We start from the raw sequence: 112,706 nt of genomic DNA on the forward strand, positions 1-112,706 counted from the left end.
GCGCCCCCACAACATCGTCAACTCCCTCTACCTGCAGGCCGACGAGCTGGAGCAGCTGGTGGTCGACCGGTTTGCCCGCTACGAGCAGGTCAAGCAAAACGAGGTGCTGGTGGAGTGTGAGAACACCGAGGATGCCGACTACATCGTGGTCGCCTACGGCGCCACCGCCCGCATTGCCAAGGCCGCCGTCAAGGCCGCCCGCGAGAAGGGGCTGAAGATCGGCTGCATCCGCCCCATCACCGTCTGGCCCTTCCCCACCGAGGAGATCGCCGCCGCAGCCGAGGGCTGCAAGGGCTTCCTCTGCGTGGAGATGAGCATGGGGCAGATGGTCGACGACGTCCGCCTGGCCGTCAACGGGAAGGTGCCGGTCTCCTTCTTCGGGCGCACCGGCGGCGTCATCCCCACCCCGGCAGAGGTGCTGGGCGAAATTGAAAAAATGGCAGGAGGTGACCGGTAATGGCAATCGTCTTTGAAAAACCCAAGGCCCTGACCGACGCAGTGCTCCACTACTGCCCCGGCTGCACCCACGGCATCATCCACCGGCTGGTGGCGGAGGCCATCGACGAGCTGGGCATCGAGGGCAGGACCATCGGCGTCGCGCCGGTGGGCTGCGCGGTCATGGCGTACAACTACTTTGCCTGCGACATGGTCGAGGCCGCCCACGGCCGCGCCCCCGCAGTGGCCACCGGGCTGCGCCGGGCCCTCCCCGACAGCGTGGTCTTCACCTACCAGGGCGACGGCGACCTGGCCGCCATCGGCACCGCCGAGACGGTGCACGCCGCCACCCGGGGCGAGAACATCACCGTCATCTTTGTCAACAACTGTATCTACGGCATGACCGGCGGGCAGATGGCCCCCACCACCCTGCCGGGGCAGATCACCCAGACCACCCCCTACGGGCGGGACACCGCCACCGCCGGTTTCCCCATCCGCATGTGCGAGATGCTCTCCACCCTCGACGGGGTCGCCCTGGCCCAGCGGGTCACGGTGGACAGCGTCCCCCACGTGAAAGAGGCCAAAAAGGCCATTCAGAAGGCCTTCCAAAACCAGCTGGACCACAAGGGCTTCTCGATCGTCGAAGTCCTCTCCACCTGCCCCACCAACTGGGGCCTCACCCCGATCGAGGCCATGCAGTGGCTGCGGGACAACATGATCCCCTACTACCCGCTGGGGGTCTACAAGGACAAAGACGCGCAGAAGGAGGAGAAGTAGTATGACCCAAAACATCCTGCTGGCCGGCTTCGGCGGCCAGGGCATCCTCTTTGCGGGCAAGGTGGCGGCCTACTCCGGCCTGATGGACGGCAAGGAGGTCTCTTGGCTGCCCTCCTACGGCCCCGAGATGCGGGGCGGCACCGCCAACTGCTCGGTCTGCATCAGCGACGACCCCATCTGCTCCCCCCTGATCCTCAACCCCGACGCCCTGCTGGTGATGAACAAGCCCTCCTACGACAAGTTCATCCACAAGGTCCAGCCCGGCGGGGTGGCGGTCGTCGACGCCACCCTCATCGGCGACCGGGAGGAGATCGAAGGGGTCAAGACCTGCTATGTCGAGGCCACCCGCCTGGCCGAGGAGAACGACCTGCAGGGGCTGGCCAACATCATCCTCCTGGGCAAGGTGCTCAAAGAGTGCGGCTTTGCCTCCCTCGAGGCGGTGAAGAAGGGGATCGAGAAGAGCGTCCCCGCCCGCAAGCAGCACCTGGTCGAACCCAACTTCCGCGCCATTGAGTTGGGGATGAGCCTGTAAAACATCCTGACTGTCTCCTGCCCTTGGCAGGAGCTGTCCGCTCCCAAGTCGCCTCTGTTGGCCGCGCCGGTCACGGTCAGAGGGGCGGCTTTTTTGTGCCTGTCCCCCTCCTGTAAGGGGGCAGTTTTTTCTGTTTTGCAGAGGATTTTTTTACCCAGGACGGCGGCGTTTTGGTATAATGAGGATAGAGGCCGGCTGTCCGGCCCGAAAGGAGCGTGGCAACATGCGCAGACAGATCATCACCATCAGCAGAGAGTTCGGCAGCGGCGGCAGGACCATCGGCAAAGAGGTGGCCCAGCGCCTGGGTGTTCCCTGTTACGACAAGGAGCTGGTCAAACAGGTGGCGACCGAGACCGGCCTGGACGAGGGGTATGTGGAGCAGAAGGGGGAGGACGCCCCCGGCTCCAGTTGGCTGGCCTGTGCCTTCTCGGCCCGGGGCGGCCAGGTAGGGTTAAACGGCCTGTCGGTGGACGACTTTCTCTGGGCGGTGCAGCACCGGGTGATCCGGGAGCTGGCCGAGAAGGGGCCCTGTGTCTTTGTGGGCCGCTGCGCCGACTACATCTTGCGGGAGCGGCAGGACTGCCTGCACGTCTTTGTCCACGCCGCCCCGGAGGTGCGGGCGGACCGGATCGTCCGCCTCTATGGCGAGAGTGAGAAGAAGCCCGCCAAGCGCTTGGAGGAAAAGGACAAGAAGCGCCGCACCTACTACAAGTATTACACCGGCCAGGAGTGGGGGATGTCGCAGAACTACCACCTCTGCCTGGACAGCGGCGCCCTGGGCCTGGACACCTGTGTGGACCTGATTGTCGGCTTGGCGGAAAAAGAGTGAGAAAAGGCCCCCGGACCCCCTCGGGTCCGAGGGCCTTTTGCTGTGCGAATAGGAAAGTTGACTTGACAGTTGTGGACCGGACTGGTACTGTAAAGGAAAGTCGACTTGACAGAGGAGGGAGCGCGTTGAAGAATCGCATCCGCCTGCTGCGGCGGGAGAAGGGCCTTTCCCAGCAGGCGCTGGGAGAGCGGGTGGGGGTTTCCCGCCAGACCATCAGCGCCCTGGAGGCGGGGCGGTACGAGCCCTCCATCTGGTTGGCGCACGACATTGCGCGGGTGTTTGGCCTGCCCATCGAAGAGGTCTTTTTGTTTGCAGAGAGCCCCCGCAAGAGCCGTGCCGAGAGCAGCCGCACGGGGGCGAAGAGACAGCAGAGGAAGAGAGAAGTGCTGCTGTAAAGGAGAGAGGGAGGCGCCAACATAGCTTTGCGTGAAATCAGGAAGAAGGGGGACCCACTGCTCAAAAAGCCCTGCCGGGAGGTAGGGGAGATCGACGGGCGGGTTCGGCAACTGCTGGAGGACATGGAGGAGACGCTGCGGCAGGTGGGCGGCGCAGGGATAGCCGCCCCTCAGGTGGGGGTGTTGCGGCGGCTGGTGGTGATCCTCCCCTGGGAGGAGTCGGGCCTTGAACAGCCGCTATTTTTGGTGAACCCCCGCCTAGTTGCGGCGGAGGGGGCGCAGGAGTGCGTGGAGGGCTGCCTGAGTAACCCCGGCTGGTGGGGAAAGACCATTCGCCCCCAGCGGGTGCGAGTAGAGGCGCTCGACCGGGAGGGAACCCCCATCTCCATCGAAGGGGAGGGGGCGCTGGCCAAGTGTCTCTGCCATGAGCTGGACCACCTGGACGGGGTGGTCTTTTGGGAAAAGGCCATCTGTCAGGTCTTTCCCCAGGAGCAAAGCCAATAGGACGGTTTGTGGCTGGGATGGAGGACAGCTGCAAAGGGAGGAGAGTGGACGGGGAACCCTCTTCTCTGACTTTTGGAGTGGATGCACAGGGCGCTTGCAGGAGGGAAGCTCTTTCGCGCCAGTCTCCCTCTTTCTAGTTGACATACCCAATTTTGATTGGCTTTTTTTGCGAAAAAGCTTGTCGGGAAAGGGGCATTAGTGACAGGAGAAGGGGGAAGCGTTCTTTTTTGCGGCTCTTAAAATAGTGCAGTTCTACCCTCATTTTAGGGCGGTGCGAAGTCCAAGCGGACAGAAATTCCCCGGTGGGTTCGCACCGAAAAATTGTAAGATGGACAGGCAGAGTGAAAAAGAAGAGAAGATAGACGCCAAAAAATTGACAAGTGTTTGTGGAGAAGGTATATTGAAAGCACAAACAACAGTGTGCTTTTGTGTATGTTTGCTGTCGCACCCCACGCGGGTGCGTGGATTGAAATCCCATGTACGACTGGAATACAGAAGATGACTGGGTCGCACCCCACGCGGGTGCGTGGATTGAAATAATGAGGCGGGGCAGCCGGAGGTGACTGACGACCGTCGCACCCCACGCGGGTGCGTGGATTGAAATTGTAAATGACAGGATTAGACATATTTTTCCTCCGTCGCACCCCACGCGGGTGCGTGGATTGAAATCCACACGCCATCGACACACACACTGCCATAGCCGGGTCGCACCCCACGCGGGTGCGTGGATTGAAATGTAATGAAGGCCCGGTATAAGCTGGGGCCCTGGGTCGCACCCCACGCGGGTGCGTGGATTGAAATTGAATCCGGTCGGAAGTCCTGCGGCAGTGTTTCTGTCGCACCCCACGCGGGTGCGTGGATTGAAATGCCATAAGCAACCACCATGTACTTCCGCTCCATGTCGCACCCCACGCGGGTGCGTGGATTGAAATCGCCGATGGCTCCATTTAAGATTCCGATTATTCCGTCGCACCCCACGCGGGTGCGTGGATTGAAATCAGCAACTTGAAGCCATCCTTCCAGAGTACCGAGGTCGCACCCCACGCGGGTGCGTGGATTGAAATGACTGGCCCGGGATGGTGCAGTGGTATTGCGACGTCGCACCCCACGCGGGTGCGTGGATTGAAATCTCATTGACCGGCCGCCAGCCGATCAAGCAGCCCGGTCGCACCCCACGCGGGTGCGTGGATTGAAATTCACGCAGACCGGGGAGCGGTGGCCGACCCGTCGGTCGCACCCCACGCGGGTGCGTGGATTGAAATCTCGTGAGGACGGGGTTTTAATTCGCTCGGCTGTGGTCGCACCCCACGCGGGTGCGTGGATTGAAATCCGCTATCGAAAACTGGAGAAGCGGGTAGACCAGAGTCGCACCCCACGCGGGTGCGTGGATTGAAATCGCTATAAGAAGAAGTATGGTCGGGCCTATGACGTCGCACCCCACGCGGGTGCGTGGATTGAAATCCGGAGATGATGGCGTCCTCGGTCACGTCGAGGGCGTCGCGCCCCGCGCAGGTGTGTGAACTTGAAATTTTATCAGTGCTCAAACCCAAAATGACCTCACTGGTCACATCCCGTGCAGATGTACATATTGCTACTTCTCTGGTTTTTCCCACGGAGTTAGAAGTTGTGCTTACATGGTAGCTGTATGCCGTGCGGGGAGAAACGGCGCGGCAGATGTAAATCGCGTATTTATAAAAGATTTTCCCTTACAGGTGTGCCGGTGGCCTATAGTCACCATCAGAGAAATCCATTGGCAGGCAAATGAGCCGATGAGAAAAAGGAGGCAGAGGTGTGAAGAATAGAGGCTTCTTGCTGGTGAGGGCCATCCCTATTTCATTTATCGTTCTGTTTTTGGCGAGGACAATGCTCAAAGCACAGAATTTTTCGAGCAGGATTGCGATCCTCCCCTTTTTGATCTGCGGCCTCACAGAGCTTTTGCGAACGATATTTTTGGCAGTGGGCTGGGAGAAGGCGGCAAAGCTGCTCTACAAGGTGTACGCCGCCAGCTTTTTGCTCTACGTGTTTGGTTTCTTGGGCGTTTGGTGCTATGTGAACTTCACCAATCAAGCGTATCTGTCGCTGCTGTTCTCACTGCCGTTTTGGCTCGTTGGCGGCTATCTGGTATACAGGGTGTTTTTCAGAAAAAAGGATCAACCGGTCAAGGCCGACCCCAAGAAGCGGTCTTTCCATCTGAATGTCAATTTCAAGGTGGTCGTGACCTGCTTTTTGGTGGGGGCGTGCCTGCTGTCCGGCATTTTTATCCTGTTTCTGGGGGTGAAGGACACCATCCAATTAAGCCAGAGAGCAGGGGGTTACACCGCCACCGAGGGGCATTTTGTCGACTATGAGGTCTACCGGAGCGACAGGGAGGGCACGACCTACCGCCTGATTTATGAGTACGAGGTAAACGGCGCCCCGTACCGCGTCTCCACAGACTACGGGACCAACGCGATCCCCGCGCGAAATAGCACCAGAACGGTGAAATATGACCCTGCCAACCCCCAAAAATCGGTTCTGGCGGGGAGCAACAGTGCAAATTGGATGATTTTTATGGGCCTTTTCTTTGTTCTCGGTTCCACTGTGTTCATCCTGGCTTGGTTCACCGTGAAGGGGTGTTTCGACAGGTTCAAAGTCAGTGTATGGGGGGTTTATATTGGGGTCGTGTTCACCTTTGTAGGGGTCGGTCCCATCCTCTTGCGAAGGGGGGAGACCGGCTCGTGGCCTGCCTGCTTCAAGTCGTTCGGCCTCTGGATCTTGATTCCGCTGATGATGATAGCAGTGGGTCTCTTTCAGACCGTCAAGTGCCTGCTCCCCAGCCGCAGCAAAAAAGGGGAGAGGGGGCAGTAGAGGACTCGGTGTGGTCCGCTGTACCGGTTTCGCCGACAAAATAAAAGAAAACCAGAAAGGGAAAGAGGGCTCTTGTGTATCCCTCTTCCACCTGTTATGCAGCGAATTGGCTGAAATGGTTTTCTTCCCTTTCCCCTCCCTTTTCCGCTTTTTAGCCGCCTCAAAAGGCGGCTTTTTTTGTTTCCCTATCTGGAATGCCAAAAGAGCCCTTTTTTCTTTGGCTGAAATGTCACTGGTTCCCCTTTGCAGATATTGGTATAATTTTCCTAACAGTTTCGACAAATTTATTGTTTTTTCGACAAATTGCAAATGGGAAAGGGGACACAAAAAGATGCGTATCTGCGGGAAAAGAGGGGTGGCGGCCCTGCTTGCCGCCCTGCTGGTGGGCGGGGTCTTTCTGCCCACAGCCACAGCGCTGGCCGGGCCCGCGCCCTCTCTGTTGGCCACGGCCGACAAAAGCGAGGTCTCCCCGGGGGAGGGCGTTTCCGTCCAACTCTCCCTCTCGACCGAGGGGAGTCAGGTGGCGATCGTCCAACTGGTGTTAAACACCCCTCAGACGGGTTGGTCCTGGGCGGCCGACGGGTCGGACAGGTGGATTTCCCCCTCCCCCAACGCCACCGTTGACGAGCAGTCAAATGTCGGAAGCCATGAGTGTTTTATCACCCCGGCGGACGGGTCGGCCTATTTTGGGCAGACAGTCGAGCTGGGCGCCTTAGAGGCGTTGGCGGGGGAGAGTGCGCCGGCGGGCGCTCCCCTTGCAGCCGACCTGCGCTATACCCTTTTGGATGAAAACTTTGCCCCCTTGGGGGAGGAGGAACGCTCCCTCGTCCTGCCCGATGTCTCCGTTTTCGCCCCTGCGCCCCCAGCAGTCACCGGCCTTGCGGTGGAAAAACTGCCCGACAAAACCCTTTATCTGCCGGGGGAAGAACCGGACCTGACAGGCGGCCTTCTGCGGGTGGACTACGGGGACGGCACCAGCGCCCAGTTGCCGATGGCCGAGGCTGACTGCGACATCGGCGCGGTGGGGGAGGGTCCGCAGCAGCAGATCGCCCTCACCTACCAGGGGCAGTCGGTTTCCCTCTCCGTCGGGGTGCGCCAACCCCAGGGCCTGACGGTGCAGATGCTGCCCGACAAGACCCGCTATGCGGTAGGGGAGGGGGTGGACCTCACCGGCGGCCTGCTTTCAGCCGACTACGGCGACGGGCTGTCCCTCCCGGTTCAGATGGCGGAGGCCACCTCCAGCGGCTATGACAGCACCCGGGTGGGGGAGCAGCTGGTGACCCTTCGGTGGAAGGGGTTTGCTGTCTCCTTTTCTGTAACGGTGGACGGGGGCGACCTTCAGTCCATCGCCCTTGCTACCCTGCCCGACAAAACAGTCTACCAGGTAGGAGAGACATTCGACCCTGCCGGCGGCGTCTTGCGGCTGGAGTATGCCGGCGGCGGTTGGGCGGAGCGGCCTTTGTCGGTGGAGCTCTGCCAGGCAGCCGCCTTCGACAGCCCCGGAGAAAAAAGTGTTCTGGTCACCCTCGAGGGAAAGACCACCTCCTTTGCAGTGGCGGTGGCGGACAACCCGGTCACCGGACTGGTCCTCCTCTCGCTGCCGCAGCGCCTTACATACCAGCTTGGAGAGGAGCTGGTGGTGGCAGGCGGGCGGTTACAGGTCTGCTACCAAAACGGTGACAGCAGTGAGCTGGAACTGACTCTCGCCCTCTGCAGCCCCACCCGCTTTACTCAGCCGGGCAGTCAGACGGTCACCGTTACCTACCTGGGGCAGAGCGCTGTCTTCACCGTCCAGGTAGAGCCACGGCAGTTGACGGGCATCGCCCTTGCCGCCCTGCCGGCCAAGACCATCTACCGGGTGGGGGAGCCCTTTGATCCCACCGGGGGCAGCGTCGCCCTCACCTATAGTGACGGCGGCAAAGAGGTGCGCCCCCTCACTGCCGAAATGGTCAGCGGCTTTGACAGCACTGCCCCGGGGGAACCGGTGCTGACGGTATCTGTCGAGGGGCAGACAACCACCTTTTCGGTGCAGGTTCTCCCCGAAGAGCAGCCGTGGAGCCTTTCCTTTGCCGTTCTCCCCGCCAAGTCCAGCTACCTGCAGGGCCAGCCCTTGGACCCCTCTGGGGGCGTTCTCCTCCTTTCGCGTGGGGAGGAACAGCGCCGTGTCCCCCTCTCGGCCGAGATGTGTTCCCGCTACCGGCCCCAGTTGTTAGGGGTGCAGATGGTGAGCATCGCCTGTGAGGACGGGCGGCTCGATTGGCCGGTCACCGTTCTCTCCCGGGCGCGGGTGGACGCCCTCAACGCCCAGCTGGAGGGGATCTCGTTGGAAGATGTTCTGCCTGAGGAGGAAGGGGTGCTGCAGGCGCTCTTGGACCAGGTGGAGGCACTGCCCCCGCTGGAAAGAGAGGGGCTCTCCGATTCAGGGCTGACCCGGCTCAAGCAGGCCATCGACCGGGCCGCCGCCCTTGCTTCCCCCGAGCGGGTGGAGCACTTTGACCAAAACCGCCTCACCGTCCGCGCCCCGCAGGGGGCCCTCTCCTGGCTGTGTGACCTGTCGGTGCGGGAAAAGGTGATTTCCGAGGCCCTCACCCAGGCGGTACAGCGCCTGCGGGGAGAAAGGGCCAAGGTCTGGCGCTACTACCAGTTGGAGGTGGAGAGCGCCGCCCGCTCTTCCGGCGGTTTTGACGCCCCGCTGGAGGTGCGCATCAGCCTGGACGACCTGGCAGACCCCACCACCGCCGCGGTCTTTTTGGTGGCGGAAGATGGCTCCCTTTCCCAGTGTCCGCTGCAAATGGAGGGGGAGTGGGGCACCTTTGTCGCCCCCGTCCCCGGCAGTTACGCCCTGGTGGGCGAGCGGGGGAAAGAGGAGGAGCCTGAGATAGGGGCAGGAGAGCCATCGGCCCCCTCCACCCCTGAAGGAGGGGGGACGCCCTCCTCCGGCGGTTCTTCGGGCGACAGCGCCCACACGGGAGAGGAGGGGAGTCCCGCTCTGCCCCTGGTCCTCCTTCTAGCGGCAGCTCTTGTTTTGCCTTTGACAAGGCGCAGCAGGCAGAGGCGTTGACTCTTTTCCTTGACGGTAAAAAAGGACCTTCCCTTCGGCAGAGAAGCCGAGGGGGAGGTCCTTTTTGGGAGGGGGGTGAAGGGGTTTCAGCGCATTTTGCAGTTTGGGGCGAAGGGAAAAGGTGGGAGACGGGAGTGGAGAGGAAAACCACTTGCCGCCCTTGGATGGAGCGCGATTTCTCTCGCAAGCCTTCATTTTGAGTGCAGAGGGCGGTGGGGGAACGTTTTCCAAACAGAGAGTGTATTTTCTGATGTGCTTTCCAGGAGAGGAGGGCGGAAGGAGTGGAGAAAAGCTCTTTTGCCATTCCTAGCTGGATGCTGTTATCCCCGCAGGATTACATTTTAGGCGCGGTAGTGCAGTAAGAAAATGCCACCTAATAGGAAGTGTATTTTCAGGTGTGCTTTGTCGAAGAGGAGGGCGACGGGAGCGACGAGCGTTCTCTGCTGTTCTTAGTTGAAACGGATGTGCTGTTCCCTTCGCAATTGCGTTTTGGGCGCAAAAGAACAGCGGTGGAGAAAAAAGGGAGATGTTTTTCAGGCGTGCTTTCCCGACAAAGAGAGCGGTAGAAGCAGAGAGGCCTCCTCGCTAACTCGACTGGATGTTGCCGCTCCTGTGAGAGGACATTTTGGGTGCGGATGGGCAATGACGAGGGGACACTCCCTGAACGGAGTTGCCTTTGCAGACGCACTTTTTCGACAAAGAAGGTGGTGAGGATAAAGAGGGAGGGCTTGGTCGTCCCGGCTGGGCGATGTTGTTCCTGTAAAGTTGTGTGTTAGGTGCAGAGAAGCGCCGAGGGGATGGCGTCAGACGTCCTCGCAATGGGTAGAGACAGCTGCCGGAGATAGGCTCCTTTCAGACCTAGGGAAAGGGGAGCGGCGCGGCCTTCCCAGAGGCCCTGCATATCAAATATCTGTGGTCGCCTTTGCCTGGTGGCCCCCTTTTGGTGGAGCAAGCGTACAGTTTATACGGCTTTGCCCTTTTGAGCCCCTGCGGATTTTGGCCGGGTGGGAGAAAAGCGGAGAAAATACAGATTTTGTTTGGGAACAATTGACTTTGACCTGGACGCCCTATACAATATTTTATGGAAAGCAATTTTGAGAATATACAAATTGCCCAAAAAACATGTCCTATTTTTGTCGGGAGGTAAAACCATGAAAAAACTGGACTGCAACAACGCCCTGCGAATGGAGACCTTTGACCTGCCGGTCATGGCCCGCCCCTTCGCCGAGGCAAACGACAAGCCCTTGCGAATGGCCCTCACCACCCCCCAGCTCTTCTCGCCCCGCAGCTGCCTGCTGGTGGGCTGTGGAGACTCCTACTGCGCCGGGGTGGCGGCCAAACCGCTGTTCGAGCAGCTAGGCGGCATCCGCACCGAGGCCCTTTCGGCCATGGAGGCGTCCCGTCACTGGCCGAAGGAGAGGATCGGGAACGAGCCCTGCAACCCCCTGCTCTATGTCATCTCCGCCTCGGGCAATGTCTCCCGCAATATCGAGGTCTGCCAGCGGGCGGCCGCCTGTGGGGTGGGGGCCCTGACGGTGGCGGTCACCGCCCACCCGGACTCCCCCATGGCCAAGGCCAGCCAGGCGGTGCTCCCCATCTCCCCCACCCCCTTTGACAGCGGCTTTGACGAGCACTCCCCCGGGCTGCGCAGCTACTATGCCTCCCTCTACGCCCTCTGCTCCTCGGCCATCCGTATGGGCGAGGTGAAGATGCGCTATCCCATGAGCCAGGCCGACGACTACCGACGCGCCATGGTGGAGTACGCCGAGTCCTTCGGCGGCGAGGTGATGGAGCAAATCGACGACGCCATGTTTGCGCTGGCCCAGCAGTGGCAGGAGTTTGACAGCTTTGAATTTTTGGGCAGTGGCGCCCAGATGGCGACCGCCTGGTTTGACGCGGCCAAGATCTACGAGGCGACCGGAGATGTGGCCACCTACGAGGACATGGAGAACTGGTGCCATGTCAACTACTTTGCCCGCGATCACCGCCGGGTGGGGACGGTGCTGAGCATCTCCAAGGACTCCCCAGCCATGGTCCGCGCCCTGGAGGTGGCGGAGGTGCTGGCCCGGCTGCGGCCCACCCTCATCGTCACCGATGCCGACGCCGCCCTCTTCCCCGAAGAGGCGACGGTCTGCCAGCTGCCCAGCCCCCGCTACGGCTTCCTGGCCCCGCTGATGGACTACGTGCCGGTGGCCCTTCTCTCGGGGTACCTGGCCCGGCTGAAGGGGGTCTCCCTCTTCCGAGGCGGAGAGCCGGCCTTCCAGAGCCAGCCCACACACTTTTTGAAAACCAGCCAAATCGAGATTGTATAGGAGAGGGGAGGAACCACCGTGCATTTTTACGAGACCAAGATCGAGTGCCCCAAGGACGGGGTGGTGCAGCTGACCGAGTGGCTGCGCCGGTGCGTGCGGGAGAGCGGGGTGCAGTCGGGCATCGCCGTCCTCTCGGCCCCCCACACCACCTCGGGCATCTCCTTTAACCCCTACATGTTGAAGCCCGAGGACCACCAGGACATTCAGCAGGCCCTGGACAGGCTCATCCCCATGCGCATCGACTACGCCCACCAGTTCGACAACCCGGCCGACGCGGCGGGGCACAACAAGTCCGCCCTCATGGGCACCAACACCACCTTCATCGTCGAGGGGGGCGAACTGGTGCTGGGCAGCTCCCAGGGTGTGTTTTTCTTCGAGTTCGACGGCCCCCGCACCCAGCGGTGCCAGCTGGCCGTGTACAGCGACTCGTCTTTTTGCAAGGAGGAATGATTGGATGAACAGCGCAATGGAAAATCCGGCCGTCCGGCAATCGCTGGGACTGGTCGACTGCACAAAGCCCCTCTGCGACGACCTGCAAAAAAAGATCGAGACCCTCTACACCGACGAGGAGATCCGCAACTTCTGCGAGGTGCTCCTCACCGGCTGCGGCGACTCCTATGTGGCCGGGCTGGCGGTACAGCCGGCCTTTGAGGCCTTGAGCGGGATGCGGGTCAAGGCCCTCTCCACCACCGAGCTCTGCTTTCACTATCCGCTGCCCAGCGGCGACTACGGCCCCGCCCTGGCGGTGGGGGTGAGCATCTCCGGCAAGGCCGCCGACACCGCCGCCGCCATGCAGGCGGTGAAAAATGCCGGCGGCTGGACCCTGGGGGTCACCGAGAGCCGCACCACCGCCCTGGCCCAGACAGCCGACCGCATCTTGAAACACGACTCGATGGAGGCGGAGCTGGCCCCCGGCACCAAGACCTATTTCACCAGCCTCCTCTCCCTGCTCCTGCTGGCCGTCCACTTCGGAGTGGCCAGGGGGCACATCACCGCCGACGAGGCGGCCGCCGTGCGCGCCGACATCGAGGGGTACACCGAGGCGTTTCGCCCGGTCATCCCCACCCTGACCGAGCAGTGCATGGCCCTGGCGGAGATGCTCAAGGACTGCCGCCACTTTGAGACGGTGGGTTCGGGGACGGACTACGCCACCGCCGCCTTTGTGCGGGAGAAGATCTACGAGGCGGTGGGCAAGGTCACCGCGGTGGAGAATACCGAGGACTGGCTCCACGTCAACTACTACGCCAGAAAGCCCGAGGAGATCGGCACCCTCCTCTTCGCCGCCGGCGACAGCCCGGCCAAGAGCCGCTACCTGGAGGCCGCCTGGGCGATGGACTTCATCGGCCGGCCCTACGTGGTGGTCACCGACCTGGATGCGGGGGAGTTCCCCCCCTCGGCTAAGGTCATCACCCTCCCCAAGGCGCCCCGCCTCTGGCTGACGCCGCTGATGCAGTTCATGCCCATGACCATGCTCTTTGGCTTCATGCAGGAACTGCTGGGCGAAAAGCCCCTGCGGGGACTCGAGGGCGTGTGGGGTGGCAAGAACGCCATCTACGCCGACCAGAGCGGGATCCTCGACTACTTTAAAGAGAAGGGGGATGAACGCCGTGGTTGAGACCATCGAGCTGCAGACCCAGCACCATAAGGCCTATGACATCACCGCGCAGGTGAAGGGGATCGTCGAGAGAAGCGGGGTCAAAGACGGCATCTGCACTATCTTCTGCCCCGAGACCACGGCGGGCATCTGCATCCACTCCTTCTGGGACCCCCTGGGGTGGGACGACATGATGGACGACATCCAGCGGGCCTTCCCCGCCACGGTGGACTACCGGCAGCGCACCCCCTCCGCCTACACTGCCGCCGCTTCCACCAAGGCCAGCTTGATGGGCGGGGTGCAGAGCCTGATCGTCCGGGACGGGGCGCTGGCCTTTGGCTCCTCCCAGGGCATTTTGCTGGCCGAATTCGACGGGCCCAGCCGCTGTCGGCGGGTCTGCGTCAACGTGATGGAATAGGGAGGACAGAGCCATGTACCAGACCATACAACTGACCACCGGCCCCATGCAGGCGCTGGACATCACCGAAAAGGTGCGCGCCTGCGTGCGGGAGAGCGGGGTGCAAAACGGCATCTGCGTCCTCTTTGTCCCCCACACCACCGCCGCCATCTCCCTTGGCAAAAAGGACGCCGAGGGCAAGGTGGGGGAGGACTTTCAGGGGGAACTGGACCGGGTGATCCCCCTGCGGGCCAACACCATCCACGTGGAGACCCCCTTTGACGCGGCGGGACACATCAAGTCCAGCATCGTCGGGGTGGACATCACCCCGCCCATCTGTGACGGGAAACTGGTCCTGGGCGACGACCAGGCCGTCTATTTCTACGAGTTTGACGGCCCTCGGCCCCGCAAGGTGCTGGTGAAGTGCTACGGCAAATAGGTACATTTGTCCGCCGGTGAAAACCGGTGGGAGAGCGGCCCGCCCTATTTGGGGCGGGCCGCTCTGCGTCTGTGCCTCCGGGGGAGGGGCGGTCGCCGAAGGATGCCTCTTTTGGGTTGGGGCGGGAGGGCGGACTTCCCAACTTGCAGGGGGACCCCGCTTGGTGTATAATAGATAAGCAATCGACAAGGTTGTCAAAACCGGAACGCGGCTGCACGATCTCCCCAAAAGAGGGGCGGTGATGCGGCTTCTCAATTGGGCGGGCGAAGGCCCCTGGCGGCCTCTCCTCGCCCATTCGCCTGTTGGGGCCCGGTTGTGATCCGCTGCAAAAAAGGATGGATTCGCTATGAACAGTCTATACAACGCCCTGCTCAAGGCCAAGCGGTATGTGCTCCTCCCCTTTGACCTGGTTCTCTGGGGGTCGGCCTACTACTTTGCCTACGCCATTCTCCACAGCTCCTTCTCCCTCAAAGGCTATGAAGAGGAGTTTTTGGCCACCTTCTTTCTCTACCTCATCTGCGGCACTGCGGTGTTTTTGCTCTTTCGCATCTACAACAAGATGTGGCAGTACGCCGACATTGTCGAGTATCTCTACATCGGCACGGCCTGCGTGGTGGGGAACGCCGCCTTTGTCATCTCCTCCCTTCTCTTGGACCTGCCGGTGGGGATCCGGGCCTGTGTGCTGGCCACCATCCTCAGCACCTTTTTCATCTTCCTCTTCCGCTTTGTCTACAAGATGAACAAGGTCATTGACGCCAAGTACAATTTCCCCACCTCCCGCAAGAAGAAGCGGCTGCTCATTGTCGGCGGCGGCGAGGCCTGCGCCATGATCCTCAGCGAGCTCAAGCGCAACCCCCAAAACAGCTTTGAACCGGTCTGCATCGTAGACGACGACACCACCAAGTTCAAGCGCACCATCCAGGGCGTCCCCATCATGGGCACCACCGACGACGTGGTACGGCTGTGCGACCAGTACAGTGTGGACGCCATCCTCTTTGCCATCGCCAACATCTCGCTGAAGGAGAAAAACCGCATCATCAACCTCTGCGCCGCCACCAAGAAGGAGGTCAACATCATCCCCGACCTCTACAAGGTGATGACCGGACAGGAGGTGCCGGTGGGCACCATCCGCCAGGTGGAGGTAGAGGACCTGCTGGGCCGCGAGCCCATCGTGCTGGATATGAAGCCGGTGGCCAAGTATGTCGCTGGACGCCGGGTGATGGTGACTGGGGGCGGGGGGACCATCGGCTCCGAACTCTGTCGCCAGGTGGCCAAATTTGCCCCCCAGCAGCTGGTGATCGTGGACATCTACGAAAACAACGCCTACGAGATCCAGCAGGAGCTGCTGCGCAGCTACGGCAAGGCCCTCAACCTCTCGGTGGAGATCGCCTCCATCCGCGACCGGGACAAGATGGACGTCCTCTTCTCCCGCTACCGGCCGGAAATCATCTTCCACGCGGCGGCACACAAGCACGTGCCGCTGATGGAGCCGGTGCCCGAAGAGGCGGTGAAGAACAACGTCTTTGGCACCCTGAACCTGGCCCAGTTGGCGGACAAGTACGGCGTCAAGCGGTTTGTGCAGATTTCCACCGACAAGGCGGTGAACCCCACCAGCGTGATGGGCACTACCAAGCGCATCTGCGAGATGATCATGCAGTCGATGGATCAAATCAGCGAGACCGAGTTTGTGGCGGTGCGTTTCGGCAATGTGCTGGGCTCCAACGGTTCGGTCATCCCCCTCTTTAAAGAGCAGATCCGCAAGGGCGGGCCGGTGACGGTGACCCACCCCGATATCATCCGCTACTTCATGACCATCCCCGAGGCGGTGAGCCTGGTGCTGACGGCCGGTTCGCTGGCCAAGGGCGGCGAGATCTTTGTTCTCGATATGGGCCAGCCGGTGCACATCCGCGACCTGGCGGAGAACCTCATCCGCCTCTCCGGCTTCCGCCCGAATGAGGACATCAAAATCGAGTATACCGGCTTGCGGCCGGGCGAGAAGCTCTATGAGGAACTGCTGATGGATGAGGAAGGGATGAAAGAGACCCCCTACGAAAAAATCTTCATCGGCCGGCCGATTGATATCTGTCCCGACGATCTCTGGCGCTCCCTCGACGAGATGCGCCCCCTGGCGTACAGCAACCAGCCGGACAAGGTGATTGCCGAGCTGCAAAAAATCGTGCCCACTTTTACCCCCACCCCCAATAAGCACAGTTGAGAGAAGAGCGGCTTGCCGAAGAGATGTCGGCAGGGCCGCTCTTTTGCGTCTGGGTGATGAGCCGGGAGGAATAGAGACTTTGGTGCGAACCCCAAGCGCACAGGGATTTGCCGGGAGGTTCGCACCAAAAAATGTCCGCGTATTGCCGGGGAAAAGGGAAAGGCGGCGGATAGAGGAGATTGATTTGACAGGGTTTTGTGAAAAGGGGTATAGTAGAAGTGTAAATTGGCGTTGATTTTTGTGCCAATTTGCTGTCGCACCCCACGCGGGTGCGTGGATTGAAATCACTCTGTACCATGGGCCAGAATACCTTGGAGCGCGTCGCACCCCACGCGGGTGCGTGGATTGAAATCGCAGATGATCCAGCACAAGACCGTGGCTGCCCAGGGTCGCACCCCACGCGGGTGCGTGGATTGAAATCATAAGCGCCGCAAGTTCGGGACGGCCTTGCAAGGCGTCGCACCCCACGCGGGTGCGTGGATTGAAATTGAAATCATGAAGAGGTCCGGGTCCCGTTCTGATGTCGCACCCCACGCGGGTGCGTGGATTGAAATCTGCAGGGAAGGCGGCGCTGATCGGGAGCGTGTGGTCGCACCCCACGCGGGTGCGTGGATTGAAATTGAAGAGCGGAAAATCGTCCAAATCATGGGCATTCGTCGCACCCCACGCGGGTGCGTGGATTGAAATCGTACCGGCCCCCTCCTGCAGCACCAGGTACTTTTTGTCGCACCCCACGCGGGTGCGTGGATTGAAATAAGAAATAAAACAGAGCTATGATTATGTTATCATATCGCACCCCACGCGGGTGCAGTGTGCGACCATAGCAAACCGCCCCTATGCAACTGCCCTTCCCTTTTGTCCCCCAACAAAGAGAGCCCCCGGGTATTCCCGGAGGCTCTCTTTTTACGCTATGGCATCAAAAGGTGATTATCCCTCGCCGCCGTTCTGGTTTCGGGTGCGGTGGATGAGATAGACAGCGGACAGCAGCAGGCTAACCCCCAGAAGGAGGAGCGCCGCCAAATCCCAGGAACAGGCGGCGTGGACGGCGCAGAAAATGGCCGCAGCCGCCAGGGCGGTGAGGACGACAAAATCACAGGTTTTCACGGGCTTTTTCCTCCTCTCTGTCCAGTTGGCGCTTGCGCGCCAGGAGATAGGCCAGGGCGATTGCCGTCAGCACCAGCGCAAGCCAGTGCACCCAACAATCCGCCGGCTGCCGGTGAGCGTGACCGCTCAGTTCGCCGGTATAGGGCCCGCTGCCGGCAGAGTTCTGCCCGCTGTCAGTGCCGTCGGAGACGATGTCGCCTCCCTCCACCTGCCGCTCGGTGAGGGCGTAGGTAAAGGCAAGAGAGGCGGAATTGCCGTACTCGTCGACGACCCGGTAGAGGATGAGGCAGGAGCCGGGCCGGTCGGTGGCAAAGCCCTGGTCGGTGATGTCCCGCCCGCTTTGGTAGAGGGCGACACTCTCCTTCAGGTGTGCTCCGGTGCCCGGGGCGATCTGGTACTGCCCCTGCATCCAGTCCAGCGCCTCCTGGGCGGAGAGGGTCCCGCCAAAGGCGGGGGGATAGGTCACTAGTTCGGTGATGCCGTCCCGATAGCTGCGGTGGACGGTGGCGTCGGGGTCCACCGTCTCCTCCGGCTCGGGCAGGGGGCGCTCCGGGTCGGCCGGCTCGATGACCGGCGGGTCGTACCGCTCCACATACTCGTAGGTCAGCTCCAAGGTAGTGGAGTTCCCCTGGCCGTCTGTCACGGTGTAGACCCCCAGGCAGGAGCCGGGGGCGGTGGAGGGCAGGCCGGCAGCCGAGATGTCCGCCCCGTTTTGCCTCATGGCAAAGGTGACGCTGCCCGCGCCGAAGTGGTATCGGCCCTCGATGGTTTCCCGCAGTTCATCGGCGGTGAGAAGGCCGCCGAACTGGGGCGGGTCGGTGATGGAGACGACGATCTTGTCCCGATAGATGTGGTGGATGAGGCCGTCCCTGTCCACCTCTTCCTCCGGGCCCTGGGGCGGCTGCTCCGGGCCCTGGGGTGGCCGCTCCGGGTCGATGGGGAGGACGGCGGGGGGCTCCACCCGCTCTTTGAAGGTGTAGGTCAGTTCCAGGGTGGTGGAGTTGCCGTCCCGGTCGGTGACCGTGTAGGTGATGAGGCAGGAGCCCGGCGCGGCGGAGGAGATCTCCACCAGCGGGCGGCCGCCCTGTTCCATTGTCAGGGAGTGTCCCACCAGGCTGGCGCTGCCGGCGGCAAAGTCGTAGTGGTCGCGGATGTAGCCCAGGGCGTCGCCGAGGGTGAAGGAGCCGCCATAGGCGGGCGGGTCGGAGATGAGCTCGACGACCGCGTCGGTGTAGCGTCGGTGGACGGTGTTGTCGGGGTCGATGGTCTCCTCCGGCCCCTGGGGCGGGTGTTCGGGGTCATCGGGGAGGATGGCCGGGGGCACCGGCTTCTCGATAAAGGTGTAGGTCAGCTCCAGGGTGGTGGAATTGCCGTCCCCATCGGTGACGGTGTAGCGCCCCAGGCAGGAGCCGGGGACGGTACTGGGCAGCCCGGCGGCGGAGATGTCGGCCCCGTTTTGGGTCATGGCGTAGGTGACTGTGCCCGCGCCGAAGGAGTAGCGCCCCTCGATGACGGCCTTCAGGTCGTCCGCCGTGAGGGTGCCGCCGAAGGCGGGCGGGTCGGTGATGATCTGGACGATCTGGTCCCGGTAGGTCTGGTGGACCAGGCCGCTCTTGTCCACCTCTTCCTCGGGCTCCGGCATAGGGGTGTCCGGATCCGCCGGGTCGATGGCGGGGGGCTCCACCCGCTCCTTAAAGGTGTAGGTCAGCTCCAGGGTGGCGGTGTTGCCGTCCCCATCTGCCACTGTGTAGGTGATGAGACAGGAGCCGGGGGTGGAAGAGTCAAGGCCGGTGGCGGAGATGTCCACCCCGTTTTGGGTCATGGTGGAGGACGCACTCAGGGTGCTGCCCGTCTGGGCGGCGAAGGCGTAGTGGCCCTTGATGTAGGCCAGGGCGTCTGCCTGGGAAAAGGAGCCGCCGTAGGCCGGCGGGTCGGAGATGAGCTCCACCACCTGGGCGGTGTAGCGGTGGTGCACCGTGTTCTCCTGGGGACCGACGGCCTCCTCCGGCCCCGTGAGGGGGTCGTCGGGCGCGGCGGGCTCGACGGCGGGGGGGAGGGGCTTGTCGATGAAGGAGTAGGTGAGGTTGAGGGTGGCGGTGTTGCCGTCCTGGTCGGTGATGCGGTAGACAGCCTGGCAGGAGCCGGGGACGGAGGAGTCGAGGCCGGTGGCCGAGATGTCCGCCCCATTTTGGGTCATGGACACCAACTGCCCGGAGAGGGTCCCCGAGTGGGAGGTGAACTGGTAGCGGCCCTCGATGATGGATTTCAGGTCGCTGCCGGTGAGGGCGCCGCCGTAGGCGGGGGGATCGGTGATGATCTCCTCGATGGAGTCGGTGTAGACGGCGTGGGTGAGGCCCGCTTCGTCGGTGGAAACGGTGGGGGCCTGGGGGCTGTGGTGGTTCGGCTCGTCTTTGACCGCGATTTCAGGCGGGTCGTTGACGGTGACGGGGAGGGTGGCGGCGGAGGGGTTGCCCGCCGCGTCCACCGCCCGGTAGATCCCGTTTTGGGTGGGGGTAAAGGTCTGGGAGGCAGAGCCGTTGCCGGAGGAGCTGAGGGAAAAGGTCTTGGCCGCCGACCAGGTCCCTGTGACCGGGTTCTGCCGCTCCAACTTCCAGACGCCCGAGAGGCTGTCTGCCGCGGTGAGGGCGGTGCCGGAGGCCGTCAGGGTGGGCGGGGTACCATCGATTTTCACCGTGTCGCTGACGGTGGAGGAGAGCTTGCCGTTTGCGGTGTTGACGGCCTGGTAGGAAAGAGGAATGCCCCCGGTCTCGCCGTCATAGTGCTGCTGGGGGTTGCCGGAGTGGAGGCCGACAACCAAGTTCCCGACCCCATCGCGGATGTTGAATTGGTTGAAGGTGCCGGGGCTGAAGGCAATTTCGACTGCGCCGGTATTCCAGCCGTTTTGGTTGGCCGGGGTGCGGGTGTAGTGGTAGTCGGTGCCGGGGACGGGCTGTGGTTGGTCGGGGTCAGGTTCGGGGTCCGGGTCGCCGGCCACCAGGGGGATGGCGGGAATCAGCTCGGCTTTGGAGTAGCGGTGAGATTGGAAGAAGTCGTCGGCAATGGTCTGGCCCACGGTGACTGCCGCCCCGGAGGGATTGGCGATCCTGGCCAGATAGGTAATGGTGTTGTCTCCCGCGCCGGTCATCTTGAAGGGGATACCGCTGTTTATAATGTCGGTATTTGCGGGGACGGCTGCTCCGTTGGCGACGATCTGCTGCCCCTCGGCGGCGGTGAGGGGGACGATCCCGGCAGTGGGGTAGGTGGAATCGCCCTGCAGCAGCTTGAGGGTGCAGGGGACGGCTTGCCCACCAGCACCGGCGTTGGCATTTTTGACTGTGGATTTGACCATGACGATTTGGCTGTTGACCGGCGGGCTGTTTGTCGGGAAGGGGGTGCCATTGGTTTGCAGTACCTCGGTCTTGACAAATTGGGGGTAGTACTTGGTGTAGGCGGCTGTGCTGAAGGTGCCTTGGACGTCGGAAGCGGGGGCGGTTTTTCCGTCCTGCCAGCAGATGGTGCCGGCGAGGGTCACAGTGACTTCTTTGGCAGAGCCAAAGAAGTCGGACATTTTATATGTAAGGGTATAGTCCCCATAGGTGCAGGAGAGGATGTCGGTGGCGGCTGTATAAGTGATGCGAAAATTCTTGGAACCTTTAAAGTAGGAGAGATCCAGTTTTTTCTCTGCGACAGTTACAGTGTTGGGCGCAGCTGCGGTGCCGGTCATAAGTTGCAGACCAATCCTAGTGTCCAACTTGCCGGCAGAAAAGAGGATCTGCTTGGTGTCACGGGCCTTTATTACGACAAAGCCCCGAGTATAGACGTGGGGGGTATTCGTATCAATGGTGACGTCAAAGGTCCCTCCGACTTCCCAGTCGGCCTCCAGGGACACCCAGCGCTTGCTGCGCGCGCCGGCAGAACCGGTGCGATACCCATCTTTCAAAACGGAGGCGGAGGTGTTGCAGAAGTGGATGCTGTTGCCGCTGATGCCTATGCCTGCGCCAAATCCACTGGGGTCGTTCCACTCGAAGATGTCGTTGAGGTTGTTGGAGGAGACAAAGCTGTCGTCCCCGGCGGCGCTTGTGGGCAGCGGGACGAGCCCGAGGGTCAGCACCCCTGCCAGCAGGAGAGCGGTGAGTCGCTTTGGCCCCTTTTTTTGATAACGCATGACCATTCACTCCTATTGTTTATAATGAAAACTGATTTGACGCCAGATGTGGTTATTGAAAAGGGAGGGTGGAGGTGTTCCTCTGGCAAAATTGCGCCCGATACAGAGGGGCAGAGTTGTCCTATCTTTTATATGAGTACGGCAAGGTCGAAAACAGAACAGCGAATTGACATTTTTCGCACATTTTCCCAAGTGAGGCTTCGCGTGCTTTTTTCCCTTGCAGAAGGTGCGCTTTTTATAGTAAACTACCCTTTAAAGAGCTGCAAGGGAAGAGGGGTGGAAAAGGTTGGAAGAAAAGCGGATGGGACACCGGCAGTTGGAACAGCTTCTCTTGCGGGCGAGGGAGGGGGACGAACAGGCCTTTGCCCAGCTCTACCGCGCCACCTGCCGGGCGCAGTGGGTGCAGGCCAGGGCCCTGTTGGGGAGCGACGCCCTGGCGGAGGAGGCGGTGCAGGAGAGCTATCTCTCCCTCTTTCGCCACATGGGGGAGCTGGGCAACCCCCGGGCGCTGGTGGCCTACCTCAACCGCAGCACCTATTTTGCCAGTCAAAACCTGCGCCGGGTGGAGGCGTGGCGGGCCGCCTCGGGGGAGGAGCTGTTGGATTCCCTTCCCGACCGGGACCCCCACACCTTGCCCGAGGCGGCGGCCGACCGAAGGGGGCGGACGGCTGCCCTTTTGTCGGCGCTGGACAAGCTGCCCCAGCGGCAGCGCCAAGCGGTGGTGCTGCGCTACTTTCAGCGCCAAACCCTGCCCCAGATCGCCGCCGTCCTGGACTGTTCGGAGATGACGGTGAAGCGGGAGTTGGACCGCGCCCAGAAGGCCCTGCGGGGAAGTCTGTCCGGCTGGCTGCCCGCCGCTTTGCCCCTGGGCATTGCCCTGCGGCGGGCCGGGGAGCAGCCCTCTCTCTGGCAGTTGGGAGAGATCCCCCTCCCTGCGGCGGGTGGGGCGGCCGGCCTTGTCCTCGCGGTGACGGCGGGGTTGACCCTGCTGCCGGCCCCCAAAATTTTGGAGGCAGCCGTCTGGCAAGCAGAGGGCCGGGCCGGTCTCACCGCCCGGGTGGCGGGGGCGGAAACGGTCTGGCTGGAGGACAGCGACGGCAACTGCTACGCTCTGGAGCGAGGGGAGGACGGTTTTTCCCTGCTGCCGGTGAAAAACGGCAGCTACACCCTGCAGGCCGAGGGGGGCAACGGAAGGCGCGTCCAAACGGCCGTGTCGGTGGCCGGGGCCGATGAAGAGCCCCCCGCCTTGGCAGAGGCGTACAGCCAGGCGGGGCTGGTGACGGTACGGCTGACAGACCCCGCCGGGGTGGACTGGGCGCGCAGCTTCCTGCTGGGGGCGGACGGCGCCCTCTATCGCCCTCTGGAGGCCGAGGGGGAGCGCGCCCGATTCGATCTGCCCAGCGGCCACTACACCCTGGTTGCCCAGGACCTGTTGGGAAACCGGGGAGAGGGCGAGTTGACCGTCTCACAGTGATGGACAAACAGAGGGGGAGGGGAAGCCAGATGGCTTCCCCTCCCCCTCTGTTTAAAGGCTTTTATTTGAGAAAGGTCTTGTAGTCCTCGTAGTTTTGGCGCAGCAGTTTGGGGGTGTCCAGCCCGTAGGGGCAGTGGTTGACGCAGTGATTGCAGTGGATGCAGTCGTCGATTTTGGCCATCTTCGCCTGCCATTCCTCGCCCAGCCAGGGGGCCGGGGGAGAGCGGCGGAGCATCAGAGACATCCGGGCGGCGTTGGGGATCTCGATCCCCGCCGGGCAGGGCAGGCAGTAGCCGCAGCCGCGGCAGAAATCCCCTGCCAGTTGCAGCTTGTCCCGCTCGATGAGGGCCTGCAACTCCTCGGTGAGGGCGGGCGGGTTTTCGCCGTAGGCGAGGAACTCTTCCAGTTCGGCCATCCGCTGCACCCCCCAGATGGGGAGGACCCCTTCAAATTGGGCCAAAAAGGCGTAGGCGGCGGCGCTGTTTTGGATGAGTCCGCCCGAGAGGGCCTTCATGGCGATAAAGCCCACGCCGTGTTGGCGGCAGCTCTCCACCAGGGCCAGGTCGTCGGGGGAGGCCAGGTAGCAGAAGGGGAACTGCAGGGTGTCGTAGAGGCCGGATTCCACCGCCTCTCGGGCCACGTGAAGCCGGTGGTTGGTCAGGCCGATGAAGCGGATCTTGCCCTGTTCGCGGGCCTCCAGCATGGCCTCGTAAAGGCCGCTGCCGTCCCCCGGCTTGGGACAGAAGGCGGGGTTGTGAAACTGAAAGAGGTCGATGTAGTCGGTCTGCAGGGCGGCCAGCGAGGCATCCAAGTCCCGCCAGAAGCCGGCGGCGTCGGTGGCGGGGGTCTTGGTGGCGAGGACGACCTCCCCCCGCCGGCCGGCGAGGGCGGCCCCCAGCTTTTCCTCGCTGTCACTGTAGAGGCGGGCGGTGTCGAAGAAGGTGATGCCCCCGTCCAGGGCGCGGCGGACGATGGCCACCGCCTCCTCCTTGGGGATGCGCTGGATGGGCAGGGCGCCAAAGCCGTTTTTGTTGACGGTGAGGCCGGTGCGGCCCAGGGTCACGGTGTTCACAGTCTCTCTCCTCCCTTGTCGGTTGGCGGCAGGTGCCCCTCTAAAAAGGCCAGCAGGTCCTCGTAGACCTCCTGCCGGTTTGTCTCGTTGAACATCTCATGGCGGCCGCCGGGGTAGAGCTTGCAGGTCACCTTTTTCACGCCGGCGTCCTTGAGCCGTTGGGCCACGGCCTTCGGGCCCTCGCCGTAGTCGCCCACCGGGTCCTCCTCCCCCGAGAGGAGAAGGATGGGCAGGTCTTTGGGAACCGACTCGGCCCACTCGGGCACCGAGACCCGGGAGAGGATCTTGAAGAGGTCCAGAAAGGCGCTGGAGGTGAAGAGAAAGGTGCAGTAGGGGTCGGCGGCATAGGCGTCCACCACCGCCTCGTCCCGGGAGAGCCAGTCGTAGGGGGTGCGCCCGGCAAAGCGCTTGTTGTAGCCGGCAAAGGCCAGCTTGTTGAGCAGCCGCCCGGGCTTCTGCCCCTGGCCCAGGGCGATCTGCAGCTTGGCCAGCCGCATCCCCCACCTGGCCGCAGGGTTGCCGCCGCTGGTGCCGCTGATGACGGCGGCGGTGAGTTTGGCGCCGTATTTGGCCAAAAAGTCCCGGGCGATGAAGGAGCCCATGCTGTGGCCCACCAGAAAGTAGGGCAGACTGGGGAAGCGGGCCCGCAGCTGTTCGCAGACCACGTTCAAATTTTCCGTCAGGTAGAGGTGGCCGTTTTTCTCGGCAAAGTAGCCCAGCGCCTCCTCCCCGCCGGCGGTCTTGCCGTGGCCCAGGTGGTCGGCCCCGCCGACGGCGTAGCCCCGGTCGGTGAGAAAGCGACAGAGGGGCTCGTAGCGCTCGATGTACTCGCACATGCCGTGGGAGAGCTGCACCACCGCCTTGGGCGCCCCCTCGTCGGGCAGGTAGAGGTAGCAGGCCAGCTGGGTGGGCAGGCCGTAAGACTCCAGGGAAAAGGTCTCTTTTTTCACAGCGATTTCTCCTCCGATCTGTCGATGTGTTCAGATACCCATATCATAGCAATTTTATCGAAAAACTGCAAACAAATTGCCAAAAAGAGGGCGCAATCGGGAGAAAATTGAAGAAAATAGAGGAGGACATGCTTGAAAGCGGCCTCCCTTCTCAAAATAGCGGGTCTGTGCTGCGGGGAAGGGCGCTGCCCTCCCCACAAAAAAGCGGTGTGCACTGGGGCGGGGAAGGGAGATCCCCCATTTGCGCAGAGCCCTTTGGGGCGTTTGAAACAGCCGATTGGTCGCCGTCTTGAAAGGACCCCTTTGCGGGCCACTGGGAAAAGAGCTGTGTGAGAATCGGCATGATTTGGCGGGGAGACCGACGGGAAGGGGTTGGGGTGGATTTCAACGGCCTTAGGGGAGCAGAGGGGAAAGGCGTTTTTTTCCGGCGGAAGGTTGCCACAGTGCAGCCGAAGGGGGGAGATTGGACCGGCGCGTCGCCACAGCGCCGACCATTCCGCAAAATCGACGGGATGCGGCGATCTTCCCTGTCCGTCGCTCTCTTTGAGAGAGGGGGGAAAACGGAGGACCGTACAGGTGTAGAGCATGGCAGACCGCTTTTTCTGCGTGAGAGGGCCCTGCCCGATGTCTGCGAATGCCGCTTTTTTATCACTTCCATCTGTTTTTCTGTGCGCGGGCGGAGAGGAGAGTCTACCGCAGAGGATGGCCGCTGGAAAGGGACGAAGTCAGCTGTTCTCCCCATACAGAGGGCCCTTCCGGAAAGCTGCGGCCAGGGAGGGGCGTCGTCGGGAAGGGAGGGGACGAAAGGGAGCTATCCGCCGCAGGCCACAGGGGTGACGGGTTGGTGTTTCCGGTGCCGCTTGGCCGATACGGTTCCCTGCTGTCAAAGGGAAGGGCAGCGACACGGTCAAAGGAGAGGGGGGCCATTGCCCCGCTCCCCTGCCGCTGCGCCGGGGTTTTACAACGCGGCGGCGGATCTTGTTCTGTCCTTGCCGCACTCTTGGGGAAAGGGGCGCTTCCAATCAAAGAAACGGCGTTTGCCGCGCGGGGATGGCACGCGGGCAGACGCCGTTTGTGGTGGGTGACGGGCAGGGGAGAAATCAGCGGATGGAGGGCAGTTCGTCCTCCTCCTGTAAAGCGGGGGCGTCCGGTTCGGGGCGGCGCACCTCTCCCCGCTGGTGCAGGGCGATGAGGGCGACGGAACAGAGGATGAGGGCGCAGCCGCCCAGCTTGAGGGGGGAGATGCCTTCCCCCAGGAAGAACAGCCCCATCAGCACGCTGGTAATGGGCTCGAACATGCTGAGGATGGAGGCCAGGGAGGGGCCGGCATGGCGCAGCCCCAATTGAAAGAGGGTCATGGCCCCCACGGCCGCCAAGAGGGAGGAGGCCGCCGTCAGCGCCCAGCCGGTGGCGGTGAGGGAGAGGGTGAACTGCCCGGTGAGGGCGCCGTAGAGGGCAGAGGCCGGGCTGATGACCAGGGAGAGGTAGAAGGTCAGGAGGAAGGAGTTTAGGTTTTTGAGGCCGCTCTTGTCCATCCAGATGATGTAGAAGGTGTAGAAGGCCCCGGAGGAGAGGGCCAGCAGAATGCCGATGAGGCTGCCGCCCGGCTCCATAAAGGTGGCGATGCCGGCGGTGGCCAGCACCAGGGCCACCACCTTGTAGCGGTAGAGTTTTTCCTTTAAAAAGACGACCGAGGCGGCGGTGGTGAGCACCGGATAGATGAAGTGGAGGGTGGTGGCCATCCCCACGGGGATGTAGTTGTAGGAGATGCCGAGGGTGATGGCGGTGGCGGTGGAGCCCACCAGCCCACAGACGATCACCGAGACCAACTGGTGGCGGGTGATCTTGAGGGGGATGCGCAGGGCCAGCAGGATGCACAGCAGCACCGGCAGGGAGAGCAGCCCGCGAAAGCAGGCCGCCATCGAGGCGTTGCTGCCCATGGAGTAGGTGAGTTTGCTGAGAACGGGGGTGATGCCGAAGATGACGGCCGAGGCGATGGTGTAGACAATTCCTTTCAAGGTGTTTGGCAAAGGGGACTCCTCCTCACATGCAGATCGCCGCCCGCCCGGCCGCCGGGGAAGAGGGGCGAAACCCCTCTGCCGCACCCCCGCAACGCCGGTCGAAAATGGGCGGAACACTGCTATTTTACATGGAAAAACCCGCCAGTGCAATCGACTGCAGGGGGGAAAAGAGAAAATTTTTGCGGGGGAACAGCCTACCCTTTTGGCGCATAGACTGGCCCATGCCGCCGTCTCGGCGGGGAGAAGGGGGAATGGGGTTTGGCGACTGTGAGTCTTTGCATGATTGTTCGGGATGAAGAGGACGTTCTGGGCCGCTGCCTGGACAGTGTGGCCGGGGTGGCCGACGAGGTGGTCGTGGTGGACACCGGATCGAAGGACCGCACCCGGCAGATCGCCCTGGAAAAGGGGGCGCGGGTGTATGACTTTCCCTGGTGCGACGACTTTGCCGCCGCCCGCAACTTCGCCCTGGAGAAGGGGCGGATGGAGTATCTCTTTTGGCTGGACGCCGACGATGTGCTGCTGCCCGCAGACAGGGAGGCGCTGATTGCCCTCAAAGGGGAGCTGGACCGATCGGTGGACATGGTGATGCTGCGCTACAACACCGCCTTTGACCAGGCGGGACGGCCCACCTTCTCCTTTTACCGGGAGCGGCTCTGGCGGCGGGACCGGGGGTTCCGCTTTGAGGGGGCGGTGCACGAGGCAGTGACTCCTCGGGGCCGGGTCATCCGCCGGGAAATCGCCGTCACCCACCAAAAGCTCCACCGCCGAGACCCGGAGCGAAATCTGCGCATCTTTGAAAAGGAGGCGGCCAAGGGCCCCCTTTCCCCCCGACAGCAGTTCTACTTTGCGCGGGAACTCTGCTATGCCGGCCGGCTGGAGGAGGGGGAGCGGGTGCTGACGGCCTTTTTGGAAAGCGGCCAGGGCTGGGTGGAAAACCAGGTGAGCGCCTGCCGGGAGCTGGCTCGCTGCCTGGAGCGCCAGGGGCAGCCGGAACGGGCGCTGCGGGCCCTGTTCTGGAGCTTTGCCTTTGACCGGCCGCGGGCGGAGATCTGCTGCGACATTGCCGGCCGCTTTTTCGATAGGGGGCTCTGGCAGCGGGCGATGTACTGGTACCGCCAGGCGCTGGAAATCCCCTTTGACCCCGCATCGGGCGGCTTTACAGAGCCCGACTGCTACGACTTCCTGCCCCACATTCAGCTGTGTGTCTGCTATGACCACCTGGGGGACTGGCGCCGGGCCGAAGAGGAGAACGAACTGGCCGCCCTCAGTAAGCCGGATCACCCCTCGGTGCGGCAAAACCGGGCCTATTTTCGGGCGCGGCGGCAGCGGGAGACGGGTGCCGGAAAGGAGGCATGATCCCCCATGGAGGGAGAGGGAAAAGGGCTTGCATTTTGCAGGGGGAACGTATATAATAACAGGGTACTAAAAATGCCGGTGTGATGGAATTGGCAGACGTAGTGGACTCAAAATCCACCGCTGGTGACAGCGTGCCGGTTCGAGTCCGGCCACCGGCACCAAAAGAACCGCTCAACAATGCGATTTGTTGAGCGGTTCTTGCTTCCAGTAACCCACTTTTGAACCCATTTTTGTTTTTACTCTAGAATGCGATCGAAGGCCTTGTCCAGAAGTTTGGCCGCCCTTTCCAGCTCCCCGTCCACCTCGTGGCCGTAGACGCCAAACGTGTCCATGTTGGCACTGTGGCCAACAATCATTTTGAGAAGTTCTTCTGGTACGTCTGCTTTTGCAACTGAGATCAGGGTGTGGCGTAGCTCATGCAAGCTACATGAAATTCCATGCTGCTTTCGGTATGTTTCCCATTTTTTTGATAGATGCTTGGGGTCTAACCGATCTCCGTTTTCGTCGGGGAATAGCCATCGGCTTTTTATGCCCAGACGCTTTAGCATCTCTTTTTGCGCCTCGACTTCTTCCATTGCTCGGGAAGAGAGGACGAATCCTCGCTGGGCGTTGTCTGTCTTCCCGCCGGTCACCTCATTGTAGTGGTTGATGGAGCGGCGAATAAAGAGTGTGTTTCCCTTTAGGTCTTGCCTTTGGTCAATCCCGCAGAGTTCTCCTCGGCGCGGCCCTGCAAGCACCATAAACCGCCACGCATGGATGAAAAAGGCCGGTTCTTCCTTCCCGTATCGGACAATGGTGTCCTCCGAAAAAAGCGTTTTCATATTGTCTGGCTGGAGGATTTTTTTCTCTCCGACGGGCGCGTCTCTAGGTATTTCCAAAAACTCTGGCCGAACCATTGGAATGCCGCGCTTGAAAGAATATTTATAAAAGGCGGTCACTGATCCGCGTATATTCTTGATGCTTTTCTTTGAAAGCCCGGATCGATAGGCGTCGTTCAAGCAGTCCTGCCAGTTTTGGATGGTGATGTCGCGGGCATATTTGTGCTCCAGACGAGGGAGAAACCATCGTCTCCCGTGCAGTTCATGGTTTCGGTAATTAGATGTGCTGGTGGTTAGATGCACTTCTGCGAGAAAATCAGCCCAAAGCGGGGCGAAGCGAATGTTTTCGTTTTTGGTATTGGAGGCCAGCCAGTTATCTGCTTTCCTTTCCGCCTCAATTTTCCCCCTTTTGGAAGGGGTGGAGCTGTAAAAAGCCCTGCGTACTCCATCCTTCTGAACTTTGATTTGCCAGCGTTGGCTTTTTTCAATCCAGATGGCTTCATTTTTTCTCATGGTTGCACCCTCCCGCCAAAATATGCTATACTGACAGGGCAGATGGCTCCCAAACTATCTGCTCTATCCGTTACCCGTCCAGCGCCTTACCGCTGGGCGGGTCTTTTTTCTTCCAAGTCTAACATATAGTAGTATTCTACGGCCTTTTCTACAAACCGCTGTGGGACGTTGAAGAGTTCTGCCAGTTCCCATGGTTCCGTTACTCCGGAATTTATTGCATCGTTGAAGTATTGTCGAGGTATGATTTCTTCGATTGCCCACCGATCGGCCCGAACCTCATGCCGTTCCCGCAAATCAAAAGGGCTATATTGGTTGTAAAAGCTTCCCGTTTTACAGTGCCCCAGTTCATGGGCAAGAGCTGCTTTTTTCTCCGCCGATGTCTCAAATTGAGTTTCATCAATCCCTATGTAGCAAGTGCTATTTTCAAGTAGCGAGAGTGCTTTTGTGAGCGGCAAATTGAGACGCAGAACAGAAATGCCGTCCTTTTCGGCAAGTCTATACAGCTTATTTAATATGTCCATTCCGTCTTTGTTCCTCTACGTATTTTGCGAACCGCTTGACCTCATCCATGATGTCATCGGTTATTTCTTCCGGCGCGTCAAACAGCGCAAATTTTAGTTCTTCATCTGTAATGCCTCCGCCTTCTTCGGCGGGGGCTTTTTCTTTTTTGTCTGTGTTCCCGAGGAGGTAGTCAACGGAAACTCCGAAGTAGTTTGCCAATTTGGAGGCGGTTTCCGCCTTTACTGTGTGTCTCCTCCCCATTTTTAAGTCGGTCATAACACTTGGCTGAATTCCGGTATCTTTACACATTCTGTATGGGCTTATACCCCTCTCATCACATAGCCCCGCAAGAATACTGTACAGCTTTGACATAATACACGCACCTCAATTGTGCACTTCGTAAAATATACGAGCGCGTAATAATTCCCTGTTGACTATTACTCGTGCGTGTAGTAGTATTTAGACACAGAGACGCGAACGAGTAGTAGAAAAGGTGTTGACAACTCATAATATATTATACGTTCGTGTAAAAGTCAATAGGAAGGGAGGTGATGTCTTTGGCAAAGAAGCAACTTTGTCAACTTGGCAAGGAAATCAATCACGCACTTGTGGATATTAACCAACCAAAAGAATGGCTGATTGAGCAAGTGCGGCAGGACACGGGGAAATATTTTGACCGCTCCTATCTTCACAAGATTGAGACAGGAGAACTCTCCACCCCAGGAATTGTGTCCAGCATTAGAAAAATCCTTTGTATAGAGGATAACACAAAGAATGTCCAATAAAACGGACAGTAAAAATCCCCGCCGAAGCGGGGGAGGAGGTGAAGAGCTTGGCGAAGTCGGCAGAGATTCGTGGAGACGGGTGTGCGACACGCATTTTTATTGATGGACAAGAAATCGACGACGTTTTGTCCTACAGGGTAAGCCAGGATGCCGGAGAATCAGCAGTATTTGAAATTACTTTCCAGGTCAATGGGGCAGTAGTGCAGACGAAATAGCAGCAGCAACCGCTTGCGCAATCTGCATTAGGGATTTAAGTGAGGAAACCACCGCAAAAAGGAGGAAAGAAAGGAGGTGAACACCATGGGAAAATCGCCAGATACATATCGCTACCTTCGACAGAGACTCCGAGAGTTGGGAGTGGATGTTTCGTATCTGTCGCAACTTCTCGGCTTTTCGTCTCCAACATCTGCGAGCGATCGCCTATCAGGCAGAGCCAATTGGAGGCAGTCGGAGATGTACCGAGTGTTAGAGATCATCAGAGAGCCCCCGGAGCGGCTACACATTGTTTTTCCGCCCGACGGAGTAGAATTTCGCCGCCGAGGGCGTCCGCAGAAAGAGCGGCAAAAAAGCCCCAAGGAACTGCTTATTGAGGCACTTGGCCTCATGGAAGCGGAAGAAAGGAAGGAAACAGCATGAGCCCCACAAAACTAACCGCCATCGGCTCGGCGCTCCTGCTGCTGTCTGGTGGCATGAGCGACGCAGGAACCAGTCTAACCCACGTAATTGGGTTTGCTGCTTGTGGCCTTGGCTGCATTGTGGCGGCGCTGCTGGTATGGAGAGGAGAGGCGAAAAGATGATCTACCCGTGTATGGATTGCCCCAAGCACAATGAGTGCTTTGACCACGATAAATGCATCCATTACCGCAAAGCCAAGCAGGCAGCAGAGGAGCTCAAGCGCAAGGAGCGGGAGTGGAGGGGCGACTACAACGCCAAAACCGTCATCGAGATCGAGAGGACGAAAAGAATTAGGAAGAGGAAGGGGAAATGAAAATGCAAGGCAAATTGTTTCGTCCCGTGAAGTACAGGTATCTTCGTTTTCTGGCCAGTCAGAAAGGCTATAAAACGTCAGCCGAATTGGCAGAGGCCATCGGGATATCGACTGAAACCCTGCGGACCAGACTGAACGATGGGACAGCAAAGGGCGCAAGCAGGTGGCGGCTGGATGAGGTCTATCGGGTGATGGACATTCTCCATGAACCTCTCGAAAATATTCAACTGGTTTTCCCGCGAGACGGTCGAGACGGCCCTGAGATGGCCTTGAAAATAGAGAAAGCCGCCCACGATGGTGCAAACATCGCGGACGGCAGTGCAAAGAAAATCTACACCCACAGTATAGGCCGAGAAGGGGAGAATGTCAATGTGTGAGATTTGTAGGCAGGTTCATTGTCCCCCCGGCTGTCCCAACGCTCCTTTGGATGACCGGCCCCGCTGCGAGTGCTGTGGTCAAGATGCAGTTGGTGTCTTTTGCGGCGAAGCCCTTTGCAGCCGGCACCTAAATAGAGCGGCGTTTCGCGCAGCTGAAACAGAAGACCGAAATGAGTTTGTACAAGATCACTGGCAGCAGTTCTGTGGCTATCTGCGGATCATGGGAGGAACCGAGTTTCTCTCCTCGCAAGAATACGATGTTGCCGGTCTGATCACGGATTTTTGTGAAAACTTTCTGACAGAGACCTATTTTCACTGGTTGTGCAACCACGGCCAGTTCGAGTATGAGACCATTTAAGGAGAGATAGAGATGGCAATTTTGCAGCCGGCTGAAATGGATTTCAGCAATCAAAAATTTTCCATGATTATCAGCGGGAGCCCGGGGATCGGGAAGACCACCCTGGCCCTCTCGGCGCCGGACCCGGTGCTCATCGACTTCGACAAGGGGGTTGCCCGGGTCAGGGCAGCCCACCGCAAAACCACCATTGAGGCAGATACATACGAAGAGGTGCTCAAAGACCTGGAAAGCCCGCAGGTAAAGGCCTGCCAGACCATCGTTATTGACACCGGCGGCAGCTTTGTAACCTACCTGCAGGACTGGGCCATGCGGGACAACCCCTCCCTGAACCGGCAGAAGAACGGGGCCATCTCCCTGAAAGGGTTTGGCGCGGTAAAGGCAGAGTTCGTCCGCTTCACCAACTGGCTAAAATACACCCTGAACAAAAACATCATCTATGTCTTCCACACGGTGGAGCAGAGGGACGGAGACGTGACCCGGCAGAGGCTCCTTTGCGAAGGAGCGGCCCGGGACATCGTCTGGCAGCCCTGTGATTTGGGTTGCTTCATGCAGATGGTGGGGGAAGACCGGCTGGTGGGATTCACCCCCACCGAGCAGTACTTTGCCAAGGGCTGCTATGGGGTGCAGGGTCTGCTCAAACTGCCCCGGCTGGATGACGGCGTCCCCAACGATTTTTTGAACCGGCTCTTTGAACGAGCCCGGGAGAATATCCGCCAGGAGGCGGAGGCCCATCGGGGAGAGCAAGAAGCCTATGAAGCGGCTATGGAACAGGCGCGGGAGTTGATTGAAGGAATTCACGACCCTGCCACTGCCCTGGAAACAGCCCATCAGCTGAAGAAGCTCTCCCACTACCTCACCAGCGAACGAGAGGCAAAAGCCCTACTGGCGGCCAAAATCAAGGCGCTGGGGATGCACTGGGACAGAGAGGCGGGGGCCTATGTCAAGGAATAGGTTGCTGCTGACCCAGTCACTCCTTTCGGCCTGGCTGTGGATGTACAAGGCCAGCGATCCGCAGCGGGCACAGGAGGACTTCTTGAAGACCCTGCACCGGCAGCCTACGCCCCGGACAAAGCCCATCCAGGACGGCATTCAGTTTGAGAATCTGGTTACCGCTTGGTGTGAGGGCGAGGAGCCGGAAAGGGGGCACAAATGGGCAGAGGGAATCCGGCAGGTAGGAGAGATTGTCCGTGGAGGAACCTTTCAGGTGGCCGCCTATCGAGACATGGTCATTGACGGGATTCCATTCCTCCTCTACGGCCGTCTGGACGTCCTCAAGGCCGGGGAGATTTACGACATCAAATTCTCCCACAGCTACCGTCCGGGAAAATACCTAGACAGCCCTCAGCACCCCATGTATTTTGCCTGCTGCCCGGAGGTGGAGAGGTTCACCTATTTGGTGAGCAACGGGAGAGACCTGTATCGGGAGATCTACACCCGAAACGAGACCCCGGAAATTGAAACGATTGTAAAACCATTTGTTCAGTATTTGGAGTTTTCCGAGCTGGATGAACTGTACGCAGAAAAATGGAGGGCAAGAGACTGATGCCGAATATGGACTTTATGAACGCATATCAGAAGATCACCCGGCCGGGGGCCGACCGGCTGTTGGCTTGGCTGGAGACCACCGACTTCTTTACTGCCCCGGCATCCACCCGATTCCACGGCGCTTATCCTGGCGGGCTGTGCGAGCACAGCGTGAACGTTTACAAGCGACTTTGCGCCCTGGCGCCGGAAGAGACACCCGAAACCCTGGCCGTCTGCGGCCTACTCCACGACCTCTGTAAAGCCAATTTCTACAAGGTCAGCAGCCGCAACGTGAAGGATGAACAGACCGGCCGGTGGGAGAAGGTGCCCTTCTACCAGGTAGAGGATCAGTTCCCCTACGGCCACGGTGAGAAGTCGGTCTTTCTCATTGAGCGGTTCATGCGCCTTAAGACCAGCGAAGCTCTGGCCATCCGATGGCACATGGGTGGCTTTGACGATGCGACTAAGGGTGGCAGTTACGCGGTTTCTACAGCCTTTGATCATTGCCCACTGGCAGTGAAGCTGCATCTGGCAGATATGGAAGCCACCTATCTAGACGAAAAGAGAGGAGAATAAAAATGAGTATTTTTGACGGATACCGCAGAGAAGAGAGCGCCCGGCTGGAGCCCGGAGATTACCGGGTGGCCATCACCGAGGTGGAGGAGACGGTGAGCAAAAGTGGTAACCCTATGCTGGTGGTGGCGGTACGGCCCAGCGGGTCGAACATCCGCATCAAACACTATATCGTAAAAAACGACTACTTCAACCGCAACCTGACCTCCCTCAAAGACAGCTTTGGCATTGCCGACGAGGACAACGAGATTTTGGGTTGGATAGGTGCAGCCGGTGCCGCCAGGTTGGCAGAAGACGATCGAGGGTACCTGAAGGTGCGGTGGTTTATCCACCGGGACAAACAAGGTACCCTCCCTCCTTGGGAAGGAGAGCAGCCCAGCCGCCAGCAGGTGCAGGACTTTGAGGAACTGGCGGACGATGATGACCTGCCCTTCTAATCATGCGTAGGAGGTATAGCGAAACCCAGGTAAAAGGGCGGCTGCAAGAGATGGGCGTCCTGGTGGACACCCGGGAGCAGGTGTGGAACCACATCGAAGACACCCTGGGGAAAAAGAAAATTCCTGTGCAGCGAGGGAAGCTTCCCTGCGGGGACTACACCGCTTTACTCCCCGACGAGCAGGGAGGGTTCTTGAGCCTGGAGGACGAGGTGGTCATCGAGCGCAAGGCCAACCTGGACGAGATCGCCGGAAACTTTACAGTAGACCGGCGGCGTTTTGAGGCGGAGTTCCTACGGGCTAAAGCGGCGGGGGTGAAGGTGTTTCTGCTGGTGGAGAACGCTAGCTGGAGGAAGATATACTCCCATGATTACCGCAGCAAGATGGCCCCCAAGGCCCTGGCCGCCAGCCTGTTAGCATGGCAGGTGCGCTACGGTATCACCTTGCTTTTCTGCCAGCCGGAGGACAGCGGTCGAATCATCTACAGCACCCTTTACTATTGGGCCAAAGAACGATTGGAAGGCGGTGCAGCATGAGCGCGGTGGAGGAGGTCAAGGCGCGGATCACGGTGCCCGAAGTGTTGCTCCGATACGGTCTCCCCACCTCCTCCAGGGGGCGGATACCTTGCCCCATCCACCAGGGGGAAGACCCCAACTTTGCCTACACAGACGAGCGGTTCCACTGCTTTGTCTGCGGGGCGGGGGGCTCGGTGATCGACCTGGTGATGGGCCTTTTTGGCCTTACATATCCGCAGGCACTGGTCCGGTTAGATGAGGACTTCGGCCTGGGCCTTATGCGCGGGCAGAGGGACGAACGGGCCAGAAGAAAGGCGGCAGAAGTCGCCCAAAAACGAGCCCAGGAGCGCCGCAGGAGAGAAGATGGGAAGAAGGCTTACCAGTCGCTGACAGCGGCCTTCTGCGCCGAAATTCGGGGCTTGAGGTTAGGAGAAGAACGCCCTTCTCGATGGAATGGGGAGGGAGAACCGCCGGCCTTGCCGGCAAGCTGGGTAGAGGCCGCCCATCGGCTCCCATACCTGGAGTACTGGCTGGAAGAGAACAGCAATTTTGAAAGATGGGAGGCGAACAGCCATCGAAGCCATTCAAATTCCCAATTACACTCGGGAGGACTACCTGGAGGGGACGGACCCCTATGAGTTCCTCTACCAATTTTATGACGACAAATTTGTGCTTGACAGGCTGCTCCAGCGGATGAGCGAACAGGCCCGGAAGGTGCGGGTCACCGGCTTTAAGAAAGCCTTTTCGGAGTACGTGAAAAAGCAGATGGCCCTTGCTCGGCCGGTGGGGATGGCTGTCACCCAGTTCGAGGGGCAGGAGATGGAGCTGGACACCGGCCCTTGGCAGGCAGACGAGTACGGTGTGACCATCAGTGAGGATTACCGGGAGGTAGTAGCCTGCAACCACCCCATCCTGCCGGTGATGCGGCTGGTGAACATCGACACGGGGGTGGAGAAGCTGGTGCTTGCCTTTCGCAAGGGAAAGCAGTGGCGCCACACCACGGCGGACAAGCGCACCCTGGCCAGCCGGCAGAGTATCCTTGAGCTGGCCAATGTGGGGGTAGCGGTGACTTCAGAATCAGCCGCCTATCTGGTGCGCTATCTCCACGACATCGAGGGGCTCAACTACGATCAGATCCCAGAAAAACAGAGCGTGGGAAGACTGGGGTGGATCGGCGAAGAGGGTTTCTCGCCCTATGTGTCCGAACTGGTCTTTGACGGAGATGCCAACTTCCGCAGCTTTTTTGAGAGCGTCAAGGCCAGAGGATCACTGGAAGAGTGGCTCGACTTGGCACGACAGGTGCGGGCAGCGGAGGGGATCACTGCGCGAATCGTGCTGGCGGCGTCTTTCGCCAGTGTGCTGGTGGGTCCGCTGGGGTGCCTGCCTTTCTTTGTCCACCTCTGGGGCGGAACCGAGGCGGGCAAGACCGTAGGGCTGATGCTGGCCGCCTCGGTATGGGCCAATCCGGAGATGGGGAAGTACATCCACACCTTCAACTCTACCGCCGTAGGGCGGGAGCGGTCAGCAGCATTCTGCAACTCTCTGCCCCTGATTCTCGATGAGCTCCAGATCGCCAAGGACAAGAAGGAGTTCGACAAGGACATCTATATGCTTTCCGAGGGGGTGGGGCGAACCAGAGGCAACCGCTCCGGCGGCACTGATCAGACCCCTACCTGGCAAAACTGTATCCTCACGTCGGGAGAAATGCCCATTACCGGCGCATCTTCTGGCGGAGGAGCGGTCAACCGAATCGTAGAGGTGGAGTGCCGGGAACGGCTGTTTTCCGACCCGCGCGGAGTGGCCAACACCGCCAAGCGCCACTATGGCCATGCCGGCCGGCTGTTTGTACAGCGGCTGACAGAGGGTGGGTTTGAGGAGGCGGAGGGCCTTTTCAACCGGTTCTCGTCAGCCCTGCGGGAGAACGACACAACCGAGAAACAGGCCATGGCTGCCGCTCTCATCCTGACGGCCGACCAACTGGCCACCCACTGGCTTTTCGAGGATGGGCGAGCTCTCTCTTTAGAGGACATCTCCGAGTTCCTCCGCACCCGGGCCAGTGTAGACCAGAACGGCCGCTGCTACGACTTTCTCTGCGAGTACGTGGTGCAAAATCGCCACCGCTTCTGCGGGGAGAGTGAGCAGAATGAGGTTTGGGGCGCAGTCGACCGCGGGAGGGCATACATCGTCCGCAGCGTCTTCAACCGCATCTGTCAGGACGAGGGATATAGCCCTCGTGCATTCCTCAGTTGGGCGAAGTCAGCAGGAAAAATTGAAGTCGGGAGCAAGGGATTTGACATGACCAAGCGAATCAACAGGGCTCCATGCCACTGTGTGGTGTTGGTTTTGCCGGAGGAAGAGGAGGTCGGAAACGGCCTTTTGTCGGAAGAATAAGGAGTTGTGCGACTTATGTGCGACTTTGGATATTAGAACAAATCGCATGGTTATGCGGTTGTGCGAAATGTGCGACTTGTGCGACGTTTTAGACATACCCCCTTATAGAAAAGAATTTTTGTACATTTTAGTTATTTACTACTTTAGCACAATAAAAAACATAAAATCCCTATATAGCAAAATCTCCGGAAAAAGTCGCACAGTCGCACAACGCTTTAAAAATCGCATAGGTAAGCCAAAAAATCCGTGCGACCACAAGTCGCACACAGTCGCACAGGTCGCACAAAGGAGGCACAGATGAAGTTTCGAGAAATTGAACACGATGCGTCCGTCGGCGGAGAGTTCCCCCATCGCGGAAGCCTGTCGCAACAGGCCTGCTTTCTGGCCCTGCGATGCCTCTATGGCGATTGGCGGGCCGGGCGAATCACAAAAGAACAGGCCCAACAGGAGAGAAGAACACTAGAAAGTACATATCTGCGAGCTGTAGAAGACGAGAAGCGGCAGGCGGCCTGTTTGGCGCAATACCAGGAGAATCTGCGAAAGGTAGGGGAGGGGTTGAGCCAACTGGTCAGGAGTGCCCAGGAAGGGGAAAGTACAGAAAGCTTGCTAGAACTGTCATTGGATTGCCTCTCACGGATGACGGGGGAACGAGTCACCAAAGAAGCAGTGTTGAAAGGGGTGAGAATGGGGTGCGTGAGTTTGCCCAATATCTGATCATGTTGCTTGCCCTGCTTACCATCCAGCGGCCAGCGACTGCCGCCGAACCCAGATTGCCGGAGCCGGTGATGGCTCACGTAGAATCTCAACAGCGAATTTTCGCCGGTGAGTTTGCGGTATACGCCTACTGCGCGGAGCAATACCCCCACATCTGCGGGGGCAACCCCACCACCGCCAGCGGGGAGCCGGTGACGCCGGGGGTGACCATAGCCGCCGACCCAGACGTCCTGCCGCTGGGGACGCGGGTCTACATAGACGGCATAGGGGAGCGGGTGGTACAGGACACCGGCGGGGCCATCAAGGGGCGCAAGATTGACCTTGCAGTGGAGAGCCACCAGGAGGCAGTGGCTTGGGGAGTACAACACAAGGGAGTGTGGAAAATTGAACAGAGCACTATTGTCAAGTAAAACCGTGGAGTGGGAGACCCCACAAGATTTTTTCGATCAGTTGGACGCGAAATTTCATTTTTCGATCGATGTAGCTGCAAACGAAAATAACCGCAAATGCCCTCGTTATTACACCAAGGAGCAGGACGGGCTGGCCCAGAGTTGGGCAGGGGAAACTGTCTGGTGCAATCCTCCATACGGGCGAGAGATCGGAAAATGGGTGGAAAAGGCATACATAGAGAGCCAGGACGGAGGGGCGACGGTGGTCATGCTTATCCCGTCGCGGACAGACACTAAGTGGTTCCACACCTGGATATATAACCGGGCGGAGGTGCGATTTCTGTGTGGACGCCTTAAATTTGGTGGTGCCAAAAACGGCGCCCCGTTTCCCAGCATGGTGGTGGTATTTCGGGCGGCGATCGAGAGAGGAAGAAGAAAATGAGCGACCTAATCAGACGCGCCTTGCTGGGCGACCGCGAGTCACAGGAGGAGTGCACCAGACAGGGGATTGTGCTGTCGTGCCCGTTTTGCGGAGGTACTCCGATCTTTGAAGTGGTGTCAAGATATTGTACTTCGGTTACATTTGAGGCAATATATGAAGCGAAATGCAGAAAATGCGGAATGGCTGGGATTCGGTCAACCTCTGAAATAGCGCTGAAAAACGGAAAACCTGTTGTGTACAGAGATGGTTACATGGAGTGCCTCACCGCATGGAACATGCGCACTGTCATGCCGATTGGAAGGTGCGGGTCCTGCGCATGGCGCGGGACCATGGGCTGTGTGTGGGAGATGGTAGACGACGTGGAGGCACCTGGGCCGGATGGATATTGCAGTGCCTGGGCGCCGAGAGAGGAGGAAGAAAATGGCTGAGTATATCAAGAGAGAAGATGCGTTATCTCGTTTCACCTATGAGGGAGGAGACCGCATTTCGGAGGTAGATGTAGACAATTTCCCGGCCACTGTAACAATCAAAGACGTAAAACGTGTATTGCGCGAAATTCCCGCTGCCGATGTTATCCCGGTGGCGCACGGACACTGGATTGAGCACCCCACTGGCGGGCTGGTATGCTCTCACTGTGACAGGTACAAGCCAGACGAGTGGCGGAGCATGTGCTGCCCCAACTGTGGGGCGAGGATGGATGAGGTGGGAAAAATAATGTGGATTAAGTGTGAAGACATGATGCCGGAGCAGATGACCGAAAACCAAGGCCGCAAAAAGGTCAAGGTACTGGTGGCTATCAAACAAAAAAACGGGGTAACCCTCCGAACGCAGGAGCGGTGGATAAGTTCGTGCGGAAATTGGATGTGGAGATGCTCTCCCGGGGAGGTCACCCACTGGATGCCGTTGCCAGACCCTCCAGAAGATGAGGCGGAGGACTATGGGTGCACCCTATAACCTCTACATGGCGACCACGGCGGACGAGCTGGAGCTGCCCCTTTGCGTGGGTAAGGCAGAGGAAGTAGCGCGGTATCTTGGAGTGCCGTTGAGCTACATATACCAAGCGGTGTGCCGTCAGAAATCGGGGACAATCAGGGGGTACAGAGTATTTCGGATTAAGGAGGACGGGGAGTGACCAAGAGGGAATTGTCACAGCTGTATTATCTCAACCGCGAAATCGGGCAAGAGAAGCGACGCCTCGGAGAACTGGAGGCTGCTGCGCAGAATATCTCCCCAAAAATTACTGGGCTCCCGCATGTGGGGGGAATATCTGACAAGACCGCCATAGCCGCCGAAATAGCCGACTGCAAGGCAATCATCGAGGGAAAGATCAAGGCCTCAATCGCCGAATATAATCGGCTGAATCGGTATATAGCAGGGGTGGATGATTGCCTGATACGGCAAATCCTTAGCTTGCGGTACATTAACGGGTTTTCGTGGGCGGCTGTGGCCCTTCATATTGGAGGGGGGAATACAGCGGACGGGGTGAGAAAGGCTCACGACAGATGGCTTTTAAGATCGTCCGTTTTGTCCGCCTCGAAATGGTAAAATGGTTATAGTGATCTAGGTGAGGAGAGATGCGCGCCTTGCTTGGACACAATGGCCGGAGCGCACCGGCCCCAGTTAATCAGCCCGCCGCAGTAACCTCCCCAATATCCGGGGACAGGAGAGACGGCGGGTTTTATGGGCGGGCCGTCTGCATGAGGACGGTTTGCCCACCAATTGCCAAAGCTGGCAGAGCGCAGGGTCATAGACCCGCCAGCAGGCCCCTATTCCATGGGAACTGGAAGGGTGAGCACTGTCCAGAGCATGTGCGCCGCGTGTCAGCAGCGGGATATAAGTGTCTGACGTGATTGAGATTGTCTCCCCACCGGCGGAGACTAAAAAATAGCCAGGAGATTATGCCTGCCCAGTCGAAGCCTTACGTTCAGCGCGTGGGATACTCAGTAGGCTGGGTGGGCCGACAATTCAAGCCTGCACCTGACGGTGTGGGCTTTTTCGTGCCCATTTTTGGGCAGACAGGGGGCACTGAATGTACGTCTACGCCATAACAGCCAGAATCGGCTTCTCCTCGCCGCTTACCGCCGAGGAGGAGATGGCGCTACTAGATGCCCTTGCGGATGCTGCCGAAAAGATACCCAAGGGGTACGACGGAACGGCGGCCTCTGTATCGGAGCGGGAGGAGTAAAAACGGGTGTGCCAGCGCAAGCGATTCGCATAGACGCTGGAGGGATGGGATTGGGGAAAAAGAAAAAGACGCCGACTATTTGGCGTCTTTTTTGGAAAGGCGAAGTGAGCATCCAAGCGCATCTGCCAGAATATCAACGGTTTGGATTGTTGGGGAAATCCGCTTGCTTTCGATTCGAGATATGGCGGTCTGATTTATCCCGGTGAGCGCAGAAAGTTGTTGCTGGGTGACACCTTGGCGTTTTCGCTCCTCGACCAATTGGTCAATAACCAAAAAAGCATCGTCAGGCACTTACTGCACCTCCCAACGGGTCGGAAATTGCAGGCTGCTCATATAGGGTGACCGGGTCAATGTCGATGCAGTCGGCGGGATCGCGATCCCCGGAGATGTCCCAGGCAACAGTTCCGTTGAGGACAGTCAGGGCGTCGGAAAATAGAGCCAAATCTGAGAGAGGGGCAAAGGCCCCGTTCCCGACGTATGGGGTCATGTCCATTCTGGTGACCCGTCCATCGTCAAAATAGCAATAAACAATGTATTCATCGGCTGCCACCGCTTGGACGACGCGAGGGATATACATATCGTTCATGGAGATCCTCCTTTCAAATAGCACAGGTAGGGCGGCCGGTTGGTCGCCCTGTGTGCTGCTTAAATAAGCGGATTGATTGGGTTTACGGGATTCCCACTTTTGGCCAACTCCCAGTTTTTTAGGAGCTCTTCGCGGTGGATTTCGCACCAGGCCAGTACCAGCTTTAGTTGTTTCCCCGGGAGGTGTCCACGTATGACTGCTCCGTCTTGGATGTCAACCAACGCCTTGAAGGTGCCGTACTCAGCGTGGAAATGGGGTGGGTTGTGGTCGAGAAAATAAAAGCAAATCCGAATCCCGTAGAAGTTAGAAACTTCTGGCATTTGCTCTCCTCCTTTCGCTATATATAATATAGCATATATGTCATATAAAGTCAAGCAAAATCATGAGGGAATCAGACATATGGAAAAGAAATTCGCAGAGAGATTTTACAGGTCAAAAATATGGCAGATGACCCGTTCGGCCTATGCGGCAGGAAGGACGGAATCATGGACGAAAAATTGAGAATGGTCAAACTGAACGAATGCGAGGGATGCCCGTATATGGAGCTAGATGCGGGTCAAGTCAATTGGTACGCCGACGGAGTCGCCTATGAGATTGAAGTAGAAGTGCGATGCAAGTTTTATTTTATATGCCAAAGAATTGCAGATAGGAAGAAAAATGGAGAATGAAGTCACGCTGCTGACCGGTGCAGAGCTGGAGCGCGTCAAGAGCTACATAGCCGAGGGCCGGGTCATTGATTTCTACAAGTGGGCCAGGTGGCTGCACCTCCGGGATGAGGTGCTGGCCGAGCTGCACGGCGAGTGCCAGGGGTGCCGGGCCCGCGGGCTGTACCGTCCGGCCTGGGCCGTCCACCATGTCCTGCATCTGCGGGACCACCCAGAGCTGTCGCTCTCCAAGTACTACCGGGACCCCTACACGGGGGAGCTTCGGCGGCAGCTTGTGCCACTGTGCAAGGAGTGCCACTGGGAGGCACACCCGGAGGAGTACCGACCGCGGGCGAGAGAGTATAAGCCGCCGCTAACTTCGGAGCAATGGTGACACCCCCGGGTCAAAAAAATGGCGTTTTAATGCGGGTTCCCGTAATCGTGTGGGTGCTCGACAAAAGATATTTGCTCGTGCGCGAAAGGAGGTGAAGCCCATGCCGGGGCTGACAAGAATCCAAAAATTGAGAAAAACCATCCGTGATGACCTGCTCGCCCAGCTCTCCATGAACGGCACAGAAGGTGGATATTACACTGATTTAGTGGACGATTACATGGGGATGTGGGACGCGAAACAGGGCCTATTGCAGGACATCCGAGAGCGCGGGGTGGCCGTCGAGGTCACCACCAACGCGGGGGTGACCAATGTCCGCAAAAACGATTCGGTGGGAGAGCTGGTGAAGGTCAACGCCCAGATGCTCAAACTGCTGGACGCGCTGAACATCAAGCCGGGGCAGTCGGCAGGGGAGGATATTGTCCTGTAAAATCAATCCTCACATCCTCCGCTACATCGAGATGGTGGAGAGCGGGGAGCTGGTTGCCTGTGAAGACCAAAAGTTGCTCGTCGCTCACGTGCGCCGCTGTTTTGAGACCGAACCCCTTCGTGTGGACGACGAGCAGCTTGAGCACTACCTGGGGATGGCAAAGTATTTCCCCTTTGACCAACTTTTCTCATGGCAGGAATTTGTAATTGCCCTCCACGACTGCGTGTACCGACCCGATGGCCTGCCGCGGTGGCCCGACCTATTCTGCATGATCGGACGGGGGGCGGGGAAGGACGGGACCATCGCCCTTGAATCTGCCTGTCTCATGGGCCCATACAACAACATCCCTGGGTATGACGTGGACATCTGCGCCAACAACGAGGACCAGGCCATGCGACCGGTGCGGGATTTTATCGAGGCGCTGGAGACGCCGGAGTATACCCCGCTACTGAAGCGGTTTTTCCGATGGACAAAAGAGCAGGTGGTCTCCCTGAAAACCAACTCGGTGATGAAGGGCCGCACCAATAGCCCGAAGGGGAAAGACGGCCTGCGGTCGGGAATCGTGATTTTCAATGAGATCCACCAGTATGAAAACTACGCCAATATCAATGTTTTTACTACCGGCCTGGGGAAGAAAAAGCATCCCCGGCGGTCCTACTACACCACCAACGGCGACGTGCGGGACGGCCCGCTGGATGACCTGCTGGAAACCTCCGACAGGATTTTGAGACAGGAGGAACCGGACAATGGCCTCCTGCCTTTCATCTGCCGGTTGGACAGCAAGGAGGAGGTGCACGACCCGGCCAACTGGCCCAAGGCCAACCCTTCCCTTCCATATCTCCCCAACCTGTTGGAGGAGATCAAGAAGGAGTACGCTGAGTGGGTGCGGAACCCTGGGCAACTCCCGGCCTTCATGACCAAGAGGATGAACCTCCCGGAAAGCAATCGGGAGGTGCAGGTGACGGCCTGGGAGAACGTTAAGGCCACCAACCACCCGCTGCCTGACCTGACCGGGCGCACCTGTTCGGTGGGGATCGACTTTGCCAAGACATCCGACTGGGCGGCGGTCAACCTCCACTTTTTCGATGGCGAGACCCGGAACGACATCAACCACGCCTGGCTCTGCCTCCAGTCTCCCGACCTGCCCCGCATTCGCGCCCCCTGGAAGGATTGGGCGAGAGAGGGGCACTTGACGCCGGTGGACAATGTGGAGATACCCCCGCAGCTCCTGGTGGAGTACATTGCCCGGGCGGCCTTGACCTATCATATCCCGGTCATTGCCCTGGACAACTACCGCTACGCGCTGCTGGCCCGCGCCCTGCGAGAGATCGGCTTTGACGCGAAGGACTACAAAAACGTCCGGCTGGTCCGTCCTTCCGACATTGCCCGGGTGGTGCCGGTCATCGACAGCGCCTTTCTCAACCAGACATTCGTATGGGGGGATAATCCGGTGTTGCGCTGGGCCACCAACAACACCAAGCTGGTGCGCAATGGGCGGGGCACCGGGGAGGATTTCGGAAATTACCGCTACGCCAAAATCGAGGCGCGCAGCCGGAAGACCGACCCGTTCATGGCCTTGGTTGCCTCGATGACCGTCGAGGACGAGATCGCAGAAACAAAATTTCAGGGGGTCCCGGACTTCGGGACCTTCGTCTATTGAGAGGGGGTGATACATTGGGTTTTGCAGCGCCACTCAAACGAATACTCGAAAAGATGACCGGAGAGACCCAGCAGGTCGGTGTCAAGGAGATCACCGCGGAGGAGGCGGGGTCTTCCGGTGGGGAGGTGTACGTCCGGGAGTTGGCTTTCTGGGCCTGCGTCAACCTCATCGCAAACGCGGTGAGCAAGTGCGAGTTTAAGACTTTTGAGCGAGGACAGGAGGTCAAGAAAAAGAACTATTACCGCTGGAACATCTCCCCTAATCTCAACCAGTCGGGCAGCGTGTTCCTCCACAAACTGATCGCCCAGCTCTACCGTCACAACGAGGCCCTGGTTATTGATTCCGGGGGCCAGATGTTGGTGGCGGATTCTTTTTGTCGGAAACCCTACGCCCTGCTAGATGATGTGTTCAGCCAGGTGCAGGTCGGGGACTTTTCATTTTCCCGCTCCTTCCTCCAGTCGGAGGTCTTGTATTTCCGGCTGGGCGAGAAGGACATGCGGCAGGTGACCGCGGGGATCTACGATGCCTACTCCCGGCTCATCACCTATACCATGGAATCCTACCAGAAATCGCGGGGGACAAAGGGGCTCCTTAAGGTCAATTCCTCCCGGCTGAACAAAGAGGAGGAACGGGCGAAGTTTGAGAACCTTTTGAAAAATGATTTCCGTGCGCTGTTCTCGGCAGACAACGCCGTCCTCCCTCTGTTCGACGGATACGATTTTGAGCCTATCGCGTCCAAGACCTATTCCAACGAGGGCACCCGGGACATCCGGGCCATGGTTGACGACGTGCTGGATTTTACCGCTCGCGGCTTTGGGTTGCCTCCGGCTCTGCTCAATGGGTCGGTGCAGGACACCGACAAGGCCATTGACCAAGCCCTGACTTTTTGCCTCGATCCTCTCTGTACTATGTTGGCGGAGGAGATCAACCGCAAGACCTACGGGGAGGAGGGCTTTCTGGTCGGGGACTATCTGCAGATTGACACCAAGGCAGTGAAGCACGTTGACCTATTGAGCGTGTCCGCCTCGGTCGATAAGCTCATCTCCTCTGGAGCCTTCACAATCAATGACATCCGCGACCTGGTGGGGGAGCCTAAAATCCCCGAGCCATGGGCCAACGAACACTATATGACAAAAAACTACGCCACCATCGCGGAAGCACTTGCACAGCAGGGAGGAGGTGAAACAGGATGAGAAAATATTACAATCTCCACACCAGCGGCCGGGTGGCCGACATCCAGGTGTATGGGGACATCACCAGCAGCAAATGGGCAGACAGCGACGTCACCTCCTATGACCTGGTGAACGAGTTGGCGGGTCTGGACGTGGACGAAGTGAACGCCTACATCAACTCCTACGGCGGCGAGGTGGCAGAGGGCCTGGCGATCTACCACGCCTTGAAGCGCCACCCCGCCCGAGTGAACACCTACTGCGACGGCTTCGCTTGCTCCATCGCCAGCGTCATCTTCATGGCGGGCGATGCCAGAGTGATGGGGGACGCCTCTCTGCTGATGATCCACAATGCCTCGACGGTCGCCGCCGGGACATCTGCCGAGCTGTCGAAAGCCGCAGAAGACTTGGAGACCATCTCTAACCAGGTGCGGCAGGCATATCTCAACGCCGGGGTGGCCTTGTCGGAGGACGAGTTGCAAGCCATGCTCGACGCCGAGACCTGGCTCACTCCCGTGCAGGCTCTCGAACTTGGGTTTGCGACGGCCATTGCCAAAGAGCCCCAGAGCCAGCGGCCTACCCAGAGCGCCCGCCGGTCGATCTTCGACCGGATAACCGCCGACCCAGAAAGGGCAGAGGAACCCAAAACCGAAGACACACACACAGAGGAGCCGAAGGAAAACCGGCTCCTGAATTTTTTGGCTGGGGCCATGAAGGCCCAGTAAAGGAGGCAATCAATTGACTAATTTTGATAGGATCGACAACGCCCGCAGCGAGTTCGCGACCCGTATGCTGGCGGCTGCCAAAGAGGACAACAACGAGGCGTTTGTCGCTGCACTCTGCGATTTCGGCAAGAGCGTAGAGGACCGCCTGCTGGCGGAGGCCCGCGAGATGCGCGACCAGAACGACGCGGCCATTTTGCAGGCTCGGGGTGTGCGCCAGCTCACCAGCGAGGAGAGCACCTACTACAACAAGATGATCGAGGCCATGCGCTCCTCCAACCCCAAGGCCGCCCTCTCGGAGCTCGACGTGGTGATGCCCAAAACCACCATCGACGCGATTTTTGATGACCTGACCCAACAGCACCCCTTGCTGGAGGCCATTGACTTCCAGAACACCGAAAGCCTCATTGAGATTTTGGTGAACACCAACAGCACCGAGCTGGCTACCTGGTCTCCGCTGACCGCCGAGATCACCAAAGAGCTAACCAGCGGTTTTAAGAAAATCACCCTCGGGATGCACAAGCTGTCGGCCTTCATTCCGGTCGCCAAGGCCATGCTCGACCTGGGCCCTGCCTGGCTCGACCGCTACGTCCGCGCCATCCTGACTGAGGCCCTGTATAACGGTCTCGAGGCGGGGATCATCTCCGGTGACGGCAAGGACGCTCCCATCGGCATGACCCGCCAGGTGGGGGAGGGGGTCACCGTGACCGGCGGGAAATACCCCGAGAAGACCGCCGTTGAGCTCACCGCCCTCGACCCGGTGGCCTACGGCAAACTGCTGGCTACCCTGACCCAGGCCCCCAACGGCAAGCGCCGGGCGGTCGCTTCGGTCATCATGGTGGTCAACCCGGTGGACTACCTGACCAAGGTCATGCCCGCCACCACCATCCGCGCCGCCGACGGCACCTACGTGAGCAACGTCCTGCCCTTCCCCACCACCATCATCCAGTCGGTGCACATCACCGAAGGGAAAGCCATTGTCGGGCTGCCGAAGCGGTATTTCGCTGGCCTGGGCACCGCCAAGAGTGGGAAGCTGGAGTACAGCGACGAGTACCATTTCCTGGAGGACGAGCGCGTCTACGCGACCAAGCTCTACGGCCACGGGGAACCCCTTGACAACAACGCCTTCGTCCTCTGTGACATCTCCAAGTTGGAGCCTGCCATCCAGGAGGTCAATGTGAAGCAGGTCAAGGGCACTGTGACCACCAAGGCCGAGGCCACCCCGGCGTCTAAATAATGAGCCCGGTCGAAGAACTGCTGCCGGGGGTCAAGAACAACCAGGACATCACCTGGGATGACCCTGCGGGGGACGAGAAACTCGCCGGGATCATCTCCCGGGGGATGGCTTACTTGGACGACATCACGGCGACGAGCCTCGACTATATGGCCGAGGACAAGCCGCGGGAACTGCTGATGGAGTATGTTCGGTACGCCCGGTCAAACGCCCTGGACGAGTTCTGGGGCAATTACCAGCTAGAGCTTTTGCGACTACAAATCAGAGAGGAGTTAAAACAGGTTGATCAAGAGCAAGGCCCCGTCGTATAGAGACGGGTTTGTGCAGATTTTCGACCTCCGCACCACCTCGCCCCCCGGCGAGGTGCCGGTGGAGGAACTGGCCGTCACCCCGGCGGCCGTGCTGCGGTACAAGGAGCGGATGGTCGGGTTGACCCGGCAGGAGCTGGCGATGCAGGAGAACATCAATATCTCCCACGTCCTGCGCTGCCCCCTCTGCGCCGGGGTGACCACCGCCCAGATCGCCGTCCTGATGGACGACAGCCAGCACAACATCCGCAAGGTCCAGACCGTGGACGGCACCGGCCCTCACGAGATGGACCTGACCCTGGAAAGGGTGGCGAGACCCTATGAACTACGCTGACGCGATCAAGGCGGCCCTGCTGTCCGTGCTGCCGGAGGTGTACCACGACTGGCCGGCCAACTCGCCCGCCCGGTATGCCGTGTGGCAGGAAGACGGAACCATCGGCGTGAAGGCCGATAATTTGACTGCTGACAGCGGTATGGCGGGTGCGGTGCATCTTTTCACCGTCGATGCTTATGACCCCGCTGTGGCGCAAATACCGGCAGCCCTGGAAGCCTCCGGGCTTGCCGTGGCATTCGGCTCCGTCCAACACGAGGACGTGGGCCGCCGGTACCATCACTGGGAATGGCTGTGGGAGTATGCTTGATGGCGAAGATCAAGAATAACGTCCTACGAGACTTTGAGGCCTATGAGCGCCGCCTGGCGGCGTTGGCTGAAAGCAGCCGGGAGATTATCGGAGAGGTCATCTACGAAGGGGCGGCCATCGCCGCCGAGGCTGTCTCCGAGGAGCTGAAAAAAATCCCGGTACGGTCCGGGAATGCGTTCGGCACCCCGGAGAAGCCGGTAGAGGGTCTCACCCTACCGGCAAAACAGGGCTTGATAGACGGGTTCGGCATCAGCCCCATGCAAGATGATGGGGGATTTCTCAATGTGAAGCTTGGATTTGACGGGTACAACAGCGTCAAAACCAAGAACTTTCCGAAAGGGCAACCAAATGCCCTTGTTATGCGCGGCCTGGAAGGTGGCACCAGCTGGCTGAAAAGTAGGCCGACCGTCCGGGTAGCCATTAGGCGCGCCAGTGCTGCGGTGAAGAAAAAGATGGAAGAAACTACCGACGAGAAAATCAAACAAAAAATGAAGTAGGAGGAACGATATTGGCAACTATTGGATTGAGCAAACCCTATGCCGCCCTGTACCAGGAAAACGGTGGAGTGGTGACCTACACCAAAGGGCAGGTCATGGGCAAGGCGGTGGAGGTCTCGGCGTCCATCGAGACCGGCGACGCCAACAACCTTTACGCCGACAACGGCGTGGCGGAGAGCGACCGGTCTTTTTCCAACGGCACCTTGACTATCACCACCGACGACCTGACCCAGGAAGTCAGCGCCCTGCTGCTGGGGCTTACTCCTGAGGAAATCACCGTGGGCAGCGAGAAGGTCTCCGAGCTGGTCTATAATGACGACGCGGAGGCCCCCTATCTGGGGGTCGGGCTCATCATCAAGAAGAAGCGGGGCGGCGCCTACTGCTACCGGGCCATCGTTTTCCCCAAGGTGCAGTTTGCGGTGCCCGAGGACAGCGCCAGCACCCAGGGCGAAAGTATCGAGTGGCAGACCCCCCAGATCGAGGGCACCATCATGCGGGACGACACCGAGAAACACGCCTGGAAGCGGGAGGCCACCCTGGAGACCGAGGCCAAGGCCGAGGCATACATCAAGCAGGTGCTGGGAATCACCACGCCGGAAATCGGAGGGTAAACAGGATAGATGAATAGGATCAGCTACATTGACATCGCCGGGAAGAAATGCCCGATGAACTTCTCCCTCGGCGCAGTTGAGGAAATCGGCCAGCGGTACGGTGGCTTGGAGGAGATGCAGACCGCTTTTTCGGGAATCGACAAAAAGCCCATGCACGAGGCGCTGGGGGACCTCCTCTGGCTCCTGTCCGTCCTGCTGAAATACGGGGCAAAATATGCCAAGCTGACCGAGAATGGCGACGGGAAGGCATACAGCGCCGAGGACCTGGCTGTCCTCTTTGGTGTAGAGGATGCGGGCACCCTTTCTCAGGCCCTGACTGCGGCCATGAACCTGGGAGCCACAACCACTCTGGAAGTCGAGGACGAGCCAAAAAACGGGGAGGCCACACTGGGCCGGTAAACCCGGTGTGGTACCAATACTATGCCATGCGTATGGGCATCCCCCGCAACGAGTACCCGCTGATCCCCGCCGGAGAGTTTGCCGACCTGCTAGCCTGCCACCGGGTGGAGCAGGGTGTGGCACGGCTCAAAATGCCGCTGGACGACGAAGAAATCATCCCTGACGTGCCTTGACCGCTTGTGCCCGGCGATGGTACAATGTGGAAAAAGTCGGAAGGGTTGATTTTATGGGGCTGTTTGGCAAAGTAGAAAACTGCTGTGTTTGTGGGTCCAAGGGAAGCAAAAAAATCGCCGACGGATATATCTGCGCGGAATGCTACAAGAAAATGCGTGGCTTTTTGAACCTCAACAAGCCCTTTAAGGAGCAAACCTCTTCCGACCTGCGGCGGGCAGTTCGGGATAGCGAGCAGAATCAATCCCGGGTTTTGAAATTTACGCCCACTCAAAAAGCTCTTGGTTATTTGTGGGTCGATGAGGGCAAAGGCTGGCTAATTGCGAAAGGCGATACCCACAATGACAAGCACAACCCGCGGGTGTTTCTCTTTGACGAAATATTGGGCTTTGATGCTGATGAAGACGGCGCGATTGTGGCAAAAAGCGGGTTGGGCGGCGCAGCTGTCGGAGGACTGCTTTTTGGAGGAGCGGGAGCACTGGTTGGGGGCCTCGCGGGGCATAAAACAAAAGATATGGTCAATAGTCTGACTATCCGGATTAGAACATCTTATCGAGGGCACCCGCTTATTGAAATACCTTTGCTGACCGCCCCTGTAAAGCGTGGGTCGTTTTCTTACAACTTGGCTAAAGAGAGCGCGACCGCGATTCTCAACTTATTGGCAGGCTGTGTTGGAAAGCACGAAGCAGTACCTCAGAGTACCTCTGCGGCCGACGAAATATTGAAGCTGAAAGCCCTTTTGGATACAGGTGTGCTGACTCCCGAAGAGTTTGCAGAAGCCAAGCGGAAAGCCTTGCGATAATCGGCAAAAGCTGTGCTTATTTTTTAGGAAAGATTGGTGCTGATTGCAGTAAGGTTGGGCCTGTTGGCACTGCCACGTCGCGCTCCACGGGGTGCAAAACCAGAAAAAGAGATCATCTACGGATGGTCTCTTTTTTATGCCTAATTTTGAGGAGGTGAGTTATTGTCGGTAGACATCGGCCCGCGCATTGGCGTTGATGGAGAGAAGGCATTTCGGGATGCAATGAACCGGGTGTGCGACGCCATCAAGTTGACCAACGCGCAAATGAAGGCGGCCATGGCTCAGTTTGACCGTGCTGATAAGTCTGAGGAAAAATTGACCCAGCAAAACGCGCTGCTTGAAAAGAGCATCGACGGGTGGCGCGATAAACTCAAACTGCTGAACGACAACTTGGAAACCCAGAAAAAGAGGCTGACCGAGCTGGGAGTGGCCCTCGACAAGGCCAAAAAGAGTGGGGGTGACAACGCCCAGGAGGTCGCCAAAGCCGAGGCGGCGTACACCCGGCAGGCCCGGGAAGTCAATAAGTGCGAGGTAGAGGTGGCGCGCGCCACAGAGAGCCTGAACAAGATGGACCGGCAGCTCCGCTCCAATAAGGAGGAGCTGGAGAGAGCCGCCGTCGGTGCTGACGACCTGGGGGATGGGCTGGACGACGCCGGGGACAAGTCGCTGAAATTCGGGGACGTGCTCAAGGCGAACGTGCTGGGGTCGGCCATCTCTAAAGGGATTGGTTTCCTGGCCCAGCAAATCAAAAATGTGGGGTCGGCGCTGGCGAACGCCACCAAAGAGGGTGTAGAACTGGCCTCTGACCTGATCGAGAGCCAGAACGTGGTAGACACTACCTTCGGAGAGAGCGCCGAGGTGGTGAATAAATGGGCGAAAAACGCCGCCACCTCCTACGGCATCTCTGAGTTGGCTGCCAAGCAGTACAATGGCACCCTGGGAGCCATGCTCAAAAGCATGGGGCTCTCTCAGGACGCCGTGGTGGATATGTCCACGGCGATGGTCGGGCTGGCCGGTGACATGGCCTCTTTTTATAACCTTGATGTGGAAACGGCTTTCGAGAAAATTCGCTCCGGCATCTCCGGCGAAACTGAACCGTTGAAGCAGCTCGGCATCAATATGTCGGTCGCCAACCTCCAGGCCTATGCCCTGTCCCAGGGAATCACCAAGGCATACAACAGCATGAGCCAGGCCGAGCAGGTCACCCTCCGCTACAACTACTTGATGAGCGTGACCGCTGACGCACAGGGGGACTTCGCCGACACTTCGGACAGCCTCGCCAACCAGCAACGCATCCTGGCCCTGCAAATCGAGAACGCAAAGGGGGCCATTGGTCAGGCGCTATACCCGGTTATCACCCAGATTACCACTGCATTTAACGAGTGGTTTGCGACGGTGGACAAGGAAAAGTTGACCGAGACCATCAAGTCGGTGGTGCAGGCCATCGTTGATAACGGCCCATTGATTATCTCCATTATTTCTGGTATTGCCGCAGGGCTGGCCGCATTTGGGATTGCTTCGTTAATTACAAAAGTGGTAGGGGCATTCAAAGTGCTGTTCACGACTTTGCAGGCCGGGACAGGGATTATGAAGGCTCTCGGTGCCGCTATGAATACTAACCCCATCTTTTTGATTGTGTCAGCAGTCGCCGCCCTGGTCACTGCTTTCATTACCTTGTGGAACACCAGCGAGGACTTCCGCAACTTCTGGATCGGCCTCTGGGACACCATCTCCGGGGCCTTCTCCGCTGCTTGGGACGGCATCGTCAACTTCTTCACAAAGACCATCCCGGACGCTTTCAATGGCTTCATTAACTGGATCAAGAAAAACTGGCAGGGGCTGCTGCTTCTGCTGGTCAACCCCATTGCCGGGGCCTTCAAGCTGATCTACGACAACTGCGAGGGCTTCCGAAATTTCATCAACAACTTCGTCCAGTCGGTCAAGGACTTTTTCGTCAACGGCTGGAATGCCATTGTGGCATTTTTCATTGAGACCATCCCCGCGTGGGTCGCCTCGGTAGCGGAGTGGTTCAACGAGCTCCCCCGCCGAATCGGCGAGATGATCGGGGCCTTGATTGGGCATGTCGTCCAGTTCGGGCTTGACCTCTGGAACTGGGTCACGGTAGAGCTGCCGAAAATCATCCAGGCTGTGGTTGACTGGTTCGCCCAGCTTCCGGGTCGCATCTGGGAGTGGCTGAAATCCGCGGCGCTGAAAGTTGCCCAGTGGGGGGTCGACCTCTACACCACCATGAAGACCAAGGTGGAGGAGGCCATCACAGCGGTGGTTGACTGGTTCTCCACCCTGCCCGGGAAAATCTGGGACTGGCTGGTGGAGACCGTCCAGAAGGTCATCCAGTGGGGCATCAACCTACGGAATAAGGCCAAGCAGGCCGCCACCGACATGGTGACCAACGTGGTGGACACCATCAAGAGCCTGCCCGGCAAAATCGTTGAAATCGGCAAAAATATCGTCACTGGCCTCTGGGAAGGAATCAAAAGCATGATCGGGTGGATCAAGGACAAAATCTCTGACTTCATCGGCGGCATTGTCGATGGGGTGAAGGGCGTCTTGGGCATCCACTCGCCCTCAAAAGTGTTCGCCGGTATCGGTGAGTACATGGGAGAGGGCTTGGGGATTGGCTTTGCGGATTCCATGCGGACCGTAGCCAGCCAGATGCAGAATGCAATACCGACCACCCTCGCAGGACCGTCCTTGTTAAATGTGTCTGGGGCGGCCGCTGGGAACGCGGGATCCGCCGTTTCTGCTACGCCGGTCTCGGTGGTGCTGCGAATTGACCATTTTAACAATTACTCCCAGGATGACATTGCGACCCTCTCCGACATGGTGGCCGCGCAAATCCAAGACAAGGTGACCAGACAGCAGGGGGTGTTCAGGTGACCAATTACTTTATTTTTGACAACCACCGGTCTCTGGACTATGGCCTCCAGCTCAACAAGGTGGACACCCTGTCCGCCCCCGCCCGAGAGGTAGAGGTCAAGAGCATCCCCGGACGGTCCGGGGAACTGCTCATCGACAAAAACCGGTTCGGCAGCCAGACGGTGACTTATGGGGCGTTTTTCAAATGCGCTCGCGGAGAGGTTCCCGCCTACGCCCGGCGCATCAAATCCTGGCTGCTGGGTGTGACCGGATACCGAGAACTGGCCGACACCTACGACCGGCAATATTACCGCATGGCCCGGTACAGCGGCGCACTGGACATTGAGGCCGTAGGCCGCCGGTTCGGCAAGCTCGACCTCTCTTTTTCCTGCCAACCTTTTCGGCTGCGGCAGGATGGCCGGGTGCTGCGAGAGCTGCCTCTGGAGAGCACCGTCTACAACCCCGAGGACTGGCCCAGCAAGCCCTATTTCCGGCTGTACGGTAACGGGGACATACAGCTGGTGGTAGGGAAGGCGGTGTGGCAGTTTTCGGGGGTTTCCGGCTACATCGAGGTGGACAGCGACATCATGGAGACCCACAAAGACCTGCTGCCCCAAAACGGCAAGAAGACCGGCGACGGCTACCCCGAGCTGGCCCCCGGATGGAACCTGGTCAAGGCCACCGGGGCGACAAAAATTGAGATGATACCGAGGTGGTGTACATTATGATCCCTACCCTATATGCGCCGGAGGAGACTGCGTTCGAGAGCGACGGCCTGGGGCTGCTGCCGGACTGCCTATCCTGCGAGGTGACGGAGGAGCGCAACGGCGTGCTCGAGGCCTCTCTCCAATACCCAACCACCGGCAGGCACTACGCCGACATCGAAAACGGCAGCGTTGTCAAGCTACTGCCAAACGACACCAGTGACCCCCAGCTGTTCCGGGTCTACAAGATTTCGGCCCCCATCAACCAGGTGGTGACCCTCTCCCTTGAGCACATCAGCTATGAGCTCAAGGAGGTGCCAGTCATCAATTTCAAGGTCTCCGGCAACGCGGCGACCGCCCTAAACACCCTGCTGGGGTCGGCGGTCATCCCTCACCGCTTCACCGCCTGGTCGGACATTACTTCCAGCAACTCCACCGAGATCAAGGAGCCTTGCAGCGTCCGGGCCTGCTTGGGCGGGAAAGAGGGCTCCATCCTGGACGTTTGGGGTGGGGAATACGAGTGGGACAATTTCGAGGTCAAGCTCCATGCCCACCGGGGGCAGCAGACCGAAGTGGTGCTGGAGTATGGCAAAAACATCACCGACTTAGTGCAGGAGAAAAACATCGGGGAGATGGTGACTGCCATCCTGCCATATGCCAAGCAGACCGTGGACGGGGCAGAGGTCTACACCATCCTGCCGGAGCGGTACATAGAGGCACCCACGGCGGATAAGTTCCCCCGCCTGCGGGTGGGCGTCCGGGATTTCACCAGCGACTTTTCGGAGGGCGAAGAAATCACGGTGGCCGCCCTGCGACAGAAGACCCAGGCATATATCAAGTCTGCCAATGTCGGGGTGCCGTCGGTCAACATCAAGGTGGCGTTTGAGCCGCTCTGGCAGACCGAGGGCAACGAGGCCCTTCGCCCCCTGCAAAAGGTGGGGCTGGGGGACACCCTGACCGTGCGCTTCCCGGCCCTGGGGGTAGACGCCACCGCCAAGGTCATCAAGACCATCTACGACCCGTTGGCGGAGAAATACACCAGCATCGAGCTGGGGGACGCCAAAAGCGACCTTGCCGACACCATCGGCGGGATGCAGAACAGCGTCCACGAGATTGAAAAGACCGTCAGCGGCGTGGACAGCCTGATCGAGGCCGAGGTCAACCGTGCCACCGACATCCTGACCGGCACCGACGGAGGCCACGTGGTCATCAAGCGGGACGACGCCGGAAAGCCGCAGGAAATCCTCATCATGGACACCGAGGAAATGGAGACCGCGCGGAAGGTGTGGAGGTGGAACATGGGGGGCTTCGGGTACTCCTCAAATGGCATCAACGGCCCCTATGACACCGCCATCACCATGGACGGCCACATTGTCGGCAAGTTTATTACCGCTTACACCATCATCGGCTCTCAAATCATCGCCGGGCGCATCCAGTCCAAGGATGGCACTATCTATTTTGACCTGGATAGCGGGGACGCGGCGGTGAAAAAGCTCATAGGCGCAGGCGGCTACCAAGTCGATGTTGGGGGGTTCAACGGGTCTGATGGATCCCAACTCTACGGGATTCGTCTCAACAATGCAGAAGGGGTCCCACTCATTAAAATGGGGGGATACTCGGTGGCAGCAGAACATGCCTTTCTCTCCGCTCCTAGGTCATTTGGGATTGATTTTGGAGGCGAGACAGAAAAATACAGTGCGCACCTATATTCGTCGTACGGATGGGCTCTTGGAGACCCCACAGAAGAACATTCTTGCGCTATCCACATGCGCATAGATGATTCTCCGGCCTCCTTTGAACTACGCAGAAATCGAATTTTGATTAGCTCGTCACCAGTCGGTGGCGGAAGGGCGTCAGGAATTGAGATTGACGAAACGGGTGTAAACATTTATGGGCCTAAAGTCACTGTCAATGGCAGAGAAATATAGGGAGGTGAATCCTTGCAAATTACAAATAAAATCACGCTGAACCTCTCCGGTGAAGAGGTTTTTGCGCCGATCGTGGCGCACCAGGGAGACCTAGACAGCCGGGTGGTAGAGTGCGCCCTGCAAAAGGACGGGGTGCCTTACACCATCGAGGAGGGGACCACCGCCCGGGCGACCTACAAGAGCGCTGCCGGAGTGAGTGACATCCACGACGCGGAGATTACGGGGAACGCGGTCATTGTGCCGCTCATCCCCTCTCTCTTGGCGTCGCCCGGTGACGCCCGCTGTGACGTGCTCCTGTCCAAAGGGGGTGCGGTGGTGGGCACAGGGCGTTTTACGGTGCTGGTCTCGCCTGCGGCAGCCATTGGGCAAGACCTTGAAAAGTCGCCGGAATACCAGTCTTTCGTCGCCGCCCTGGCTGATAAAGACCAGTGGAAAGAGGAAACGGCGGAGGCCATCTCCAAGGCTACTGCGGCCACCGAAGGGGCCAACACCGCCGCACAAGCTGCGAATGATGCTGCGGCAAGCGCAGACGCGGCGAAGCAGGCTGCTCTTGACGCGGCGGGAACCGCGGCCACAGCCGCAGAGACCGCCAACACAGCCGCAAACGGGGCCAACACCGCCAAGACCCAAGCGGAGGGGGCGGCGCAAAGCGCGCAGACTGCCGCCACTAGGGCCAATGAAGCTGCGGAAGGGATCGAGAGCACAGGCATAATCGCCCACATGCAGAGTACTAGCAACCCCCACCAAGTGACGGCGGAGCAGGTGGGGGCTATGGCGGCGGATGCGATCCAGAGCGGCAGCAACGCCAATGGGTCGTGGACTAAGTGGCCGGACGGGACGATGATCTGCCGGGGTGTTGGGGTCTACGCCGTGCAGACATCCGAGATCACAGTGGGACTGCCGCAGGCATTTGCGGCGGCTGATTATACCCCGGTAATATCGTTTCACTGGACTGTCACAGCGGGAGCAATTGGGGCAATTGTAGGCATTACGACAAGCGGATTCCGGGCGCGGGTAGCTGATGCCATAAACGGCAAAACCTACGAAAACGGTACACAGTTGACAACGTCCTATATATGCATTGGCCGCTGGAAATAAGGAGGGCAACAGCAATGGCATTAGCTAAGCAGATTACATACGACAACGGCACGACCGCCAGTTACCACCGCATCGACGGGGCGCTAGCGCACTACCACCCCGACAATGGGGCCACAGTGACCGCCACCCTGTACAGCTACCTCACCGAGGACACCCGGGTGGCCAACGCAGGGGCCCCGGTCTCGGCTACGAATATTACTGCCGAGCTGACCGAGACCCAGGTCAACGGCAACCTGCGCAAGACCATGTACGCCAAAATTAAGGCCCTGCCCGAGTGGGCGGACGCCGAGGACTGTTAGGAAGAGGTAAGTAGTGGAAATTGTGGAGACCCTCGCTGCCCTGGAACAGCGGACCAAATCCAACACCCGAAGAATTGATAAGCTGGAACAGAACCAGGAGGCCATCCAGCAGTTGGCCCTGTCGGTGCGGGAGCTCGCCACCCAGATGCAGGGCATGAGGGAGGAGCAGGCTGACACCAGCAAGCGCCTTGCCGAATTGGAACGCAAGCCCGCGTCCATGTGGGACAAGCTGGTGGCGGCCCTCATTGGGGCCATTGCCGCCGGCCTTGCCGGCGCTGCCCTCTCGCTCATTGTCAGATAAGCGCCCACCCAGGGCGCTTTTGTTTTGCCCCCACGCGGGGTGGGAAGGAAGGAACAAAATGGAACAGATTATCAACTACATCAAGCCCGAGCTCATCCCGGTGGCGGTGGTGTGCTACATCATTGGGGCGGCCCTCAAGCGCACCGAACTGCTCAAGGACAAGTATATCCCAGTCGTGCTGGGGGCGTTTTCGGTCGCTGTCTGCGCTATCTACGTCTGCGCGACCTCTGACCTGTCCACCGCCCAAAACGTCCTGATGGCGGTATTTGTGGCTGTGGTGCAGGGTCTGCTCCTCGCGGGCGGGAGCGTGTACGTCAACCAGATCATCAAGCAGACCAAAAAGGAGGAAAAATAATGGCACAGAAACTCATCCAGCCCATCAACAACGCCCGACTCACCGCGTCCTATAAGTGGGGGAGCGCCTACAAGCGGGATTTCGGCGGCGTCCACTACGGGCAGGACATGACCGGCGGCCCCATCGTCTACGCCCAGGGTAACGGCGTGGTGGCCTTTGCCGGCTGGGACGATGTCTGCGGTTACGTGGTGGGGATCGTCTATGATGACTGCGTCAACCACTTTGACGGCGGGCACCGCCCCCTAGTGGGGCGCTACTACCACATGGCGGACGTGCGGGTGAAGAAGGGCCAGCGGGTCACCAAGGATACCCGCATCGGCACCGTGGGGAACACCGGCAAGTACACCACAGGAGCCCACCTCCACGTTGAGATGGACACCGACACCAAGTACCCCAATTACACCCCCACCCTGGCGGGCAACTCCAATCTGCTCAAGAAGGGCCTGCGGGGAGCCAAGGACACCACGGTGGACCCCATGCGCTGGACGCACACCAAGGCCAGCGCCCCGGACAATCAGACCATCGTCGCCGGGTATGGCAGCGACTGGGTCGACCCTAGAGATGCCAAGTTGCCCAAAATCTAAGAGTACATAGAGAGCGCCCCGACTTGCTTTTCAGCAGGCCGGGGCGTTTTTTTGTTTGACAAAACAGAAACGCGGGCCTATAATATATACAAAGTCGAGGGCAGCTATGCCGCCCCGTGGATTGAAATAGTTTATAGCGCATTACTAGGTCTCTTATTGGAGAATTAGGAAAGTCCCCCGGTAGCCGTTTGGTTGCTGGGGGACTTTTCTGCGCCTAAAAATAATTATCTATTTTATCAGATATTATAGTTGACAACATCTGATATATATGATAATATATAGGTACAAAAGAAAGGAGAGAGCACTATGAAGTACATCGTCAAAAGAGCTTGCGGCCACGAGGAAGAGGTACAAATCTATGGCAGCACCGCCGATCGCGAGCGCAAGCTGAAATGGTACGAAGAGACCGAGTGCAAAGAGTGCTGGAAACTCTCCCAGGTTAGTGACTGCGAAGAAGTCAGAATGAGCTACCGCGACTATAAGACGCAGTATGCTGACTGCAAAACAAAAACCGGCAGCTATGACGCTGCAGAGAAAACCATCGTCGTGTATGTGCCCCGCGAGGAGCCGGTAGCGGAACTGTCGGAGGCAGAGGAAGAAGAGCCTATCACCGAAGAAGAGGCCATCAATATCATGGTGGCCTGCGGGATGCCGGAAGAAATAGCCAAGTGGTGGCTCTCGATGGACAGAGAAACCATGCAGCGAAATTTTGAACACAAACAGCATCTGCTCAAAAAATACATGAAAACAGAGCGTGGGAAACGTCTCGCAGATGCCATCGCCGGATTTAAGACCTTGGAAGAATGCCTGGAAATCGCCGTGAGCGTCAAACGATAAGGAGGAAATAAAAATGAAATTGTACCGAGTGAGAGAGGCCGACGCCATCAGACAGGGGCTTGACCCTGCCTATCTTCTCTACGACCCGCAGCACATATCCGCCATGTGGGTGGATGAACTGGATATCACCCTGCCGGAGGGGTACACCGTAGAAGCCGCCGAGAGCGGCGAGCCGATCATCTGCGACCCGCAGGGAGAAGGCTGCCTCCTCGTGCATCGCGGCGGCCCGGCGGTGTACAATGTCAATTCTGGCTGTGAAAAATTGGAGGTGGCATAATGGACAGGGATGCAGTCTACGCCCTGGGATATGCCTATGGCCTGCTTGAAGGGCAAGCGGAAAAAGAGGGGTACCGGCCGGACGTCCATACCGGGAAACGGAAGAATGCTTGCCTCCGCCCCATGATGGGGTACACGCAACTGTACTCCGACCTGATTTTTGGGCAGCACAAATTTAGAGACAAAATCAAGCGCAAATGGATAGACAACCAGATGGCCGAGCTGCTGCAATATGTGGAGGTGGAGGAGCTTGACAACAACGTCATCTCCTTAGACCTGCAAGGAGTGTGGCTGACCGCCTACTACCACGGGCGGGGCGGGAAAAAGGCCCGGCTGGGGAAGGAGAGCGAGGAGGCCGAGAAGGCCGAGGCGCCGAAGAAAAAGGGGATCAGCGCCTGCCGGAAGGCGGCGGGCATGACCCAGAAAGAGCTTGCGGACAAGATGGGGACGGGGCAGAGCGCGGTATCCGCGTGGGAAAACGGTGGGAACGTCACCATCGAAAACCTGAAAAAGCTGGCCGAAGTGCTGGGCTGCACAATAGATGACTTAGTGGTCTGACCAATGCGAGAGAAAAACAAAAAGGTCTGTGTTGTCTGTGGGCGGGAGTTTTTCGCTCCCCCGAGCAGCGGGTCAGTATGTTGCGGCCCGGTGTGCTCAAAGACCCACCGCAGGGAGCTGGCGGGTCGAGAGATTGCACGGGCTAGCATCCAAAAGGCAAAAACGATTGGGATGCAGGACCCACGGCTCCAGCGCGGTGAACAGCATATAAACGCTAAAAAGCGGGTCATCAAATCCCCGGACGGCGAGACTTATCACTGCCACAACCTGTTACACTGGTGCAGAGAGCACGAAGACATATTGCCGGGAACTGCGCGGCAGGCATGGGACGGGTTGTCAAAAATCAAATACTCGATGCAGGGGAAAAGAAGACATCCTTGTTACACGTGGCGCGGTTGGACGTTGATTGATTGGGGGGATTAGCTAGACAGCCGGGTGAACCTTCCCCGGGCAGGGTCTTGAACCTGCCCTATATGGCAGAAATTTTGGAGGCGGTAGAGGCAGGAAAACGTCCGAATTTGTAACCCACTTTATAACCCGCTTTGGCTCCAAAGGTGGTGTTTTGATTCCATCGTTTGCGCTACGTGAAACAAATAATTCGCATATTTGTGCCATTTATCATAATACTTGGAATTTACATTGGACATATAGACTGGTTCGAGTCCGGCCACCGGCACCAAACAGGGCTTGGACGAACACCTACTTTTTTGTAGGCGGTTTTGTCGTGAAATGTTCGCTCTGATACCAAACAGAAACCCGCCATCTTAGATTAAGTTCTAAGGTGGCGGGTTTTGTTATGCCAATTTATATTTTTCTGAAAGTAAATTCGGAATCTCGTGCCTTTTATCTAAAGAATGTGATTCTCTAAGTATTTCCAAAGGATCAAAGAATGGGGTAAATGAAACAATGTCTTGTCCAGTCTTTCCCGCTTCGCAAAGAACCTTGCTTTCACGGACCTCATTCTCAATAGATTTTGAAAAGTACATATCCTCCGAATACATAAACATAATCAATGTCAATGCGGCAAGTTTGTCCTCTAATGTAAGTTTATTAAATTGTTTGTAAAACTGCCTATAACGCTTATCTCCATCCTCAATAAACATCACGATTACAGTTTCCGATTTTAAAGGTAATATGCTTATATGAATGTTTTGTATTCTGTACTCAGGGGATGGATTATAAATGTTGTTAATAATATTACTGTTAAAATCAACTGCCAATGCTAACGAACATTGAAAAGCAATTGGAACCACATAATTTGGTTTTTCATGATAGCACACATAGTAGTCTGTTGAACTGTCTTTTTTTAATGCTTTCTTTGCTTTTTTATAGCTGTCCTCATATTCCTTTAAATCCATTTCATTTGCAGTGTTTTTTGCATCGCTAAACATCCGTGCGGCATCTGTTTTTTTGGCAGAAATATTAAAAAGTTCTATTTCAAAAAGCCGTTTGCTAATGGATTTCAAACTGTTTTTTAATGCCATTTGGGCAATCATCTTCGGAGTAGGTTGAGTTGAATAATTATCGGGATTCTCATAATCCGAAAAGATCTTACTGTCACAATCATTGCAAATTAAATGAAATGTTCCTGCTTTATTCACTCCGTTTTCAGTATCAATTAAAGGATTATCCACAACGGTATTTAATGTAAGTACATCGCCATTTGTGGCTATATTTTCAAGACAAAATCTCGGAACAGAATGCGAATTACAAAAGCTCGTAACGCTCTTTCCACAAAAATAGCAAGTATCTCTCTTTGCAGCTTGACGTGCTTCTTTTAAAAGTTGGCTCATTTGCTTCTTATATGTGAAATCGGTTCTGAGCAATTCTTTTTCCTCGTCTGAAAAAGCACCCAAATTAAAGAGATTAACCATATCATCAAACATCTTTTTCACCTTTTCAAAAACAATATATCATAGTTTCAAGCAATTAACAATCCAAATACTATATGGGGGAACTTGGCTCTTCTGAAAGAAGTCGAACCCAATACATACAATAGCCTTCTCATTAAATATGCTGGTTATTGCGATGGTGATGTCATTGCAGCAATTAAGAATGGGCAAGCCATATCGATTTGCCCGATATCTAAAAACTTTGTGCTATTTCTCCGGGCCACACCGCCTTTTAATAATATAATTGGTGGGGTGGTGAAAAGCTGAATATAGGGCAAGAAACGTCGAAAATCTAAGTGTTTGTAAAAACAAACTTGTGCTGAACCTGGAATTCTTATTTTTAGCTGGGTATCTATTTTGTCAACGCTTCCCAAAGCAACCCGCAGTTGTTTTGAACTGCGGGTTGCTTTTTATTTTATGGGGCTTGGACCCCCTATTTGAATGAGAAGTGTTGCCCCGACAAAATGCATTGAAAAGTGTGTTTCAATAAATTTAGGATCATGCTTTTCTCTGTATGCGGAGCAACACAAACAAAATGAAAATGAGGAGCCAGAGATGAAGAAAAATGTGATCCTGTGTGCGGTTTGTCTGGTGCTGAGCATTGTCGGGGGAAGCGTTGGCACTTTGGTGACACAGTCCGTGAACAAAAGCGATGCGACGCCGGCCATGGCGCGGCAGGGAGAAAAAGGCGATACCGGTCCTCAGGGAGAAAAGGGTGAACAGGGCGACACCGGTCCTCAGGGAGAAAAGGGCGAACAGGGCGATATCGGTCCCCAGGGAGAAAAGGGTGAACAGGGCGATATCGGTCCTCAGGGTGAAAAAGGCGAGCAAGGTAATACTGGCCCTCAGGGTGAAAGAGGCGAACAGGGCGCCGCCGGCTCTCGAGGAGAAAAAGGCGATGGATTTCAGGTTTTTAGTGCTGCAAATGCGGCGAACTATCAGATGGGCGAGTGTATTGTTTATAACGGTTTGGCTTATATTGTCGTAGAAAAACCGAGCGATACTACTCCTCCCGACGCCAGCGGCCAATACCTTTCGTTTTCTGTTTTTTACCAAAGACTGAAAACAGCAGAAGATAAGGCGAAATGGGCGGCGGATGATGCTTCCCGAGCAAATCAAAGGCTGGACAATCTATCGATTTAGCCTATATATGGTGCATCCTTTATGTAGCACCATTTTTAGTCCGCAGTGTTTCCTTTTTTGTCCGTCGGACAAAGCAGAGCCCGAATGCAGTTGGCGTTCGGGCTCTGCTTTGTTTTCACCGTTGCGTCTATGTGGGAAACAGCGCTTTTGGTGGTGCCAATTTGAAACACCCCCGAAACAACTGCATATTTTGGGGGTTTGTTTCAGGAGAATCTGTGCAGAAAATCCACAGTGGTCTTTCCTCTTGAAGATTTACCGCGGCGGGTTGCACTTGGAGCAGGGGCTGTAACTGCGCTTGGCGTCATCCAGCGAGATGGGGATACAGCTCTTTTTTAGGTACTGGCAGCCGGCGCGGTGGTATTTCTCCCCTGTCTTGGTCACATAGACGGTGACGCTTTGCTGGGGCTCTGTCGCGGGGGCGGAGGAACTGCTGGGCGGGGCGGCAGGGGCAGGGGTTCTGCTCGGCGGCTGAGAGGTCGCCGCGGCGGAGGAGGTCGGCTTGGAGGGCGCTGGAGAGGCGCTCTTTTTGGATGCGGCAGCCGAGGAGGTTTGGGAGCTGGAAGACACCTGGCTGCTGGAAGCGGAGGAGGAAACACGGCTGGAGGAGGACGCGCCGGACGAGGTGGCCGGAGCGGAGGGGGCAGAGGACCCGCCTTCCCCGCCTTTGGCCGCGGAGCAGCCGCCCAGACAGAGGGCGGCCGCCAGCAAGAGGACAAACAGCTTTTTCACGACAACATCTCCCAGTTGATTGGATGGGGTTTTCTCCATCCTAGCGGGGAGGGGAGAGATTGTCGCGAAAAGTTTGTCGAAAGGGGAAGAAATTTGGTGAAGAGGGCTGCCTTCGGATAGGGTCGTGGGGCGGCTTTGCGCCTTTTTTTGGAAACAGGCGTGAAAAAAGCCCCCCAAAGGAGGCCTTTTGCCGCGGTGGTCCCTATTTTCCAAACGCATCTTCGATCACGTCCATCAGGTGCTCCGGCGCCAGCTCGTACCGGTTGCACAGAGCGGCGATCTGCTCGACAAAGGGGCGGGAGACCGAGACGTCGGACACCTGGCGGAGAAGGAGTTTGCCGCCCCCCTCTCTGCGCCAGACGCGGATGCCATAGGTGAGAAAGGTGCCGCTGTCGGCGATCCGGCGGAGTTCCTGAAACACCGCGTATTCGAGTTGCAACTACATCACCTCCTCTCGCAGGCTGTCCAGGCTGAAACCCAGTTGAGAGGAGATCCGCAAAGCGGTCGCCAGACTGGGGTTGGTGTGCCCGTTTTCGAGATTGTGATAGTGGCGGGGACTGATGCCGCAGAGCTCCGCCATCTTTTCCTGGGTCAGGCCGCGCGCCTCCCTGGCCAGTCTGAGTCGCAGTCCAAATTGCACCGCTACGCGCTTGAATCTGTCCACTTTGCCACCTCCATGCTGGAATAATAGTCCAATTTGCGAAGCAGCACAATGAACAGTCGTGCGCAATTTGCTATTTTTTGTAAATTCTTTCCGAAAAGGGGCCCTTTCAGGCGAAAAAGGTTGACGGGAAGCAGCCGGGAGGGCGGCAGGGATGATGGCGGTGCCAGGATCTGCGCAGCCGGAATGCAGCGGATTCGGGATGGGAGGACCCCGAGGGCTAGCGCCTTTGGGGAGTGAGAGCGGGTCCTGTGGGGAGGGATGTGAGAGGGGAAAAAGAAGACCCGCCTTGCGCAGGCAAGGCGGGCGGGGTGGCTTATGGCAGCAGCATCTTTAGGACCCGCTCTTTGAAGAGGGCGGCGTCCATCCGCTTGATGAGGCGGGCGTTGGCCGGCTGATTTTGGTAGCCGCCGGCGGTGGCAATCGTGTTGGGGAGGAAGGGGATGACCTGGCCATAGGTGGCCTCCTCCCGGTAGCAGGTGTAGCAAAAGCGGTCCTCTGCCTCCACCACCGTGTCTGGCCAGAGGGCGGCGGCTGCGGCGAGGGCGTCGGGCAGGGGCACGGTGGGGTAGCCCAGGCGGGCGGTGGCCATCTCCAACAGCACCCGGTTGCTCTGCACCACAAACGAGGCCAGGGCGGAGCCCGACTGGTTGAGGAGGTCGATGTCCTGGGCGCTGAAGGCGGTCCCGCCCAGGCAGAGGTCAAATCCGGCGATGGTGAGGGGGATCCCGCTTCGCAGTACCGCGTCGTAGGCCTCGGCATCCACCAGCACGTTGAACTCGGCTACGGCGGTCTCCATCCCCAGGCTGTACCCGCCGGTCCCCATGGAGTAGATGTGTTTGATCCCCTGCATGGTCTCCGGCTCCTTCATCAGGGCGAGGGCGACGTTGGTGGCGGGCCCGATCATCAGGATCTCCAGTTCGCCGGGAAAGCGCTTGGCCAACTGGCAGATCACATCCACCGCGTGCCCTTCCCGGGGGGCGATGTGGGGGTGCACCAGGCCGCAGTCGCCCATGCCGTCACTGCCGTGGGCGTGCACGGTGGTGAGGGGCTCGCGCAGCAGGGGGCGGGAGGCGCCCTTGTAGACCGGCGGCAGCTCACCCCCCACCAATTCCAGTGTTGCCAGGGCGTTTTGGGTGGCCTGTTCCAGGTCCACGTTGCCGAATACGGTGGTGACTGCCTCCACCTGGACCCCGCTGTCCATGAGCATCATCATCAGGGCAAGGGCGTCGTCTCCTCCGGTGTCGGTGTCGATGATAAAATGTCGCATCTCTCTTCTCCTCTCTCGGTTGACGGTTGGTTTTCTCCAGTATAGAATGAAGCCAATGGCAAAATCCAGGTCACCTGACCAAAATGCAATTTTTTGTTTGGAGGTGCCCCATGAAAGGGCTGATCGATTTTTTGGAGGCGGCGCCGGCAGCGGTCAGGCGCCAGTTGGAAGAGGTGTCGTTTGGGCGGCGGGCCCCCATCCTCTGGGAGGGGATGGAGAACAGCGCCGTCTACATCCTCCTGGAGGGGGACGCCGAGGGGTACTTGCAGGGGGTCCGGGGGCAGGTGTCGCCGGTGTTTCACTACTGCGCCCCCAGCCTCTTCGGCGAGTTTGAGGTGTTTTGCGGGCGGGAGAACGTCATCAATGTGGCGGCGGTCAGCCCCTGCCGGCTGTACCGCCTCTCCCGCAGCGCCTTTTTGGAGTGGATGCGGGCCGACTTTGACTTTACCCAGTACGTGGTGGCCCAGTTGGTGCGCAAGCTGACCGAGAACACCGTCCTCTTTGACAAGTTTGGCCACTATACGGTGCGGGAGCGGGTGCTGCGGACCGTGGCGGTCTGGCACCGGGCCGGAAAGCTGCCCCAACTGACCAAAGAGCTGTTGTCGATGGAGGCGGGGGCCCCGCTGCGCTGCGTCAACCGGGCTGTGGCCGCCTGCGCTAAAGAGGGGATCTTTTGCTGGGAGAAGCGGCGCTTTCGGGTGCTCGACGAGGGGGCGCTGAATGCTTTTTTGCCCCAGTAGAGGGATCGTTGGGCAAGGGTGAGGGAAGCCAAAAGACCGGGTCCCACTGTGCGCGATGCACGGCGGGGCCCGGCCTTTTGGCGAAGAATGGAAAAGAAGTTTTAGAAGAGGGGTTGACAGATCATACTGTAACTGGTAATATTACAGTACAATCTGTAACAACAAAAAGAACAGTTGCTGGAAATGGACGATCCGACCGAGCTGTGGCAAAAGGGAGATTGCCGTCCCAAGGGGGACGGGCCCTCGCAGCCGGCGGTGCTGATTTTTCCAGCCGAAAGAAAGGGAGGTCGCGTTTGCGATGGCAGTTTTAGCAGTTGGTAGAGAACAGTTTGAAGAGGGAGTGCTGCGCAGTGAGAAGCCGGTGCTGGTGGACTTTTCCGCCCCCTGGTGCGGCTACTGCCGCCGGTTGGCCCCGGCCGTTGCGCGGCTGGCGGAAAAGTATGGCGACCGGTTGGAGGTAAAGATAGTGGACATCGACGAATCGCCGCAGTTGGCCGAGCACTACGGGGTGGACACCATTCCCACCCTGCGGCTCTTTGCCGGCGGCCGCGCAAGCGAGCCCCTGGTCAACCCCGGCTCGGCGGCGGAAATCGAGGACTGGCTTCGGGAGAACGGGGCCCTTTAAAAAGGATGAGAAATCGACCAAGAGCCCTGTGACGACCTGCCCGGCTGTACCGAGAGGATGTGTCGGGGCGGAAAGGATGTGTGTGCGATGGCGGAAAAAATATACGACGTGGCGGTGATCGGCGGCGGGCCGGGCGGCTATGCGGCCGCCCTCTACTCTGCCCGGAGCGGCCTTTCGGTGCTGGTGATCGAGAAGATGGCCCCCGGCGGGCAGATGGCCACCACCGGCCAGGTGGACAACTACCCCGGATTTGACGAGGGGATCGACGGCTTTGCGCTGGGGGAGCGGATGAAGCGGGGGGCCGAGCGCTTTGGGGCGCAGACGGCCTTCGCCGAGGTGGAGTCGGTGGACCTGCGGGCGGTCCCCAAAACAATCGAGACCAGCGACGGCCCGGTGCAGGCCCACACCGTGGTCCTGGCCACCGGGGCCTCTCCCCGGGAGCTGGGACTGCCCGAAGAGCGCGGTCTGCGGGGGCGGGGGATCTCCTACTGCGCCACCTGTGACGGGATGCTTTACGGGGACAAGACGGTGGTGGTCGCCGGCGGGGGGAACAGCGCCGCGGAGGACGCCCTCTACCTCTCGAAAATCTGCAAAAAGGTATACCTGGTGCACCGGAGGGATGCGCTGCGGGCGTCGGCTGTCTATCAAAAGGCGCTGGAGGGCAGCCCGGTGGAATTCCTCTGGAACCAAACGGTCGCGGAGGTCCTTCACGGCCAGCGGGTGAGCGGGGTCCGGCTGCAGGAGGTGGGCGGCGGCGCCACCCGCGAGGTGGCCTGTGATGGGGTCTTTGTCGCCATCGGCCGGGTGCCCGACACCGCCCTTTTCCGCGGCCAGCTGGAGATGGACGAGCAGGGTTACCTGGTGGCCGACGAGACCACCCGCACCAGCCTGCCGGGGGTCTTTGCGGTGGGGGATGTGCGCCAAAAGCCCCTGCGGCAGATCGTGACCGCGGCGGCGGACGGGGCGGTGGCCTCCAAATTTGTGGAGGAGTATCTGGCCCAGCTCGGCGGCTGAAAACAGCGCCGCCGTCGGGACAAAGAAGAAAAAGGGGGGCGGGAGCAGTTGATTGCTCCCGCCCCCCTTTGGGTACAGGCGAGTCAGTTGGCGCCGGCCGGCATCTGGCCGAATACCTGGTAGATGGCGTCGAATTGCTGTTTGTCCGCGTCGCTCTGGGGGATGTCGGTGAATTCGCTCCAGGAGGCGTCGCCCCGGCCCAGCACGGGGTAGTATTCGCCCTTCCCCTCCAACTGGGTCTCCTGCACGGTGACATAGCCGGCGGTGTAGGTGCCCCGGCGGGAGTTGTAGCGCATCACCTTGACCTGGCTGCCCACCGGGTAGTCCGCCAGACTTTCGGTGGTCCAGTAGAGCAGGAATTGGCCGCTTCCCACCCCCTGGAAGGACCAGCTCTGCACCCCCTGGGCCTGCAGGTCAAAGCCCGCCTCTTTGAGGGCGCCCTCCAGCTTTTCCCGGTTGGTGCCCTGCTTGCTGGTGGAGTCGATGTACTTGCCCGCGCCGGTAAAGGACTGGAATAGGGCCTTGAGCTCCTCGCTGCCGGGGTTTGCCATGAGATTGCGGATGACCTCGCTCATGTCAAAGGTGTAGGCGCTGTCGTGTAGGGGGCAGACGACCTGTATCTCCCCTGCGCCGTCGCGCAGCACGTGGTAGACCCCGCCCTGCTTGCAGTAAAATTCGGACGTTTGGGCCAACTCCTGCAGTTGGGAGGTGGTGAGTTTGCCCCCGCCCCCGGTCTGATAGATCTCCTCCGCCTGCAGGTCGCGGGCCAGGCCGGCCTTGCTCACCTCACAGGCGCGCTTGTGGGCCTTGTCGATCCAGCCCACCATGGAGGGGATGAGGAGGGCGGCGAGGACCGCCAGAATGACCAGGACCACAATGACCTCCACCAGGGTGAACCCCTTTTGGCGGCCCCGACCGTTGCCCGCGTTTGTCTTTTCTGTCATCGCTTATTCCACCCCCGCACCCGTCTGGCATGTGTTCATTTATTCCCCATTATATCACACAAAGCCGGTGGGTGGGAAAAAGATGTGCAAAAAGGCGGAAAAAAGGGAAGGGGCGTGGCCGCCCCAAGGGGTTACCGGGGCCCGCCGTGCCGTGGGGAGGGGTCCCAGGAGGCGGGGCGGGAGAGGAAGGGGGGAAGGCGGGTTTGCCCGTCCCCCCGAGCGGCCCCCAACTGGATGGGGGTGAGGAAGATGCTCCCCCGCAGGTCGGCCCCGCGGAGATCGGCCCCCCGCAGGTCGGCGCCCAGGAAGCTGCTGCCCCAGAGGTCGCAGCCGGAGAGATCGGCCCCCAGGAGGAGGGACATGGAGAAATCGCGCCCGCGCAGGGGCGCTCCCCGAAATTGCCGGCCCGAACAGTCGGCGCTCCGGCGGGGGGAGGGCCGGCCACCGGCGGCGGCCAGGGTCAGCTCGTGGGCGGGGCGGAGCAACTGGTTGACCCGCGCGCGCTGCCGCTCCACCAGGGCGGCGTCGAGGGGGACGTCCCCCTCGCCCAGGGCCCAGCACTCGCCGATGAGCTGCTGGGCCCCCTCCCAGAGGGAGCGGGCGGGGAGGAGGGCGGCGACCTCGGCCAGGTACCAGAGCATCTGGTGGAGGGCGGTCAGGGAGAGGAAGCGGGCAAAGAGTCGCTCCTTTTCTTCCGGGTCGCGGCGCCAGTCGGCAGGGGAGGTGGCGGTGGCCCGCTGTCCGGCCCCCAAACAGTCGTAGGCGGTGCAGCCGTGCAGGCCGCGGGCGGTGAGCTGGTCGTGGATGGCGCAGCGGTACTCCCCGTCCAGGTGGGGGCAGGGGCGGCCCGGGGGCAGGTCGGCGGGAAACCCCTCGGCGCGAGCGCGGTAGAGGGCGGCACAGCAGAGGCCGCGGCAGCGCCGGCAGTCGGCGGTGAGGGCCTTTCGCAGTTGGGGAAAGGGCTCTTCCCGGCGGATGGGTCGCACGGCAGATCCCTCCTTTTTAGAATAGTGGTTTGGCGGGACGGGCGGCGCGGAGTGTGCCTTGCGGCCGGTCCGGCGCACTGCGGGAGGGGGCTAGCTGAGAAGGGTGGGCTCCCCCGCCTCGTAGAGCAGGTCGTCGGCTTCGGCCACCCCGAGCCCCTTGTCCAGGCAGTAGAGCAAGATGGCGTCGCGCCGGTCGCGGGGGTAGAGTTTGCCCCGCCCGGCCAGGCGGAGGACGCGGTCGCACTCGTCGGCACAGAGGCCGCCGCCCAAGCACAGACAGATGAGCTTGTCCCGCTCGGCCCGCTTTTTGCCGGCCAGGATCTGATAGGCGTAGACCTCGCTCAAACCGCTGCGGCGGATGACCTCAGACTTGCGCAGGCCCCGCTTTGCCAGGCATTCGACGAGGTACTGCGAGAATTCCTTGTGCAGGAATTCGCCCTCGTTCTCGCGGATATAGGCGTCCAGAGACGGCGCCTCTTGCAGCTCGTTGCGCAGCTCTCCGGTGGTTTTTTGGGACACAGGATCAGCCCTTTCTGTGAAACTGCCCAGTCTGCCTGGGCGAAAGAAGTACCTTTCATTATATAGAAGCCCGGCCCCCGCCGCAATATGCTGGCAGCTAAGTGCCTTTTCGTTTGGGTTGTGGTAGAATAAAAATAGCTGTGGGTGAAAAGAGGGCGGGCGACCGCCCTTCTTTGCCGGGGGCCGGACAGCGGTGCCCCAAAAGGCCGCCGCGCCGCATCCGAGAGAGAAGTGCGCGCCGCCCCGCCAGGGTCCCACAGCGGGAGAATTTACAGAGCCGAGGAATGAGACAGCGATGACAGAGTTGACCGACTACCTGGCAGACCGGTATCAGGTGCTGGACACCTTTTCTGAAAATGAGCGGGCGAGAGTGGAGCTGGTGCGGGACAAAAATACCGGTCTGGTGGCGGTGAAAAAGACCATTCACCGGGCGGACACCGTCTATCCCCAGTTGCGGGACCGGCAGTTTGCCGGCACCCCCATGGTCTATGACCTCTACCAGTGCGCGGGCGAGACGGTGGTGCTGGAGGAGTACGTGCCCGGGGAGACGATGGCCCGCTGCGCCGAGGGACGGCGACGGCTGGGGGTGGCGCAGGTGGGGCGGTGGCTCTGTGCCCTCTGCGATATTTTGGAGCCCCTGCACCGGGCGGGGCTGGTACACCGGGACATCAAGCCGCAAAATGTACTGGTGCGGCCGGACGGACAGCTCTTCCTCATCGATTTCGAGGCGGCCCGCCAGTACGACCCCCGGCAGAAAAACGACACGGTCTACCTGGGGACCAAGGGCTATGCCGCCCCCGAGCAGTACGGCTACGCCCAGACCGACGCCCGCACCGACCTCTATGCTCTGGGGGCGCTGGCCAACTGGCTGCTCTGCGGCAAACTGCCGGAGGAGCGGCGCTGGAAGGGCCCTTTGGCAGGGGTGATCGACTGCTGCCTGCGCATCGACCCGGCCCAGCGGTACCAGTCGGCCGCCCAACTGCGGGGGGCGGTGCAGCAGGCGCTGGCAGGGCTGCCCGCCGAAGAGGGGGCTGCTTTCCCCGCGGGGCCCGCCCTTTCCGCTGCCACCCCCCAGCCGCACAGCCGAGGAAACGCCGCGGCGGCGCTGCCGGCACAGCCTTTTCCCGCCCCCTCCTCTGCCGAAGAGAGCGGGGGACCGCCCCGCCGGTGGCAGAGCGTATTTGGCAGGGAAAACGCCTGGCGGCTGGTGGCATTTTTGGCCTTCGCCGCCTTTGTCCTCTGGACTGCCCTGACCAGCCGTCCCTTTGAGAGCACGGGAACGGTGGTGAGCTGCCTGATTTACCTGTGGATATTTCTCCCCCACGCCGCCTACTGGCTGGACTTGGGGAGGGTCCGCACCCGCCCGCCCTTTCGCGCACTGGACAGGCGGGGACAGCGCTGGCTGGCGGGACTGTGCTACTTAGCCGTCTGGCTGGTGATTTTGATTATTTTGGTACAGGTCGGATACACCCTTTACCGGGTGCCCTAATGGCCGGTGGAGGAATTGGGTCCCGGGGTAAAGTCCTATGCTGGGAGCATAGGACTTTACCCCGGTTTTTTCGTACAATGAGGGCGATCATCCGAGGTCTGGGACGGAGGGTCGCCCGGCAAGTACAGCCGGGCCATTTTGCCAGTGAGAGGAGTTTTGGAAAGATGAAAAAACGCATTTTGTTGTCTCTGCTCTGCGCGGCGGCCCTGGTGCTCTGCGCCGGCTGCGGCTCCAGCACTGACGGGGGGAGCGGGTCGGGCGAGAGCTCTTCTTCGCAGGTGGAGGAAAAGACCTCCTTTGGCGTGGGCGAGACCTACGAGGGCGACGGCGTGAAGATCACCCTCAACAAGGTGGAGGAGAACGAGGGAACGCAGTACCTGAAGCCCGACAAGGGAAATACCTTTATTGTCTGCGAGTTCACTGTAGAGAATGGCTCGGACAAGGAGCTGCTCATCAGCGCCGCCTCTTTTGACGCCTACGCAGACGACGAGGCCATCAGCCTCAGCATCAGCGCCTCCTACGAATAGGGCAAGGACCTCAGCGGCACCATTGCCAAGGGGAAAAAGCTCACCGGCATCATCGGCTACGAGCTGCCGGCGGACTGGAAGGAGCTGGAGCTGCAGTACAAACCCAACCTCTTTTTGGACAAGACGGTCAATTTTGTGGCCACCAACGCCTAGGAGTGCCCCGAGAGAGGGCACAATATCGCTCTGTGAATGAGGGGGGGAAACTCCCTTTAGAGAGCCGACGCCGCAAACCAGCGGCGCCGGCTTTTTTGCGGTTGCGGGGCTTTGGGCAGGGTGGTCCACTTTGAGGTTGCTGCGCTTGGCCGTCGGCAGATAAAGGGGGCAGCGGGTTTTCTTTGATGGGCAGTCCCGATGGGACGGACATGGGGTGGAGTTGGAGTGTTCGACCATTTTTACGATCTTCCCCCCTGCTGCGGGACCGAAGAGGGGGCTGTCCCTGGAAACGGGGGAGGGGGGCTGTGCGAAGGCTGATCAAGGATTTTGTCGCTTGGCCTCCTTTTTGGTGTGGTAGGGTTTTGGGCAGAGGGCTCTGTTCGACAGTGCCCCACCTACCGTCAGCGGGTACAGGGACGGCGGTTTCCCCTTAACGGGCGGCCCCGATGGGGCGGATATGGGGTGAACTCTTAGCTGTTCCCATGGTCCCCCTTCTGGTGGGGCGGGAAGGGAAGCTGTCCTTGGCAACAAGGAGGGCATGGGAGAGACGCTGTGCAAAGGCCATTTAGGCCTTTCGCCGTCTGGTCTGCCTTTTATGGCGACAGGCTTTTGGACGGGGTGGCTCCTTTTGGTGCTGCCCTGTTTGGCTATCGGCGGGTATGGAGGGCAGCGGCCCTCCTTTGACGGATGGCTCCGACGGGGCGGACGTGTGGGTGGGACCCCTGCCCGCTCCTACGATCCCCTTTCTGACGTGGGGTAAAAGGGAGGCTGTGCCTGGCAGCAGGACAGGGAGCGAACGGCTGCGCAAAGGCCTCCCAGAGCGCTTGCTGCCTAGTCTCTTTTTCGCGGTGGCGGGCTTTTGGGCGGGGCGACACTCTTCGACAGCGCCCCGCTTGCCACCGTCAGGTGCGAGGGGCGGTGCCCCCTTAAACAGGCAGCCTCGATGGAGCGGAGATAGGGGTAAAGCACCCAACTGTTTCCACAATTCCCCCTTTCTGCCGCGGGGATGCACTGCCTCTGACGGCAGGGTCGGGGGGAGCGGTTGCGCAAAAGGCCGGCCAGGGCCCCTGCCGTCAAGTGTCCATTTTGCCGAGATATTGGGCTGGCCGCCGGTGGGAGGCTGCATCCCTTTCGGGGAGATGCGGGGGGATGGACGAAAAAGACGGCGGGGCGGCGGTATGATAAAGACAAGGAAGGACGGAAAAAGACGGTCAAAAAAGAAGTCGCTTTTTGGACAAAAGGTGTTGGCGCGGGGCTGGGAATGTGGTATACTGCTGCTGTCACAGGGAGGGCGGCCCCCTCCCACCAGTCGCTTTTCGGCCCGGCGGACCCCACAGGCGGCTGTTTTTTGTGCCTTTGTCCAGCGCTCCCTCTCTCCAAGAAAGAGGGGCGCTGGGGGCGAAATCAAACAGAGAGGGAATTGAGAACGTGCGCGACAAGATTTTGACCGAAAAGTCCTTTTACCGGGCCCTGTTGACGGTGGCCATCCCCATTGCCCTGCAAAACCTCATCAGCTTTGGGGTCAATATGATGGACACCGTGATGCTGGGCCAGTTGGGCGAGGTGCAGTTGTCGGCGGCCTCCCTGGCCAACCAGCCCTTTTTCGTCTTCAGCATGTTCTCCTTCGGCTTTGCCGCCGGCGGTTCGGTGATGATCAGCCAGTACTGGGGCAAGAGGGACACGGCGGCCATCAGCCGGATCATGGCCATTGGGCTGAAGTTCGTGGTGGTGCTCTCCCTGCTCGTCACCGCCCTGGTGCTCTGTTTCCCCGAGGCCATCTTGCGCCTCTTCACCGCCGACCCCGAGGTGGTGGCCGAAGGGGTGCGCTACCTGAAGATCATCGCCTTCTCCTACTTCTTCTACGGGGTCTCCAACTGCTATATTACCTCCCTGCGGGGGGTGGAGCAGGTCAAGATTTCGGTGGTGATCTACTCGGTCTCCTTTGTCATCAACGTGATCATCAACTACATCTTCATCTTCGGCGCCTTTGGCGCGCCGGCCCTGGGGGTCGCGGGCGCCGCGGTGGGCACCCTCTGCGCCCGCATCAGCGAGCTGGTGATGTCGATCGTCTACATGGAGCGCTTTGAAAAGCGCACCGGCTTCCGGCTGCGCCACCTCTTTCACAAGATGGACCGGCTGCTGCTGGGCGACTACGTCAAGACCAGCCTGCCGGTGGCCTTCAACGAGATTGCCTGGGGGCTCTCCACCTCGGTGCACGCCGCCATTTTGGGGCGGATGGGGGCATCGGTGGTGGCGGCCAACAGCATCGTCAACGTGGTGACCCAGCTGGCCTTCATCTTCCTCTTCGGCCTCTCCAACGCCACCGCCATCCAGATCGGCAAGGCCGTCAGCTCGAAACCCGCCGGGTATGTGCGGAAGATGGCCACCACCATGCAGCTGCTCTCCCTGGGGGTAGGGACGGTGGGCGCTTTGATCGTGCTGGCCATCCGCAAGCCGGTCATCGGACTGTACAACATCGCCCCCGAGACCACCGCCATGGCCAGCGAGATGATGATTGCGGCGGCGGTCATGACCTTTCTCATCTCGGTGGAGGTCATCTCCACCATGGGGGTTTTGCGGGGCGGCGGCGACACCAAGTTCACCTTCTTTATCGACGTCTTCTTCATCTGGGCGGTGGCCACCCCTCTGGGGGCCTATTTCGGCCTGGTGGCCAAGGTGGCGGCGCCGGTGGTCTATGTGCTGCTGCGCATCGACTCCCCCATCAAGACGGTGGTCTCCTTTTTCCGCATCCGCAGCGGCTGCTGGATGCGAAACGTCACCCGGGACGAGTCCGAGCTGGCGGCGGAATGATTTTTTCGCACTGGGCAGAAAGGTGGATTTCTGCTCCGCCATGCGACTTTTGGAGGGTTTGCGCAACTTTTGTCTGAAAAATCTGGCGCTTTTGGCGAGAGTGAAAAAATTCCTTGACAGGAAGTGGTTTATGGGTTAGGATGGGGATGTTGAGAGAACGCTAAAGGTAGGGTCTTATGGGCGATTGGAAACCGGATGACGCACAGACCGAGCTTCTGCGCCGGGCGCAGGGGGGCGACGCGAAAGCCCTCAATCAGTTGGTTTCTGCCTACCTCCCCATCGCCGAGGCGATGGCGCACAAACTCTTTTCCGCCGACTGCGAGGACATGGCGCAGGAAGGGCTGATGGCCCTGCCCGCCGCGGTGAGCAGTTTTGACGCGGAGAGGGGGATCCCCTTCTCCTCCTACGCGACGGTTTGCCTTCGCAACGCCATGATTGCCAGCCACCGGCGCAGCCGGGCGCGCAAGCGGGGCGGCGGCGAGGAAAAGCTGCCCTACTTGGACGGGGAAGACGGAGCCGACGGGGCCAGCGACCCTCAGCAGATAGTTGCACAGCGAGAACAAGTGTCCCGCCTGATGAAGCAGGCGGAGAGTGTTTTGTCTTCGTTTGAGAAACAGGTATTGTCTCTACACCTGGACGGGTACAGTTACAAGGACATTTCGCGCCTCTTGCACAAGCCGGAGAAATCTGTCGATAACGCCCTGCAACGAGTGAGAAAAAAATTAAAATATGCCCAATAGCTCAGGGGAGCGTTTAGGTTTTTCTAAAAGACGGTTCAATTCCGGTGCGGGCCAAATTTATCTTTCCAAAGTGAGGTACAATCAAATGTTCGAAGACAAGACTTTAGTGTGCAAAGAGTGCGGCCAGGAGTTCGTGTTCACCGCTGGTGAGCAGGAGTTCTACGCGGAGAAGGGCTTTGAGAACGAGCCCCAGCGCTGCAAAGAGTGCCGTGACAACAGAAAGAGAAACCTCAGAGGCCCCAGAGAGATGCACGACGCCGTCTGCGCTTCTTGTGGCGCTCCCTGCCAGGTTCCCTTCCAGCCCCGCGAGGATCGTCCTGTCTACTGCAGCGACTGCTTCGCCAAGATGAAAGAGGAGCAGTAAGCTACCGTTTCTTTTCGTCAATCAAAAGCCCTTCGCTCGTTCGAGCGAAGGGCTTTTTTTGCGTGTGGGAACGGGAAGAGGGAGCTGCCAGGGATGGGGAGATGTTGAAAAGAGGGGGAAGGTGGAAAGGGCGGCGGTGCAAACGCTTGGCAGGGCATCTGCCGGGGGAGTGGCAAAGGGAAAAGTAAAAAGAGGGGAAGCGGTGCAAAAAAGAGCTGTAGCGGTTTGAGGAGAAGAGCTGCCGCCAAAGTGTCCGGCGCAGAAAAGGGGGTACTCTGGTCGACGCGGTAGATACAGGGAAAAGACTGCCGCAGAGAACCCTCTGTCTGCCCCGCCATAAGAAAGAAGGTATACGTCGGAAAATGTGGGAGAAGGTCTCTTGTCTTTCGGTTGTGGGCGTACCAAACACCGTGCCGCCAAGAAGTGGGTTGATTACTGCCGAAGGGATATAGGTGGGAACCCCCGGCGGCGTTTGGCTGTGCGGGATAAAGGAGGGCCAGAGAAGGGCGCAGGCGGCAGAGCAAAGAGAAAGGGCTGCGGCGGTTTGAGCAGAGGGATGGCCGCTGAAAATGCCTGACGGCAGAAGGGCAGGGGCTTCAGTCGGCCAAGCAGGTGCAAGAGAGGGGCTATCGTGGCACCGCTTCTGCGCCCCAACTACAAGAGGCGGAAGCGCGTCGGGGAGATGAAAAGGGATGCCCCCATCTTTCATCTAAGCGGTGTATGGGATGCGGATCCGACAAGGGAAGGAACTGACTGCCACCAGAGAGGTGAGGGTGGACAGGGCGTTGAGCGGAAAAGGATGGCGGCGGGGAGGAAAAACAGAGGGGTGTAGCACCGCGTCAAAGAGTTATGGCGCTTTTGAGGGAGGCAGGAGGTGAACATGCCGGGTGGCCCTCTCAAAACAGTGGCATCTTTGGCGCGGTGCCTGGTGCCTGGTGTCGATGCGCCGGAAAGCGAGAAAATGAGGGGTGTCGTTCGCTGAAAGAGGCGCCGGTAGAGGAACTGCCGTACGCCGGACAGATGCTGCCTTTTTCATCGAAGAGAGGGGGCTGCTGGAGCAATGAAAAGCTCTTTCTCCATCCCTCGCCCAGGCGGCTGCAAAGGGACCGGCTTTTGCCCGGCTGTTGAGGGAAGAGATCGGTCGGATGGCGAGCAAAAGATGTGAAAAAATTTCCCCTTTCAAGCGGGCGGAGACGAAAAGGCAGTGGAGAAATCGCATATTTTGTAACCAATGACTGAATATAATGTAAATAATGGCAGTGGAATCGTTAAGATAGCATAAAACCTCTCCCCAGCGCATTGAAAAGAAGGGGGCAAGTCACTATAATACAGGCAAAGGTGAGGGGGCGGGTAATTGACCCGCCCCCGGCCTTATTGGAAAGTGGCATTGCCGAAAGGCAAGATGGAAAGGTAGGTTTTTATCGTGAAAGGGAAACGAATCATCGCTATGGCGTTGGCGGCGGCTCTCTGTCTGCCCCTGACCGGCTGCGGGGACAAGTCTGCGGCAAACGGCGATGACCGTCCGGTTTTAAAGGTCGGCTTCGAGTGCATGACCGCGCCCATTACCTGGACCCAGCTGGACAATTCCAACGGGGCGGTGCCCATCACCGGCAGCAATGAGTACACCTATGGCTTTGAGGTGGAGCTGATGAAGCAGCTTTGCGACAAGGCCGGCTACCGGATGGAGGCCTACAAGATCGACTGGGAGGGGCTGCTGCTGGGGGTGCAGACGGGCACCATCGACTGCGCCATCTCGGCCATCAGCATCACCGACGAGCGCAAGGCCTCGATGGACTTTACCGACTGCTACTACCGCAGCCAGATCGTGGCCCTGGTGAAAAAGGACAGCAAGTACGCCGGCAAGACCAAACTGCAAGACCTGTCGGGCGCCAGCTGTACCTCGATGCTCAACACCCTGTGGTACGACATCATCGGCCAGATCCCGAATGTCGACAAGATGCCCGCCATGGACAACGTGCCGGCCATGATTGTCTCGCTGCAGTCGGGCATAGTGGATATGCTCTTGATGGATGAGCCCACTGCCCTGTCGGCCGTGGCGGCCAACCCCGACCTGGCCATGGTCAAACTGGCCGAAGGGAGCGGGTTCCAGCTCTCCGACGAGGACACCGACCTGGGGATCGCCGTCAGCAAAAAACGCAGTGATGTGAAGGAAAAGCTCAACGCCGCCCTGGGCCAGATCACCGAGGAGGAGAAGGAGGAGATGCTCCGCCACGCCATCGAGGTGCAGCCGGTCAACCAGTAGCGGCCTTTCGCGTGGGGCAGGCGCGCCCCCTTGTAACGGGATGAGCGATCAAAGAAAAAGGGGAGAGAAACCATGAATTTGCCCACCACATTTTTCGGATGGGTGGCTTTTATCACCGAGAAGTACGGCGTCGCCTTTTTAAAGGGGGCCGGCACCTCGGTCTACCTGGCGGTGCTGGGCACCCTGCTGGGCTGTATCATCGGCTTTTTGGCGGGGACGGTGCGCACCGTTCCCCTCACCAAGGAGGACAATCTCTTCAAGCGGGTGGGAATGAACATCGTCTGGGCCATCATCCGCTTCTACGTCTGGGTTTTCCGCGGCACCCCCATGATGGTGCAGGCGATGGTGATCTTCTACGGTGCAGCCGCCATCTTCGGGGTGCACTTTCAGCCCCTGATGGCGGGTCTGCTGGTGGTCTCCATCAACACCGGCGCCTACATGTGCGAGACGGTGCGGGGCGGCATCCAGTCCATTGACCCGGGCCAGATCGAAGGGGCCAAGGCCATCGGCATGTCCCACGGCAGGACCATGCTCTCGGTGGTGGTGCCCCAGGCGTTTCGCAACATCACCCCCCAAATCGGCAACTACCTAGTCAGCAACATCAAAGACACCTCGGTACTCAGCGTCATCACTGTGAACGAGCTGTTCTACTCGGCCCGGTCAGCGGCGGGCGTCTACTTCAAATATTTTGAGGTGTTCTTTGTGGTCAGCTGCATCTACCTGGTGCTCACCACCCTGGCAAACGCCCTGCTCCACCTGGTGGAGCGGCGGATGAACGGCCCCCGGGACTACGAGTTGGCAGACCCCGCCTCCATCCCCGAACTCAAGGCGATCGCGGCGGAGAGCGACCGGGAGAAGGCGGAGATGCAAAAGGAGGCAGTGAGATGAGCGGGCAGACGGTACAGGAGCGCCGAAGTGTGGCTCCGGGCGGGGATGAGATGTCCCCGGCCCTGCGGGAACTGTGGCAGCGGGAGCCGATCCTCAAGGTGCGGCACCTGCAAAAAAACTTTGGCACCCATGTGGTGCTGCGGGACATCGACTTTACGGTGCACCAGGGCGAGGTGGTCTGCGTCATCGGGGCCTCGGGCTCGGGCAAGTCGACCCTGCTGCGGTGCATCAACCGGCTGGAAATCCCCAGTGGGGGCGAAATCTACTACCACGGCGAACTGGCCGGCGGGGACGGCTTTGACTGGAACCGCTACCGGGCCAAGGTGGGGATGGTCTTTCAGTCCTTCAACCTCTTTGCCAACCAGACAGTGTTGGAAAACTGCATGGCCGGGCCCCGGTATGTGCTGAAAAAGGGAAAGCAGGAGTCCCGCGAGCTGGCCCTGCGCTACCTCTACAAGGTAGGGATGGTGCCCTACATCGACGCCAAGCCGGCCCAGCTCTCGGGCGGGCAGTTGCAGCGGGTGGCCATCGCCCGGGCCCTGGCCATGAAGCCGGACGTCCTCCTCTTCGACGAGCCCACCTCGGCTCTGGACCCGGAGATGGTGGGCGAGGTGCTGGGGGTAATGAAACAGCTGGCCCACGAGGGAATGACCATGGTGGTGGTCACCCACGAGATGGAGTTTGCCCGCGAGGTGTCCGACCGAACGGTATTCATGCTCGACGGTTTCATCGCTGAGGACGACACCCCGGAGGTGATTTTCGGCAACCCCCGAAACCCCAAGACCAGAGAATTTTTGAGCCGGTTTATGCACCGGCTGTAAAAGGGAGAACAGCCCCCGACCGCACAGATGGCGGCCGGGGGCTGTTTGGCGTTTGGCTGGAGAAGGTATGGTGTGGAGGGATGTCGGCGCTTTTTCGCTGTTGCCCAGCTCTTTGCCGGTGGTTTTGGAAACGCCGATGTGATCGGGAGGAATGTTGAGACAGCCCGCCACCCTGCCAATTCACCTTACAGGGGGGAGGGGCAGAGGGGCCAACGGGAGAGGGAGAAGATATTTCCACAGAGGGTAGTGGTCGTGACCGGCAGATAGGGGCAGATGCGGGCTAGGAGTGCCCAGGCTCCGGGGTGGCAAAGAGAGCTGGACAGAGGGCGGTGATCGCCAGTGCGAAGATGGCGGGCACGGTGCTTTGTATTTTTCACGGGCAAGGCCTCCCCTCAAAAAGGCCGGGTCCTGCCACTGGGATAGAGGAAAGGAGGGGTGTCAGGCGTTGGGCCGAATCGTCCCGGTTGCGGATACGTGTATCTGCTAAAAGCTCTGCTGATTTCCCCACATTGCCTTGAGAAAAACACCTCTGTAAGGTATCATAAAAACAGTACTCTTTTGGCAAACGAGGCGTATCTGTCAGATTGGGAAATGGGAGGGGATCGTATAATGGCGCTTGATCTTGTGGGATGGAATGTGGTTTTGGATTCTGACCGCGCGGACGAGTTGTCTGCATTTTATGAAAAATTGCTTGGCTGGACGCGGTTCAAGGGGGAAGAGTATACAGTCTTGGTAAATTTGGAACAAACGGGAACGCCAACCTGGCTCACCATTCAACAGGTGGATGACTATGTGCCACCCGTGTGGCCCGCGACACTGGACAAGCAGCAGCAGATGGCGCATTTGGATTTTCACGTTCAGGATGTGGAAGAAGGGGTGAAATATGCCTTGTCGTGCGGCGCAAGCATATCGGAGCACCAATATGACGACCGTTGGCGGGTGATGATCGACCCTGCGGGACATCCGTTCTGTATCCTGCCTCCGATCATGCCTTGGATGTAAGAGTTGAAGCCTGTAAAAAGTCTGTGAGACTGGTTGAATGCGCCTGGTTGGCATAGGGCACTTCCATGAGGGCAGGCAGCAAACAAATGAGCGCACTTTGTACGGGTTGCGTTTGTTTGCTTTTTGTGGCCATTTTGACGAAGGCCGGTTTGCCGAGCTCGCTATCAATACTTTTTACAACAGGGAGGGAGAGCCTGTCACCGAGCAGTGCCCTTGGAGGACGCTCCCCAATCTTCGGGCAGGTGGTCGGCCCCCCGGTCGGAGAGGGCGATCAAGATGGGGATGAGGGAGTGGCCCCGGCGGGAGAGGTAGTATTCCACCTTGGGAGGGTGTTCCCGGCGGATGACGAGGCTGTCGCGCTCCAGCTCCTTGAGTTGGGAGGAGAGCATCTTGTGGGGGATGCCGGGGCGGGCCCGCTTCCATTCGCTGTGTCACAGCGCCCCCTGCCGGCAGAGGCGGAAGGGGACGGGCTGTTTTCATCGCCCCCTCAATGAGAGATGGTGCACAGAAAAGGCTCTGCATTGAGGGGGCGCTGGCTGGTGTTCATGGACGACCCTCCTTTGGCGGGTGGCCACCCCAAAAGTGTGCACTTGCAACCCTCTTTTTTCTCATCGTATACAAAAGAGAAAAGAATGCAAATGGGAGTGGGCAAGGTGACGGCCCCTCTGCCGCTGCCACAGCGGGCTTGACCGCGGCCTGGGGCGGTGCGGCAGAGTGGCTCAAAATTGGCTTTATGCACGGAAAACGGAAGTGAAATTGTGACAGAAACACCAGAGAAAATGGCCTCCATAGGGGTTGTGTTGGGGGGGAGAACAGGCTATAATAGAGTCATTCGGTAAACTTTATGACCAAAAGGAGCGTATCGAAATGACCATTACACCGGAGATTTTGATTGGCGAATTGCTGCGCATCGACGCGGAGGGGATCGCCCCCATTTTGATGGAGGCCGGCATGCACTGTGTCGGCTGCCCCGCCTCGCAGGGCGAGAGTCTGGCCGAAGCCTGTATGGTGCACGGGATGGATTGCGACACCCTGGTGGCAAGCATCAACCAATACCTGGCCTCGAAAGAGGCATAACGGGCGGGGCCGCGGGACAAATGTCTCGCGGCCCCTTCCCGTTGGGCGCATGCGGCTGCGCCTGTGCCGGAGACGGCGCTTTTAAAAAAGAGGAGGAATTTGTGTGGCAAAGAACAGCCGGTTGCGGCAGATGTTGGGGATGGAGGGCCTCAACCCGGACTTTTTGAAGGTGCTGCAGATCTATCTGTGCTATCTCGTCTTCACCAATCTGCACACCATGTTCATCAACACCCTGTTTATCAAGCTGACGGGGGACAGCGGGGTCACCATGTTCTACAACACGGTGGTCTCCATTTTGGGCCCCTTTTTCACCGTGGCGACGGTGGCCTGTATGCGGCGCTTTTCGGCCAAATTCACCTTTACGGTGGCCATCGCCGACTTTTTGGTGATGTATGTCACCTTTTTCACGGTGATGAACCGGCTGGACGACTTTGTGGTGCTCATCGCCTTTTTGGCGGCCATGGGGCAGTCGTTCTTCTTCATCACCTACGCCAACGCGGTCTCCCAGTTTTCCAGTGAGGGGAACACCGACCAGACCGTCTCCTTCATGGCCTTTGCCAGGGGGATCGTCAGCCTGGCCATGCCCTTTCTCTCGGGCTTCCTCATCTCCCGCTTTGAAGGGCTCACCGGCTACTACGTGGTCTTCGGCCTCTCGGCGGCGGTGGCGGCGGTGGCCATGTACAAGGTGGTGCGGATGCCCCGCATCACCTTCAACTCGCAAAAGACCCAGTACAAAAAAATGGCGCAGATCGCCGTGCGCTCCCCCCTCTGGCGGATGTTCGTGGCCTCGGAGCTGATCAAGGGCTTTCGCTCGGGGGTGTTCAACTTCTTCCTCAACATCCTCCTCTTTCGCATCATCCAGAGCGAGCTGTTGGTGGGGGTCAACAACGTGCTGGTGGGCATCAGCGCCATCCTGGCCAGCTGGGTCTGCGGGCGGCTGATGAAGCGGGAGAACCGGGTGAAGCTGCTGCACATCTCGGTGAGCGTCCTGGTGGCGACCACAGCCTCCCTCTACTGGCGGATGGACGTGACCACCATCCTCCTGTTTTCGGCGGTCAACAGCTTTTTCGGCTGCTGGCTGGACAACGGCTACACCAGCATGTTCTACCTGTCGGTGAAAAAGACGCCGGGCGGCCAGGGCCTCAGCGGGGAGTTCATCACCCTCTCCCAGTTCTGTATGGGCTTTGGCGGCGCCGCCGGCATGGCGGTCATCTCCATGCTGCCCCAGACCACCGTGGCCACCATCACCGGACTTTTGGTGCTGGGGGCCAGCCAGTACATCAGCAACTTCTTGATGAAGACCATGCAAAGACAGATGGACAAAACCGACGCACAGAGGGGAGGAGAAGCAGTTGATACGATTGCCGGATAAGCGACTGCAGGCGGTGGCGGCCCTGGTGCCCCCGGGCACGGCGGCCGACATCGGCTGTGACCACGGCTACCTGATCTGCCACCTGGTGGAGAGCGGGCGGGTCACCAAGGGCTATGCCTGCGATATTTCAGGGCCCTCGCTGCAGAAGGCGCAGCGGCTGGCCGAGCGAAACGGCCTGGCGGTGAACTGCATCTGCACCGACGGGCTGCAAGGGGTACCCGAGACCGACACCGTCATTGCCGCGGGGATGGGGGGCGAGCTGATCGCCAGCATCGTCCTCGCCGACGAGCGGCTCCGGGTGCCGGGCAAGACCCTGGTGCTGCAGCCCATGAGCCGGGCCGGCCAGCTGCGCATCGACCTGTACAAGGCCGGATTTGAGCTGGTGAAGGAGCAGGTGGTCTGCGACCGCGGCCGGGTCTACACGGTGATGTTGGCGACCTACAGCGGGGAACCCAAGCGGATCTCCCCCCTCATGAGCCTGGTGGGCCTAGTCCCCTTGAGCGCGGGGGAGGAGCGGGCCCTCTACTACGAAAAGGTGTTGGGGCAGCTCTACAGCCAGAAGCAGGGGCTGCTGGCCCAGGGGAAGGACACCGCCCACATCGAAGAGCTGATCGTGGAGATCAAAAAACTGTACTGAGGTGTAACGGGCGGCCCTCCCAGCCAGTCTCACTGGTGGGAGGGCCGCTTTGGCGCCCCATTTTCTCGCGGTGAAAAGAAGGGAGAGGGTTTTCTGTGAAGAGAGGGAGATGGCAGGCCTGGCTGCTGGTGATGGCGCTGGCGGCGGGCAGTTTGACCGGCTGTCGGCAGGGGGACGGGGGCGAGGTCCCGTCGGAGGGGGCCCTGTCCTCCCCGCCGGTCTCCGCCGCCCAGCCGCCGGAGGGCGCGCTGGCCACGGTGCAGACGGACAGCGCCGGGCTGTTGGACATTGCCAAACAACTGCTGACCCAGTACGCCACCGATCAGGGGGCCCAGTTGACCCCCGGCTACTCCAGGAATGTGCTGGCCGGCGGGCGGGGGGAGTACATCGCCGAGCTGGGCTTCACCCTCTCGGCCGACGCGGGGAGCCCCGGCCTGCTGGCCGGCTGCCTGGATGAGGGACAGAGCGGCACCACGCAGATGCGGATCGTCCGCTACGGGGCGGATGGATACGCCCTCACTGAACTGGGCGAGCTGGTGGAGGCCGGGGACCTGCCCCCCTACGACGGACCCGACTACGCCCTGAGTGCCGCCCAGGCCGACGCGGCGGCAGCCCAGGCCAAGCGGGGCTGGGACGGGCGCTGCCAGTACCGCACCGGCCTCTACCAGAGGGAGCCCACCCTGGAAATCAGCTATAACGGCGGGCTGGAATGGGTGAAGGGCCCGCTGGCGGTGGCCAAACTGTACAGCCCCGACCAACAGGCCCAGGAATTTGTGCCGTCGGGGGCGGTCTGGGTCACCCAGGAGAAGACGGCCCTTTTCTACCAGGACGGCGAGGAGATGAAGGCCCTGCTCTCAAGCGACCGGGGGGCGAGCTGGGAGGAGAGAACGGTGGCCTCGTCGGGGGCGGGGAGCCGCTTTCGCGCCATCGGCTTTTGGAGCGACACCGGCGGCTATGCGGTCTTTAGCGCCGGGCGGACCATGAGCCAGGAGGGCTGCAGCGTCTACCTGACCGCCGACGGGGGCGACAGTTGGCAGCGGTGTGAGGTGGCCCTCCCCGCCGAGTACGAGGGGGTTTACGGGGCGGTGCAACCACCGATTTTTGACGGGCAATACGGACTGCTGCCGGTGACCCAGGGGGACGACGGGGACGCCGCCGAGACCGCCCTATGGTTTGCCAGCGACGACTGGGGGGAGCACTGGAGCCTCTGCAGCGACAGCTTCCCCGATGAGCTGTTGAGCCAGCGGCGGGAAAATCTGGGGTGATAAAAGGGGGGGCTGCGCCGGGCTAGGGCGCAGCTCCCCCTCTCTCTTTTTGCCCCCCGCCGCCTACGATTTTGGCAGGGGATGTGGTATAATAGCCACACAGTGGCGGTAATGCCGGGGATAGCCGGACGGATATACAAAAGCTGTTTGCTCCCTGCCCCGTGGCAAATCCCCCTGTGCGCCCGGTGTGGTATAGCATCCACACGGTGGCGATGATACTGGAGATTGTCAGGCGGATATACAGACACCGTTTGCTCCCTGCCCTCCGGCCAAAGCCCACTGCGCGTTCGGCCTTTGTGTTATAATAATTGCGTGGCGGCGCTGTGCCTTCGGTCTTGGTGGAGCCTGCGGAGGCTGGAGAGGCAGGCGGCCGTGGGCCCACTTTTCCTCAAACTGGCCGCCCTCTCTCCCCATGAGGCGGGGGCGGCGAACGGGGTCTTCCCCCGCGGCCAAAGGCAGAGGGGGGCCGCACGGGTGTTTGTGCCCCGCGGAGGCCACACCGAATGGACCATTTTCGCGGGCGAGCCCGTTTTTTTGAGAAGGAGTATAGTATGCGCATCAAAGAGATATTGGCTCTGTTGGAGGAGCACTGTCCCACTGCCCTGGCCGAGAGCTGGGACAATGTGGGTCTTTTGATTGGGGACGGCGAGGCCGAGGTGACGGGGGTGGAACTGGCCCTGGACGTCACCGGCAGGGTCATCGACTCGGCCCTCTCCCACGGGGCCAACCTGATCGTGACCCACCACCCAGTCATCTTCGGCGGCCTGCATCGGCTGGAGGCCGGGTCGCTGCCCCACCGCCTGGCGGCAGAGGGGCTGTCGGTCATCTCGATGCACACCAACCTGGATATCGCCCAGGGCGGGGTCAACGATTGCCTGGCCGCCGCGGTGGGGCTGGGGCAGTTGGCGCCCTTCCGCCCCGACGGCCTGGGCCGCATCGGCCGGCTGGCGCGGCCCCTGGCTCCGGCGGCCTTTGCCTCGCAGGTAAAGACCGCCCTGGGCGCTTCCGGGGTTCGTTGCGCCCTGGGACAGGGTTCGGTGGAGAGGGTGGCCCTCTGCAGCGGGGCCATGGACGGCGGCATGGTGGAGGAGGCCCAGGCCCTGGGGGCCGACGCCCTCCTCACCGGCGAGTGCAAGTACCACGAATTTTTGGAGGCCGCCCACCGGGGGATCACCTTGGTGGCGGCGGGCCACTTTGCCACCGAGCAGGTGGTGCTACCCGCCCTGCAGAAGCTGCTGGAAGAGGCGGGGGTGGAGCGGGTCTTCCCCTCGACCCAGCGAGATGTGGAGGTGTTTTTCTAATGGCTCTGGACGCATTGACCCTCCACCTGCTCTGCGGTGAACTGCGCCAAAAGGTGTTGGGGGGGCGGATCACCAAGATCCACCAGCTCTCGAAGGAGGAGTTGGTGCTCACCCTCTCGGGACAGGGGGAGATCGGGGGCAAGCTCTTTCTCTCGGCCCGGGCCGACGCCCCCCGCATCCACCTGACCGGGGAGCAGTATCCCAACCCTGCCACCCCGCCCATGTTCTGCATGCTGCTGCGCAAACACCTTTCCGGCGGGCGGTTGGCGGACATCCGCCAGCCCGAGGGGGAGCGCATCGCCTTTCTGGACTTTGACTGCCGCAACGAGATCGGCGACGCAGTGCGCCTGCGTCTGGTCATCGAGATCATGGGCCGCCACTCCAACATCGTCCTCCTCACCGAGGACGGCACCATCCTGGACGCGGTGAAGCGGGTGGACATGAGCATGTCCTCGGTGCGGCAGATCCTGCCCACCGGAAAGTACACCCTCCCCCCGGCCCAAAACAAGCTCTGGCTCCTCTCTCACAGCAAGGAGGAGCTGGCCGAGGCGGTGGCCGCCCGCTTTAACGGGGACCTGCACCGGGCCTGTATGAAGACCCTGGCCGGCATTTCGCCGGTGGTGGCGGGGGAGATCGAGCACTACGTCACCAAAGGGGAGCCCTGCGGAGAACTCGCCCCCGCGCAGCTGGACCGGCTGCGGTTTTTTCTGGGGCAGATGCAGGAGACGGTCACCTCGGGGGACTGTACCCCCACGGTGGTGCTGGACGCGCAGAAGGCCCCCAAGGACTTCTCCTTTATGGAGCTGCACCAGTTCGGCTACCCCTTTGAGACCCGCCGCTACCCCACCCTGGGGGAGATGCTCGACGCCTTTTACACCGGGAAGGACGCCTACCACCGGGTCAAACAGCGCTCGGCCGACCTCTTTCACCTGCTGATGGGTCGCATCGAGCGCATCGAGCGCCGGGTGGCCGCCCAGCGGGAGGAGCTGACCGCCTGCGCCCAGCGGGAGGAGCTGCGGGTCTGCGGCGACCTGCTGCAGAGCGCCCTCTACCAAATACAGAAGGGCGACCGGGTGGCCAAGGTGCCGAACTACTACAGCGAGGCGGGGGAGACGGTGGAGATCCCCCTGGACGCGCGGCTGACCCCGGCCCAGAACGCCCAGGCATACTACAAAAAATACCGCAAGCTCTGCACCGCCGAGGAGAAGCTCAAAGCCCTCATCGAACAGGGAGAGGAGGAGATCCGCTACCTGGAGAGCGTCTTTGACAGCCTGACCCGGGCCACCGGGGAGGACGAGCTGGCGGTCATCCGCCAGGAGCTCTGCGACCAGGGCTACCTGCGCCAGGCCGGAAAGAAGGGGAACCGCCCCAAGATGCGCGGCCCCCTGGAATTTGTCCTCGACGACGGCTATACCCTGCTGGTGGGGCGCAACAACACCCAAAACGACCAGCTCACCACCAAGTTGGCCGAGAAGACCGACATCTGGTTTCACACCAAGGACATCGCCGGCAGTCACGCCGTCCTGCTGACCGGGGGGGAGGACTTCGACGCCATCCCGGTGCGGGCCTTCACCCAGGCGGCCACCATCGCCGCCACCCACTCCAAGGCCGGGGATGCCGCCCAGGTGGCGGTGGATTACACCCTGGTGAAAAACATCAAAAAACCCGCCGGCGCCAAGCCGGGGATGGTGGTGTTCGAGCAAAACTACTCGGCCTATGTCACCCCCGACCCGGAACTCTGCCGCCGGCTGCAAAAGAAGTGAGAGGAGAGAGCGCTGTGAGATCCCACCGCAAAGAGCTGCACTTTCAACTGCCTGCCCGGCGGGGACTGGTGAACATCACCCCCCAGGTGCAGCAGGCCATCGACGAGAGCGGGGTCAGAGAGGGGCTCTGCCTGGTCAACGCCATGAACATCACCGCCAGCGTCTTTATCAACGACGACGAGGCGGGTCTCCACCGGGACTACGAGCGCTGGCTGGAGCGGCTGGCCCCGGAAAAGCCATACAGCCAGTACGACCACAACGGCTTTGAGGACAACGCCGACGCCCATCTCAAGCGCACCGTCATGGGGCGGGAGGTGGTCTGCGCCATCACCGGCGGCCGGCTGGATTTCGGCACCTGGGAACAAATTTTTTACTTTGAGTTCGACGGGATGCGGGACAAGCGGGTCCTGATCAAGATCATCGGCGAGTAGAGAGGGGGGAGGGCTGTGGCCAAGAGCGGGGGACAGAAGGGGCGGCTGCTGGCCCTGCGGGAGATCCTTCTGCGCCAGACCGACGAGGAGCACGGCCTCACCCTGGCCCAGCTGCAGGGCGAGTTGGAGGGGCGGGGGCTGGCTGCCGAGCGCAAAAGCCTCTACGACGACATCGAGACCCTGCGCCTTTACGGGCTGGACGTGATGCGGGAGGGGCGGCGCTACTTTGTGGCCGAGCGCCCCTTTCAGTTACCTGAACTAAAGTTGCTGGTGGACGCGGTGCAGGCCTGCAAGTTCATCACCCGGCGCAAATCCGACCAGCTCATCGGCAAGGTGGAGGGGCTCTGCAGCGCCCACCAGGCCCGCCAGCTGCAGCGGCAGGTCTATGTGGCCGGCCGGGTCAAGACCGAGAACGAGGCGGTCTACTTTAGTGTGGACGCCCTGCATGGGGCCATCTCCCAGGGGGTGCAGGTCGCCTTTGTCTACGAGGAGTGGGCCCTGGCCCCCGGTGGGAGGCGGTTTGTCCGCCGGGCCCGCCGGGACGGACAGGCCTACCGGGTCAGCCCCTGGGCCCTCACCTGGGACGACGAAAACTACTACCTCATCGCCTTTGACAGCCGGACGGAGGCCATCCGCCACTACCGGGTGGACAAGATGGCCCACATCCGCCCGCTGCCGGAGATGCCCCGGGAGGGGGCGGACGCCTTTGCCAATTTCGACATGGGGGCCTACTCCAAGGGGGTATTTGGGATGTTCGGCGGGGAGGAGGAGACCCTGCTGCTCTGGTTTGCCCCCACCCTGGCGGGGGTGGTGGCCGACCGCTTTGGCCCCGAGACGCCCCTGCGCCCCGTGGGAGAGGGGTTTGCGGTGCGGGTCAAGGTGCGGGTCAGCCCCCCATTTTGGTCCTGGCTCTTCGGCCTGGGGGCCGGGGCGCGCATCCTCGAGCCGCCGGAGGCGGTAAACGCCTACCTGCGCTACGCCAGAGAGACCTTGGTCCCCTACGGGGAGGGGGAAGGGGAACAATAGAGAGGGGAGACAGCTTGCGGCTGTCTCCTTTTTTTTGCCACATTCCAGAAAAGATTTCGCCCAGCAGGGAGGACAAAAGAAAACAGTCCGTTTTATAGGACAGTGGGTTTTGTATACTGGTACCAGAGAGAACAAAAACCGACGACCTGTGAGGAGGACGGAAGATGGATTGCGAGATTCGCTATGTGAACGGCCATGTGGAAGTGTACGACAGGGGCGGGAGGTTTCAGTTTTCCGCCGACACCGAGCAGGAGGCCCTGCGGGACTTGCGGGACGGCTGGCTGCTGTCTGACCGGGCCGCATAAAAAGGAGGGACCACAGATGAAGAAAAAGCGCTTTGTGACCGTCGTGGGGGGAAAGCACTATCTGGGGACGGAGGTGTTTTCCCCTGGACAGACGCTTGTCTGCAAAAAAGAGCCCCTGAACCCGCACGATGCTGAGGCCGTCTGGGTGGGGGTGTCCCCCGGCTGTCAGGCGGGATACCTGGCGAATAGCCCCTACACGGTAGCCAAGGGGACCATGAGCGCCGGCCGTCTTTACGACCAGGTGCCCGATGTGTTCCGAGTGCGGGTCCTCTTCATGGCGGGCAGCCAGGTCATCTGTCGGGTCTGCCCCGAGCAGTGAGGGAGTTGCGCCCTCCTCCCTGCAGGGGCACTTTAGGGAATTTGGCGCGGTCTGGTGTGCCGGGAGGACGACCCGTAGCGGGTGTATGAGTGCCGCCTGCCTTTACGACCAGGTACCCGATGTGTTCCGGGTGCGGGTCCTCTTCGCGGCGGGTGGCCGAGTCATCTGCCGGGTCTGCCCCGAGCAGTAGGGGAGTTGCGCCCTTCTCCCCGCAGGGACACTGTAGGAAATTTGGCGCGGTCTGGTGTGCCGGGAGGACGACCTGTAGCGGGTGTATGAGTGCCGGCTGCCTTTACGACCAGGTGCCCGATGTGTTTCAGGTGTGGGTCCTTTTCGCGGCGGGGGGCCGAGTCATTTGCCGGGTCTGCCCCGAGCAGTAGGGGAGTTGCACCCTTCTCCCCGCAGGGGTATACTGGAGAAAAATCGGCGTACTCTGGCGCGCCGGAAGGGAGGAGGATGTTCTGTGAAGGGAACGCTGCATGCAGGCCCGGAGGGGACCCGCTGCTATCTGCCCGCGCGCTGGGAGCGGGGGATGCCCGCTGTTCATCTGCTGGACGGCGAGATGGTGGAGGGGATGCTGCCCGAACTGCTGGCCGGACTGGAGAGGGAAGGAGACGCCCTGCCGCCCCTGGCCCTGGTGCTGCACAGCACTGGGAACCGGGACGACGACTACACCCCCTGGCCCGCCCCCAACCTGAAAAAGAGGGACAGGCCTTTTGGCGGCGGCGCGGCGGGATACCTGCCCCGCCTCTGCCGGGCCAAGGAGGCGGCGGAGGCCGCCCTGGGGGCCGACAGCGGCCGTTCGGCCCTGCTGGGATACTCGCTGGGGGGGCTTTTCGCCCTCTGGGCGGCGGCCCAGCCGAACGCCCCCTTCGCGGCCTTTGCCAGCCTTTCGGGTTCCCTCTGGTACGACGGCTGGCGGGAGTACGCCGAGGAGAAGTTGCCGCAGCGGGGACAGGACCTCTTCTACCTCTCTTTAGGGGAGGGGGAGGAGCACACCCGAATGGCGCGGTTGGCCCCGGTGGGGGGCTGTACCCGCGCCCTCTGTAAACAGTTGCAAGGGCGGCTGGACAACCCCGACCGGTGCGTGTTGGAGTGGAATCCGGGCGGCCACATCACCGGGATCGCCGCCCGCCACGAGCGGGCACTGCGCTGGCTGGCGGGCCGCCTTTAGGGGGCGAATGGGGGACCGGCGGTTGTGATTTCGACAGCCCGAACCGGCTTGGCATCTTGGGCGGGGCGGCGAAAGCGCCGCCCCGCTTGCTGCGCCTCTGCCCGGACATTGCCTTTAATGGGAAAAATTGGAGGTATCGCACCCGCTGGCCTCTTTATAGAAGGGGGGATTCTGCACCGATAGAGTCTCAAGCCGTTCCCTTTGTATCCATTCCTTTTTCACTGCTGGGTCGATGCATGCCGGGATTTTAAGCGATTATCCCTAGCACTGTGGCAAGCGGAGACGGCAGCCCTCCCGGCGCGCCAAAACACTGTGAATGCGGTTTTGTCAGGCTGTTCGCTGTGAGCAAAGGGACAATGCAACCTTTGGGGGGAGGGCAAGGGCGAGCCGCCTCATTTTGCAGAGACCGTCCCCGGCGCCGCAGGGGAGAAGCTGTTTTCCACCGCCCGAGGATGCGTCTCCTCTTGCCTGGGGCCGTGAGCCCTCTGCCTGAGGCCATACCTCTCTCACTGACTGAGGCCATGCCCCTGGCGGAAACCGTGTTTCTCCTGTCTGAAGCCATGCTTCCCACTGTCTGAGGCCATTTCTCCATCGCTCGAGATCGTGCTCCTGCCGTCCGAGTCTATGCCCTCGCCGCCGTCCAAAAGCTGGCCCTCTCTGCTTGGTGGCAAGGTGTTTTAAAAAATAGGGTGCCGCGCGGAAAAAGGTACCCTGCACCCGGCCCGTCCGGCGACCGGTGGGACCGTACAAAACTGCGCAAAATATGTCATGAAGGGGTCAAATTTACCTGCTATACTGAAAGTCGGCGACGCTCTGCAAAGATGGGCGCTGCGACAGACGGATGAGAGAGCGGGGGATCGACAGATGGGCGACATCACTGTGCACGGACTGACCCAAACAACCTGAAACACGTCACCTTTCAAATTCCCAAGGAGAAGATTACGGTGTTTACCGGCGTGTCCAGCTCCGGCAAATCCAGCATTGTCTTCGACACCATTGCCGCCGAGTCCCAGCAGCAGATGAGCGCCACCTACCTGGCAGCGGTAAAGGGAGAGGGCGCTTGGTTACCTGCTGTCTGGGGCGTCAGGGGCAAAGAGAGGAATGAAACGATTGTGAGGAGTGTGATATCGTGCTTGAGAGAGTGCCGAGTGCAGAGGAGATGACCGCCTTGGTCGGTCGGCCCCTGTTTGATGTTTGGGTCGCGCTGTGCGCCACCATCGACGAGAGATATGAGATGGACCGCCTCTGGAACGGCGGCGGCAAGGCGTGGACCTATGAGTACAAGTACCGCAGAGGCGGCAAGACACTCTGCGCGCTGTACGCAAGGGAGAAGAAGATCGGCTTTATGGTGATTTTCGGGAAGGCGGAGCAAGCGGCGTTTGAGGCGGAGCGGGGGCAGTACTCACAGCGGGTTCAGGCGATTTACGACGGGGCAAAGACCTACCGCGATGGGAAATGGGTGATGTTTGAGCCGGCCGACCTCTCGATGGTTGACGATTTTGTCCGGTTGCTCGCCATCAAGAGAAGGCCCAACAGAAAATAGAGTTTTCAGGTGGCCGGCAAAACGCCTGCCAAACCGGATAGAGGGAGGACAGACAGATGTTGCGCGATGTTGAGACAGCGATTGGAGAATTGATTGACCGGCAAGGGGTTTCCTTTATCGCCTCCGTCTCGGAGGACGGATTCCCCCACATGAAGGCGATGCTCCCGCCCCGCAAGCGGGTGGGTATCCAGGAGTTTTACTTTACCACCAACACCTCCTCCATGCGGGTGGCCCAGTACAGAAAGGACCCCAAGGCCAGCATCTACTTTTGCGACAGCCGCCTTTTTCGAGGGGCCCTGCTGGTCGGCCGCGTGGAGGTGTTGGAGGACCCCGCCAGCAAGGAGATGATTTGGCGGGAGGGCGACACCCTCTACTACCCTAAGGGGGTGACCGACCCGGACTACTGTGTTTTGAAGTTTGTGGCGACCGGCGGCCGCTACTACACAGACTTTCACTCGCAGAGCTTTGAAATCGCTTGAGTGGGGCGGAGAAGGCGGAGGGGCTGCTCTCCCACCTGGAGAGGTTGCACACGACGCCGGGGGGCGCTGCGCGGGTCAAAAGGAACCTCGCCCTGGACACGGATGATGTGGTGGAGTGGTGCCGGGAGAAGATAGTCTCCTCCGGCACCGCCATCATCAGGACCGGCAAGAACTGGTATGTGCGGATAGACGGCTGCACCATAACGATAAATGCGCACAGCTACACCATTATTACCGCCCATCGGCAGACAGGGGGGCGAAAAGGGGAGTAGGTGTGCCCCGCGACGGGAGGACCTGGACGTCGCTGCGCCCAGTGCGCTTTGGGTAGGCAGGGCCGGAGCTCGGAGAGGTCTGCCAGTGGGGCTGCCTTTAGCGGAGAACAACTCCGATTGTCTGGCTGCCGGCCCACGGCGGCGAGGGGGCGGAGCACCCGCGGATTTTCAGCCGCTGCCGTACTAAGGGGCTTTTGAGTCTGGCATCGAACGAGGCCCACGAAAACTGATGTGGCCGGGCGGAGAGCCCGGATTTTAGGCTCGCGCAGACGGAGAAGGGCAGCCACTTTGGGAAGGTGGCTAGGCGGGATGACAATGGAGCCCAGCGCGAAGACATTGCTCTGAGAGGTTGTTTTGTAAAAGAGAGAGGAGCCTACCGAATAGGGGAGTAGAGGACTTCCCCGTCCCGCCGAAAAGGCGCAGGCCCTCTGGGGGAGGACCAGTGCTGCAAGTAATCTGTGAGCCGCTGCCGGTTTCACCGCGCTGTCAACCCGAGAAGGCGCAGACAAAGCGCCGCCGTTTTTATTCGCCGGGTGGGGTGCGTCGTGCGCGGCAGGGGCGTTTGCTTAAAGGAAAGCTGTGGAACCCTCCGACCCGACCAAGCCGGAAGGCTGTGGCCTTTGGCAGCGGGCGAAGGCATCGTTTGCGGACGGAAAAGCGGTGCTTTGAAGATGTCTTGCCGGGCGGACACAGCCTGAAGTGCCGGGGACAGATTCTCGCGGAGGTTCTAGCAAAGCGCCGCGGCGCTTGGGGTATCTCCTGCAAAAGGAGGAGGGACAGGGAGGCTTTTGCCCCTTTTGTCCCGCATTTGGCCGCCGGGACCCCTCCGGCGGCCATTTTTGCGTGTCGGATCGCAATTCCCCTGTCCCTCTTTCCCCCGACCGGCCTTTTTCGATTGCATCTGGCGCCGAGGATGGTGTATACTGGAAAGTATCAAGGAAAAAGGAAGGAATCATATGGAAAACAGCATGGACCGGCGCTTTGCCGTCCTGATAGACGCCGACAATGTGTCGGGCAAATACATCAAGTGCATCCTCGACGAGGTCTCCAGCGACGGGATCGCCACCTACAAGCGCATCTACGGGGACTGGTCGAGCCCGCTTCTCCAGTCCTGGAAGAGCCTGCTGCTGGACAACTCGATCCTCCCCATCCAGCAGTACGGCTACACCACCGGCAAAAACGCCACCGACTCGGCCATGATCATCGACGCCATGGACATCCTCTACTCGGGGAATGTGGAGGGGTTCTACATCGTCTCCAGCGACAGCGACTTCACCCGGCTGGCCGCCCGGTTGAGGGAGTCGGGGATGTACGTGGTGGGGATGGGGGAGAAAAAGACCCCCCAGCCTTTCATCAGCGCCTGCAACAAGTTCCGCTACCTGGAGATCCTGGCGGAGACCGCCGCCCAAGCCGCCGAGAGTGAGGAGACGGAACAGCTGGAAGCGGAGACCGAGACCCCCGAGACCGCCAAATGCGCCCCCGCCACCGGCGGCTCCCAGCAGATGACCTCGCAAAAGACCATCCGCAAGGCCATCCGCAACATTGTGGAGGAGATTTCCGACGAGGACGGCTGGGCCTTTACCGGCGAGCTGGGGAGTGTGCTCACCAAGCGCTACCCCGATTTTGACGTCCGCAATTTCGGCTTTAAGAAGCTGACCCCCTTTCTCAAGTCCCTGGGGATGCTGGACATCAAGGGCATCCGCTCGGCCGACGGAAACAGCAAGGTGGTCTATGTGCGCCTTCTGGAGCAGAAAAAGACCGGCGGCAGGGGCGGACGGTAGGCCTGCTTCCCCCTTTAAAACGGGTTGGAGAGGTCGATCTTGACTCAATTGCAGGAGGCAGTGCGCCGCTGGGGAAATTCTCTGCCAGCGTTACAGGCTTGCTAAGTAGGGACATATACTGAATTGAAATTGTGAAATATGCCCGGATGGAAGGCTGAATAGCCGTTGCTTCGGCAGTTTTCGCGCCCTCAATTTGCGAAAGGGAAAGACCTGCGCCCATTTGAATAGTGACATGACCACCTGTTTTGGCAGGTGGTTTTTTCTATGCCCACGAGGAGGTGAAGTGATGAGAGGGCCCTGCAACCTGCAAATCGAGCAGGCCGGGGCGGGGGCAAAAGGTAGATAGGAACAAGAGGCTTCCGATGAAAGCCCTCTTTTTGGAAAGAGCCTCGTCTTCCTCGCCCTGCAGAAAAATCCCACCGCCCAACAGAAAGCCCCTGCCGCCCTCCTAGAAAGGAGGGCGGCAGGGGCTTTTATCACCTTATCCGGTTTGGGATAAGACTGCCGAGAATGTGGGGCCGCCTGAACCGATTAGCGGTTCTCCTGGGCCTCTTCTTCCTCTTCGTCTTTCTTGAAGAGGAGGGTGAAGGCCTGAGCGGCGATGCCGACGGCGAAGAAGATGGTCCAGATGTCGGCGATGCGGAAGCGCCAGACCATGGGCTGGGTCACGAAGAAGAGGACAACCAGCAGGGTGGCGATACCGGCCAGGATACCCTTTTTGCCGAGGGTGCGCTTTTTGCTCAAAGCGCCGGCGATGGCGAGGATCAGGGCGACAGCGGCGCCGATCAAGTCGAGCAGGGTCATGCGGTCAGCACCGGGGGCTTGGGCCTGCGGGGTCTCATTGTCGAGGATCTCCTCGGTGGGGCCGTCGACCGGGGTCTGTGCCTCGGGGGTCTCGTTGTCGGGGATGGTCACCTGGTCAGCCGGGGTGTTGTTGGCCGGCGTGTTGTTGGCCGGCGTGTTGTCAGCGGGAGTATTGCCGCCGGGGGTGACAGCCGGGGTGACGGGGTTGGTCGGGTTGACCGGGGCAGTGGGATCAGTCGGGATAGCGGGGTCGGTCGGAATGATGGGGTCGACCGGGCCCACAGGGGGCTCCTCCTCATCCGGCGGGGTGGGGTTCACGGGCCCTTCGGGCTCGACCTCCCGCCAGAGGGCGGTGACGGTCAGTTCGCCGGTGACCTTCGAAAAGTCGGTATCCCAGCCGGCAAATTCCCAGCCCTCATCAGGGGTGGCCTGAGGGGCCACGGCGGCTTCGCCGTGCCAGATGGTCTGCCGGGCGTCGCCAGAGACGGTGCCGTGCTCGCCGGGTAGGAAGGTGACGGTGTAGGAGGCCCGGTTGTAGAGGGCGGTCAGCTCGATGTCGGAGGTGAGACGGGTGTCGATGTCGTAGAGGTTGCCGTCTTTGTCGGCCCAGCCCTGGAAGGTGTAGCCGTCGTTCATGGTGGGGTCGGGCAGGTCGGCCAGCTTGCCGTAGTTGGGGACGCTGGCGGTGCTGCTCTCCAGGCTGCCGGCGGCAGCGGGCAGAGCAAAGGTCACGGTGTTCTCCTTGGCCTGGTAGACCAGGGTGTAGGTGTTGTCGCCGGTGACTTTGGGATCGGTGGTCAGCAGATTGCCGTCCTTGTCGTAGACGCCCACCGCCTCATAGCCGATGAGGGTGGGGAACAGCTGGCGGTCGGTCATGCCGTGGAGGACGGTGCCCTCCTGCACGGGCAGGGAGCTGTCTTCCAGGGTGACAGGGGCCTCCTCGTCGCCCTGCAGAGCCGAGACATTTTCCAGGGGGTTGCCGTCGGTGTCTCTGAACTGAGAGGTGACGGTAAAGGTCTTTTCCTCCCAGAGGGCGGTCACGGTCAGCTCGCCGGTAATCTTCGAGAAATCGGCGCTCCAGCCGGCAAACGCCCAGCCCTCATTGGGGACAGGGGTGGGGGCCACTGCGGCCTCGCCGTGGTAGACTTGCTGGTTGGTCTCCCCTTCCAGGGAACCGTGCTCGCCGGGCAGGAAGGTGACGGTGTAAGAAAGGTGGGTGATGTCGGCGGTCAGTTCCAGGTCGGAGGTGATGCGGACCGAGGGGTCGTAGGCACTGCCGTCGGGCAGCTTCCAGCCGTGGAAGACGTAGCCGTCGTTGGCGTTGAAAGCGGGGGCGTCCAGCTTGGCGTAGAGGGGAACCGAAATCGACTCGCTCTCCACCGAACCGGCGGCGCTGTCAAAGTGCAGGGTGACGGTGTAGTTGACCGGGGTGTAGCGGACAAAGTAGGCGTTGTCGTGGGCCATCCCTTTGACCTCCACCGCATCGGTGGTCACCTTGTTGCCGTAGTTGTCGTAGATGCCCTCAAAGGTGTAGCCCACCAGGGTCTTGGCGGCGGGGAGGGTGTACTCGCTGCCGACGGGAATCTTGTCGTGCTGTTCGTCGATCAGCGTCAGGGGCTGCTCGCTGTCGCCCACCAGTTCGCTCACCTGGCCGAGAGGGGCACCGGTGGCGCTGTTTTCGTAGAAGATGGTGACCACGTTGGTCTGCCGGGAGAACTGGGCCACGTAGGTGATGTCGCCGGCGAGGGGAGCTTTGACATTTTTCTGGTTGGGGCCGATGGCGATCTTGTCGCTGCCCTCAGCGGCCCAGCCGATGAAGACGTAGCCGGATTTGGCATTGACGGTGGGGACCTTGACGTTGGCATTGCCGTAGACCGACTGCACCGGTTTGCCGCCGGAGATGGAGCCGGCGCTCTCGTTCACCTGGAAGGTGACGGTGTTGAGGCGGGGGCCGCCAACGGCCACGTCGGCGCTGGCGACAGCGGTGCCGTCTTTCAGGTGCAGCTGGGCGGTGAGGATCGCCGAGGCGTTGTTGTTTTGCAGTTTGGTGACGGTGTAGGTGTTTTCGCTCCCTTTGGGGGAGACGCCGAAGTTCTCGTTGCCGGCAAAGGTCAGGTAGCTGCCGCTCAGGTCGGTCTTGCCGATCTCGGCGGTGTAGGCCTCAGGGATGGTGACGCTGCCGAAGTTGTCGACCTCGGGGCAGGCAATGAGGGTGTGCTCGATGTTGTTGCGGTCCCTGGTATAGACTTTGACGGAGACCTTGTAGCTGGTTCCGGATTTCAAATCGACCCGGTTGCCGCCGCCGGCGCCGAGGATGAACTGCTGCTCGACCCAGTAGCCGTTGCCGACTCCCTCCAGCTTGTGGTTGCCGTCGAGGGGGTAGTGGATGGTGGTGTGCACCGTCTCGCCCTGTCCCTTCGGGGTAAAGGTGTACTCGATGCGCTGGATGTCGTAGTAGGTGTCGGTGTAGGAGCCGCGCACCAGCTTGAAGCCGAGCTGGAAGCCCTTGTCGCTCACCGTCTTGGCGACGGTGTTTTCCAGCGAGGGGGCGAAGGCGACGTCCCCGCTCTCCCCATTTTTGAGGGAGAGGTTGGCGGGACTGGCGGCCAGGGAGGCAGTCAGCTTGTAGGTGACGGTTTCGATGTTGTGGGGGGCGGTGATGGAGTAGGTCTTGTGGTCGAACTTGACTTCGGTGTCATATTTGGAATTTTGCTCGGTGACCGAAGAAGAGCCGATGCCGGATTCCGGCTTGTTGGCAAAGGCGGTGGCGGGGAAGCAGCCCAGTGCCAAAACAAGGGCGGTCAGGCAGGCCAGCACTCGTTTTTTCATGTTGATTTCCTCCTCTATTGCAGTGTTTCAAGCGTCACGAAAGGCACGCGATCTCTGTTTCTATCCCCATTCTATCGGCGAGCGGTCACAGAACCGGTCACGAAACCGAAATTTTTACAAAAAAGGCAAGAAGTTTTTTAACGGCTGCCGGCAGGGGGCGGGGAGGGCGCGCCCTCGCCCTGGCGAAAAGGAGGCAAAAAGAGCCCCGGACAGCGGCGTCCGGGGCGGAGGGAGGACCTGTTCAGACGATAGGGGAGAGCTCTCTGGCCTTGGGCTGCAGCCGCACCCCTTTGGGGGGCTGCTCGGCGGCAAAACATTTCTGCAGCCGCTCGGTGATGATCTCCACGTCGGAGAACTGGCGCACCGAGAGCATGAGGATATACTGGCTTTTGGAGTAGCGGGAGAAGACGTCCCCCTTGCGCAGGGCGCGGGAGATGGCGCTCTTGAGTTTGAGCATGGCAGTGACGTTGAGGTCTTTGGGCAGCACCCCGCCGCTGGGCTTGGTGAGGGTCAGGAGGAGGAGCACCACGTTGTTGCCCGCCCGCTCGGCGCTGCGGGCCACCATGTGGTAGATGTGCTTGAACATCTCATACGGGCAGAAATAGGCGCCGCGGATGGGCCGCTGGTCCTTGGTGATTTCGGCCAGGTCCTCCTGGATCTGCTGCAGGTCCTGCTCGATGAGGTTGGTGCCTTCGCTGGCCCAGAAGTAGATCTGGCGGATCTCGGCGCACAGCCGCTCCCCCAGCTCGTCGTAAAAGAGGTTGGCGGTGATGGGGTAGTAGTTGAGGATGGCCTTCTTCATCCCCAACTGCTGCATGGCGGTGAACATATAGAGGTAGATGGGCTCCCGCAGGGGCTCGATGAGGTTTGCCTTGCGGCAGATGGCCAGCACCTCCTCGCAGTGCTCGCTCGAGGGGTCTTTGAGCAGTTGGGCGCAGACCCTGTCCACCGCGTCCAGGTAGAGGCGGCGGTAGTAGACGTTGTACTGCACGATCCACCGCTGGGTGGGGAGGTTTTGCAGCAGGTCCCCCGAGTAGAGGGAGAAGAGGGCCTTTCCCGCCCGGAGGAGTTCGCCGTCGGACACGCCGGGGCGGGTGATGGTGCGGTAGCACTCCTCGGCCTCCTCGGTGTCCAGCTCTACCGGGAAGTCGGGGGTCAGCTGGTAGCGGTTTTTGGAGCTGCGGATACAATCCCCTTCCAGCCCCGCGTCCCGCAGCTGTTTGCGCAGGTTGTAGATGGCGTTTTTCAGGGCGCCGGCGGGATTTTCCAGGTCCTCGTCCTCCCAGAGGGCCTCGATGAGCTGCTCGTTGGTCACCGCCTCCTGCCGGTGCAGCAGCAGGTAGGCAAAGGCCTCCGCCGGGCGGCCCAGCCGGCCCTTGCTCTCCAACAGGACCCGGTCGCCCTGCACGGCGCGCAGCCCCCCAAAGAGGCGGACAGTCAGTGTGTTCACGGCAATGCTCCTTTCTCCCGCGGGCCTAGCGGCCGGCCTGCAACTTTTTCTGCATGGTTTCCAAATTGAGGCAGTACATGGCGGCGGTCTCGGCCGAGATGGCCCCCTGTTTCCAGAGTTCCAGCAGGCTTTGGTCCATGGTGCGCATCCCCTGGTCGGCCCCGGCGAAGATGGCCGAGTCGATTTGGTGGCTCTTCTGCTCCCGGATCATGTTTTTGATGGCGGGGTTGACCAGCATGATCTCAAAGGCGGGGACCAGCGCCCCGTCCAGGGTGGGGACAAGCTGCTGGCAGATGACCGCCTGCAGCACCATGGACAGCTGCACCCGCACCTGCTGCTGGGCGTTGGCGGGGAAGACGTCGATGATGCGGTCGATGGTGTTGGCCGCCCCGGTGGTGTGCAGGGTGGAGAAGAGCAGCTGCCCGGTCTCGGCGGCGGTCATGGCCACCTCGATGGTCTCGTAGTCGCGCATCTCCCCCAGCAAGATGACGTCCGGGCTCTCCCGCAGGGCCGCCCGCAGCGCCCGCACATAGCTGCCGGCGTCGCTGGTGATCTCCCGCTGGGTGACGATGCACTTCTGGTGGCGGTGGATGTATTCGATGGGGTCCTCCATGGTGATGATGTGGCCCTCGCGGTTTTGATTGATGTGGTCCACCATGCAGGCCAGGGTGGTGGACTTGCCGCTGCCGGCGGGGCCGGTGACCAGCACCAACCCCTTGGTCTTTTCGGCGATCTGCATCACCACCGGGGGGATGTGCAGGTCCTCCGGCTGGGGAAGGCCGAAGCGGATGACCCGGATCACCGCCGCCAGACTGCCCCGCTGGCGAAAGATGTTCACCCGAAAGCGCCCCAGGTTTTGAATGGAGAAGGAGAAGTCGTCGTCCCCCTCCAGGGCGAAGTGGGGGGACTGCTCCTTCCCGGCGATCTCGTAGACGGCTTTGACCACCGCCGCCGTCCGGTCGGGCATCAGCCGCTCCCCCTCGGTGCGGACGATGTGCCCGTTTTGCCGGTAGGAGAGGGGGAGTCCGGCGATGACGAAGATGTCTGACGCCCCGCAGTCCACCGCCTGTTTCAAAATAGCTGTGATGTCCATTGGCCTGATACCTCCCGGATGAATGGATGTGTTGACGGCCCTAGCTCTGGCCGTCCCAGAGCCCGCCCTGGGGACCGCCCCCCTCCCAGGGGGTGATCACCTGCCAGCCGCGCACCCGGTAGCGGGTCGTGCCGCCGGTCAGCTCGACGGTGAGCTGCAACTGCCGTTCCCCCTGGTCGCCCAGGGTGGCGACCAGGGTCTTGCCCTCCCACCGCAGCTGCCCATCCAGCCGCTGGGCGGCCAGGGCCTGCAGGTCGGCGGGGCTTTGGTCTCCCGCCTCGAGGAGGAGGGCGTCCAGCTGGGCCAGCCACTGCTGGCCCGCCAGCTCCAGGGCATAGGTGGTGCGGGTGGTCTCGCCGCTGCGCTCGGCCAGCTTGCGGTCGGCCGCGGCGGTGGTGAGGGAGAGCACCGCCAGGGCCGCCAGGCAGATGCTCATCACCACCAGCAAGATGGTCAGGGCCCCGGTCTTGACCGGCTGTTGGCCCGCTGTCTGCCGCCTCACGGCTGTCCCCCCTCTCCCTGCCAGTACCGGCCGGTCTCCAGGGAGAAGCTGGCCTTCTCCCCCCGCCCGGCGGAGATCTGGGCCCGGGCCAGCCGGCCGCCGGCGGTCTCCTCCGCCCGCAGCTCCACCAGCACCCAACCGTCGCCCCCCCCGAGGGGGAGGCGGGCGGTGTAGCGGTCCCCGTCTCGGGACAGTTGGGCCCCGGCGCCCTGTACGGCCGCCGCCCAATCCTCCAGGGTGGGGGCGGCAGCCAGCCGCTCCGCCTCCTCCTCGGCGGCGAACTCGGCCCGGGTCATCTCCTCGGCCAGGTGGCTGCTTTGCAGGGCGGTGGAGAAGAGCTGGGCGATGACCGCGGCGGTGCAGAGGAGGAAGAAGAGGGTGATGGCCGTCTCCACATAGAAGGCGGCGCTTCGGTTGCGGCGGCTCATTGTTCTCCCCCCTCTGTGCTGCGCAGGGCGTAGGAAAAGGCGCTTCCATCTATTTGCAGGTGCAGGGTGTCCCCCTCCCGCCGGGCGGAGAACTGCCCGGCGGGGCAGACCACCTGGGCCAGAGAGGGGTCGCCCCCCTCCCCGGCGGGGAGGTATTCCTCCACCAGGTTGCCGTTTGCCAGGTAGATGCGGGTCTCAAAGACCTCGTCCCCCGCCCGCTCGGAGAGGACCAGAACGTCCCCTGCCGCCCCGGTCTCGACGGCGGCCATCCCCGCCTGGTCGCCGCCGCGCAGCTTGGTCAGCAGATAGGCGCGCCCGGCCCGGGCGGCCTGGTTCCCCTCCATCCCGGCCACGGTGTCCCGGTAGCTGGAAGAGCCCAGGATGACCAGGAGCAGCATCGCCAGCAAAAAGGAGAAAAAGACGGCCGTCGCCGAGGCGAACTGCCCCCCCGCCTGCTTTTTCTTCACGCCTGATTCCCCCTTTCCTCGGCCGCTCTCGCCGTCAGCTTTCTTTTTCCAGCACGGTGATCTGGGGCGCCACATTGGGGGCGAGGATGTTGTAGTCCACAATGTAGCGCCGGTGGTTGATCTGCAGCCCGTAGCGCTCTTCCAGGTACTGCAAGTCGGCGGGGTAGGCCCCCTCGACGGCGTAGCACTGCACCACCGCCCGGCGCACCGCCGCCTCGGCCGAGGCGGCCGACTGCCGGCTCAGATCCCCCTGCACCCTGGGCAGCAGCAGGAGACAGCCGGTCAGCAGCAGCGCCGCCAGCGCGAGGAGGAGCAGCCGGACCCGCCGGGCCCGCCGCCGCTGGGCAAACGAGGTGTACACAGCAAAGCCCCCCTTTAGCCGATGGCGCCCATGATGCCGATGAGGGGCAGCATGACCGCCAGGAGGATGACCCCCACCGAGAGGGTGAGGAAGGCCGCCAGCCCCGGCTCGACCGTCGAGAGGGCGCCGTCGATCTGGCGGTCTGACTCCTCTGCGAAGAGGCGGGTGAGGCGGGCCAGCGACTCCTCGCCGCTCCCGCTCTGAAAGCCGCTGACGAGCATCCGGGCGTAGAGGGAGGGGAAGACCTTTTCGGCGTAGATGGCCTGGGCCAACCCCTCGCCGGTCTCCATCCGCTCCCGGCAGCGGGCCAGTTTGGCGCGCAGGAGGGGGTGGTCCACCATCTCACTGGAGACGGCCATGGCCCGGTCGGTGTCCACCCCGCTGGCCAAAAAGGTGCTCAGGGCCGAGGTGAAGCGGGCCAGGGACACCTGGTAGGCGACCCCCTTGGTCAGGGGGAGGCGCTGGGCCAGGGCGGCCAGCCGCTGCAGCCCCCGGGGGCGCTTCATCATCTGCAGCCCCACCAAGAGGAGGACCGCCAGCACCAGGGTGATGACCAGCACCGCCCAGGCGACCCCCTTGGCCACCGACATGTACCCGACGGAGGAGCCGGTCAGGTCCCCCGCCAGCTGGGCGTAGACGCCGGAAAAGACCGGCAGTACCTCAAAGACCAAAAAGAGCATCACCGCGGTCATCAAAACCAGCATCACCGTGGGGTAGACCACGGCGCTGCGCAGCTTTTTCTGCAGGGCGTCCTGCCCCTCGTAGTAGACGGCCAGCCGTTTGAGCACCTGCTCGGTGCGCCCGGCGATCTCGCCCACCTCGACCATGTCGCTCAAATAGCTGGGGAAACAGCCCGCCGCCCGCAGGGCGCCGGGGAGGGAGTGGGTCTCTTCCAGGCAGTCCAAGACCCGCCGGACCCCCTCCTGAAAGGGGCCGGGCTCCATGTCCTCGCAAAAGAGCTCCAGCGCCTCGCTGGACGGGATGCCGGCCCCCAGCATCATGGATAGATTTTCGCAAAACAGGCTCAGCTCCAGGTCGTTCAACAGCGTCTGTTTCATCTGCCGCCTCCTCTTTTTTTCGCGCCCATATCAGTACACATAGCGGTCGACATAGTTTTTGCCGTCGCCCACAAAATCCTTTAGGTCCGCCCCGCCGGCGGCGAAGGTGGTGTCGATGCGCACCCAGTTGCCGGCCTCCACCTGAAACTCCACCGCGATCCAGCCCGACTCCTCCAAATAGATCAAGTTCCAGGCGTGGTAGAGGTCGTTCGGGGCCACGTAGCCGGTGACGAGTTTGGTGGGGATGCCCTGGCTGCGGAGCATGGCGGCCGCCAGGGCCGCGTAGTCGTAGCAGATGCCGGTGCCGCTTTTCAGGGTCTCGTCGGGGTCGGGGGTGTAGCCCTTGGGGACGGTCTCCGCCTTCCCCACGTCGTAGCGGATATTTTTTACGATGTAGTCGTAGATGCTGTTGACCACCCCGATCTGGCTGGTGTCCTCCGCCGACAGCTGGGCGGCCTTGTCCACGCAGGCGGACCGGGGGGTGTAGTTGACCTGGATGCTGGGGCGGAGGAAGGGGGCGAACTCGCTTGTGAGCTGCACCTGCCGGGCGGTGGAGAGGAGCTGGGCATACCGGTCGCCGGTGGTGTTTCGCATCACCCGAAAGGTGTATTCGCCGTCCCCCATCTGCAGGGGGTAAAAGCAGGGGGTGCCGTCGTTTGCCAGGTCGTAGTTGTAGGTCTCCTCCCCCTTGAGCACCTGAAATTTCAGGCGGGCGCTGTGCTGGGCCCGCACCGCCACATAGCCCTCGCCCAGGTTGGTCAGGTCGATGTCGGCCCCCCCGCCCGAGACCGCGTCGCTGCCGTCAAAGACCGCCTCGGCCACCGGGGGGCGCTGGTAGTTGCCGGCGGGGTGACCCTCCCGCTGGGGGCTGTCCTTGGCGCAGCCGCTCAGGAGGGCGAGGGCGGCCAGTGCGGCGGCAAACAGTCGTCTGTATTTCAAAGCGGCCCCCCACCTCCTCCTGGCGTATATAGATTCAGTATAACACAGTTGTGCGGCCAATGCCACGCCCTTTTTGGGGGGTAAAACAGAGAGAGGGCGCCCTTTTTCGGGCGCCCTCTCAAGGCCGTACGGCGGGCCTTATTTGGCGTAGTTGTCGAAGTAGTTTTGCACCAGCACCACCGGGGTGCCCTTGTCGCCGCTGCCGGAAGTCAGGTCGCACAGGGAGCCGATGAGGTCGGTCAGCCGGCGGGGGGTGGTGCCCTGGGCGGCCATGTCGCCCACCAGCTTGTCCTTTTTGTGGGCGATGCGCTCGCGGACGGCGGCCTGCAGCTCCTCGCCGCTGAGGTCGGCAAAGTCGTTGTCGGCCAGGTATTTCAGCTTGACCTCGTTGGGGGTGCCGTCGAGCCCGGCGGTGTGGGCGGGGGAGACCACCGGGTCCGCCAGCTCCCAGATCTGGCCCACCGGGTCTTTGAAGGCGCCGTCACCGTAGACCATGACCTCGATCTGCTTGCCGCTGCCCTCGCGCAGCAGGTCGGCCACCCGCTGGACAAAGGCGTCGCAGTCCCGGGGGAAGAGCTTCACCGAGGTCTCGGTGGCCTTGTTGGAGCCCAGCAGGCCGTACTGCTCGTTGTAGCCGCAGCCGCCAATGCTCTGGTTGAGGATGTCGCTGAGGGAGCAGACCGCCTCGGCCCCGGCCTCCTTCAGCTGGCGGCAGGTGCGCTGCCGGGTGTGGATGTCGCAGGCCAGCACCCGCTTGGTGTACCGCAGGATGGCGGCGGGCTTGTTGGCCAGCACGATCTGGGGCTCGGCCCCGCACTCGCGGATGACCTGGGCGTAGTAGTCCAGGTAGTCCACCCCGGTGAAGGGGTGCAGCACGGTGCCGAACGTCTCGTGAAACTCCTCGGCGGTGAGGACGTCGCTCCAGGGGTTGATGCCGGCCTCTTCCAGCCGGTCGATGTCGATCAGGTGGTTGCCCACCTCGTCGGAGGGGTAGCTGAGCAGCACCGTCACCTTTTTGGCGGCCTTGGCGATCCCCTTGAGGCAGACCGAGAAGCGGTTGCGGCTGAGGATGGGGAAGACCACCCCGATGTGCTCGCCCCCCAGCTTGGCCCGCACGTCGGCGGCGATGTCGTCGACGGTGGCGTAGTTGCCCTGGGTGCGGGCCACCACAGACTCGGTGATGGCCACCACGTCCCGATCGTGCAGGGCGAAGGGCTCGCCCGCGGCGGCGTCCAGCACCGACTTGGCCACGATGGCGGCCAGGTCGTCCCCCTCTTTGACGATGGGAAGTTTGATCCCTCTGGATACGGTGCCTACGAAGTTACTCATCTTGCCTCTCCTTTTTTGGCGGGCCCAAAAGCCCGGTTTACAAACAACTGCTCTACCAGTATAATGCAATTGTATATATAAGTAAAATATCTTTTCATAATATAATTTATAAGGTGGTCTAATAGTATGGAGGTCAAGCTGGAACACTATCGGGTCTTTCGCGAGGTGGCGCGGCAGGGGGGCTTCTCGGCGGCGGCGGGGAAGCTCTTTGTCTCCCAGTCGGCGGTGAGCCAGACGGTCAAACACCTGGAGAGCCAGTTGGGGGTCCCCCTCTTCGACCGGCGGGGGAAGAGGCTCTCCCTCACCAGCGAGGGGGAGCTGCTCTACGGCTATGTGGACGCCGCCCTCAAAACCCTGGAACAGGGGCAGCAGAGCCTGCGGGAGCAGCAGAACCTGGAGCAGGGGCAGCTGCGGGTGGGGGTGTCGGACACCATCTCCCGCTTTGTGATCCTGGGCCAGTTGGAGCGATTTCACCGGGAATACCCCCACATCCGGCTGGTCATCCAAAACGGCACCTCCATCGAGGCGGTGGAGATGTTGGCCGAACACAGCGTGGACCTGGCCTTTGTCAACTCCCCGGTGCGGGACCAGCGGGTGGAGGAGCACCGCTTTTTCCGGGTGCACGACGTCTTTTTGGCCGGGCCCCGCTACCCCCTGCCCCAGCGTCCCCTCGCCGCCGCTGAGGTGGCGGCCCTGCCGCTGATCTTACTGGAGCGCAAGTCCAACGCCCGGCGGTTGGTGGACGACTGGTTTGCCGCGCAGGGCCTGCCCATCTCCCCGGAAATCGAGCTGGGCTCCCACGACCTGCTGCTGGACTTCGCCCGCATCGGTCTGGGGGTCTGCTGCGCCATCGAGGAGTTTGCCGAGGACTACCTGCGCCGGGGGCTGGTGGTGAAGCTGCCGGTGGATTTCTCTCTGCCGCCCCGGCACATCAGCTGGTGCAAGCTGCGGGACGTCTCCCTCTCCCCCAGCGCCAAGCGCTTTGTCGATTTCATCGGCGGCCGCTACGGCTGGTGACGGAGAAGCGGCCCGGGAAAAGCGATGTCGCCTTTCCCGGGCCGCCTTGTTTTGGTCCTACCCGCGGATGAACTTCTGCACCTTTTTGGGGGGCGCCTCGGGGTTGAGGCGGTAGACCTGGCGGGCGATGGCCTCCTCCGCCTCCCGGGGAGAGAGGGCGTCCGCCTCGCGAAACAGGCCGCAGCCCCAGAAGCGCTCGGCGGTGCAGAAGGCGGCTGAGGGCCAGCCGTACCCCTCTCCAGTTTGGGAGCGCTTTTGCTGCCGGCCGCAGACGGTGATGTAAAGCCGCATCTGCAATTCCGTCAGGGCCCGCTCAAAGGGGGCCTTCTCCTGGGAAGAAAAGCCGGCCCGGCGCTTGAGCTCGTGGGCGGGGAGGCTGTCGGCTGCCAGCAGCGCCTCGTAGACCCGCTTGGCCTCCCGGCTGACCTGACCCTCCTCATAGGCCTCGAAAAGGGTCCGCCCCTGTCGGCGGGCGGCGAGGAAATAGGGGTACCAGGCCCGGGTGATGTAGCCGCTCTTTTTGAAAAACACCTTGCCGTAGGCGATGTCGTCGCGCTCTGTCAGCACCCGTATCCGCCACTCCCAGGGGTCGGTCTCGGGGTCGCCGGTGTGCCAGCGCACCGGGGTGTCGTAGGGCGGCTGTTCCCGCCAGTCCCAGGGCACCAGGGTGTAGATGCCCTCGGCGTTGCTGCCGCCCAGGGCAAACCCCGCCGCCAAAAGCCCCTCGACAAAGTCGCCGTAGCTGTAAATCTCCACCACTTTTTTCTCCTCCTTCTTTTCAGCCCAGGCCCGGCACCGCTCGATGTGGGTGCCGGGCGGGGTGTCGCTGGAATGGCGCGCCGACAGCGCGCAGGGGAAGGCGGGGCGCCAGGTCCTCCTCTCCGACTGCGGCGAGCGGGGACTGGTCGGAGCGGACACCCTCTTTGAGGTGCACCCCAAAAACGTCATTCGCATGCTGCGCTTCTCCATCTCGTAGCCGCACAGGCAAAAAAAGGGGGCGCCCCTGCCGCCCTGCTCATGGCGGCAGACGGGCGCCCCCCTCTCTTCAAGGAGGGAAGTCCCCTCCCTTTAGAAGCCCCAACCCGCGTACTGAACGACCACGTCGACCACCGACTCCGACGCCTGCTGGCAGTCCACCAGCGGCACCAGGATGTCCAGCGGGATGGTGGTGGTGCAGCCGCAGGCAGCCGGCGGGNCCGCCGCGGTGGGGCTGCCCCTGCCCTGGCAGCACCGGGCCAGGGGGCAGGTCCCGTGAAAAGGGGGCACCGGTCTCGTTGCCGCCGCCGCAGCGCTCCCTCCGGGTGCGGCCGGTACGGGAAAGGCCGCAGCGGGGCTCCACCATCAAAGACGACTCCTCTGCTGGCCGCCCTCTGGGCGGTCCGCCGTCATTTCCCCCTTATCGTAGCAGGGCGAACAGGACAACAGCCTGTCCTATTCAGCGGTGGCGGGCGGCGATTTTTTCGGCCTCTTCGCGCACCCGCTCCCTCATCTGGGGCGGGTCGATGACCTCCGCCCCGTCGCCGAAGCTGAGGAACCAGGCGAGGGCCTCCTCCGGCCCGGCAAACCCCCAGCGGGCCAGCAGGCGGCCGTCCTCTGCGACGGAAAAGGAGTCGGGGCCCCGCTCCTCCACCAGCCGGTATTTGGCCGCCGGGCAGTAGAGGGCAGTGACCAGGTAGTCATCGCGCATCTGGCTGCCGAAGCGGCGCTTTTCCGCCGGCACCGGGCGGGGGACAAACCCCTCTCCGGCGGGGGTCAGGGCCCAGAGCCGCCCCAGCTTGTAGAGGCGGAAGTCCTGCCGCTGGGTGCAAAAGCCGAAGAGGTACCAGTCCGACCACTTGAAGACCAGGGAGTAGGGCTCCACCCGCTTGTCGGCCTCGCCCTTGCCGTAGTAATAGTGAAAGCGCACCAGCTCCTGCTGGGCGATGGCCCGGCGCAGCAGCTCGATCTTTTCGGACAGGCTGTCCTTGTAAAAGGAGGCCAGGTCGATGACCAGGTCGCCGTCGGGGGAGAGGGGGGCCTCCCCCCGGGCGGAGAC

General features: G+C 60.5%; 122 protein-coding genes, 1 tRNA gene, 1 pseudogene and 2 CRISPR repeat arrays (2 of these 126 only partly in view). Of the genes and pseudogenes, 92 read left to right on the top strand and 32 right to left on the bottom strand.

Annotated elements, in window-relative coordinates; all coding sequences use genetic code 11:
- The 14 genes from BN3266_RS07665 to BN3266_RS07735 all read left to right on the top strand — a co-directional run.
- Positions 1-457, top strand: partial view of a 3-methyl-2-oxobutanoate dehydrogenase subunit VorB gene (locus BN3266_RS07665; protein WP_021660020.1) — the 3' portion only. Its footprint begins 608 nt before the window's first position; only the last 457 of its 1,065 coding nucleotides appear in the window; its start codon lies beyond the left edge, outside the window; it ends in the stop codon at positions 455-457.
- Positions 457-1,212, top strand: a complete 756-nt coding sequence (locus BN3266_RS07670; protein ID WP_021660019.1) for a thiamine pyrophosphate-dependent enzyme — start codon at positions 457-459, stop codon at positions 1,210-1,212. Before BN3266_RS07665 ends, BN3266_RS07670 begins: the two co-directional genes overlap by 1 nt.
- A 1-nt stretch (position 1,213) precedes the next feature.
- Positions 1,214-1,744 carry a 2-oxoacid:ferredoxin oxidoreductase subunit gamma family protein gene (locus tag BN3266_RS07675; RefSeq protein ID WP_059004691.1) on the top strand — a complete coding sequence of 177 codons (531 nt, stop codon included), beginning with the start codon at positions 1,214-1,216 and terminating at the stop codon, positions 1,742-1,744.
- A 223-nt stretch (positions 1,745-1,967) separates the two neighbouring features.
- Positions 1,968-2,573 carry a cytidylate kinase-like family protein gene (locus BN3266_RS07680; RefSeq protein WP_059004692.1) on the top strand — a complete coding sequence of 202 codons (606 nt, stop codon included), beginning with the start codon at positions 1,968-1,970 and terminating at the stop codon, positions 2,571-2,573.
- Between the two features lie 125 nt (positions 2,574-2,698).
- Entirely contained in the window at positions 2,699-2,968 is a 270-nt protein-coding gene (locus BN3266_RS07685) for a helix-turn-helix transcriptional regulator (protein WP_059004693.1), read from the top strand.
- Positions 2,969-2,995: 27 nt separating this feature from the next.
- On the top strand, positions 2,996-3,472 hold the full coding sequence (gene def / locus BN3266_RS07690) for a peptide deformylase (protein WP_368013949.1): 477 nt from the start codon (positions 2,996-2,998) through the stop codon (positions 3,470-3,472).
- A 441-nt stretch (positions 3,473-3,913) separates the two neighbouring features.
- Positions 3,914-4,933: a CRISPR direct-repeat array (repeat unit 32 nt; unit sequence GTCGCACCCCACGCGGGTGCGTGGATTGAAAT).
- A 330-nt stretch (positions 4,934-5,263) separates the two neighbouring features.
- The gene (locus tag BN3266_RS07695; RefSeq protein WP_059004695.1) at positions 5,264-6,319 is read left to right on the top strand and encodes a DUF3592 domain-containing protein; all 1,056 of its coding nucleotides are present in this window, start codon (positions 5,264-5,266) and stop codon (positions 6,317-6,319) included.
- A gap of 331 nt (positions 6,320-6,650) precedes the next feature.
- On the top strand, positions 6,651-9,380 hold the full coding sequence (locus tag BN3266_RS07700) for a bacterial Ig-like domain-containing protein (RefSeq protein ID WP_195891611.1): 2,730 nt from the start codon (positions 6,651-6,653) through the stop codon (positions 9,378-9,380).
- A gap of 1,151 nt (positions 9,381-10,531) precedes the next feature.
- The gene (locus tag BN3266_RS07710) at positions 10,532-11,692 is read left to right on the top strand and encodes an SIS domain-containing protein (protein WP_059004698.1); all 1,161 of its coding nucleotides are present in this window, start codon (positions 10,532-10,534) and stop codon (positions 11,690-11,692) included.
- A gap of 18 nt (positions 11,693-11,710) precedes the next feature.
- Entirely contained in the window at positions 11,711-12,142 is a 432-nt protein-coding gene (locus BN3266_RS07715; protein ID WP_075109709.1) for a secondary thiamine-phosphate synthase enzyme YjbQ, read from the top strand.
- Between the two features lie 4 nt (positions 12,143-12,146).
- On the top strand, positions 12,147-13,307 hold the full coding sequence (locus tag BN3266_RS07720; protein WP_059004699.1) for an SIS domain-containing protein: 1,161 nt from the start codon (positions 12,147-12,149) through the stop codon (positions 13,305-13,307).
- Positions 13,291-13,704, top strand: coding sequence for a secondary thiamine-phosphate synthase enzyme YjbQ (locus BN3266_RS07725; RefSeq protein ID WP_059004700.1), 414 nt, complete (start codon positions 13,291-13,293; stop codon positions 13,702-13,704). The genes BN3266_RS07720 and BN3266_RS07725 overlap by 17 nt, the downstream gene beginning before the upstream one ends.
- Positions 13,705-13,717: 13 nt before the next feature.
- Entirely contained in the window at positions 13,718-14,122 is a 405-nt protein-coding gene (locus tag BN3266_RS07730; protein ID WP_059004701.1) for a secondary thiamine-phosphate synthase enzyme YjbQ, read from the top strand.
- Positions 14,123-14,468: 346 nt separating this feature from the next.
- Entirely contained in the window at positions 14,469-16,337 is a 1,869-nt protein-coding gene (locus BN3266_RS07735; protein WP_059004702.1) for a polysaccharide biosynthesis protein, read from the top strand.
- Between the two features lie 253 nt (positions 16,338-16,590).
- Positions 16,591-17,092: a CRISPR direct-repeat array (repeat unit 32 nt; unit sequence GTCGCACCCCACGCGGGTGCGTGGATTGAAAT).
- Between the two features lie 172 nt (positions 17,093-17,264).
- Here BN3266_RS07735 and BN3266_RS13850 read toward each other — a convergent pair.
- Positions 17,265-17,441, bottom strand: a complete 177-nt coding sequence (locus BN3266_RS13850) for a hypothetical protein (protein WP_154669020.1) — start codon at positions 17,439-17,441, stop codon at positions 17,265-17,267.
- A complete protein-coding gene (locus BN3266_RS07740; protein WP_154669021.1) occupies positions 17,428-21,606 on the bottom strand; it encodes a hypothetical protein in 4,179 nt (1,392 codons plus the stop codon). The genes BN3266_RS13850 and BN3266_RS07740 overlap by 14 nt, the downstream gene beginning before the upstream one ends.
- 286 nt (positions 21,607-21,892) lie before the next feature.
- Here BN3266_RS07740 and BN3266_RS07745 point away from each other — a divergent pair, with 286 nt between their 5' ends.
- A complete protein-coding gene (locus tag BN3266_RS07745; protein WP_059004704.1) occupies positions 21,893-23,080 on the top strand; it encodes an RNA polymerase sigma factor in 1,188 nt (395 codons plus the stop codon).
- Between the two features lie 61 nt (positions 23,081-23,141).
- On the opposite strand, the gene BN3266_RS07750 is transcribed toward BN3266_RS07745, so the two are convergent.
- The 3 genes from BN3266_RS07750 to BN3266_RS07760 all read right to left on the bottom strand — a co-directional run bounded on the left by BN3266_RS07750 (position 23,142) and on the right by BN3266_RS07760 (position 27,132).
- Positions 23,142-24,152 (bottom strand): aldo/keto reductase, encoded by a 1,011-nt coding sequence (locus tag BN3266_RS07750; protein ID WP_059004705.1) that lies wholly within the window; start codon positions 24,150-24,152, stop codon positions 23,142-23,144.
- Positions 24,149-25,102, bottom strand: a complete 954-nt coding sequence (locus tag BN3266_RS07755; RefSeq protein WP_059004706.1) for an alpha/beta hydrolase — start codon at positions 25,100-25,102, stop codon at positions 24,149-24,151. The genes BN3266_RS07750 and BN3266_RS07755 overlap by 4 nt, the downstream gene beginning before the upstream one ends.
- A 1,100-nt stretch (positions 25,103-26,202) precedes the next feature.
- Positions 26,203-27,132, bottom strand: a complete 930-nt coding sequence (locus BN3266_RS07760) for a DMT family transporter (RefSeq protein WP_059004707.1) — start codon at positions 27,130-27,132, stop codon at positions 26,203-26,205.
- A 258-nt stretch (positions 27,133-27,390) separates the two neighbouring features.
- Between BN3266_RS07760 and BN3266_RS07765 the strand changes: the two genes are divergently transcribed.
- Together BN3266_RS07765 and BN3266_RS07770 are read left to right on the top strand one after the other, a co-directional pair.
- Positions 27,391-28,479, top strand: a complete 1,089-nt coding sequence (locus BN3266_RS07765) for a glycosyltransferase (RefSeq protein WP_368013956.1) — start codon at positions 27,391-27,393, stop codon at positions 28,477-28,479.
- Positions 28,480-28,553: 74 nt separating this feature from the next.
- Positions 28,554-28,640 (top strand) — tRNA-Leu (locus BN3266_RS07770).
- A 75-nt stretch (positions 28,641-28,715) separates the two neighbouring features.
- On the opposite strand, the gene BN3266_RS07775 is transcribed toward BN3266_RS07770, so the two are convergent.
- From BN3266_RS07775 to BN3266_RS07780, 3 genes are all read right to left on the bottom strand, one after another.
- Positions 28,716-29,810, bottom strand: a complete 1,095-nt coding sequence (locus BN3266_RS07775; protein ID WP_059004709.1) for a tyrosine-type recombinase/integrase — start codon at positions 29,808-29,810, stop codon at positions 28,716-28,718.
- 86 nt (positions 29,811-29,896) lie between these two features.
- Positions 29,897-30,331 (bottom strand): ImmA/IrrE family metallo-endopeptidase, encoded by a 435-nt coding sequence (locus BN3266_RS13240; RefSeq protein WP_075109711.1) that lies wholly within the window; start codon positions 30,329-30,331, stop codon positions 29,897-29,899.
- Complete coding sequence (locus BN3266_RS07780; protein ID WP_075109712.1) at positions 30,315-30,683, bottom strand: helix-turn-helix domain-containing protein; 369 nt, start codon at positions 30,681-30,683, stop codon at positions 30,315-30,317. The genes BN3266_RS13240 and BN3266_RS07780 overlap by 17 nt, the downstream gene beginning before the upstream one ends.
- Before the next feature lie 185 nt (positions 30,684-30,868).
- Between BN3266_RS07780 and BN3266_RS07785 the strand changes: the two genes are divergently transcribed.
- The 19 genes from BN3266_RS07785 (at position 30,869) to BN3266_RS13875 (ending at position 41,986) form a co-directional block, all read left to right on the top strand.
- Positions 30,869-31,096, top strand: coding sequence for an XRE family transcriptional regulator (locus BN3266_RS07785; protein WP_242861744.1), 228 nt, complete (start codon positions 30,869-30,871; stop codon positions 31,094-31,096).
- A 47-nt stretch (positions 31,097-31,143) separates the two neighbouring features.
- The gene (locus tag BN3266_RS13855) at positions 31,144-31,311 is read left to right on the top strand and encodes a hypothetical protein (protein ID WP_154669022.1); all 168 of its coding nucleotides are present in this window, start codon (positions 31,144-31,146) and stop codon (positions 31,309-31,311) included.
- A 247-nt stretch (positions 31,312-31,558) separates the two neighbouring features.
- Complete coding sequence (locus tag BN3266_RS07790) at positions 31,559-31,732, top strand: hypothetical protein (protein WP_154669023.1); 174 nt, start codon at positions 31,559-31,561, stop codon at positions 31,730-31,732.
- Between the two features lie 157 nt (positions 31,733-31,889).
- On the top strand, positions 31,890-32,084 hold the full coding sequence (locus BN3266_RS07795; RefSeq protein ID WP_059004713.1) for a hypothetical protein: 195 nt from the start codon (positions 31,890-31,892) through the stop codon (positions 32,082-32,084).
- Complete coding sequence (locus BN3266_RS07800) at positions 32,081-32,461, top strand: helix-turn-helix domain-containing protein (RefSeq protein ID WP_059004714.1); 381 nt, start codon at positions 32,081-32,083, stop codon at positions 32,459-32,461. The genes BN3266_RS07795 and BN3266_RS07800 overlap by 4 nt, the downstream gene beginning before the upstream one ends.
- Positions 32,454-32,819, top strand: coding sequence for a hypothetical protein (locus tag BN3266_RS13860; RefSeq protein WP_154669024.1), 366 nt, complete (start codon positions 32,454-32,456; stop codon positions 32,817-32,819). The genes BN3266_RS07800 and BN3266_RS13860 overlap by 8 nt, the downstream gene beginning before the upstream one ends.
- 12 nt (positions 32,820-32,831) lie before the next feature.
- Positions 32,832-33,770, top strand: coding sequence for an ATP-binding protein (locus BN3266_RS07805; protein ID WP_059004715.1), 939 nt, complete (start codon positions 32,832-32,834; stop codon positions 33,768-33,770).
- 82 nt (positions 33,771-33,852) lie between these two features.
- Positions 33,853-34,362, top strand: a complete 510-nt coding sequence (locus BN3266_RS07810) for a hypothetical protein (protein ID WP_195891612.1) — start codon at positions 33,853-33,855, stop codon at positions 34,360-34,362.
- Positions 34,362-34,919, top strand: a complete 558-nt coding sequence (locus BN3266_RS07815; protein ID WP_154669025.1) for an HD domain-containing protein — start codon at positions 34,362-34,364, stop codon at positions 34,917-34,919. The genes BN3266_RS07810 and BN3266_RS07815 overlap by 1 nt, the downstream gene beginning before the upstream one ends.
- Positions 34,920-34,921: 2 nt before the next feature.
- Positions 34,922-35,353, top strand: a complete 432-nt coding sequence (locus tag BN3266_RS07820) for a DUF669 domain-containing protein (protein WP_059004717.1) — start codon at positions 34,922-34,924, stop codon at positions 35,351-35,353.
- A gap of 50 nt (positions 35,354-35,403) precedes the next feature.
- Positions 35,404-35,886 carry an ERCC4 domain-containing protein gene (locus BN3266_RS07825; RefSeq protein WP_059004718.1) on the top strand — a complete coding sequence of 161 codons (483 nt, stop codon included), beginning with the start codon at positions 35,404-35,406 and terminating at the stop codon, positions 35,884-35,886.
- Positions 35,883-36,503, top strand: coding sequence for a CHC2 zinc finger domain-containing protein (locus tag BN3266_RS14535; RefSeq protein ID WP_075109714.1), 621 nt, complete (start codon positions 35,883-35,885; stop codon positions 36,501-36,503). The genes BN3266_RS07825 and BN3266_RS14535 overlap by 4 nt, the downstream gene beginning before the upstream one ends.
- Complete coding sequence (locus tag BN3266_RS07830; protein ID WP_059004719.1) at positions 36,415-38,256, top strand: DUF927 domain-containing protein; 1,842 nt, start codon at positions 36,415-36,417, stop codon at positions 38,254-38,256. Before BN3266_RS14535 ends, BN3266_RS07830 begins: the two co-directional genes overlap by 89 nt.
- A 297-nt stretch (positions 38,257-38,553) precedes the next feature.
- Positions 38,554-38,970: a hypothetical protein gene (locus BN3266_RS14300; RefSeq protein WP_059004720.1), complete on the top strand. Its 417-nt coding sequence runs from the start codon at positions 38,554-38,556 to the stop codon at positions 38,968-38,970.
- Positions 38,971-39,041: 71 nt separating this feature from the next.
- Positions 39,042-39,380 carry a 3D domain-containing protein gene (locus BN3266_RS14305; RefSeq protein ID WP_242861745.1) on the top strand — a complete coding sequence of 113 codons (339 nt, stop codon included), beginning with the start codon at positions 39,042-39,044 and terminating at the stop codon, positions 39,378-39,380.
- The gene (locus tag BN3266_RS07845) at positions 39,355-39,801 is read left to right on the top strand and encodes a DNA N-6-adenine-methyltransferase (protein WP_059004722.1); all 447 of its coding nucleotides are present in this window, start codon (positions 39,355-39,357) and stop codon (positions 39,799-39,801) included. Before BN3266_RS14305 ends, BN3266_RS07845 begins: the two co-directional genes overlap by 26 nt.
- A gap of 420 nt (positions 39,802-40,221) precedes the next feature.
- Positions 40,222-40,755, top strand: a complete 534-nt coding sequence (locus BN3266_RS07850; RefSeq protein ID WP_059004723.1) for a DUF551 domain-containing protein — start codon at positions 40,222-40,224, stop codon at positions 40,753-40,755.
- 174 nt (positions 40,756-40,929) lie between these two features.
- On the top strand, positions 40,930-41,346 hold the full coding sequence (locus tag BN3266_RS07860; RefSeq protein WP_059004725.1) for a hypothetical protein: 417 nt from the start codon (positions 40,930-40,932) through the stop codon (positions 41,344-41,346).
- Positions 41,347-41,830: 484 nt separating this feature from the next.
- Positions 41,831-41,986 (top strand): hypothetical protein, encoded by a 156-nt coding sequence (locus BN3266_RS13875; protein WP_154669026.1) that lies wholly within the window; start codon positions 41,831-41,833, stop codon positions 41,984-41,986.
- A gap of 75 nt (positions 41,987-42,061) precedes the next feature.
- Here BN3266_RS13875 and BN3266_RS07865 read toward each other — a convergent pair whose 3' ends face one another.
- The 3 genes from BN3266_RS07865 to BN3266_RS07875 are packed head-to-tail and all read right to left on the bottom strand — an operon-like array spanning position 42,062 to position 42,892.
- Positions 42,062-42,277: a helix-turn-helix domain-containing protein gene (locus tag BN3266_RS07865; protein WP_059004726.1), complete on the bottom strand. Its 216-nt coding sequence runs from the start codon at positions 42,275-42,277 to the stop codon at positions 42,062-42,064.
- A complete protein-coding gene (locus BN3266_RS07870) occupies positions 42,270-42,572 on the bottom strand; it encodes a DUF2442 domain-containing protein (protein ID WP_059004727.1) in 303 nt (100 codons plus the stop codon). Before BN3266_RS07870 ends, BN3266_RS07865 begins: the two co-directional genes overlap by 8 nt.
- Before the next feature lie 59 nt (positions 42,573-42,631).
- Positions 42,632-42,892 carry a DUF4160 domain-containing protein gene (locus BN3266_RS07875; RefSeq protein WP_059004728.1) on the bottom strand — a complete coding sequence of 87 codons (261 nt, stop codon included), beginning with the start codon at positions 42,890-42,892 and terminating at the stop codon, positions 42,632-42,634.
- A 165-nt stretch (positions 42,893-43,057) separates the two neighbouring features.
- On the opposite strand from BN3266_RS07875, the gene BN3266_RS07880 reads away from it, so the two are divergent.
- The 26 genes from BN3266_RS07880 (at position 43,058) to BN3266_RS13590 (ending at position 62,068) form a co-directional block, all read left to right on the top strand.
- A complete protein-coding gene (locus tag BN3266_RS07880) occupies positions 43,058-43,240 on the top strand; it encodes a hypothetical protein (protein ID WP_154669027.1) in 183 nt (60 codons plus the stop codon).
- Positions 43,230-43,610 (top strand): HNH endonuclease, encoded by a 381-nt coding sequence (locus BN3266_RS07885; protein WP_059004730.1) that lies wholly within the window; start codon positions 43,230-43,232, stop codon positions 43,608-43,610. Before BN3266_RS07880 ends, BN3266_RS07885 begins: the two co-directional genes overlap by 11 nt.
- A 127-nt stretch (positions 43,611-43,737) precedes the next feature.
- A complete protein-coding gene (locus tag BN3266_RS07890; RefSeq protein ID WP_242861746.1) occupies positions 43,738-44,037 on the top strand; it encodes an RNA polymerase subunit sigma-70 in 300 nt (99 codons plus the stop codon).
- The gene (locus tag BN3266_RS07895) at positions 44,027-45,697 is read left to right on the top strand and encodes a terminase TerL endonuclease subunit (protein WP_059004732.1); all 1,671 of its coding nucleotides are present in this window, start codon (positions 44,027-44,029) and stop codon (positions 45,695-45,697) included. Before BN3266_RS07890 ends, BN3266_RS07895 begins: the two co-directional genes overlap by 11 nt.
- A 53-nt stretch (positions 45,698-45,750) precedes the next feature.
- The gene (locus BN3266_RS07900) at positions 45,751-46,890 is read left to right on the top strand and encodes a phage portal protein (protein ID WP_059005557.1); all 1,140 of its coding nucleotides are present in this window, start codon (positions 45,751-45,753) and stop codon (positions 46,888-46,890) included.
- Positions 46,887-47,591: a head maturation protease, ClpP-related gene (locus BN3266_RS07905; RefSeq protein ID WP_059004733.1), complete on the top strand. Its 705-nt coding sequence runs from the start codon at positions 46,887-46,889 to the stop codon at positions 47,589-47,591. The genes BN3266_RS07900 and BN3266_RS07905 overlap by 4 nt, the downstream gene beginning before the upstream one ends.
- Positions 47,592-47,604: 13 nt before the next feature.
- Positions 47,605-48,825: a phage major capsid protein gene (locus tag BN3266_RS07910; protein WP_059004734.1), complete on the top strand. Its 1,221-nt coding sequence runs from the start codon at positions 47,605-47,607 to the stop codon at positions 48,823-48,825.
- Positions 48,825-49,133 carry a hypothetical protein gene (locus BN3266_RS07915; RefSeq protein ID WP_059004735.1) on the top strand — a complete coding sequence of 103 codons (309 nt, stop codon included), beginning with the start codon at positions 48,825-48,827 and terminating at the stop codon, positions 49,131-49,133. The genes BN3266_RS07910 and BN3266_RS07915 overlap by 1 nt, the downstream gene beginning before the upstream one ends.
- Positions 49,105-49,464 carry a hypothetical protein gene (locus BN3266_RS07920; protein WP_154669028.1) on the top strand — a complete coding sequence of 120 codons (360 nt, stop codon included), beginning with the start codon at positions 49,105-49,107 and terminating at the stop codon, positions 49,462-49,464. Before BN3266_RS07915 ends, BN3266_RS07920 begins: the two co-directional genes overlap by 29 nt.
- Positions 49,451-49,771, top strand: a complete 321-nt coding sequence (locus BN3266_RS07925; protein ID WP_059004737.1) for a hypothetical protein — start codon at positions 49,451-49,453, stop codon at positions 49,769-49,771. The genes BN3266_RS07920 and BN3266_RS07925 overlap by 14 nt, the downstream gene beginning before the upstream one ends.
- Positions 49,771-50,268 (top strand): hypothetical protein, encoded by a 498-nt coding sequence (locus BN3266_RS07930; protein ID WP_059004738.1) that lies wholly within the window; start codon positions 49,771-49,773, stop codon positions 50,266-50,268. The genes BN3266_RS07925 and BN3266_RS07930 overlap by 1 nt, the downstream gene beginning before the upstream one ends.
- Before the next feature lie 11 nt (positions 50,269-50,279).
- Complete coding sequence (locus BN3266_RS07935; RefSeq protein WP_075109715.1) at positions 50,280-50,879, top strand: major tail protein; 600 nt, start codon at positions 50,280-50,282, stop codon at positions 50,877-50,879.
- A gap of 9 nt (positions 50,880-50,888) precedes the next feature.
- A complete protein-coding gene (locus BN3266_RS07940; protein WP_059004740.1) occupies positions 50,889-51,278 on the top strand; it encodes a hypothetical protein in 390 nt (129 codons plus the stop codon).
- A gap of 5 nt (positions 51,279-51,283) precedes the next feature.
- Positions 51,284-51,451: a hypothetical protein gene (locus BN3266_RS13880; RefSeq protein WP_154669029.1), complete on the top strand. Its 168-nt coding sequence runs from the start codon at positions 51,284-51,286 to the stop codon at positions 51,449-51,451.
- 26 nt (positions 51,452-51,477) lie between these two features.
- On the top strand, positions 51,478-52,251 hold the full coding sequence (locus tag BN3266_RS07945; RefSeq protein WP_154669030.1) for an SHOCT domain-containing protein: 774 nt from the start codon (positions 51,478-51,480) through the stop codon (positions 52,249-52,251).
- A 162-nt stretch (positions 52,252-52,413) separates the two neighbouring features.
- Positions 52,414-55,149: a phage tail protein gene (locus tag BN3266_RS07950; protein ID WP_059004742.1), complete on the top strand. Its 2,736-nt coding sequence runs from the start codon at positions 52,414-52,416 to the stop codon at positions 55,147-55,149.
- Positions 55,146-55,856 carry a hypothetical protein gene (locus BN3266_RS07955; RefSeq protein WP_059004743.1) on the top strand — a complete coding sequence of 237 codons (711 nt, stop codon included), beginning with the start codon at positions 55,146-55,148 and terminating at the stop codon, positions 55,854-55,856. Before BN3266_RS07950 ends, BN3266_RS07955 begins: the two co-directional genes overlap by 4 nt.
- Positions 55,853-57,760, top strand: coding sequence for a phage tail spike protein (locus BN3266_RS07960; RefSeq protein WP_059004744.1), 1,908 nt, complete (start codon positions 55,853-55,855; stop codon positions 57,758-57,760). Before BN3266_RS07955 ends, BN3266_RS07960 begins: the two co-directional genes overlap by 4 nt.
- A 12-nt stretch (positions 57,761-57,772) precedes the next feature.
- Positions 57,773-58,858: a BppU family phage baseplate upper protein gene (locus tag BN3266_RS07965; RefSeq protein WP_059004745.1), complete on the top strand. Its 1,086-nt coding sequence runs from the start codon at positions 57,773-57,775 to the stop codon at positions 58,856-58,858.
- Between the two features lie 14 nt (positions 58,859-58,872).
- Entirely contained in the window at positions 58,873-59,157 is a 285-nt protein-coding gene (locus BN3266_RS07970) for a hypothetical protein (protein WP_059004746.1), read from the top strand.
- Between the two features lie 13 nt (positions 59,158-59,170).
- The gene (locus BN3266_RS07975; RefSeq protein ID WP_059004747.1) at positions 59,171-59,458 is read left to right on the top strand and encodes a hypothetical protein; all 288 of its coding nucleotides are present in this window, start codon (positions 59,171-59,173) and stop codon (positions 59,456-59,458) included.
- A gap of 58 nt (positions 59,459-59,516) precedes the next feature.
- On the top strand, positions 59,517-59,813 hold the full coding sequence (locus tag BN3266_RS07980; protein WP_059004748.1) for a phage holin family protein: 297 nt from the start codon (positions 59,517-59,519) through the stop codon (positions 59,811-59,813).
- On the top strand, positions 59,813-60,397 hold the full coding sequence (locus BN3266_RS07985; protein WP_059004749.1) for a M23 family metallopeptidase: 585 nt from the start codon (positions 59,813-59,815) through the stop codon (positions 60,395-60,397). Before BN3266_RS07980 ends, BN3266_RS07985 begins: the two co-directional genes overlap by 1 nt.
- 306 nt (positions 60,398-60,703) lie before the next feature.
- Entirely contained in the window at positions 60,704-61,234 is a 531-nt protein-coding gene (locus tag BN3266_RS07990; protein ID WP_059004750.1) for a hypothetical protein, read from the top strand.
- 13 nt (positions 61,235-61,247) lie between these two features.
- Entirely contained in the window at positions 61,248-61,511 is a 264-nt protein-coding gene (locus BN3266_RS07995; protein WP_059004751.1) for a hypothetical protein, read from the top strand.
- Positions 61,511-62,068, top strand: coding sequence for a helix-turn-helix domain-containing protein (locus BN3266_RS13590; RefSeq protein ID WP_082671735.1), 558 nt, complete (start codon positions 61,511-61,513; stop codon positions 62,066-62,068). The genes BN3266_RS07995 and BN3266_RS13590 overlap by 1 nt, the downstream gene beginning before the upstream one ends.
- Positions 62,069-62,862: 794 nt before the next feature.
- Here the strand turns inward: BN3266_RS13590 and BN3266_RS13885 are convergent.
- Positions 62,863-63,954, bottom strand: coding sequence for a hypothetical protein (locus BN3266_RS13885; protein ID WP_154669031.1), 1,092 nt, complete (start codon positions 63,952-63,954; stop codon positions 62,863-62,865).
- A gap of 561 nt (positions 63,955-64,515) precedes the next feature.
- Between BN3266_RS13885 and BN3266_RS13255 the strand changes: the two genes are divergently transcribed.
- The gene (locus BN3266_RS13255) at positions 64,516-65,103 is read left to right on the top strand and encodes a collagen-like protein (RefSeq protein ID WP_075109716.1); all 588 of its coding nucleotides are present in this window, start codon (positions 64,516-64,518) and stop codon (positions 65,101-65,103) included.
- A 252-nt stretch (positions 65,104-65,355) separates the two neighbouring features.
- On the opposite strand, the gene BN3266_RS13890 is transcribed toward BN3266_RS13255, so the two are convergent.
- The 4 genes from BN3266_RS13890 to BN3266_RS08025 form a co-directional block, all read right to left on the bottom strand.
- Positions 65,356-65,832 (bottom strand): hypothetical protein, encoded by a 477-nt coding sequence (locus tag BN3266_RS13890; protein ID WP_154669032.1) that lies wholly within the window; start codon positions 65,830-65,832, stop codon positions 65,356-65,358.
- 202 nt (positions 65,833-66,034) lie between these two features.
- Positions 66,035-66,271, bottom strand: a complete 237-nt coding sequence (locus BN3266_RS08015; RefSeq protein WP_021661415.1) for a DUF6514 family protein — start codon at positions 66,269-66,271, stop codon at positions 66,035-66,037.
- Positions 66,272-66,496: a helix-turn-helix domain-containing protein gene (locus BN3266_RS14065; RefSeq protein ID WP_021661414.1), complete on the bottom strand. Its 225-nt coding sequence runs from the start codon at positions 66,494-66,496 to the stop codon at positions 66,272-66,274.
- Positions 66,497-66,809: 313 nt separating this feature from the next.
- Entirely contained in the window at positions 66,810-67,763 is a 954-nt protein-coding gene (locus tag BN3266_RS08025) for a nucleoside hydrolase (RefSeq protein ID WP_059004755.1), read from the bottom strand.
- Positions 67,764-67,873: 110 nt separating this feature from the next.
- On the opposite strand from BN3266_RS08025, the gene BN3266_RS08030 reads away from it, so the two are divergent.
- The 3 genes from BN3266_RS08030 to trxB all read left to right on the top strand — a co-directional run bounded on the left by BN3266_RS08030 (position 67,874) and on the right by trxB (position 70,142).
- Entirely contained in the window at positions 67,874-68,503 is a 630-nt protein-coding gene (locus tag BN3266_RS08030; protein ID WP_059004756.1) for a Crp/Fnr family transcriptional regulator, read from the top strand.
- Between the two features lie 298 nt (positions 68,504-68,801).
- Complete coding sequence (locus BN3266_RS08035) at positions 68,802-69,128, top strand: thioredoxin family protein (protein WP_059004757.1); 327 nt, start codon at positions 68,802-68,804, stop codon at positions 69,126-69,128.
- A gap of 87 nt (positions 69,129-69,215) precedes the next feature.
- Positions 69,216-70,142, top strand: a complete 927-nt coding sequence (trxB, locus tag BN3266_RS08040; RefSeq protein ID WP_059004758.1) for a thioredoxin-disulfide reductase — start codon at positions 69,216-69,218, stop codon at positions 70,140-70,142.
- Positions 70,143-70,225: 83 nt separating this feature from the next.
- Here trxB and BN3266_RS08045 read toward each other — a convergent pair whose 3' ends face one another.
- The 3 genes from BN3266_RS08045 to BN3266_RS08055 form a co-directional block, all read right to left on the bottom strand.
- Positions 70,226-71,086 (bottom strand): prepilin-type N-terminal cleavage/methylation domain-containing protein, encoded by an 861-nt coding sequence (locus tag BN3266_RS08045; RefSeq protein ID WP_059004759.1) that lies wholly within the window; start codon positions 71,084-71,086, stop codon positions 70,226-70,228.
- Between the two features lie 131 nt (positions 71,087-71,217).
- A complete protein-coding gene (locus BN3266_RS08050; RefSeq protein WP_059004760.1) occupies positions 71,218-72,072 on the bottom strand; it encodes a pentapeptide repeat-containing protein in 855 nt (284 codons plus the stop codon).
- Positions 72,073-72,162: 90 nt separating this feature from the next.
- Positions 72,163-72,591 carry a hypothetical protein gene (locus tag BN3266_RS08055; protein WP_021661405.1) on the bottom strand — a complete coding sequence of 143 codons (429 nt, stop codon included), beginning with the start codon at positions 72,589-72,591 and terminating at the stop codon, positions 72,163-72,165.
- Between the two features lie 295 nt (positions 72,592-72,886).
- Here BN3266_RS08055 and BN3266_RS08060 point away from each other — a divergent pair, with 295 nt between their 5' ends.
- From BN3266_RS08060 to BN3266_RS08105, 9 genes are all read left to right on the top strand, one after another.
- Complete coding sequence (locus tag BN3266_RS08060; RefSeq protein ID WP_059004761.1) at positions 72,887-74,080, top strand: serine/threonine protein kinase; 1,194 nt, start codon at positions 72,887-72,889, stop codon at positions 74,078-74,080.
- 164 nt (positions 74,081-74,244) lie between these two features.
- Positions 74,245-74,607 carry a DUF4352 domain-containing protein gene (locus BN3266_RS08065; RefSeq protein WP_059004762.1) on the top strand — a complete coding sequence of 121 codons (363 nt, stop codon included), beginning with the start codon at positions 74,245-74,247 and terminating at the stop codon, positions 74,605-74,607.
- 1,581 nt (positions 74,608-76,188) lie between these two features.
- Positions 76,189-77,571, top strand: coding sequence for an MATE family efflux transporter (locus BN3266_RS08070; protein ID WP_059004763.1), 1,383 nt, complete (start codon positions 76,189-76,191; stop codon positions 77,569-77,571).
- Between the two features lie 176 nt (positions 77,572-77,747).
- The gene (locus BN3266_RS08075; protein WP_059004764.1) at positions 77,748-78,311 is read left to right on the top strand and encodes a sigma-70 family RNA polymerase sigma factor; all 564 of its coding nucleotides are present in this window, start codon (positions 77,748-77,750) and stop codon (positions 78,309-78,311) included.
- A gap of 85 nt (positions 78,312-78,396) precedes the next feature.
- Positions 78,397-78,675: a zinc-ribbon domain containing protein gene (locus tag BN3266_RS08080; RefSeq protein WP_021661398.1), complete on the top strand. Its 279-nt coding sequence runs from the start codon at positions 78,397-78,399 to the stop codon at positions 78,673-78,675.
- A 1,423-nt stretch (positions 78,676-80,098) separates the two neighbouring features.
- A complete protein-coding gene (locus BN3266_RS08085) occupies positions 80,099-80,938 on the top strand; it encodes a transporter substrate-binding domain-containing protein (RefSeq protein WP_154669033.1) in 840 nt (279 codons plus the stop codon).
- 72 nt (positions 80,939-81,010) lie between these two features.
- On the top strand, positions 81,011-81,826 hold the full coding sequence (locus tag BN3266_RS08090; protein ID WP_059004766.1) for an amino acid ABC transporter permease: 816 nt from the start codon (positions 81,011-81,013) through the stop codon (positions 81,824-81,826).
- Positions 81,827-81,876: 50 nt separating this feature from the next.
- Complete coding sequence (locus BN3266_RS08095) at positions 81,877-82,647, top strand: amino acid ABC transporter ATP-binding protein (RefSeq protein WP_059005558.1); 771 nt, start codon at positions 81,877-81,879, stop codon at positions 82,645-82,647.
- 609 nt (positions 82,648-83,256) lie between these two features.
- Positions 83,257-83,649, top strand: coding sequence for a VOC family protein (locus BN3266_RS08105; RefSeq protein ID WP_044993523.1), 393 nt, complete (start codon positions 83,257-83,259; stop codon positions 83,647-83,649).
- Positions 83,650-83,846: 197 nt separating this feature from the next.
- On the opposite strand, the pseudogene BN3266_RS14170 reads toward BN3266_RS08105, so the two are convergent.
- Positions 83,847-84,065 (bottom strand): annotated as a pseudogene (locus tag BN3266_RS14170) (winged helix-turn-helix transcriptional regulator); the annotation flags it as partial.
- A gap of 451 nt (positions 84,066-84,516) precedes the next feature.
- On the opposite strand from BN3266_RS14170, the gene BN3266_RS08115 reads away from it, so the two are divergent.
- The 15 genes from BN3266_RS08115 to BN3266_RS08180 all read left to right on the top strand — a co-directional run bounded on the left by BN3266_RS08115 (position 84,517) and on the right by BN3266_RS08180 (position 98,394).
- A complete protein-coding gene (locus BN3266_RS08115; protein ID WP_044993521.1) occupies positions 84,517-84,726 on the top strand; it encodes a DUF1858 domain-containing protein in 210 nt (69 codons plus the stop codon).
- A gap of 103 nt (positions 84,727-84,829) precedes the next feature.
- Complete coding sequence (locus BN3266_RS08120; RefSeq protein WP_059004769.1) at positions 84,830-86,098, top strand: MFS transporter; 1,269 nt, start codon at positions 84,830-84,832, stop codon at positions 86,096-86,098.
- A complete protein-coding gene (locus tag BN3266_RS08125; protein ID WP_082671740.1) occupies positions 86,079-86,735 on the top strand; it encodes a class I SAM-dependent methyltransferase in 657 nt (218 codons plus the stop codon). Before BN3266_RS08120 ends, BN3266_RS08125 begins: the two co-directional genes overlap by 20 nt.
- A gap of 95 nt (positions 86,736-86,830) precedes the next feature.
- Positions 86,831-88,000, top strand: coding sequence for a WD40/YVTN/BNR-like repeat-containing protein (locus BN3266_RS08130; protein ID WP_059004771.1), 1,170 nt, complete (start codon positions 86,831-86,833; stop codon positions 87,998-88,000).
- Between the two features lie 551 nt (positions 88,001-88,551).
- Positions 88,552-89,301, top strand: a complete 750-nt coding sequence (locus BN3266_RS08135; protein WP_059004772.1) for a Nif3-like dinuclear metal center hexameric protein — start codon at positions 88,552-88,554, stop codon at positions 89,299-89,301.
- Positions 89,301-91,064 carry an Rqc2 family fibronectin-binding protein gene (locus BN3266_RS08140; protein ID WP_059004773.1) on the top strand — a complete coding sequence of 588 codons (1,764 nt, stop codon included), beginning with the start codon at positions 89,301-89,303 and terminating at the stop codon, positions 91,062-91,064. Before BN3266_RS08135 ends, BN3266_RS08140 begins: the two co-directional genes overlap by 1 nt.
- 14 nt (positions 91,065-91,078) lie before the next feature.
- Positions 91,079-91,495 (top strand): secondary thiamine-phosphate synthase enzyme YjbQ, encoded by a 417-nt coding sequence (locus BN3266_RS08145; protein ID WP_059004774.1) that lies wholly within the window; start codon positions 91,079-91,081, stop codon positions 91,493-91,495.
- Positions 91,496-91,510: 15 nt separating this feature from the next.
- Positions 91,511-92,521, top strand: a complete 1,011-nt coding sequence (locus BN3266_RS08150; RefSeq protein ID WP_059004775.1) for a helix-turn-helix transcriptional regulator — start codon at positions 91,511-91,513, stop codon at positions 92,519-92,521.
- A gap of 164 nt (positions 92,522-92,685) precedes the next feature.
- On the top strand, positions 92,686-92,826 hold the full coding sequence (locus tag BN3266_RS14070) for a hypothetical protein (RefSeq protein WP_195891613.1): 141 nt from the start codon (positions 92,686-92,688) through the stop codon (positions 92,824-92,826).
- Positions 92,827-92,842: 16 nt separating this feature from the next.
- Positions 92,843-93,145 carry an HIRAN domain-containing protein gene (locus BN3266_RS08155; protein WP_059004776.1) on the top strand — a complete coding sequence of 101 codons (303 nt, stop codon included), beginning with the start codon at positions 92,843-92,845 and terminating at the stop codon, positions 93,143-93,145.
- 463 nt (positions 93,146-93,608) lie between these two features.
- Positions 93,609-94,319, top strand: coding sequence for an alpha/beta hydrolase (locus BN3266_RS08160; protein ID WP_059004777.1), 711 nt, complete (start codon positions 93,609-93,611; stop codon positions 94,317-94,319).
- Positions 94,320-95,448: 1,129 nt separating this feature from the next.
- Entirely contained in the window at positions 95,449-95,862 is a 414-nt protein-coding gene (locus tag BN3266_RS08165; protein WP_059004778.1) for a DUF3788 domain-containing protein, read from the top strand.
- Positions 95,863-95,918: 56 nt separating this feature from the next.
- Positions 95,919-96,341: a pyridoxamine 5'-phosphate oxidase family protein gene (locus tag BN3266_RS08170; RefSeq protein ID WP_059004779.1), complete on the top strand. Its 423-nt coding sequence runs from the start codon at positions 95,919-95,921 to the stop codon at positions 96,339-96,341.
- Positions 96,338-96,613: a DUF3781 domain-containing protein gene (locus BN3266_RS08175; protein ID WP_059004780.1), complete on the top strand. Its 276-nt coding sequence runs from the start codon at positions 96,338-96,340 to the stop codon at positions 96,611-96,613. Before BN3266_RS08170 ends, BN3266_RS08175 begins: the two co-directional genes overlap by 4 nt.
- A 956-nt stretch (positions 96,614-97,569) precedes the next feature.
- Entirely contained in the window at positions 97,570-98,394 is an 825-nt protein-coding gene (locus BN3266_RS08180; protein WP_059004781.1) for an NYN domain-containing protein, read from the top strand.
- A gap of 531 nt (positions 98,395-98,925) precedes the next feature.
- On the opposite strand, the gene BN3266_RS08185 is transcribed toward BN3266_RS08180, so the two are convergent.
- The 10 genes from BN3266_RS08185 to BN3266_RS08230 form a co-directional block, all read right to left on the bottom strand.
- Positions 98,926-102,027 carry an InlB B-repeat-containing protein gene (locus tag BN3266_RS08185; RefSeq protein ID WP_059004782.1) on the bottom strand — a complete coding sequence of 1,034 codons (3,102 nt, stop codon included), beginning with the start codon at positions 102,025-102,027 and terminating at the stop codon, positions 98,926-98,928.
- Between the two features lie 241 nt (positions 102,028-102,268).
- Complete coding sequence (locus BN3266_RS08190) at positions 102,269-103,477, bottom strand: AfsR/SARP family transcriptional regulator (RefSeq protein WP_059004783.1); 1,209 nt, start codon at positions 103,475-103,477, stop codon at positions 102,269-102,271.
- A gap of 25 nt (positions 103,478-103,502) precedes the next feature.
- On the bottom strand, positions 103,503-104,570 hold the full coding sequence (locus BN3266_RS08195; RefSeq protein ID WP_021661360.1) for a type IV pilus twitching motility protein PilT: 1,068 nt from the start codon (positions 104,568-104,570) through the stop codon (positions 103,503-103,505).
- A gap of 40 nt (positions 104,571-104,610) precedes the next feature.
- Positions 104,611-105,072 (bottom strand): hypothetical protein, encoded by a 462-nt coding sequence (locus BN3266_RS08200; protein WP_059004784.1) that lies wholly within the window; start codon positions 105,070-105,072, stop codon positions 104,611-104,613.
- Entirely contained in the window at positions 105,069-105,500 is a 432-nt protein-coding gene (locus tag BN3266_RS08205) for a hypothetical protein (RefSeq protein ID WP_059004785.1), read from the bottom strand. Before BN3266_RS08205 ends, BN3266_RS08200 begins: the two co-directional genes overlap by 4 nt.
- Positions 105,497-105,967, bottom strand: coding sequence for a DUF4860 domain-containing protein (locus tag BN3266_RS08210; RefSeq protein ID WP_059004786.1), 471 nt, complete (start codon positions 105,965-105,967; stop codon positions 105,497-105,499). The genes BN3266_RS08205 and BN3266_RS08210 overlap by 4 nt, the downstream gene beginning before the upstream one ends.
- 34 nt (positions 105,968-106,001) lie before the next feature.
- A complete protein-coding gene (locus tag BN3266_RS08215; RefSeq protein ID WP_059004787.1) occupies positions 106,002-106,328 on the bottom strand; it encodes a hypothetical protein in 327 nt (108 codons plus the stop codon).
- A gap of 14 nt (positions 106,329-106,342) precedes the next feature.
- Positions 106,343-107,386 carry a type II secretion system F family protein gene (locus tag BN3266_RS08220; protein WP_059004788.1) on the bottom strand — a complete coding sequence of 348 codons (1,044 nt, stop codon included), beginning with the start codon at positions 107,384-107,386 and terminating at the stop codon, positions 106,343-106,345.
- A gap of 30 nt (positions 107,387-107,416) precedes the next feature.
- A complete protein-coding gene (locus tag BN3266_RS08225; protein ID WP_021661354.1) occupies positions 107,417-108,325 on the bottom strand; it encodes a transglutaminase-like domain-containing protein in 909 nt (302 codons plus the stop codon).
- Positions 108,326-108,463: 138 nt separating this feature from the next.
- Positions 108,464-109,654, bottom strand: coding sequence for a coenzyme F420-0:L-glutamate ligase (locus BN3266_RS08230; RefSeq protein WP_059004789.1), 1,191 nt, complete (start codon positions 109,652-109,654; stop codon positions 108,464-108,466).
- A 126-nt stretch (positions 109,655-109,780) separates the two neighbouring features.
- On the opposite strand from BN3266_RS08230, the gene BN3266_RS08235 reads away from it, so the two are divergent.
- Positions 109,781-110,671 carry a LysR family transcriptional regulator gene (locus BN3266_RS08235; protein WP_059004790.1) on the top strand — a complete coding sequence of 297 codons (891 nt, stop codon included), beginning with the start codon at positions 109,781-109,783 and terminating at the stop codon, positions 110,669-110,671.
- Positions 110,672-110,728: 57 nt separating this feature from the next.
- Here BN3266_RS08235 and BN3266_RS08240 read toward each other — a convergent pair whose 3' ends face one another.
- Positions 110,729-111,430, bottom strand: coding sequence for an AlkZ-related protein (locus BN3266_RS08240; protein WP_059004791.1), 702 nt, complete (start codon positions 111,428-111,430; stop codon positions 110,729-110,731).
- Positions 111,431-111,491: 61 nt separating this feature from the next.
- Between BN3266_RS08240 and BN3266_RS13895 the strand changes: the two genes are divergently transcribed.
- Positions 111,492-111,647, top strand: coding sequence for a hypothetical protein (locus BN3266_RS13895; protein WP_154669034.1), 156 nt, complete (start codon positions 111,492-111,494; stop codon positions 111,645-111,647).
- Between the two features lie 459 nt (positions 111,648-112,106).
- On the opposite strand, the gene BN3266_RS08250 is transcribed toward BN3266_RS13895, so the two are convergent.
- A protein-coding gene (locus tag BN3266_RS08250) for a helix-turn-helix transcriptional regulator (protein ID WP_075109719.1) crosses the window boundary here: on the bottom strand, positions 112,107-112,706 show its 3' portion. Its footprint extends 306 nt past the window's final position; 600 of the gene's 906 nt are visible here — the last part of the coding sequence; its start codon lies off the right edge, out of view — the gene reads right to left on this strand; its stop codon occupies positions 112,107-112,109.

The sequence above is a fragment of the Bittarella massiliensis (ex Durand et al. 2017) genome (assembly GCF_001486165.1).
Taxonomy (GTDB): Bacteria; Bacillota; Clostridia; order Oscillospirales; family Ruminococcaceae; genus Bittarella; species Bittarella massiliensis.

Bases quoted from the DNA above. Each gene is read 5' to 3' on its own strand.
- BN3266_RS07670 (WP_021660019.1), top strand. From the start codon at position 457: ATGGCAATCGTCTTTGAAAAACCCAAGGCCCTGACCGACGCAGTGCTC.
- BN3266_RS07675 (WP_059004691.1), top strand. From the start codon at position 1,214: ATGACCCAAAACATCCTGCTGGCCGGCTTCGGCGGCCAGGGCATCCTC.
- BN3266_RS07680 (WP_059004692.1), top strand. From the start codon at position 1,968: ATGCGCAGACAGATCATCACCATCAGCAGAGAGTTCGGCAGCGGCGGC.
- BN3266_RS07700 (WP_195891611.1), top strand. From the start codon at position 6,651: ATGCGTATCTGCGGGAAAAGAGGGGTGGCGGCCCTGCTTGCCGCCCTG.
- BN3266_RS07710 (WP_059004698.1), top strand. From the start codon at position 10,532: ATGAAAAAACTGGACTGCAACAACGCCCTGCGAATGGAGACCTTTGAC.
- BN3266_RS07720 (WP_059004699.1), top strand. From the start codon at position 12,147: ATGAACAGCGCAATGGAAAATCCGGCCGTCCGGCAATCGCTGGGACTG.
- BN3266_RS07725 (WP_059004700.1), top strand. From the start codon at position 13,291: ATGAACGCCGTGGTTGAGACCATCGAGCTGCAGACCCAGCACCATAAG.
- BN3266_RS07730 (WP_059004701.1), top strand. From the start codon at position 13,718: ATGTACCAGACCATACAACTGACCACCGGCCCCATGCAGGCGCTGGAC.
- BN3266_RS07735 (WP_059004702.1), top strand. From the start codon at position 14,469: ATGAACAGTCTATACAACGCCCTGCTCAAGGCCAAGCGGTATGTGCTC.
- BN3266_RS07740 (WP_154669021.1), bottom strand. From the start codon at position 21,606: ATGCGTTATCAAAAAAAGGGGCCAAAGCGACTCACCGCTCTCCTGCTG.
- BN3266_RS07775 (WP_059004709.1), bottom strand. From the start codon at position 29,810: ATGAGAAAAAATGAAGCCATCTGGATTGAAAAAAGCCAACGCTGGCAA.
- BN3266_RS13240 (WP_075109711.1), bottom strand. From the start codon at position 30,331: ATGGACATATTAAATAAGCTGTATAGACTTGCCGAAAAGGACGGCATT.
- BN3266_RS07780 (WP_075109712.1), bottom strand. From the start codon at position 30,683: ATGTCAAAGCTGTACAGTATTCTTGCGGGGCTATGTGATGAGAGGGGT.
- BN3266_RS07795 (WP_059004713.1), top strand. From the start codon at position 31,890: ATGATCTACCCGTGTATGGATTGCCCCAAGCACAATGAGTGCTTTGAC.
- BN3266_RS07800 (WP_059004714.1), top strand. From the start codon at position 32,081: ATGAAAATGCAAGGCAAATTGTTTCGTCCCGTGAAGTACAGGTATCTT.
- BN3266_RS13860 (WP_154669024.1), top strand. From the start codon at position 32,454: ATGTGTGAGATTTGTAGGCAGGTTCATTGTCCCCCCGGCTGTCCCAAC.
- BN3266_RS07805 (WP_059004715.1), top strand. From the start codon at position 32,832: ATGGCAATTTTGCAGCCGGCTGAAATGGATTTCAGCAATCAAAAATTT.
- BN3266_RS07815 (WP_154669025.1), top strand. From the start codon at position 34,362: ATGCCGAATATGGACTTTATGAACGCATATCAGAAGATCACCCGGCCG.
- BN3266_RS07820 (WP_059004717.1), top strand. From the start codon at position 34,922: ATGAGTATTTTTGACGGATACCGCAGAGAAGAGAGCGCCCGGCTGGAG.
- BN3266_RS07825 (WP_059004718.1), top strand. From the start codon at position 35,404: ATGGGCGTCCTGGTGGACACCCGGGAGCAGGTGTGGAACCACATCGAA.
- BN3266_RS14535 (WP_075109714.1), top strand. From the start codon at position 35,883: ATGAGCGCGGTGGAGGAGGTCAAGGCGCGGATCACGGTGCCCGAAGTG.
- BN3266_RS14300 (WP_059004720.1), top strand. From the start codon at position 38,554: ATGAAGTTTCGAGAAATTGAACACGATGCGTCCGTCGGCGGAGAGTTC.
- BN3266_RS14305 (WP_242861745.1), top strand. From the start codon at position 39,042: ATGGCTCACGTAGAATCTCAACAGCGAATTTTCGCCGGTGAGTTTGCG.
- BN3266_RS07850 (WP_059004723.1), top strand. From the start codon at position 40,222: ATGGCTGAGTATATCAAGAGAGAAGATGCGTTATCTCGTTTCACCTAT.
- BN3266_RS13875 (WP_154669026.1), top strand. From the start codon at position 41,831: ATGTACGTCTACGCCATAACAGCCAGAATCGGCTTCTCCTCGCCGCTT.
- BN3266_RS07870 (WP_059004727.1), bottom strand. From the start codon at position 42,572: ATGAACGATATGTATATCCCTCGCGTCGTCCAAGCGGTGGCAGCCGAT.
- BN3266_RS07875 (WP_059004728.1), bottom strand. From the start codon at position 42,892: ATGCCAGAAGTTTCTAACTTCTACGGGATTCGGATTTGCTTTTATTTT.
- BN3266_RS07880 (WP_154669027.1), top strand. From the start codon at position 43,058: ATGGACGAAAAATTGAGAATGGTCAAACTGAACGAATGCGAGGGATGC.
- BN3266_RS07885 (WP_059004730.1), top strand. From the start codon at position 43,230: ATGGAGAATGAAGTCACGCTGCTGACCGGTGCAGAGCTGGAGCGCGTC.
- BN3266_RS07900 (WP_059005557.1), top strand. From the start codon at position 45,751: ATGACCGGAGAGACCCAGCAGGTCGGTGTCAAGGAGATCACCGCGGAG.
- BN3266_RS07905 (WP_059004733.1), top strand. From the start codon at position 46,887: ATGAGAAAATATTACAATCTCCACACCAGCGGCCGGGTGGCCGACATC.
- BN3266_RS07915 (WP_059004735.1), top strand. From the start codon at position 48,825: ATGAGCCCGGTCGAAGAACTGCTGCCGGGGGTCAAGAACAACCAGGAC.
- BN3266_RS07925 (WP_059004737.1), top strand. From the start codon at position 49,451: ATGAACTACGCTGACGCGATCAAGGCGGCCCTGCTGTCCGTGCTGCCG.
- BN3266_RS07930 (WP_059004738.1), top strand. From the start codon at position 49,771: ATGGCGAAGATCAAGAATAACGTCCTACGAGACTTTGAGGCCTATGAG.
- BN3266_RS07940 (WP_059004740.1), top strand. From the start codon at position 50,889: ATGAATAGGATCAGCTACATTGACATCGCCGGGAAGAAATGCCCGATG.
- BN3266_RS07960 (WP_059004744.1), top strand. From the start codon at position 55,853: ATGATCCCTACCCTATATGCGCCGGAGGAGACTGCGTTCGAGAGCGAC.
- BN3266_RS07970 (WP_059004746.1), top strand. From the start codon at position 58,873: ATGGCATTAGCTAAGCAGATTACATACGACAACGGCACGACCGCCAGT.
- BN3266_RS07980 (WP_059004748.1), top strand. From the start codon at position 59,517: ATGGAACAGATTATCAACTACATCAAGCCCGAGCTCATCCCGGTGGCG.
- BN3266_RS07985 (WP_059004749.1), top strand. From the start codon at position 59,813: ATGGCACAGAAACTCATCCAGCCCATCAACAACGCCCGACTCACCGCG.
- BN3266_RS07990 (WP_059004750.1), top strand. From the start codon at position 60,704: ATGAAGTACATCGTCAAAAGAGCTTGCGGCCACGAGGAAGAGGTACAA.
- BN3266_RS07995 (WP_059004751.1), top strand. From the start codon at position 61,248: ATGAAATTGTACCGAGTGAGAGAGGCCGACGCCATCAGACAGGGGCTT.
- BN3266_RS13590 (WP_082671735.1), top strand. From the start codon at position 61,511: ATGGACAGGGATGCAGTCTACGCCCTGGGATATGCCTATGGCCTGCTT.
- BN3266_RS13885 (WP_154669031.1), bottom strand. From the start codon at position 63,954: ATGTTTGATGATATGGTTAATCTCTTTAATTTGGGTGCTTTTTCAGAC.
- BN3266_RS13255 (WP_075109716.1), top strand. From the start codon at position 64,516: ATGAAGAAAAATGTGATCCTGTGTGCGGTTTGTCTGGTGCTGAGCATT.
- BN3266_RS08025 (WP_059004755.1), bottom strand. From the start codon at position 67,763: ATGCGACATTTTATCATCGACACCGACACCGGAGGAGACGACGCCCTT.
- BN3266_RS08030 (WP_059004756.1), top strand. From the start codon at position 67,874: ATGAAAGGGCTGATCGATTTTTTGGAGGCGGCGCCGGCAGCGGTCAGG.
- BN3266_RS08035 (WP_059004757.1), top strand. From the start codon at position 68,802: ATGGCAGTTTTAGCAGTTGGTAGAGAACAGTTTGAAGAGGGAGTGCTG.
- trxB (WP_059004758.1), top strand. From the start codon at position 69,216: ATGGCGGAAAAAATATACGACGTGGCGGTGATCGGCGGCGGGCCGGGC.
- BN3266_RS08045 (WP_059004759.1), bottom strand. From the start codon at position 71,086: ATGACAGAAAAGACAAACGCGGGCAACGGTCGGGGCCGCCAAAAGGGG.
- BN3266_RS08060 (WP_059004761.1), top strand. From the start codon at position 72,887: ATGACAGAGTTGACCGACTACCTGGCAGACCGGTATCAGGTGCTGGAC.
- BN3266_RS08065 (WP_059004762.1), top strand. From the start codon at position 74,245: ATGAAAAAACGCATTTTGTTGTCTCTGCTCTGCGCGGCGGCCCTGGTG.
- BN3266_RS08075 (WP_059004764.1), top strand. From the start codon at position 77,748: ATGGGCGATTGGAAACCGGATGACGCACAGACCGAGCTTCTGCGCCGG.
- BN3266_RS08080 (WP_021661398.1), top strand. From the start codon at position 78,397: ATGTTCGAAGACAAGACTTTAGTGTGCAAAGAGTGCGGCCAGGAGTTC.
- BN3266_RS08090 (WP_059004766.1), top strand. From the start codon at position 81,011: ATGAATTTGCCCACCACATTTTTCGGATGGGTGGCTTTTATCACCGAG.
- BN3266_RS08095 (WP_059005558.1), top strand. From the start codon at position 81,877: ATGTCCCCGGCCCTGCGGGAACTGTGGCAGCGGGAGCCGATCCTCAAG.
- BN3266_RS08105 (WP_044993523.1), top strand. From the start codon at position 83,257: ATGGCGCTTGATCTTGTGGGATGGAATGTGGTTTTGGATTCTGACCGC.
- BN3266_RS08115 (WP_044993521.1), top strand. From the start codon at position 84,517: ATGACCATTACACCGGAGATTTTGATTGGCGAATTGCTGCGCATCGAC.
- BN3266_RS08135 (WP_059004772.1), top strand. From the start codon at position 88,552: ATGCGCATCAAAGAGATATTGGCTCTGTTGGAGGAGCACTGTCCCACT.
- BN3266_RS08140 (WP_059004773.1), top strand. From the start codon at position 89,301: ATGGCTCTGGACGCATTGACCCTCCACCTGCTCTGCGGTGAACTGCGC.
- BN3266_RS14070 (WP_195891613.1), top strand. From the start codon at position 92,686: ATGGATTGCGAGATTCGCTATGTGAACGGCCATGTGGAAGTGTACGAC.
- BN3266_RS08155 (WP_059004776.1), top strand. From the start codon at position 92,843: ATGAAGAAAAAGCGCTTTGTGACCGTCGTGGGGGGAAAGCACTATCTG.
- BN3266_RS08170 (WP_059004779.1), top strand. From the start codon at position 95,919: ATGTTGCGCGATGTTGAGACAGCGATTGGAGAATTGATTGACCGGCAA.
- BN3266_RS08180 (WP_059004781.1), top strand. From the start codon at position 97,570: ATGGAAAACAGCATGGACCGGCGCTTTGCCGTCCTGATAGACGCCGAC.
- BN3266_RS08185 (WP_059004782.1), bottom strand. From the start codon at position 102,027: ATGAAAAAACGAGTGCTGGCCTGCCTGACCGCCCTTGTTTTGGCACTG.
- BN3266_RS08195 (WP_021661360.1), bottom strand. From the start codon at position 104,570: ATGGACATCACAGCTATTTTGAAACAGGCGGTGGACTGCGGGGCGTCA.
- BN3266_RS08205 (WP_059004785.1), bottom strand. From the start codon at position 105,500: ATGAGCCGCCGCAACCGAAGCGCCGCCTTCTATGTGGAGACGGCCATC.
- BN3266_RS08220 (WP_059004788.1), bottom strand. From the start codon at position 107,386: ATGAAACAGACGCTGTTGAACGACCTGGAGCTGAGCCTGTTTTGCGAA.
- BN3266_RS08230 (WP_059004789.1), bottom strand. From the start codon at position 109,654: ATGAGTAACTTCGTAGGCACCGTATCCAGAGGGATCAAACTTCCCATC.
- BN3266_RS08235 (WP_059004790.1), top strand. From the start codon at position 109,781: ATGGAGGTCAAGCTGGAACACTATCGGGTCTTTCGCGAGGTGGCGCGG.